At 66.8% G+C, this 110422-nt stretch carries 108 protein-coding genes and 8 tRNA genes (2 of these 116 only partly in view); 79 read left to right on the forward strand and 37 right to left on the reverse strand.

All coding sequences use genetic code 11. The annotated features are described in order from the left end of the window. The 10 genes from rpsA to ACFWZ3_RS05690 all read left to right on the forward strand — a co-directional run. Positions 1 to 752, forward strand: partial view of a 30S ribosomal protein S1 gene (gene rpsA / locus ACFWZ3_RS05645; protein WP_209622963.1) — the 3' portion only. The gene continues 922 nt to the left of window position 1, outside the view; the window shows 752 of its 1674 coding nt (coding positions 923–1674); its start codon lies beyond the left edge, outside the window; its stop codon occupies positions 750 to 752. A gap of 86 nt (positions 753 to 838) precedes the next feature. Further along, on the forward strand, positions 839 to 1147 hold the full coding sequence (locus tag ACFWZ3_RS05650; RefSeq protein ID WP_209622964.1) for an integration host factor subunit beta: 309 nt from the start codon (positions 839 to 841) through the stop codon (positions 1145 to 1147). A gap of 228 nt (positions 1148 to 1375) precedes the next feature. Then, positions 1376 to 1633 carry a LapA family protein gene (locus tag ACFWZ3_RS05655; protein ID WP_439706769.1) on the forward strand — a complete coding sequence of 86 codons (258 nt, stop codon included), beginning with the start codon at positions 1376 to 1378 and terminating at the stop codon, positions 1631 to 1633. Further along, positions 1630 to 2802, forward strand: a complete 1173-nt coding sequence (lapB, locus tag ACFWZ3_RS05660; RefSeq protein ID WP_439706770.1) for a lipopolysaccharide assembly protein LapB — start codon at positions 1630 to 1632, stop codon at positions 2800 to 2802. Before ACFWZ3_RS05655 ends, lapB begins: the two co-directional genes overlap by 4 nt. Then, complete coding sequence (locus ACFWZ3_RS05665) at positions 2742 to 3839, forward strand: MraY family glycosyltransferase (RefSeq protein WP_439706771.1); 1098 nt, start codon at positions 2742 to 2744, stop codon at positions 3837 to 3839. Before lapB ends, ACFWZ3_RS05665 begins: the two co-directional genes overlap by 61 nt. After that, positions 3826 to 5748, forward strand: coding sequence for a polysaccharide biosynthesis protein (locus tag ACFWZ3_RS05670; protein WP_439706772.1), 1923 nt, complete (start codon positions 3826 to 3828; stop codon positions 5746 to 5748). The genes ACFWZ3_RS05665 and ACFWZ3_RS05670 overlap by 14 nt, the downstream gene beginning before the upstream one ends. Next, complete coding sequence (gene galU / locus ACFWZ3_RS05675) at positions 5749 to 6621, forward strand: UTP--glucose-1-phosphate uridylyltransferase GalU (RefSeq protein ID WP_439706773.1); 873 nt, start codon at positions 5749 to 5751, stop codon at positions 6619 to 6621. 200 nt (positions 6622 to 6821) lie between these two features. Continuing rightward, positions 6822 to 8111: an NAD(P)/FAD-dependent oxidoreductase gene (locus ACFWZ3_RS05680; RefSeq protein ID WP_439706774.1), complete on the forward strand. Its 1290-nt coding sequence runs from the start codon at positions 6822 to 6824 to the stop codon at positions 8109 to 8111. Next, positions 8108 to 8446, forward strand: a complete 339-nt coding sequence (locus tag ACFWZ3_RS05685) for a tRNA-binding protein (RefSeq protein ID WP_439706775.1) — start codon at positions 8108 to 8110, stop codon at positions 8444 to 8446. Before ACFWZ3_RS05680 ends, ACFWZ3_RS05685 begins: the two co-directional genes overlap by 4 nt. Next, a complete protein-coding gene (locus ACFWZ3_RS05690) occupies positions 8443 to 8877 on the forward strand; it encodes a GNAT family N-acetyltransferase (RefSeq protein WP_439706776.1) in 435 nt (144 codons plus the stop codon). Before ACFWZ3_RS05685 ends, ACFWZ3_RS05690 begins: the two co-directional genes overlap by 4 nt. Positions 8878 to 8928: 51 nt before the next feature. Here the strand turns inward: ACFWZ3_RS05690 and ygfZ are convergent, their stop codons facing one another. Further along, positions 8929 to 9726 (reverse strand): CAF17-like 4Fe-4S cluster assembly/insertion protein YgfZ, encoded by a 798-nt coding sequence (ygfZ, locus tag ACFWZ3_RS05695; protein ID WP_439706777.1) that lies wholly within the window; start codon positions 9724 to 9726, stop codon positions 8929 to 8931. A 113-nt stretch (positions 9727 to 9839) separates the two neighbouring features. On the opposite strand from ygfZ, the gene ACFWZ3_RS05700 reads away from it, so the two are divergent. The 14 genes from ACFWZ3_RS05700 (at position 9840) to lpxK (ending at position 22912) form a co-directional block, all read left to right on the forward strand. Continuing rightward, entirely contained in the window at positions 9840 to 10007 is a 168-nt protein-coding gene (locus ACFWZ3_RS05700; protein WP_439706778.1) for a DUF1674 domain-containing protein, read from the forward strand. An 84-nt stretch (positions 10008 to 10091) separates the two neighbouring features. Next, a complete protein-coding gene (sdhC, locus tag ACFWZ3_RS05705) occupies positions 10092 to 10487 on the forward strand; it encodes a succinate dehydrogenase, cytochrome b556 subunit (RefSeq protein WP_439706779.1) in 396 nt (131 codons plus the stop codon). After that, complete coding sequence (gene sdhD / locus ACFWZ3_RS05710; protein ID WP_439706780.1) at positions 10484 to 10879, forward strand: succinate dehydrogenase, hydrophobic membrane anchor protein; 396 nt, start codon at positions 10484 to 10486, stop codon at positions 10877 to 10879. The genes sdhC and sdhD overlap by 4 nt, the downstream gene beginning before the upstream one ends. A gap of 5 nt (positions 10880 to 10884) precedes the next feature. Continuing rightward, the gene (sdhA, locus tag ACFWZ3_RS05715) at positions 10885 to 12672 is read left to right on the forward strand and encodes a succinate dehydrogenase flavoprotein subunit (RefSeq protein ID WP_439706781.1); all 1788 of its coding nucleotides are present in this window, start codon (positions 10885 to 10887) and stop codon (positions 12670 to 12672) included. A 78-nt stretch (positions 12673 to 12750) separates the two neighbouring features. Next, on the forward strand, positions 12751 to 13530 hold the full coding sequence (locus ACFWZ3_RS05720) for a succinate dehydrogenase iron-sulfur subunit (protein WP_439706782.1): 780 nt from the start codon (positions 12751 to 12753) through the stop codon (positions 13528 to 13530). A gap of 230 nt (positions 13531 to 13760) precedes the next feature. Then, on the forward strand, positions 13761 to 14000 hold the full coding sequence (locus tag ACFWZ3_RS05725; RefSeq protein ID WP_439706783.1) for a succinate dehydrogenase assembly factor 2: 240 nt from the start codon (positions 13761 to 13763) through the stop codon (positions 13998 to 14000). After that, a complete protein-coding gene (locus ACFWZ3_RS05730) occupies positions 13972 to 14391 on the forward strand; it encodes a protein YgfX (RefSeq protein WP_439706784.1) in 420 nt (139 codons plus the stop codon). The genes ACFWZ3_RS05725 and ACFWZ3_RS05730 overlap by 29 nt, the downstream gene beginning before the upstream one ends. A gap of 154 nt (positions 14392 to 14545) precedes the next feature. Beyond that, a complete protein-coding gene (locus ACFWZ3_RS05735; RefSeq protein WP_439706785.1) occupies positions 14546 to 15790 on the forward strand; it encodes a lipoprotein-releasing ABC transporter permease subunit in 1245 nt (414 codons plus the stop codon). Beyond that, the gene (lolD, locus tag ACFWZ3_RS05740) at positions 15783 to 16502 is read left to right on the forward strand and encodes a lipoprotein-releasing ABC transporter ATP-binding protein LolD (protein ID WP_439706786.1); all 720 of its coding nucleotides are present in this window, start codon (positions 15783 to 15785) and stop codon (positions 16500 to 16502) included. Before ACFWZ3_RS05735 ends, lolD begins: the two co-directional genes overlap by 8 nt. A gap of 144 nt (positions 16503 to 16646) precedes the next feature. Further along, on the forward strand, positions 16647 to 18953 hold the full coding sequence (locus ACFWZ3_RS05745) for a DNA internalization-related competence protein ComEC/Rec2 (protein ID WP_439706787.1): 2307 nt from the start codon (positions 16647 to 16649) through the stop codon (positions 18951 to 18953). Between the two features lie 100 nt (positions 18954 to 19053). Next, positions 19054 to 19710, forward strand: a complete 657-nt coding sequence (locus tag ACFWZ3_RS05750) for a MotA/TolQ/ExbB proton channel family protein (RefSeq protein WP_439706788.1) — start codon at positions 19054 to 19056, stop codon at positions 19708 to 19710. A gap of 8 nt (positions 19711 to 19718) precedes the next feature. Beyond that, positions 19719 to 20147: an ExbD/TolR family protein gene (locus tag ACFWZ3_RS05755; RefSeq protein WP_439706789.1), complete on the forward strand. Its 429-nt coding sequence runs from the start codon at positions 19719 to 19721 to the stop codon at positions 20145 to 20147. Further along, positions 20144 to 21913: a lipid A export permease/ATP-binding protein MsbA gene (msbA, locus tag ACFWZ3_RS05760; RefSeq protein WP_439706790.1), complete on the forward strand. Its 1770-nt coding sequence runs from the start codon at positions 20144 to 20146 to the stop codon at positions 21911 to 21913. The genes ACFWZ3_RS05755 and msbA overlap by 4 nt, the downstream gene beginning before the upstream one ends. A gap of 9 nt (positions 21914 to 21922) precedes the next feature. Further along, a complete protein-coding gene (gene lpxK, locus ACFWZ3_RS05765) occupies positions 21923 to 22912 on the forward strand; it encodes a tetraacyldisaccharide 4'-kinase (protein ID WP_439706791.1) in 990 nt (329 codons plus the stop codon). On the opposite strand, the gene ACFWZ3_RS05770 is transcribed toward lpxK, so the two are convergent. From ACFWZ3_RS05770 to ACFWZ3_RS05830, 13 genes are all read right to left on the reverse strand, one after another. Continuing rightward, a complete protein-coding gene (locus tag ACFWZ3_RS05770) occupies positions 22905 to 24629 on the reverse strand; it encodes a type IV secretory system conjugative DNA transfer family protein (RefSeq protein WP_439706792.1) in 1725 nt (574 codons plus the stop codon). The two genes, lpxK and ACFWZ3_RS05770, sit on opposite strands and share 8 nt — an antisense overlap. A 43-nt stretch (positions 24630 to 24672) precedes the next feature. Then, the gene (locus tag ACFWZ3_RS05775) at positions 24673 to 25011 is read right to left on the reverse strand and encodes a hypothetical protein (protein ID WP_439706793.1); all 339 of its coding nucleotides are present in this window, start codon (positions 25009 to 25011) and stop codon (positions 24673 to 24675) included. Between the two features lie 47 nt (positions 25012 to 25058). Then, entirely contained in the window at positions 25059 to 26177 is a 1119-nt protein-coding gene (locus ACFWZ3_RS05780) for a type IV secretion system protein (protein WP_439706794.1), read from the reverse strand. Between the two features lie 67 nt (positions 26178 to 26244). Then, positions 26245 to 27039: a hypothetical protein gene (locus tag ACFWZ3_RS05785; RefSeq protein ID WP_439706795.1), complete on the reverse strand. Its 795-nt coding sequence runs from the start codon at positions 27037 to 27039 to the stop codon at positions 26245 to 26247. A 29-nt stretch (positions 27040 to 27068) separates the two neighbouring features. Beyond that, complete coding sequence (locus ACFWZ3_RS05790; RefSeq protein WP_439706796.1) at positions 27069 to 29549, reverse strand: VirB4 family type IV secretion/conjugal transfer ATPase; 2481 nt, start codon at positions 29547 to 29549, stop codon at positions 27069 to 27071. Between the two features lie 50 nt (positions 29550 to 29599). Continuing rightward, positions 29600 to 29908: a type IV secretion system protein VirB3 gene (locus tag ACFWZ3_RS05795; RefSeq protein WP_439706797.1), complete on the reverse strand. Its 309-nt coding sequence runs from the start codon at positions 29906 to 29908 to the stop codon at positions 29600 to 29602. Beyond that, entirely contained in the window at positions 29901 to 30308 is a 408-nt protein-coding gene (locus ACFWZ3_RS05800; RefSeq protein WP_439706798.1) for a TrbC/VirB2 family protein, read from the reverse strand. Before ACFWZ3_RS05800 ends, ACFWZ3_RS05795 begins: the two co-directional genes overlap by 8 nt. Positions 30309 to 30429: 121 nt before the next feature. After that, positions 30430 to 31239: a transglycosylase SLT domain-containing protein gene (locus tag ACFWZ3_RS05805; RefSeq protein WP_439706799.1), complete on the reverse strand. Its 810-nt coding sequence runs from the start codon at positions 31237 to 31239 to the stop codon at positions 30430 to 30432. A 17-nt stretch (positions 31240 to 31256) separates the two neighbouring features. Next, a complete protein-coding gene (virB11, locus tag ACFWZ3_RS05810) occupies positions 31257 to 32306 on the reverse strand; it encodes a P-type DNA transfer ATPase VirB11 (RefSeq protein ID WP_439706800.1) in 1050 nt (349 codons plus the stop codon). 14 nt (positions 32307 to 32320) lie between these two features. Then, a complete protein-coding gene (locus ACFWZ3_RS05815) occupies positions 32321 to 33499 on the reverse strand; it encodes a TrbI/VirB10 family protein (protein WP_439706801.1) in 1179 nt (392 codons plus the stop codon). After that, entirely contained in the window at positions 33496 to 34263 is a 768-nt protein-coding gene (locus ACFWZ3_RS05820; protein WP_439706802.1) for a TrbG/VirB9 family P-type conjugative transfer protein, read from the reverse strand. The genes ACFWZ3_RS05815 and ACFWZ3_RS05820 overlap by 4 nt, the downstream gene beginning before the upstream one ends. Continuing rightward, positions 34260 to 35141 (reverse strand): virB8 family protein, encoded by an 882-nt coding sequence (locus ACFWZ3_RS05825; protein WP_439706803.1) that lies wholly within the window; start codon positions 35139 to 35141, stop codon positions 34260 to 34262. Before ACFWZ3_RS05825 ends, ACFWZ3_RS05820 begins: the two co-directional genes overlap by 4 nt. After that, positions 35141 to 35620 (reverse strand): hypothetical protein, encoded by a 480-nt coding sequence (locus ACFWZ3_RS05830; protein ID WP_439706874.1) that lies wholly within the window; start codon positions 35618 to 35620, stop codon positions 35141 to 35143. Before ACFWZ3_RS05830 ends, ACFWZ3_RS05825 begins: the two co-directional genes overlap by 1 nt. Positions 35621 to 36213: 593 nt before the next feature. Between ACFWZ3_RS05830 and ACFWZ3_RS05835 the strand changes: the two genes are divergently transcribed. The 9 genes from ACFWZ3_RS05835 (at position 36214) to hisIE (ending at position 43795) form a co-directional block, all read left to right on the forward strand. Then, positions 36214 to 36546 (forward strand): YerC/YecD family TrpR-related protein, encoded by a 333-nt coding sequence (locus tag ACFWZ3_RS05835; protein WP_439706804.1) that lies wholly within the window; start codon positions 36214 to 36216, stop codon positions 36544 to 36546. Then, complete coding sequence (gene hisG / locus ACFWZ3_RS05840; RefSeq protein WP_439706805.1) at positions 36543 to 37439, forward strand: ATP phosphoribosyltransferase; 897 nt, start codon at positions 36543 to 36545, stop codon at positions 37437 to 37439. The genes ACFWZ3_RS05835 and hisG overlap by 4 nt, the downstream gene beginning before the upstream one ends. After that, positions 37436 to 38752, forward strand: a complete 1317-nt coding sequence (gene hisD / locus ACFWZ3_RS05845; protein ID WP_439706806.1) for a histidinol dehydrogenase — start codon at positions 37436 to 37438, stop codon at positions 38750 to 38752. The genes hisG and hisD overlap by 4 nt, the downstream gene beginning before the upstream one ends. Then, the gene (hisC, locus tag ACFWZ3_RS05850; RefSeq protein ID WP_439706807.1) at positions 38749 to 39807 is read left to right on the forward strand and encodes a histidinol-phosphate transaminase; all 1059 of its coding nucleotides are present in this window, start codon (positions 38749 to 38751) and stop codon (positions 39805 to 39807) included. Before hisD ends, hisC begins: the two co-directional genes overlap by 4 nt. Before the next feature lie 91 nt (positions 39808 to 39898). Beyond that, positions 39899 to 40963, forward strand: coding sequence for a bifunctional histidinol-phosphatase/imidazoleglycerol-phosphate dehydratase HisB (hisB, locus tag ACFWZ3_RS05855; protein ID WP_439706808.1), 1065 nt, complete (start codon positions 39899 to 39901; stop codon positions 40961 to 40963). An 11-nt stretch (positions 40964 to 40974) separates the two neighbouring features. After that, positions 40975 to 41607, forward strand: a complete 633-nt coding sequence (gene hisH / locus ACFWZ3_RS05860; RefSeq protein WP_439706809.1) for an imidazole glycerol phosphate synthase subunit HisH — start codon at positions 40975 to 40977, stop codon at positions 41605 to 41607. Then, positions 41604 to 42332 (forward strand): HisA/HisF-related TIM barrel protein, encoded by a 729-nt coding sequence (locus tag ACFWZ3_RS05865; protein ID WP_439706810.1) that lies wholly within the window; start codon positions 41604 to 41606, stop codon positions 42330 to 42332. The genes hisH and ACFWZ3_RS05865 overlap by 4 nt, the downstream gene beginning before the upstream one ends. Positions 42333 to 42393: 61 nt before the next feature. Next, the gene (gene hisF / locus ACFWZ3_RS05870) at positions 42394 to 43191 is read left to right on the forward strand and encodes an imidazole glycerol phosphate synthase subunit HisF (RefSeq protein ID WP_439706811.1); all 798 of its coding nucleotides are present in this window, start codon (positions 42394 to 42396) and stop codon (positions 43189 to 43191) included. Then, a complete protein-coding gene (gene hisIE / locus ACFWZ3_RS05875; RefSeq protein ID WP_439706812.1) occupies positions 43184 to 43795 on the forward strand; it encodes a bifunctional phosphoribosyl-AMP cyclohydrolase/phosphoribosyl-ATP diphosphatase HisIE in 612 nt (203 codons plus the stop codon). The genes hisF and hisIE overlap by 8 nt, the downstream gene beginning before the upstream one ends. Positions 43796 to 44227: 432 nt before the next feature. Here hisIE and ACFWZ3_RS05880 read toward each other — a convergent pair whose 3' ends face one another. The 4 genes from ACFWZ3_RS05880 to ACFWZ3_RS05895 form a co-directional block, all read right to left on the reverse strand. Continuing rightward, positions 44228 to 45241 carry a C13 family peptidase gene (locus ACFWZ3_RS05880; RefSeq protein ID WP_439706813.1) on the reverse strand — a complete coding sequence of 338 codons (1014 nt, stop codon included), beginning with the start codon at positions 45239 to 45241 and terminating at the stop codon, positions 44228 to 44230. 7 nt (positions 45242 to 45248) lie between these two features. Next, positions 45249 to 45935, reverse strand: a complete 687-nt coding sequence (mtnC, locus tag ACFWZ3_RS05885; protein ID WP_439706814.1) for an acireductone synthase — start codon at positions 45933 to 45935, stop codon at positions 45249 to 45251. A 94-nt stretch (positions 45936 to 46029) separates the two neighbouring features. Next, on the reverse strand, positions 46030 to 46584 hold the full coding sequence (locus ACFWZ3_RS05890; RefSeq protein WP_439706815.1) for a 1,2-dihydroxy-3-keto-5-methylthiopentene dioxygenase: 555 nt from the start codon (positions 46582 to 46584) through the stop codon (positions 46030 to 46032). Next, positions 46581 to 47225 (reverse strand): methylthioribulose 1-phosphate dehydratase, encoded by a 645-nt coding sequence (locus ACFWZ3_RS05895; RefSeq protein ID WP_439706816.1) that lies wholly within the window; start codon positions 47223 to 47225, stop codon positions 46581 to 46583. The genes ACFWZ3_RS05890 and ACFWZ3_RS05895 overlap by 4 nt, the downstream gene beginning before the upstream one ends. Before the next feature lie 162 nt (positions 47226 to 47387). Here ACFWZ3_RS05895 and ACFWZ3_RS05900 point away from each other — a divergent pair, with 162 nt between their 5' ends. Continuing rightward, positions 47388 to 47723, forward strand: a complete 336-nt coding sequence (locus ACFWZ3_RS05900; protein WP_439706817.1) for a high-potential iron-sulfur protein — start codon at positions 47388 to 47390, stop codon at positions 47721 to 47723. 471 nt (positions 47724 to 48194) lie between these two features. Here the strand turns inward: ACFWZ3_RS05900 and ACFWZ3_RS05905 are convergent, their stop codons facing one another. Together ACFWZ3_RS05905 and ACFWZ3_RS05910 are read right to left on the reverse strand one after the other, a co-directional pair. Beyond that, complete coding sequence (locus ACFWZ3_RS05905; protein WP_439706818.1) at positions 48195 to 49649, reverse strand: amino acid permease; 1455 nt, start codon at positions 49647 to 49649, stop codon at positions 48195 to 48197. 74 nt (positions 49650 to 49723) lie between these two features. Then, the gene (locus ACFWZ3_RS05910; protein ID WP_439706819.1) at positions 49724 to 51208 is read right to left on the reverse strand and encodes an amino acid permease; all 1485 of its coding nucleotides are present in this window, start codon (positions 51206 to 51208) and stop codon (positions 49724 to 49726) included. Positions 51209 to 51370: 162 nt separating this feature from the next. Between ACFWZ3_RS05910 and ACFWZ3_RS05915 the strand changes: the two genes are divergently transcribed. After that, complete coding sequence (locus ACFWZ3_RS05915) at positions 51371 to 51922, forward strand: NUDIX hydrolase (RefSeq protein ID WP_439706820.1); 552 nt, start codon at positions 51371 to 51373, stop codon at positions 51920 to 51922. A 64-nt stretch (positions 51923 to 51986) separates the two neighbouring features. On the opposite strand, the gene ACFWZ3_RS05920 is transcribed toward ACFWZ3_RS05915, so the two are convergent. The 5 genes from ACFWZ3_RS05920 to ACFWZ3_RS05940 form a co-directional block, all read right to left on the reverse strand. Then, a complete protein-coding gene (locus ACFWZ3_RS05920; RefSeq protein WP_439706821.1) occupies positions 51987 to 52514 on the reverse strand; it encodes a 3-hydroxyanthranilate 3,4-dioxygenase in 528 nt (175 codons plus the stop codon). 129 nt (positions 52515 to 52643) lie between these two features. Further along, the gene (locus tag ACFWZ3_RS05925) at positions 52644 to 53369 is read right to left on the reverse strand and encodes an anti-sigma factor (protein WP_439706822.1); all 726 of its coding nucleotides are present in this window, start codon (positions 53367 to 53369) and stop codon (positions 52644 to 52646) included. 7 nt (positions 53370 to 53376) lie between these two features. Then, positions 53377 to 53937 (reverse strand): sigma-70 family RNA polymerase sigma factor, encoded by a 561-nt coding sequence (locus tag ACFWZ3_RS05930; protein ID WP_439706823.1) that lies wholly within the window; start codon positions 53935 to 53937, stop codon positions 53377 to 53379. A gap of 93 nt (positions 53938 to 54030) precedes the next feature. Beyond that, the gene (gene parE, locus ACFWZ3_RS05935) at positions 54031 to 55920 is read right to left on the reverse strand and encodes a DNA topoisomerase IV subunit B (RefSeq protein ID WP_439706824.1); all 1890 of its coding nucleotides are present in this window, start codon (positions 55918 to 55920) and stop codon (positions 54031 to 54033) included. 217 nt (positions 55921 to 56137) lie between these two features. Next, on the reverse strand, positions 56138 to 57937 hold the full coding sequence (locus ACFWZ3_RS05940) for an aminopeptidase P family protein (protein ID WP_439706825.1): 1800 nt from the start codon (positions 57935 to 57937) through the stop codon (positions 56138 to 56140). Positions 57938 to 58283: 346 nt separating this feature from the next. On the opposite strand from ACFWZ3_RS05940, the gene ACFWZ3_RS05945 reads away from it, so the two are divergent. The 10 genes from ACFWZ3_RS05945 (at position 58284) to ACFWZ3_RS05990 (ending at position 68963) form a co-directional block, all read left to right on the forward strand. Beyond that, a complete protein-coding gene (locus ACFWZ3_RS05945; protein WP_439706826.1) occupies positions 58284 to 59957 on the forward strand; it encodes a CTP synthase in 1674 nt (557 codons plus the stop codon). A 106-nt stretch (positions 59958 to 60063) separates the two neighbouring features. Next, positions 60064 to 60897, forward strand: coding sequence for a 3-deoxy-8-phosphooctulonate synthase (kdsA, locus tag ACFWZ3_RS05950; RefSeq protein WP_439706827.1), 834 nt, complete (start codon positions 60064 to 60066; stop codon positions 60895 to 60897). A gap of 116 nt (positions 60898 to 61013) precedes the next feature. Continuing rightward, positions 61014 to 62312, forward strand: coding sequence for a phosphopyruvate hydratase (gene eno, locus ACFWZ3_RS05955; protein ID WP_439706828.1), 1299 nt, complete (start codon positions 61014 to 61016; stop codon positions 62310 to 62312). Positions 62313 to 62333: 21 nt separating this feature from the next. Then, the gene (gene ftsB, locus ACFWZ3_RS05960; RefSeq protein WP_439706829.1) at positions 62334 to 62660 is read left to right on the forward strand and encodes a cell division protein FtsB; all 327 of its coding nucleotides are present in this window, start codon (positions 62334 to 62336) and stop codon (positions 62658 to 62660) included. Position 62661: 1 nt separating this feature from the next. After that, a complete protein-coding gene (gene ispD, locus ACFWZ3_RS05965) occupies positions 62662 to 63351 on the forward strand; it encodes a 2-C-methyl-D-erythritol 4-phosphate cytidylyltransferase (RefSeq protein WP_439706830.1) in 690 nt (229 codons plus the stop codon). After that, the gene (gene ispF, locus ACFWZ3_RS05970) at positions 63351 to 63824 is read left to right on the forward strand and encodes a 2-C-methyl-D-erythritol 2,4-cyclodiphosphate synthase (RefSeq protein ID WP_439706831.1); all 474 of its coding nucleotides are present in this window, start codon (positions 63351 to 63353) and stop codon (positions 63822 to 63824) included. The genes ispD and ispF overlap by 1 nt, the downstream gene beginning before the upstream one ends. After that, positions 63821 to 65206, forward strand: coding sequence for a magnesium transporter (mgtE, locus tag ACFWZ3_RS05975; RefSeq protein WP_439706832.1), 1386 nt, complete (start codon positions 63821 to 63823; stop codon positions 65204 to 65206). The genes ispF and mgtE overlap by 4 nt, the downstream gene beginning before the upstream one ends. Before the next feature lie 90 nt (positions 65207 to 65296). Next, positions 65297 to 66304 (forward strand): tRNA pseudouridine(13) synthase TruD, encoded by a 1008-nt coding sequence (gene truD, locus ACFWZ3_RS05980; protein WP_439706833.1) that lies wholly within the window; start codon positions 65297 to 65299, stop codon positions 66302 to 66304. 84 nt (positions 66305 to 66388) lie between these two features. Further along, complete coding sequence (locus ACFWZ3_RS05985) at positions 66389 to 67708, forward strand: ABC transporter permease (protein WP_439706834.1); 1320 nt, start codon at positions 66389 to 66391, stop codon at positions 67706 to 67708. 10 nt (positions 67709 to 67718) lie between these two features. Continuing rightward, positions 67719 to 68963, forward strand: a complete 1245-nt coding sequence (locus ACFWZ3_RS05990; protein ID WP_439706835.1) for an ABC transporter permease — start codon at positions 67719 to 67721, stop codon at positions 68961 to 68963. A 6-nt stretch (positions 68964 to 68969) separates the two neighbouring features. On the opposite strand, the gene ACFWZ3_RS05995 is transcribed toward ACFWZ3_RS05990, so the two are convergent. Beyond that, the gene (locus ACFWZ3_RS05995; RefSeq protein ID WP_439706836.1) at positions 68970 to 69521 is read right to left on the reverse strand and encodes a Smr/MutS family protein; all 552 of its coding nucleotides are present in this window, start codon (positions 69519 to 69521) and stop codon (positions 68970 to 68972) included. Between the two features lie 179 nt (positions 69522 to 69700). On the opposite strand from ACFWZ3_RS05995, the gene surE reads away from it, so the two are divergent. From surE to ACFWZ3_RS06015, 4 genes are read left to right on the forward strand one after another with little or no spacing between them, the layout of a single operon-like run. Then, positions 69701 to 70480, forward strand: a complete 780-nt coding sequence (gene surE, locus ACFWZ3_RS06000; RefSeq protein ID WP_439706837.1) for a 5'/3'-nucleotidase SurE — start codon at positions 69701 to 69703, stop codon at positions 70478 to 70480. 10 nt (positions 70481 to 70490) lie between these two features. Beyond that, positions 70491 to 71180 (forward strand): protein-L-isoaspartate(D-aspartate) O-methyltransferase, encoded by a 690-nt coding sequence (locus ACFWZ3_RS06005; RefSeq protein WP_439706875.1) that lies wholly within the window; start codon positions 70491 to 70493, stop codon positions 71178 to 71180. Between the two features lie 32 nt (positions 71181 to 71212). Then, on the forward strand, positions 71213 to 71821 hold the full coding sequence (locus ACFWZ3_RS06010) for a YqaA family protein (RefSeq protein ID WP_439706838.1): 609 nt from the start codon (positions 71213 to 71215) through the stop codon (positions 71819 to 71821). Positions 71822 to 71859: 38 nt separating this feature from the next. After that, positions 71860 to 72720, forward strand: coding sequence for a peptidoglycan DD-metalloendopeptidase family protein (locus tag ACFWZ3_RS06015; RefSeq protein WP_439706876.1), 861 nt, complete (start codon positions 71860 to 71862; stop codon positions 72718 to 72720). Positions 72721 to 72770: 50 nt separating this feature from the next. Here ACFWZ3_RS06015 and ACFWZ3_RS06020 read toward each other — a convergent pair whose 3' ends face one another. Then, positions 72771 to 73160 carry an Mth938-like domain-containing protein gene (locus ACFWZ3_RS06020; protein ID WP_439706839.1) on the reverse strand — a complete coding sequence of 130 codons (390 nt, stop codon included), beginning with the start codon at positions 73158 to 73160 and terminating at the stop codon, positions 72771 to 72773. Next, positions 73160 to 73456 carry a ribosome assembly RNA-binding protein YhbY gene (gene yhbY, locus ACFWZ3_RS06025; RefSeq protein ID WP_439706840.1) on the reverse strand — a complete coding sequence of 99 codons (297 nt, stop codon included), beginning with the start codon at positions 73454 to 73456 and terminating at the stop codon, positions 73160 to 73162. Before yhbY ends, ACFWZ3_RS06020 begins: the two co-directional genes overlap by 1 nt. 82 nt (positions 73457 to 73538) lie before the next feature. Here yhbY and rlmE point away from each other — a divergent pair, with 82 nt between their 5' ends. The 16 genes from rlmE (at position 73539) to ACFWZ3_RS06105 (ending at position 86447) form a co-directional block, all read left to right on the forward strand. Further along, a complete protein-coding gene (rlmE, locus tag ACFWZ3_RS06030; RefSeq protein ID WP_439706841.1) occupies positions 73539 to 74189 on the forward strand; it encodes a 23S rRNA (uridine(2552)-2'-O)-methyltransferase RlmE in 651 nt (216 codons plus the stop codon). Further along, positions 74186 to 76129, forward strand: a complete 1944-nt coding sequence (gene ftsH, locus ACFWZ3_RS06035) for an ATP-dependent zinc metalloprotease FtsH (RefSeq protein WP_209623089.1) — start codon at positions 74186 to 74188, stop codon at positions 76127 to 76129. The genes rlmE and ftsH overlap by 4 nt, the downstream gene beginning before the upstream one ends. Positions 76130 to 76362: 233 nt before the next feature. Continuing rightward, positions 76363 to 76439 (forward strand) — tRNA-Arg (locus tag ACFWZ3_RS06040). Between the two features lie 165 nt (positions 76440 to 76604). Beyond that, positions 76605 to 76681 (forward strand) — tRNA-Pro (locus ACFWZ3_RS06045). A gap of 22 nt (positions 76682 to 76703) precedes the next feature. Then, a tRNA-Arg gene (locus tag ACFWZ3_RS06050) sits at positions 76704 to 76780 on the forward strand. Positions 76781 to 76797: 17 nt separating this feature from the next. Continuing rightward, positions 76798 to 76874 (forward strand) — tRNA-His (locus ACFWZ3_RS06055). A 15-nt stretch (positions 76875 to 76889) separates the two neighbouring features. Next, positions 76890 to 76965: transfer RNA gene (locus tag ACFWZ3_RS06060), tRNA-Lys, on the forward strand. Positions 76966 to 77318: 353 nt separating this feature from the next. After that, positions 77319 to 77404, forward strand: a tRNA-Leu gene (locus ACFWZ3_RS06065). Positions 77405 to 77471: 67 nt separating this feature from the next. Continuing rightward, positions 77472 to 78764 carry a trigger factor gene (tig, locus tag ACFWZ3_RS06070; RefSeq protein WP_439706842.1) on the forward strand — a complete coding sequence of 431 codons (1293 nt, stop codon included), beginning with the start codon at positions 77472 to 77474 and terminating at the stop codon, positions 78762 to 78764. A gap of 65 nt (positions 78765 to 78829) precedes the next feature. Next, a complete protein-coding gene (clpP, locus tag ACFWZ3_RS06075; protein WP_245188233.1) occupies positions 78830 to 79459 on the forward strand; it encodes an ATP-dependent Clp endopeptidase proteolytic subunit ClpP in 630 nt (209 codons plus the stop codon). A 120-nt stretch (positions 79460 to 79579) separates the two neighbouring features. After that, positions 79580 to 80875 carry an ATP-dependent Clp protease ATP-binding subunit ClpX gene (gene clpX, locus ACFWZ3_RS06080; protein WP_231351495.1) on the forward strand — a complete coding sequence of 432 codons (1296 nt, stop codon included), beginning with the start codon at positions 79580 to 79582 and terminating at the stop codon, positions 80873 to 80875. A 295-nt stretch (positions 80876 to 81170) separates the two neighbouring features. Then, positions 81171 to 83675 carry an endopeptidase La gene (lon, locus tag ACFWZ3_RS06085; protein ID WP_439706843.1) on the forward strand — a complete coding sequence of 835 codons (2505 nt, stop codon included), beginning with the start codon at positions 81171 to 81173 and terminating at the stop codon, positions 83673 to 83675. A 331-nt stretch (positions 83676 to 84006) separates the two neighbouring features. Then, positions 84007 to 84279, forward strand: coding sequence for an HU family DNA-binding protein (locus tag ACFWZ3_RS06090; RefSeq protein WP_209623098.1), 273 nt, complete (start codon positions 84007 to 84009; stop codon positions 84277 to 84279). A gap of 21 nt (positions 84280 to 84300) precedes the next feature. Beyond that, positions 84301 to 84375: transfer RNA gene (locus ACFWZ3_RS06095), tRNA-Val, on the forward strand. 7 nt (positions 84376 to 84382) lie between these two features. After that, positions 84383 to 84459 (forward strand) — tRNA-Asp (locus ACFWZ3_RS06100). Positions 84460 to 84539: 80 nt separating this feature from the next. Then, entirely contained in the window at positions 84540 to 86447 is a 1908-nt protein-coding gene (locus tag ACFWZ3_RS06105) for a SurA N-terminal domain-containing protein (RefSeq protein ID WP_439706844.1), read from the forward strand. 312 nt (positions 86448 to 86759) lie between these two features. On the opposite strand, the gene ACFWZ3_RS06110 is transcribed toward ACFWZ3_RS06105, so the two are convergent. Then, positions 86760 to 87542, reverse strand: coding sequence for an enoyl-ACP reductase FabI (locus tag ACFWZ3_RS06110; RefSeq protein ID WP_439706845.1), 783 nt, complete (start codon positions 87540 to 87542; stop codon positions 86760 to 86762). Between the two features lie 213 nt (positions 87543 to 87755). Here ACFWZ3_RS06110 and ACFWZ3_RS06115 point away from each other — a divergent pair, with 213 nt between their 5' ends. The 5 genes from ACFWZ3_RS06115 to ACFWZ3_RS06135 all read left to right on the forward strand — a co-directional run bounded on the left by ACFWZ3_RS06115 (position 87756) and on the right by ACFWZ3_RS06135 (position 90933). Beyond that, complete coding sequence (locus ACFWZ3_RS06115; protein ID WP_439706846.1) at positions 87756 to 88466, forward strand: hypothetical protein; 711 nt, start codon at positions 87756 to 87758, stop codon at positions 88464 to 88466. Positions 88467 to 88656: 190 nt separating this feature from the next. Beyond that, positions 88657 to 88842: a hypothetical protein gene (locus ACFWZ3_RS06120; RefSeq protein WP_439706847.1), complete on the forward strand. Its 186-nt coding sequence runs from the start codon at positions 88657 to 88659 to the stop codon at positions 88840 to 88842. After that, positions 88820 to 89164 (forward strand): carboxymuconolactone decarboxylase family protein, encoded by a 345-nt coding sequence (locus ACFWZ3_RS06125; RefSeq protein ID WP_439706848.1) that lies wholly within the window; start codon positions 88820 to 88822, stop codon positions 89162 to 89164. Before ACFWZ3_RS06120 ends, ACFWZ3_RS06125 begins: the two co-directional genes overlap by 23 nt. 11 nt (positions 89165 to 89175) lie before the next feature. After that, positions 89176 to 90120 carry a PLP-dependent cysteine synthase family protein gene (locus ACFWZ3_RS06130; RefSeq protein WP_439706849.1) on the forward strand — a complete coding sequence of 315 codons (945 nt, stop codon included), beginning with the start codon at positions 89176 to 89178 and terminating at the stop codon, positions 90118 to 90120. A gap of 108 nt (positions 90121 to 90228) precedes the next feature. Further along, positions 90229 to 90933, forward strand: a complete 705-nt coding sequence (locus ACFWZ3_RS06135; protein WP_439706850.1) for a glutathione S-transferase N-terminal domain-containing protein — start codon at positions 90229 to 90231, stop codon at positions 90931 to 90933. On the opposite strand, the gene ACFWZ3_RS06140 is transcribed toward ACFWZ3_RS06135, so the two are convergent. From ACFWZ3_RS06140 to ACFWZ3_RS06150, 3 genes are all read right to left on the reverse strand, one after another. Continuing rightward, positions 90930 to 91721, reverse strand: coding sequence for an alpha/beta hydrolase-fold protein (locus ACFWZ3_RS06140; RefSeq protein WP_439706851.1), 792 nt, complete (start codon positions 91719 to 91721; stop codon positions 90930 to 90932). The genes ACFWZ3_RS06135 and ACFWZ3_RS06140 overlap by 4 nt on opposite strands. A 161-nt stretch (positions 91722 to 91882) precedes the next feature. Then, positions 91883 to 92542 (reverse strand): DsbA family oxidoreductase, encoded by a 660-nt coding sequence (locus ACFWZ3_RS06145; protein WP_439706852.1) that lies wholly within the window; start codon positions 92540 to 92542, stop codon positions 91883 to 91885. Between the two features lie 149 nt (positions 92543 to 92691). Continuing rightward, positions 92692 to 94941: a penicillin acylase family protein gene (locus ACFWZ3_RS06150; protein ID WP_439706853.1), complete on the reverse strand. Its 2250-nt coding sequence runs from the start codon at positions 94939 to 94941 to the stop codon at positions 92692 to 92694. Positions 94942 to 95135: 194 nt separating this feature from the next. On the opposite strand from ACFWZ3_RS06150, the gene ACFWZ3_RS06155 reads away from it, so the two are divergent. The 3 genes from ACFWZ3_RS06155 (at position 95136) to ACFWZ3_RS06165 (ending at position 97838) form a co-directional block, all read left to right on the forward strand. Further along, entirely contained in the window at positions 95136 to 95921 is a 786-nt protein-coding gene (locus ACFWZ3_RS06155) for an N-acetylmuramoyl-L-alanine amidase (protein ID WP_439706854.1), read from the forward strand. Positions 95922 to 96024: 103 nt separating this feature from the next. Next, entirely contained in the window at positions 96025 to 96447 is a 423-nt protein-coding gene (locus ACFWZ3_RS06160) for a VOC family protein (RefSeq protein WP_439706855.1), read from the forward strand. Positions 96448 to 96683: 236 nt separating this feature from the next. Beyond that, on the forward strand, positions 96684 to 97838 hold the full coding sequence (locus ACFWZ3_RS06165) for an alpha/beta hydrolase (RefSeq protein WP_439706856.1): 1155 nt from the start codon (positions 96684 to 96686) through the stop codon (positions 97836 to 97838). Between the two features lie 11 nt (positions 97839 to 97849). Here the strand turns inward: ACFWZ3_RS06165 and ACFWZ3_RS06170 are convergent, their stop codons facing one another. Continuing rightward, on the reverse strand, positions 97850 to 99175 hold the full coding sequence (locus tag ACFWZ3_RS06170; protein ID WP_439706857.1) for a multidrug effflux MFS transporter: 1326 nt from the start codon (positions 99173 to 99175) through the stop codon (positions 97850 to 97852). A gap of 41 nt (positions 99176 to 99216) precedes the next feature. On the opposite strand from ACFWZ3_RS06170, the gene ACFWZ3_RS06175 reads away from it, so the two are divergent. From ACFWZ3_RS06175 to ACFWZ3_RS06185, 3 genes are all read left to right on the forward strand, one after another. Further along, positions 99217 to 100773 carry an MFS transporter gene (locus tag ACFWZ3_RS06175; protein ID WP_439706858.1) on the forward strand — a complete coding sequence of 519 codons (1557 nt, stop codon included), beginning with the start codon at positions 99217 to 99219 and terminating at the stop codon, positions 100771 to 100773. Between the two features lie 246 nt (positions 100774 to 101019). After that, positions 101020 to 101796, forward strand: a complete 777-nt coding sequence (locus ACFWZ3_RS06180) for a TenA family transcriptional regulator (protein ID WP_439706859.1) — start codon at positions 101020 to 101022, stop codon at positions 101794 to 101796. Positions 101797 to 101873: 77 nt separating this feature from the next. Further along, the gene (locus ACFWZ3_RS06185; protein ID WP_439706860.1) at positions 101874 to 104606 is read left to right on the forward strand and encodes a putative bifunctional diguanylate cyclase/phosphodiesterase; all 2733 of its coding nucleotides are present in this window, start codon (positions 101874 to 101876) and stop codon (positions 104604 to 104606) included. A 144-nt stretch (positions 104607 to 104750) separates the two neighbouring features. On the opposite strand, the gene msrA is transcribed toward ACFWZ3_RS06185, so the two are convergent. The 4 genes from msrA to ACFWZ3_RS06205 form a co-directional block, all read right to left on the reverse strand. After that, the gene (gene msrA, locus ACFWZ3_RS06190; RefSeq protein WP_439706861.1) at positions 104751 to 105452 is read right to left on the reverse strand and encodes a peptide-methionine (S)-S-oxide reductase MsrA; all 702 of its coding nucleotides are present in this window, start codon (positions 105450 to 105452) and stop codon (positions 104751 to 104753) included. 120 nt (positions 105453 to 105572) lie between these two features. Beyond that, a complete protein-coding gene (locus ACFWZ3_RS06195) occupies positions 105573 to 105785 on the reverse strand; it encodes an RNA-binding S4 domain-containing protein (protein WP_209623335.1) in 213 nt (70 codons plus the stop codon). Positions 105786 to 105885: 100 nt separating this feature from the next. Beyond that, positions 105886 to 106269: a PRC-barrel domain-containing protein gene (locus ACFWZ3_RS06200; RefSeq protein WP_439706862.1), complete on the reverse strand. Its 384-nt coding sequence runs from the start codon at positions 106267 to 106269 to the stop codon at positions 105886 to 105888. Between the two features lie 102 nt (positions 106270 to 106371). After that, positions 106372 to 107208 (reverse strand): DUF72 domain-containing protein, encoded by an 837-nt coding sequence (locus ACFWZ3_RS06205; protein WP_439706863.1) that lies wholly within the window; start codon positions 107206 to 107208, stop codon positions 106372 to 106374. A gap of 138 nt (positions 107209 to 107346) precedes the next feature. Between ACFWZ3_RS06205 and ACFWZ3_RS06210 the strand changes: the two genes are divergently transcribed. The 3 genes from ACFWZ3_RS06210 to ACFWZ3_RS06220 form a co-directional block, all read left to right on the forward strand. Then, positions 107347 to 108330, forward strand: coding sequence for a TolB family protein (locus ACFWZ3_RS06210; protein ID WP_439706864.1), 984 nt, complete (start codon positions 107347 to 107349; stop codon positions 108328 to 108330). Positions 108331 to 108401: 71 nt separating this feature from the next. Continuing rightward, complete coding sequence (locus ACFWZ3_RS06215) at positions 108402 to 110084, forward strand: serine hydrolase (protein WP_439706865.1); 1683 nt, start codon at positions 108402 to 108404, stop codon at positions 110082 to 110084. Positions 110085 to 110244: 160 nt separating this feature from the next. Continuing rightward, positions 110245 to 110422 carry the 5' portion of an alpha/beta hydrolase gene (locus ACFWZ3_RS06220; RefSeq protein WP_439706866.1) on the forward strand. Its footprint extends 1454 nt past the window's final position, so the window shows 178 of its 1632 coding nt (coding positions 1–178); it begins with the start codon at positions 110245 to 110247; the stop codon falls past the right edge of the window.

The following is a 110422-nucleotide window of genomic DNA, read 5'->3' on the forward strand; positions in this document are numbered from 1 at the left end:
CCGAGATGGACTGGACCAACAAGAACGTCAATCCGGCCAAGGTCGTGCAGGTCGGCGACGAGACCGAAGTGATGGTGCTGGACGTGGACGAAGAGCGTCGCCGCATCTCGCTGGGCATCAAGCAGACGCGTTCCAATCCGTGGGAAGCGTTCGCCGCCATGCACAAGAAGAACGACAAGGTGTCCGGCCAGATCAAGTCGATCACCGACTTCGGCATCTTCATCGGCCTGGAAGGCGGCATCGACGGCCTGGTGCACCTGTCCGACATCTCCTGGCAGGCGTCCGGCGAAGACCTCGTGCGCAACTTCAAGAAAGGCGACGAGATCGAGGCGGTGGTGCTGGCGGTCGATCCGGAGCGCGAGCGCATCTCGCTGGGCATCAAGCAGATGGAGCAGGATCCGTTCGGCCAGTTCATGGCGAACAATCCGCGCGGCACGATCGTCAATGGCACGGTCAAGGAAGTCGACGCCAAGGGCGCCGTGATCGACCTGGGCGAGGGCGTGGAGGGTTACCTGCGCGCCAACGACATCGCCAAGGAGCGCATCGACGACGCCACCCAGCACCTGAAGGTGGGCGACAAGGTCGAAGCCAAGTTCACTGGCATGGACCGCAAGGGTCGCCAGCTGGCGCTCTCGATCCGCGCCAAGGACGAGGAAGACCTGCAGGACGCGATGGCCGAGTACGGCTCCGCGGCCGGCGGCACCACCAAGCTGGGCGCGCTGCTCAAGGAGCAGCTCAATAAGTCCGAGTAATTCCTTTAGGATTACAATGACTTGAGTACGAAGCGGGGCGGCCCCAGGCCGCCCCGTCGTTTGAACGTCACGGACATTGGGGACCCATGACCAAATCCGAACTGATCGAGGCGCTCGCCAGGCGCCAGACCCACCTCGCGTTCAGCGACGTGGAGCTTGCGGTCAAGAGCGTGATCGAGCAGATGAGCCATGCCCTGGCACAGGGTGAGCGCATCGAGGTCCGCGGCTTCGGCAGCTTTGCGCTGCATTACCGGCCGCCGCGCATGGGGCGCAACCCCAAGACCGGCGATGCGGTGGCCCTGCCGGGCAAGCACGTGCCGCATTTCAAGCCGGGCAAGGAACTGCGCGAGCGCGTGAATCTCTCGTTGCAGGCCGAAGAAACCGAAGCGGCCTGAGCGCTCCAAACGAAGTTCGAGCTTCCGAATTTTCCCAAGGCAGGCGGCATTAGCCGTCTGCCTTTTTGTTGCCCTTGCGCAGGCGCGGTCTCAACACCGTGCCGATCCAAGGGCAGGCTTGGGGGCGTGTCTTGACGAAAGCCCAAACACATGGCCCCCCTGCTGGGAGGACTTAACGGCATTCCTGTGGTCCGTGCCAGTTCAAGCCGATTCGGGTAAAGTCGCGCGATGCGATTGATTGCCTTGCTCATCCTTGCGTTGTTCATCGTCGCCGGCGTGGTCGTCGGCGCGCTCAATGCCGACCCGGTGAGCTACGATCTGGCTTTCTTCCAGGTAACGATGCCCAAGGGGGCAGGGGTGCTGGTCGCCCTGGTGATCGGCTGGCTGCTTGGTGGCCTCACCGCCTGGCTTGGCATGAGCCTGCGCCACCGCCGTGTGCTGCGCCGCGCGCGGCCGTCCAACGGGAAGACGCCGGCCCGCGCATGAGCATTCTCTATGTGCTGGTTCTGCTGGTGCCAGCCGCTTTCGCCAGCGGCTGGTTCGCGGCCCGGCGGGCGGCGGTGCACCGTTCGGGCATGCGCGTCAGCGAACTGTCGTCCGATTACTTCCGCGGCCTGAACTACCTGCTCAACGAAGAGCAGGACAAGGCGATCGAAGTCTTCCTGAAACTCGCCGAGTACAACCGCGACACGGTGGAAACCCATCTTGCCCTGGGCAACCTGTTCCGTCGTCGCGGCGAGGTCGATCGCGCCATCCGCCTGCACCAGCATCTGGTTTCACGACCGGGCCTCAGTGAGGCGATGAAGACGGTCGCGTTGCTGGAGTTGGGAGAGGACTACATGCGCGCCGGCCTGCTCGACCGTGCCGAGGCATTGTTCTCCGACCTGGTCGCCATGAACGCACACGCGCCGTCGGCATTGCGGCACCTGGTGGCGATCTACCAGCACGAGCGCGACTGGCACAAAGCCATCGACCACGCGCGCCGGCTCGAGGCAATGACCGGCGACGACGAGTCGCCGATGATCGCTCAGTTCTATTGCGAACTGGCCGAGCAGGCACGCCAGCACGGCGCGCAGTCCGAAGCGCGCGACTACCTGCGGCAGGCCTTCGAATGCCAGGCCGACTGCGTGCGTGCCTTCATGCTCACCGGCCGATTGCATGCCGAGGCGGGCGAGCATGCCGAAGCGGTCGAGGCGTATGAGGCAGCGGTCGGCGCGGACATTGCCTTCGTGCCGGAGATCCTGCCGCCGCTGCTCAACAGTTACGCGCGTACCGGCCAGATGGAGCGCGCCGAGCATTTCCTGCGCGACATCCTGGCGCGCTACAACGGCATCTCGCCGGTGCTGGCGTTGACCAAGCTCTATAACCAGCGCGATGGCGAGCGGGCTGGCATCGAGTTCCTGACGTCCCAGCTGCGCCAGCGCCCCTCGGTCCGCGGCCTGATGGCGCTGATCGACGCCACGATGGACAAGATCGAGGGCGAAGCGCGCGAGAATTTCCTGATACTGCGCGACCTCACCCGCAAGCTGCTCGAAGGCCAAGCCATGTACCGCTGCAGCCGCTGCGGCTTTGGCGCGAAGGCACACCACTGGCAATGCCCCAGCTGCAAGGGCTGGAGCACGATCCGTCCGATCCACGGCGTTGCCAACGAGTGAGGGAACCGCAGTTCACCACCGTGCTGGGATGGAGCCTGGTCGCGCTGGTGGTCGCGGCGTTGGCGGCACGCGGCGCCATCGCCTATGCGCATCGCCGCGGCATGCTGGACCAACCCGGCCAGCGCCGCTCGCATGCGCTGCCGACCCCGCGAGGCGGCGGCATCGGCATCGTGCTCGGTTGTCTCGTGGCCCTGCCCGGAACGTTCCTGAGCTTGCCAGGCCCCTGGTCCGGCTGGACGATCGCCAGCCTGGCCATGGCGTTGTTGCTGGTCGCGGCGATTGGCTGGTGGGACGACCATCGGCCGCTGCGGCAATGGCCACGGCTGGGTGTCCAACTACTGGCGACCACGCTGTTCAGCACAGCGCTGCTCGCCGGTGCTGGCCTTGCCTGGGCATGGCTGCCGCTGTTGGTATTGGCGGGCGGCTGGAGTATCAACCTGCACAATTTCATGGATGGTATCGACGCGTTGCTGGCACAGCAGGGCATGTTCGTGGCCATCGGCCTCGGCTGCCTCGCAGCCAGTGTCGCCCAGCCTGCATTGGCGGGCGCGGGGTTCGTGGTTGCCGCGGGCTGCTTCGGGTTCTGGCTCTACAACCGACCACCGGCGCGCATTTTCATGGGCGACGTGGGAAGCGGCAGCGTGGGCCTGTTGCTGTTCGCCCTTGGGGCCATGTTGTGGCGGATTGAACCGGACCTGCTGTGGCCAGCACTCATCCTCGGGTCCGCTTTTGTTGCCGATGCCAGCTTGACGTTGCTGAACCGCTTCCTACGCGGCAGGCGCTGGTATGCTCCGCATCGCGAGCATCTGTACCAGTGGCTGGTACGATCCGGCCGCACGCATGCGCGCGCTGCCGCGTGGTACCTGGTTTGGAACCTGCTCGTCGCCGCACCTGCGGCGGTTGTCGCGAGGCAACTCCCGGCCATGGCATTGCCCGCCTGTGCCGCCGTCTATACGGTGGCGGGCGCAACATGGATCGTTATCAAGCGCCGCTGCATGCGGCGCGCATCGTTGAAGGATCGTCATGTCGCCACGTAAATGGATCGCCCTCATCCATCCGCGGGTCGCCGTGGTCGTGCATGACCTGGCGATGGCCGGTTTCGCCTGGTGGATCGCCAAAGCGCTGCGTTACGCCACGGTGCCCGGCCAGGATGGTAGCTTCGACGTGTTCGAATTTCCCATCGTGCTGGCGATGCAGGGCCTGATGTTCACCTGGACGGGCCTGTACAAGGGCGTCTGGCGCTTTGCCAGCCTCCCCGACCTGTGGAACATCCTCAAGGCGGCGGTATTCGGGACGCTGTCCATCGGGTTGACGTTGTTCCTCTACGAGCGCATGGATGGCGTGCCGCGCTCGGTGCTGTTGCTCTATCCGGCCGTCCTTACCCTGTTGCTCGGCCTGCCGCGTCTTGCATACCGGTTCTGGAAGGACAGTCGGCTCGATTTGTTCAGCGCGCGCGCGTCCAAGCGCGTGCTCATCGTGGGCGCGAACCGGGCGGCCGAGGCGCTTTCGCGCGACTTGCGCCACGATGGCCGCTTCAGCGTGATTGGCTTTGTCGACGACAAGACCCGCTTGCGTGGCGCTTCGATCAACGGTCATCCCGTGCTGGGTTGCGTCGACCAACTGCCGGAGTTGGCGCGCGAGGCGGCGGTCGAGATGCTGCTTATCGCGATGCCGGGCGCGACCACGGGCGAGATGCGCCGGGTAGTGGAGCTGTGCGACCAGACCGGCCTGCCTTATCGCACGGTCCCGCGGCTCGAAGACGTAGTGGCCGGTCGCGCGCAGTTCAACGAAATCAAGGAAGTCGCGATCGAGGATCTGCTCGGCCGTGACGCGGTCGAGCTGGACTGGACGGCGATCCGCGAGACGCTCACGGGGCGGCGCGTGTTGATCACCGGCGGCGGCGGATCGATCGGTTCGGAGCTCTGTCGCCAGGTCGCCCGCCTTGGCGCGCAATCGCTGATCATTGTCGAGCAGAGCGAATACAACCTCTATCGCATCGGCAAGGAACTGCGTACCGATTACCCCGAGCTCTTGCTCGAATGCGTGCTGTGCGACTGCGGCGATCGTGTGGCGATGCAGAAGACCTTCGCCGAAACCAAGCCCCAGGTGGTTTTCCATGCGGCCGCCTACAAGCACGTGCCGATGCTGCAGAAGCAGTTGCGCGCCGGCTTCCGCAACAATGTGCTGGGCACCCGCACGGTGGCGGACCTGGCCGACGAGTTCCATGTCGAATGCTTCGTGCTGATCTCGACCGACAAGGCAGTGAACCCCACCAGCGTGATGGGCGCCTGCAAGCGCGTGGCCGAAATCTACTGCCAGAACCTCAATGCCCATTCGGCTACGCACTACATCACCGTGCGCTTCGGCAACGTGCTTGATTCGGCAGGCTCCGTGGTGCCGTTGTTCCGCCAGCAGATCCGCGACGGCGGGCCAGTGACCATCACCCACCCGGAGATCACCCGCTACTTCATGACCATTCCGGAAGCCTGCCAGCTGATCCTGCAGGCGGCCTGCCTGGGGCAGGGGGGCGAGATTTTCGCGCTGGACATGGGTGAGCCGGTGAAGATCCGCGATCTGGCCGAACAGATGATCCGGCTCGCCGGCAAGAAGCCGGGCACCGAGGTGCCGCTGGTCTACACCGGACTGCGCGCTGGCGAGAAGCTGTTCGAAGAGCTCTTCCACCAGCTCGAGAACTACAGCGCGACGGCACATGCCAAGATCTTCCTCGCGCAGCACCGCGAGGTCTCGTGGGAGTTGCTGCAGGCCTGGCTCAACAAGGCCGTCGAGGCTACCGCCGCCTTCAACGAAGAGGAGCTGCGGCGTTGCGTTTCGAGCTTGTTGCCATCGTTCCGCTGGAGCGACGTGGCTCAGCCAGACAATGTGGTGTCCATCCGTCGCGAGGCGGGACGTATCGAACAGGGCCGTATCGAAACAGGAGAAAGTTGAGTGACCAAGCCGTTGCGCAAGGTGGTGTTCCCCGTGGCCGGCCTCGGCACCCGTTTCCTGCCCGCGACCAAGGTCGTCGCCAAGGAAATGTTGCCGGTGCTGGACAAGCCGCTGATCCAGTACGCGGTCGATGAGGCCGTGGACGCCGGCGCCGACACCCTGGTGTTCGTCACCAACCGTTACAAGCACGCCATCGCCGACTACTTCGACAAGGCCTACGAACTGGAGGCCAAGCTGGAGGAAAAGGGCAAGGATGAACTGCTCGCACTGGTGCAGGGCACACTGCCGTGCAACGTGCGCGCGATCTTCGTCACCCAACCCGAGGCGCATGGCCTGGGCCACGCGGTGCTCTGTGCCAAGCCGGTCGTGGGCAACGAGCCGTTCGGCATCATCCTCCCGGACGATCTGATCTGGAACCGCGGCAAGGGCGCGCTGGGCCAGATGGCCGCGCTGGCCGAATCGGAGAACGCCGGCGTGATCGCGGTCGAGGAAGTACCGCACGACCAGACCGACAAATACGGCATCGTCGACGCCGAGCCGATTGATCAGCGCAGCGCGCGTATCCGCTACATGGTCGAAAAGCCCAAGCCTGCCGATGCGCCGTCGAACCTCGCCGTCGTCGGCCGCTACGTTTTGCCCGGCCGCATCTTCGAACTGCTGGAACAGACCCAGCCGGGCGCCGGCGGCGAGATCCAGCTCACCGACGCCATCGAAGCGCTGCTGACCGAGCAGGGTAAGGTGCTCGCGTACCGCTTCGAGGGCACTCGTTTCGACTGCGGTAACAAGGCCGGCCTGGTCCGCGCCACCATGCACATGGCCATGCAGGATCCCAAGCTCGCACCGGTGGTGCGCGAATTTGCCGGGCAGCTCTGACGCTCGTCGACACCCGGAGCAGAAGCCCGCGCTGGCGGGCGATGCTCTTGGTTTAGCCAGGAGCCTTGCCCGAAAGCGGGCTCCTGTACCTCACGGGCCATTGCATCCACTCAGGCAGCGTCGGCACCACGCCCGCCGGCCCGGTCGAACACCGCCGGCGCCCGCGATATGCTCAGCCGTCGTCCGACTGGTCCGAGCCCATGACGCGGTCGCCCGCTCTTTCCTATTACCGAGCCACGGCTACGCCGTACGAACCGTATGCGCCACTCCTCGGCCGCCAGGAGGCGCGCGTGGTCGTGATCGGCGGTGGCTTCGCCGGCCTCAACACGGCGTTGGGTCTGGCCGAGCGCGGGCTGCAGGACGTAGTGCTGCTGGAACGCGAACAGGTCGGCTTTGGCGCTTCGGGGCGTAACGGTGGTTTCGTGTTCGCCGGGTATTCGCTGGGCGAGCAGGCCTTGTTCGAGCAGCTAGGTGCCGCGCGCGCACGGGCGCTATTCCGGCGCACCATCGATGGCGTACACCGCATCCGCCAGCGCATCGGACATTACGCGATCGCCTGCGATGCCGTAGATGCCGGCGTGATCTGGGCCAACTGGTTCCGCGATCCCGGCGTACTGCGAAGCCGCCAGCATCTGCTGGCGGAACGCTGTGGCGTGGACTGGGAATGGTTGCCCGAACCACAACTGCATGAACTCGTCCGCAGCCCGCGCTACCACGACGGTCTGTTCGAGCGCGATGCGCTGCATCTGCACCCACTCAATTACGCGATCGGCCTGGCCGGCGCTGCGGCCGGGCAGGGCGTGCGCATCCACGAGCATAGCGGCGTGCGCCGGCTGCAGCGCGAGGGCGATCGCTGGCGCGTGCGGACCGCGTCTGGCGAAGTATGGGCCGAGCAGGTGGTGCTGGCCTGCGGTGGCTACCTGGCCGGGCTCGAGCGCCGGATCGACCGCGCAATCCTGCCCATCGCGACCTACGTGATGGTGACCGAACCGCTGGGTCACCGCCTGGCGGCGTGCCTGGCCACGCGTGCGGCCATCTACGACACCCGCTTTGCGTTCGACTACTACCGCCCCTTGCCGGATACGCGGCTGCTCTGGGGTGGCCGCATCTCGGTGCTCGACCGCTCGCCGCGCGCCGTGCAACGGCTGCTGCGGCGCGACCTGCTGCGCGTGTTCCCGCAGTTGGGCGAGGTACGCGTTGATTACGCCTGGTCAGGCTTGATGAGCTACGCGCGCCACCAGATGCCGCAGATCGGCGGGCGCGAGGACGGCCTGTGGTGGGCGCAGGCGTTCGGTGGCCACGGGTTGAGCTCGACCTGCGCAGCCGGGGAGCTGCTGGCGGCGGCCATTGCCGAGGGCGATCCGGCGTGGCGCGAATTTTGCGATTACGGGCTGGCCTCGACGTACCGCCCGCTGGGCTTCCTGGCGGCGCAGGCAAGCTACTGGCGCGCCGAGCTGCAGGATTGGTTGAAAACGAGACTGGAAGGATGAGTGTGGAAGAAATCAACTGGGCGGACTTCGAGAAGGTCCTGATCGTCGCCGGCACCATCGTGCGCGTGGAGGCCTTCCCGGAAGCGCGCAAGCCGGCGTGGAAGGTGTGGGCCGACTTCGGGCCCTATGGCGAGCGCAAGACCAGCGCGCAGATCGCCGCGCTCTACGCGCCCGAGCAATTGGTCGGCAAGCAGATCGTGGGTGTGCTCAACTTTCCCGAGAAACAGATCGGTCCGTTTCGCTCGCAGTTCCTGTTGACCGGTTTCCACACGGAGGCGGGCGTGGTCGTCACCACGGTCGAGCGGCCGGTGCCCAACGGTTCGCGGCTGGCGTGAGCACGCCGCGCCCGGCACGCGCATCGGACGCCACAGAGATCGCGCGGCTGGCGGGCGAGTTGGGTTATCCGGCCGATGCCCGGAGCATGGCTGCGCGGCTGTGTGCGTTGCTTGGCGACCCGCGCCAATGCGTGTGGGTGATCGATGGGGAAGGGCGCCTGGCCGGCTGGATCGCCGCAGAGCGGCGGATAAGCCTGGAGATCGGTGAACGCGTGGAGATCACCGGCCTGGTGGTCGATGGCACGGTCCGTCGCGGCGGCGTGGGACGCGCCCTGGTCGGCGCGGCCGAAGCGTGGGCCAAAGAGCAGGGCATCGGGAGGGTGGTCGTGCGTTCGAACATACAGCGCCAAGCCTCGCATCCGTTCTACGAAGGCCTCGGCTACACGCGGCAGAAGAGCCAGCACGTCTACGGCAGGCAACTGGGCCTGTAGGGTGGGCTTCAGCCCGCCATCGCCTGTTCCAGGGGGGGGCTGAAGCCCACCCTACGCGGTCAATGCGATTACCTGCACGCGGTCGGACCCGTCCGCGAACTCGGCCTCGACGCCCGTAGCCAGGCTGGCCTGTACGTCGTCGTGCACTACCGCCAGTGCTTCGGCCGCGCCATCGACCGCCACCGCATCCAGCAGCTGGATCGCCGAGTGCCCGTCCACGGCGAGCACGCTACCGGGCGCCGGCATGCGTGACAGGCGAACGCGGTGAAGGTGGCGCTTGCTGCCGCCGCGGTAATGCAGGCGCGCGACGATTTCCTGGCCCGGGTAGCACCCCTTGTCCAGCGCCGTGGCGCCCAGCGCGCCCAAGCCGAGCCAGGCCGGCAGCAGCTCGTCTGCGGTGTGCGACACGAGCCATGGCCAGCCGGCACGCACTTGCGGCAGACGCCAGTCGTCGTCGCCACGCGCCGCCAGTTTCAGGCCGTGCGAACCACAACCGAGCACCAGCGTGTCGTCCTGCTCCGCGACCGTGTGCAGCGGCATCGGCCCGACGGTCACGAACTCTTGTGTGGGCAGAGCGAGAGCACGCAACTTGGCGCGGAACACGTACCGCTGCAGTTGACCGGCCATCACCTCCGCCTGGCCACCGCGCAGCAGCAGGCGCAGGCGCTGCCCGTCCAGTCGAATCAAATGAAACAGCGCACGCACGCGCCCCTGCGCATCGAGCCAGGCACTGAATTGCCAGTGGCCGTCATCGAGCGAGGCGAGATTGCTGCTGAACTGGGCTTGCGCGAACGCGATCGCGTCCGGGCCTTCGAGCGCGACGAGCTCGGCGGAGTAAGTGCTGGGCATGGCGCATGAAATAAGGGAAGCATCGCGTGAAGGCAAGGTCCGGACAGGTTTTCGCGCACCCGTCAAGGTTGTGCTGTCTGGCCAGCGCGTATTACGCTTCTGCGGCTTTACTTATGTCCGAGACCTCCTCCAAGAACGAACCCGCCCCTGCTTCCGCGCCCGCGGAGCAGCCCACCGTGCCCGCGCGGCCGGCCCAGGGCGAGGCGCGACCGGAGCGGCCGGCGCCGGATCCCACCCGCTACGGCGACTGGGAAAAGAACGGACGCTGCATCGACTTCTGATCGGCCCGTGACGGCGCAAGCCGGCACAGGCCACAGCAGCGAGCGACTCGGGCGAGACGCGAATCCACTACACGGACAGCCGCCATGGCAGACACGCGACGACCGCTCTCACCGCATCTTTCCGTCTACAAGTGGCAAGTGCAGATGGTGACCTCCATCCTGCACCGCGCCACCGGCATCGCCCTGTCCGTGGGCCTGCTGCTGGTTGCCTGGGGCCTGCTCGCGCTGGCCGGCGGCGAGGAGCGCTTCGGGCACTTCACCGCCTTTGTCGGCAGCCCGGTCGGCATCATCCTCCTGGTCGGCTGGAGCTGGGCGCTGTTCTACCACCTGTGCAACGGCATCCGTCACCTGGTGCAGGACGGTGGCTACGGCTACGAGATCGTGCAGTTCGTGGGTTCCAGCTGGGCCTCGATCATCGTCAGTCTGCTGCTGACCGCAGCCGTCTGGGCCTACGTGCTGACCCTGGGAGCTGCCGCATGAGCGCCTATCCGAAGGAATACCGCAACCCGCTGAAGAAGGCCCGCGGCCTGGGCTCGGCCCAGCATGGCGTGAGCCACTGGTGGGTGCAGCGCGTGACTGCCGTCGCGCTGGTCGGGCTGGGCATCTGGCTGGTCACGCTGGTGCTGCGCATACTGCACGCCGACTACGCCACTGCGCGCGAACTGGTCGCGCGGCCGTGGAACGCCGTGCTGCTGATCGCTTTTGTCGTGACCTCGTTCTGGCACGCCGTGCTCGGCCTGCAGGTGGTGATCGAGGACTACGTGCACACCCGCTGGAAGGAGGCCACGCTCCTGATGGCGATCAAGTTCATTGCCGTGCTGGCCACCTTGGCCGGCGTGCTCGCGGTGCTGCGCATCGCCCTGGGAGCGTGAGTTCGATGGAAGCCTACAAGGTTCAGCAACACAAGTACGACGTGATCGTGGTCGGCGCCGGCGGCGCGGGCCTGCGCGCCACCTTCGGCCTGGCCGAGAAGGGCCTCAAGGCCGCGTGCATCACCAAGGTCTTCCCGACCCGCTCGCACACCGTGGCGGCGCAAGGCGGCATTTCCGCTGCACTGGGCAACATGGGCGAGGACGACTGGCGCTTCCACTACTACGACACCATCAAGGGCTCCGACTGGCTCGGCGACCAGGATGCGATCGAGTACATGTGCAAGGAGGCCCCGGCCGCCATCATCGAGCTGGAGCACTACGGCGTGCCGTTCTCGCGCACCGAGGAAGGCAAGATCTACCAACGCCCGTTTGGCGGCATGACCACGCACTACGGCAAAGGCACCGCGCAGCGCACGTGCGCCGCGGCCGACCGCACCGGCCACGCGATCCTGCACACGCTCTACCAGCAGGCGCTGGCGCATGACGCCACCTTCTTCATCGAGTACTTCGCGATCGACCTGATCTTCGACGAAGACGGCGTCTGCCGCGGCGTGCTCGCGCTGGACATGAACGAGGGCACGCTGCACTTCTTCCGCGGCCATGCCGTGGTGCTGGCGACCGGCGGTTACGGCCGTGCCTACTTCAGCGCAACGTCCGCGCATACCTGTACGGGTGACGGCGGTGGCATGGTGCTGCGCGCGGGCCTCGCGCTGCAAGACATGGAATTCGTGCAGTTCCACCCGACCGGCATCTACGGCGCCGGCTGCCTGATCACCGAAGGCGTGCGCGGCGAGGGCGGTTACCTCACCAACTCCGAGGGCGAGCGCTTCATGGAGCGCTACGCGCCCAGCGCGAAGGACCTGGCCTCGCGCGACGTGGTCAGCCGCGCGATGACCATCGAGATCCGCGAAGGTCGCGGCGTTGGTCCGGAGAAGGACCACATCCACCTGAACCTGATGCACCTGGGCGCCGACGTGATCCACGAGCGGCTGCCGGGCATCGCCGAATCAGCGCGCATCTTTGCCGGCGTGGACGTGACCAAGGAGCCGATCCCGGTCATCCCGACCGTGCACTACAACATGGGCGGCATCCCGACCAACTATCACGGCGAAGTCGTGCAGAAGAAGGGCGACGACGTTGACGCCGTGGTGCCGGGCCTGTTCGCCATCGGCGAGGCGGCCTGCGTATCGGTGCACGGCGCCAACCGCCTGGGCTCCAACTCGCTGCTCGATCTGGTCGTGTTCGGCCGCGCCGTGGCCGGCCGCTGCGCCGAGCTGGTCAAGCCCGGCACGCTGCACAAGGACCTGCCGACCAGCATCCTGGACAAGGCGCTGGGCCGCTTCGACGCGCTTCGCTATGCCAAGGGCAGCAAGCCCACCGCGCAGATCCGCGCCGAGATGCAGAAGACCATGCAGAAGGACGCGGCGGTGTTCCGCACCGGCGACACCCTGGCCGAGGGCAAGCGCCGCATCTCCGAGGTGTTCGACTCGTTCAAGGACGTCAGCGTCACCGACCGCTCGCTGGTGTGGAACTCCGACCTGATCGAGACGCTGGAACTGTCCAACCTGCTCGCGCAGGCGGTGGTAACCATGCACTCGGCCGAGCAGCGCATGGAAAGCCGCGGTGCGCACGCGCGCGAGGACTTCCCCGAGCGCGACGACGAGCACTGGATGAAGCACACCCTGGTCAGCCTGAGCGACGTGGGTCAGACCAGTTTCGACTTCCGTCCGGTGCACATGTACACGCTGACCGACGAGGTCGACGTGGTGCCGCCGAAGAAGCGCGTTTACTGAATTCGAGAGTGCGGCCATGGATGGCCGCTTTTTGATTTTCGCGCTCATGGATGAGCGCACAGACCAAGTGAGGTCACCGTGGCAGAGTTCACGCTACCGAAGAATTCCAAGATCCAGTCCGGCAAGCATTTTCCGGCCAAGGGCGCCAAGAAGCCGCGCACCTTCAAAGTCTACCGCTGGAGCCCGGACGATGGCCAGAACCCGCGGGTCGACACCTACGAGGTCGACATGGCCACGTGCGGCCCGATGGTTCTGGACGCGCTGCTGAAGATCAAGAACGAGATCGATTCCACGCTCACGCTGCGCCGCTCCTGCCGCGAAGGCATCTGCGGTTCCTGCGCGATGAACATCGACGGCACCAACACGCTGGCGTGCACCAAGGCCATCGACGACTGCAAGGGCGGCGAGGTGGCGATCTACCCGCTGCCGCACATGCCGGTGGTCAAGGACCTGGTGCCGGACCTGACGCACTTCTACGCGCAGTACGCCTCGATCAAGCCGTGGATCCGCACGCAGAGCCCGGCGCCGGCGCGCGAGCGCCTGCAGTCGCCGGAAGACCGCAAGCAACTGGACGGCTACTACGAGTGCATCCTGTGCGCCTGCTGTTCGACCAGCTGCCCGAGCTACTGGTGGAACGGCGATCGCTACCTCGGTCCGGCCATCCTGCTGCAGGCCTATCGCTGGATCGCCGACAGCCGTGACGAGGACACCGGTGGCCGCCTCGACGACCTGGAAGACCCGTTCAAGCTCTATCGCTGCCACACCATCATGAACTGCGCGCGCACCTGCCCGAAGGGTCTGAACCCGGCCAAGGCGATCGCCGAGATCAAGAAGCTGATGGTCGAGCGCCGCTCGTAAGGGCGCGCGTTAGCGCCCTCTCCCCTCCGGGGAGAGGGCTGGGGTGAGGGGACACTCTTGCGACACACCTGTATCAGAGCCTTCGCCACGAACCCAGAAGATATGGGTTGTGCTTCGGCGGCAAAGCGGGCAAGGCGCGTTCGCGCGTTGGCCCATCTTCCTCGCGAGCCCCGCCCCTCACCCCAACCCTCTCCCCGGAGGGGAGAGGGGGCTAGAGGCGGCGCTTTCGCATGAGCCTCGCCCGCCTGCGCTGGCGTGCCCGCCGCGGCACGCGCGAACTCGACGCCCTGCTGGGCGGTTGGCTGGACGAGCGTTACGAAGGGGCAAACCCTGCGACACGCCAGGCCTTCGACGAACTGCTCGATACCCAAGACCCGGACCTGTGGGACTGGATCATGGGCCACGCGCAGGCGCCGCGCGCCGACTGGCAGGCGATCATCGATGACATCCGCGCCCGCCATCGGCTTTGATTACCGACCCTCGCGCTTGCCGGGCCGGCTCCTGGCCGTTGTCACCACGCTTGCCGTGGTCGCCATTGGGTTGAGTGGCGCGCCGCTTGGCATCAAGCTGGTGCTCGCAGCCGGCTCTCTGGTGTTGGCCGTTATCACCGCGCGCCGCTTGATGCACCCGCGCATCGCCGGCGTGAGGTACGGTTCAGACGGCTGGACGCTCTATCGGGCCGACCGCAGCCAGCTTCCTGCGACGCTGCTTTCCCATCGCGTGATCGGCACCAGCGTCCTGCTACGGCTGAAGACCGACAGCGCGACCGAAACTCTGGTACTGACATCAGACAACAGCGATCCGGACATCCGCCGCCGCCTGCGCATGCGCCTGGCCGCGCACGTCGCCGACACGCTGTAGGAGTGCACCTGCGCGCGACCGGGAAGATGGTGGTGCACAGCTGCGCTCCTGTAGTCGCGCACGCGGCACTTTTCCTCATGGGCACGGTCCGAGCGAATACCCGATAATGCTCCGACAGGGCGGCCCGCCCATCGACTGGAAGAAGCGACCGCCCATGTTCCGACCGCTCGAACTGTTCATCGGCCTGCGCTACACGCGCGCCAAGCGCCGCAACCAGTTCATTTCCTTCATTTCCACCGTGTCGATCGTATGCATCGCCATCAGCGTCACGGCGCTGATCACGGTGATGTCCGTGATGAATGGCTTCGACTCCGAATTGCGCACGCGCATCCTGGGCGCCATCTCGCACGCCACCGTGTCTGGCCTTCCCGGCGAGGCCGTGCGCGACTGGCCACGCGCGGTGCAGATCGCCGAGGCCAACCCGCATGTAAAGGGCGCCGCGCCCTATGTGGAAATGGAAGCTTTCCTGCAGGCCCGCCGCCCCAGTGGTGCGCTGGTGCGTGGCGTCGATCCGTCGCAGGAACCCAAGGTCTCCGACATCAACACGCACATGGTCGAGGGCAGCCTGGACGAGCTCAAGCCCGACAGCTGGAACATCGTGCTGGGCAAGGAACTGGCGCTGACGCTGGGCGTGACGGTCGGCGACCGCGTGACCATGGCGGTACCCGAGTTTCGCGCGACCCCGATGGGAAGTGTCCCGCGCCTGCGCGGTTTCCATGTCGTGGGCATCTTCGAACTGGGCATGCAGGAATTCGATTCGGGCCTGGCGCTGGTCAACATGCACGACGCCGAGAAACTCGGCAGCCTCAATGGCCCCAGCGGCATCCGCCTGAAGCTCGACGACATGTTCAACGCGCGTCCAGTTGCACGGGAGCTGGCCAACGCGCTGGGCCAGTTCTACATGGTGCAGACCTGGATGGACAGCCACGCGAACTTCTTCTCCGCGATCTCGATGGAGAAGCACGTCATGTTCATCATCCTGTCGCTGATCATCCTGGTCGCGGTGATCAACCTGATCTCGATGCTGATGATGCTGGTGACCGACAAACAGGCGGACATCGCCATCCTGCGTACGCTCGGATCGACCCCGCGCAGCATCATGGGCATGTTCATGGTGCAGGGCGTGCTGGTGGGCGTGGTCGGCATCGGCTTCGGCGTAGGCCTGGGCTCGCTGCTGTCCTGGAAGCTGCCGGCAATCGTCAAATGGATCGAGCACCTTACCGGCGTGACCTTCCTCTCGCCGGACGTCTATTACATCAGCGAAGTGCCGAGCAAGCTGGTCGCCAGCGATGTGGGCTGGGTCACGCTGGTCACCTTCATTTTCTCGCTGCTGGCCACGCTCTATCCGGCGTGGCGCGCCTCGCGCACGCAGCCGGCACAGGCGCTGCGCTATGAGTAAGCCTTCCACCATGGACAAGAACGTCGTGCTGCGTGCCAGCGGGATCGCCAAGACCTACGAGGAAGGCGACCTGAAGACCGAGGTGCTCACCGACGTCAACTTCACCTTGAAGCGCGGCGAGACGCTGGCCATTGTCGGCGCGTCGGGCTCGGGCAAGAGCACACTGCTGCACATCATCGGCGGCCTGGACACGCTGACCCGGGGCGAGGTGGAGGTGGACGGCCGCGTCCTCTCCAAACTTTCGGACGCCGAGCGCGGACGCGTGCGCAATCGGTCGCTGGGCTTCATCTACCAGTTCCACCACCTGCTGCCCGAGTTCACCGCGCTGGAAAACGTCTGCATGCCGCTGCTGATCCGCGGCGTGTCCATCGCCGAGGCGCAGCGCCAGGCGCGTGTGCTGCTGGAACGGGTGGGACTGGGCAAGCGCGAGGCGCACAAGCCCGCCGAACTCTCCGGCGGCGAGCGCCAGCGCTGTGCGGTCGCCCGGGCCCTGGTGACGCGTCCGGCCTGTGTGCTCGGCGACGAGCCGACCGGTAACCTCGATGAAGGCAATGCAGCGCACGTCTACGAACTGATGCTCGAGCTCAACCGCGAGGTTGGCACCAGCTTCATCCTGGTGACCCACGACCACCGGCTGGCGGCCAAGATGGATCGCACGCTCGAGCTGCATAACGGCGTGTTGCAGGAAAAGGCCCGCGCGCCGCTGGCCTGAGGGCTGCGTAAGGCGGGCATCCGCCCACCGCTGCCGGACGTGCGCCTTACTTGCGCCTTGTTCACGGTGCCGTCCCCCTACACGCATTTCAGCCATCCCGCCGGCGGGTAGCCGGTAAGCTGGTTCCTCCGACGGGAGGATGGGATGCACGAGGCAAGGATGCCCGGTGCGGCGGTAGCCGGTGTCGCCTTGCTGCTTGGCGTGGCGGCTGTGCAATGGCTGCCTGCCTTACCGCCGTCGGCGTGGAGCGCGCTTCCCGGCTTGTTCGTCCTGTGGGCCAGCCTGCACTGGCCGCGGCTGCGCTTGCCGGCGCTGGTCCTGCTGGGTGCGGCCTGGGCGATCTGGCGCGGCACCCTCGCGCTCGACCTGCGTCTGCCGCGCGACCTGGAGCGGCGCGATTTCGACGTGGTCGGCACGTTGTCCGGATTGCCACAGGTGCGCAGCGACGCCACCCGCTTCGTGTTCGATGTGGAACAGGCGGCCCTCGACGGAAAGCCGGTCCCACTGCATGGTCACGTGCGCCTGAGCTGGTACGACGATGCCCCCGTGCTCCCGGCCTGCTCACGCTGGCAACTGCATGTGCGATTGCGGCGGCCACGTGGCCTGCTCAATCCGGGCGGTTTCGATGGCGAGCGCAGTGCGCTGGAGAAGCGCATCGCCGCGACCGGCTACGTGCGCGAGGACGGCATCCATCGCTTGCTGCAATCGGGCGGTTGTGTCGACGGACTGCGAGACCGGATTTCCCGCGGCATCGCCGCCCGCGTATCGGACCCGCACGATGCGGCGCTGTTGCAGGCATTCTCCATCGGCGATACGCGCGGATTGGACCAGGACGACTGGGAAGTCGCTCGCGCCAACGGTGTCCCGCACCTGATCGCCATCTCCGGTTTCCACGTAGGGGTTGCCGCACTGTTCGGCGCGGGACTGGTGCGCCTGCTGTATCTCCTGTGGCCTGGTCTGGCACTTCGGCTGCCGCGCATGCCCGCACAGGCGGCTGCGGCGTTGCTGGTTGCCGGGTTGTACGGAGCGCTGGCCGGGCTCGGTCTTCCCACGGTGCGCACCTTGCTGATGATCGCCGTGGTAGCGCTGGCCCGCTGTAGCCGTCGCGCGATCGGCGGCGCGCAGACGCTGGGCCTTGCCTTGATCGCGATGTTGCTGGCCGACCCGCTGGCTGTGCTGTCGGCGGGCTTCTGGTTGTCGTTCGTGGGCGTGGCCTTCCTGATGCTTTGCCTTGAGGCCCGCCCGAGGGGGGTGCGTGGATTTCTGCACGAACTCTCCGCCGGGCAGCTAGTGATGACGGTGGCGCTGTTGCCGTTGACGCTGTGGTTCTTCGGCGAGGCCTCGCTGGTCGGCGCGCTCTCCAACCTCATCGCCGTGCCCTTCGTCAGCTTCGTGATCGTGCCCTGCGCGCTATTGGGCATGCTGCTGCTTCTGCTCGCGCCCGCCGCCGCGACGCCCGTGTTGAAGCTGGCCGCCGTGCTCGCCCACGCCCAGTGGTGGCTGCTGGAACGGTTGGCCACATGGCCCGGTGCGCAGTGGTATCTGCCGGAGGTGGGGCCGTGGGCGCTGCTGCTGGCCACGCTCGGTGCGCTGTGGCTGTTCGCCCCGCGCGGCCTGCCGCTGCGTGCCTTGGGGGTGCTGCTGTTCCTGCCGCTGGTCTGGCCGGCGGTGCGATTGCCGGCCATTGGCGGGTTCCAGGCCTGGGTGCTGGACGTGGGGCAGGGGCTTTCGATCGTGGTACGCACACGCCGGCACGCGCTGGTTTACGACGCCGGCGCGCGCTATCCATCCGGCTTCGATCTGGGCGAGGCGGTCGTGGTACCGGCGCTCCACGCGCTGGGCATCGACCGGCTGGATCAGCTGATGATCAGCCACGCCGACAACGACCATGCCGGTGGTGCGCTTGCCGTAGCGGAGGCCTTTCCCGACGCCTCACGCTATGCGGGTGAGCCAGGGCGGATGCCGCTTCCCATGCAGCCGTGCCGGGCGGGGCAGGCATGGCGCTGGGATGGCGTGGATTTCCGCGTACTCTCGCCCGGCCCGCAAACGGCCGGGCGGCGCAACGACCGTTCTTGCGTGTTGGCCGTGGATGGTGCGGGCGGGCGCCTGCTGCTCACCGGGGACATCAGTAGTCACATGGAAGCCACCGTGGCGGCTGCGGTCGGGAGGAGCCGCCCGACCGTGCTGGTAGTGCCGCACCATGGCAGCCGTTACTCGTCCGACCCCGCCTTTATCGCCGCGATCGCGCCGCAGCTGGCACTGGTTTCCGCCGGCTGGCATAACCGGTTCGGCCATCCGCACCCGCTCGTGCTCGCGCGCTACGCCCAGGCGGGCGTGCCCTTGCTCAACACCGCGATTCGCGGTGCCATCGAAATCGACGCTCCGCCCACGGTCGAGCCCGCTGCAACGGCCACCTGGCGCCAGCGACGCCCCCGCTACTGGCGCGAATGAACCGGTGGTTTTGCAACTGCCAAGCGCGCCGCGGAACCATGTGAAGGGACTGCTATGATTCGGCGTCTCCTTGAGAAGTTGCCCTGGCGGGAGTTAGGCAGTGCTTGAAATTCTGATGGCTGGCGGATGGGCGTTGGCCCCCATCCTGATCTGTTCGGCAGTGGCTCTGGCAATCGTGCTGGAGCGCTGGTGGTCCCTGCGCCGCAAGGCTGTGCTGCCCGAAGGGCTGGGCGAAGAAGTGCGCAAGTGGGCGCGCAGCGGCCAGCTCGATCCCGCGCACCTGGAAGCGCTCGCTGCCGGCTCGCCGCTGGGCGAGTTGCTGGCTGGCGCCCTGGCCGTGCGCAACCGCCCCCGCGAGCAGATCAAGGAGCGCATCGAAGACACCGGCCGCCACGTCGTCCATCGCATGGAGCGCTACCTCAACACGCTCGGCACCATCGCGCTGATCGGCCCGCTGTTGGGCCTGCTCGGTACCGTGATCGGCTTGATCCGCATGTTCATGCAGGTGATGGCCGGCGGCATGGCCGATCCGACCAAGATGGCCGGTGGCATCGGCGAAGCGCTGATCTGCACCGCCATGGGCCTGGTGGTGGCGATCCCCGCCTACGTGCTGCACCGCTATTTCCGCTCCAGGGTGGCGGGCTACTGCGTCGACATGGAGAAGCAGGCTACCGCATTGCTGGACGACCTGACCGGTACGCCCGCCCCGGCGGTCCGTCCGCGCCGCACGGCGACGACCGCCGCGACCAGCGGCTGAGGGTAAGCATGCGTATCGGTTCCGATCGTCGGCAGGACGACTTCGAGATCAACGTCATCTCGCTGATCGACGTGCTGCTGACGCTTTTGATGTTCTTCGTGTTGACCACGACCTTTGTGCAGCACTCGCGCATGCAGGTCACGCTGCCGCAGGCCAGCGCCGAGGAGCGCGACATGCAGGCGCCCGCGTTGACCGTGATGATCGACCGCGACGGGCATTTCTACGTCGGTAGCGACGCCGTCGTGGGCGAGGGGGTCGACCCGCTCAAGCAGGCCATCGCGCGCGTGGCCGGCGACGACCACGACCGGCCAGTCACGATCCGTGCCGATGCGCAGACACCGCACCAGAATGTGGTGACGGCCATGGATGCGCTCGGCCAGCTCGGTTTCACCCGGTTGGCGATCGCGACCACGCCTGGTTCCAAGGAACCACAGTGACGGAACACTCCAAGGTCGACTGGAATGAGACGTGGCGCGTCTACAAGCGTCTGCTGAAATACTTGGTGCCCTATTGGGGAACGGGCACGTTAACCATGATCTGCATGGTGCTCGATTCGGCGTGCCTCGCGCTGTTTGCGTGGCTGATCAAACCGATGATCGATCACCTGTTTGTGGAGAAGGACCCGCAGGCGATCTTCTGGCTTCCCATCCTGATCATGGTGCTGGCCGTCGTGCGTGCGGTGGTTTCGTACCAAGGTGACTACGGCATGGGCAAGCTTGCCCGGCATGTGGTGCAGGATCTGCGCGAGCAGGTATTCGCCAGCTATCTGCGGTTGCCGGTCCGCTTTTTTGGTGCGGAGACCTCCGGCCAACAGATTTCCCGCATCACCTACACGTCCGAGCAGGTGGCCAAGGCTGCGACGACTTCGGTCAAGTCTATGATCACCGATGGCCTTCTCGTGATCGGCCTGATGGTCGACATGTTGATCGCCAGTCCCTATCTGACCCTTGGTCTGCTAGTGATGGTGCCTACCATCGTTGCCCTGATGACTTGGATCAGCCGTCGCTATCGGCGGATCAGTCGCAGCGTGCAGGACACCATGGGCAACGTCACCGGTGCGGTCCGCGAAGTGGTTGACGGGCACCGGGAGGTTCGCATCTACGGCGGCGGGCATCGTGAGCAGCGGCGCTTCGACGAGATCGCCGATCGCACGGGGCGCTTCAATCTCAAGATTGCCAAGACGGCGGCCCTGTCGAGCGCCGCCGTGCAGACGACCGCGGCCATCGCATTGGCTGCGATCATTTTCTTGGCAACGCGCCCTCTGGTGTTGCCGACTATGACCAGCGGTACGTTTGCATTGGTGATGGTTGCCATGAGCGGTTTGCTCACGCCGCTAAAACGTCTGACCAACGTGCAGGGCGATGTCCAGCGCGGCGTGGCGGCCGCGGAGGACATGTTCGAGATTATCGACATGCAGCCAGAGGAGGATCATGGCACCGAAAAGCTGGTCCAGAGCCGCGGCGACATTCGATTCGAAAAGGTTTCGATGAGCTATCCGGGCGCGCAGACGCCAGCAGTGCGGGGCGTTGATCTGGTCTGCCCTCCGGGCAGCATTACGGCGCTGGTCGGCCGATCAGGTAGCGGCAAGAGCACGCTGGTCAGCCTGCTGCCGCGCTTCCACATGCTGGAAGGCGGACACATTCTGATCGATGGTCGTGATTACCAGCAGTACACGCTGGCCTCGTTGCGCAAGCAAATCGCTTGGGTCGGCCAGAACGTCATCTTGTTTGAAGGCACCGTGGCCCAGAACATCGCCTACGGCGAGCTTGCCGGCGCCAGCGAGGAAGCGATCGTTGCGGCTGCCGAGGCGGCAAACGCCATGGAATTCATCCGCGCGATGCCCGAGGGTATCCATAGCTGGATCGGGGAGGGCGGTGGCATGCTTTCCGGCGGCCAGCGCCAGCGCCTCGCGATCGCCCGCGCCATCCTCAAGAACGCCCCGATCCTCGTGCTGGACGAAGCCACCAGCGCGCTCGATACCGAGTCGGAGCGGTTGATCCAGCAAGCGCTGCAGCGCCTGATGCGTGATCGCACGACGCTCGTGATCGCGCATCGGTTGTCCACCATCGAACACGCCGATCAGATCGCCGTGATGGACCAGGGGCGCATCGTTGAACGCGGTACTCACGCCGAGTTGGTAGCCTTGGGCGGTCAGTACGCCGCGCTGCACCGCATGCAGTTCCACGAGCAGGAAGAAGGCTGAGGCGTCCTCATGGCGCTCGCGCAGAAGCTGGAAGAAGCCTGGTACAACGATGGCCGCACCCCGGTGTGGGTGCATCCGTTGTCCTGGCTTTACGCCGGCGTCAGCGGCCTGCGCCGTTTCCTTTACCGGCATGGCTGGCGCCGCAGCATCCGCCTGCCCGTGCCGGTGGTGGTGATCGGCAACATCACCGCCGGCGGCACCGGCAAAACGCCACTGGCGATAGCCGTGGCCCAGGCACTGCGTGAGCGTGGTTTCACGCCGGGCGTGGTCAGCCGCGGCTACGGCGGCACCCAGCGCGAGCCGCTGCTGCTCGGTGACGCACCCAACCCGCAGCGGGTGGGCGATGAGCCCAGCCTGATCCGCACCCAGGGCATCCCGGTGGCAGTGGGCCGCGACCGCCCCGCCGCCGCCCGCCTGCTGATCGGCAGCGGCTGCGACGTGGTCATCGCCGACGACGGCCTGCAGCACTACCGCCTCGCCCGCGACGTGGAAGTTTGTGTCATCGACGCCGTGCGGGGCTTCGGCAACGGCCGCCTGCTGCCCGCCGGTCCGCTGCGCGAACCGTTGATGCGTCTGGCCACCGCCGACATCCGCGTGTGCAACGGCGGCGAACGCATGGGCGCCTATCCCATGCAGTTACGCGGCGGCGAGGCCTGCGCGCTCACCGACGACACCTGTCAGCCGCTGACCGCCTTCACCGGCCAGCGCGTGCACGCCGTGGCCGCCATTGGCCATCCCGCCCGCTTCTTCGACAGCCTGCGCGCCTACGGCATCCTGCCGGTCGAACACGCCTTCCCCGATCACCACGCCTTCGTCCCGGCAGACTTCCACTTTGGCGAAGACTTGCCGGTGCTGATGACCGACAAGGACGCGATCAAGTGCCGGCGCTTCGCGCAGCCGGGGTGGTGGCGGGTGCCGGTCAAGGCGGAACTGCCTGCGGAATTCTTTGATGCGGTGGCGAGCCGCATCCGGGCAGCCACGGCGCGAGAGACTAGGTAATCCCGGCCGGCTCATCGCGCTGCCGGCCAATCTCCAGGTGAGGCACACTGGAAGCACCCAGAAGTCGCGACTTGAAGAAGCCATCTTCGTAGTAGCGAATCTTGTTGCAGCGGATCGGGTGCGGCGTGCCCTCGATGAAGACGATTTCCTTTTTCGGGTCGAGCGCCTTCAGCTCCTGCGGCAGCATCAGCGCGCGCTTTTCTTCGACTTCCGCCAGGGACACGCTGCTGCCTTGGCCGAATCTACCCCGGGAGCGCGTGCGCTGCCGCTTGCGCTGCGTGGTGTAGCCGAGCATCTCGCTGTACTCGTTGGCATCCCGCTGCTCGCGCGGCGTGTAAATCACCTGGCAAGCCAGGTTGGTGATCATGCTGCGGGCCTTGTCGGCACCGTACACGGCATCGAGCTGGGAGAGCGACTGGATCACGCAGAACACGCGCACGTTGTAGCCGGCGAAATAGGCTACGCCGTCGACCATCACGTCCACCCGGCCCAGTGCGGTGAACTCGTCCAGCATGAACAGGCACGGGTGCCGCAGGGTCGGATCCTTGTCCGGGGTAACGTCCACGTTGAGCTTGATCGCCTGGTTGAAGAACAGGTTCAACAGGCCGGCCGCTTCGGTGAGCTTGCTGGGGGAAATGCCGACGTAGATCGACTGCACCCGGCGGCGCAGGTCCGGCAACCAGAAGTCGTTGCCCGAGGTGGCCTCGTCCAGGATCGGGTTGGCAAGGATGAGTAGGGGAGCCTGCGTGCTGGCGATTACGGAGGTGAAGGTCTGCTCCGCCAACGCGGTGACATTGGCAAAGGCCGTGCGTGTCTCGTGGCTGACGTGGGGGAGCTGGAGCACGGACTTCAGGTGCGTCTTGAGATCGCTCCCGTCCCCGGAAAGCAGGCGGTAGATCGCGCCGAGCGTGGGATAGCCATCGTCCTTGGCGAACCCCTTGCCGAGGCCGTCGCTCCAGCAGTCGAACAGGAGGCTGGCGGATGCAACGAAGGTCGAGCGCGCCATGTTCGCCCAGAAAGGATCCTGGTTCGGCGGGTCCTTGTACAGGCAATCGGCGATGGCCTGCAGGTCGGACGTGCGGTGGGTCGCGCCGGTCCGCACGTAAGCGAACGGATTCCAGCGATGGGTCCGGAGGTCCTCGGCAAATGGATTGAATAGGAAAGTCGGGCCGAGCTTGGAGCGCCACTTCGAAGTGATGTCGAAGGCCTCCTGCTTTATGTCCAGGACGACCATCGAGCCCTGGTAGCTGAGCAGGTTCGGGATCACTGCGCCGACTCCCTTGCCGCTTCGTGTCGGCGCGGCGAGCAAGGCGTGGCGAGTGCCCGGAAGACGCAGAAAGCTGCGACCTAGCCTGCCCACGATGATGCCGGTCGGGTCGTCGTTGAGCAGCCCAAGCCGGGCCAGGTCGCCACGGCCGGCAAAGCGGGCGTCACCGTGGGTGGGGCGCGACCGCGGTCTGAACATGAAATAGAGCAAGCCCGCCCATGCCGCCAGGGGCAGGCCGAATCCCGCGCCGCCGGCGAGCTTGATCTGGGCCACGTAGGGGTGAACTTCCGGCCTGGCGGTCGCGGCCAGGTAACGCGCGTACGTGGCAACGCCGAGTGGTGCCTGCACGTGCAGCAGGGTCAACACCCACCATCCGGATGCGTAAAGACCCGCGCCCAGCGCCAGCAGCAGAGCCAGGGAGGCGGCAATCGCCTTGTTGCGCAACGTCATGGGCTTACCTTTCCATGGGTCAGGTCCGACCGAACTGGCGGCATCAGGGCACGGCGCCCCATTCGGCAATGATCGCGTTCAGCAGCGCGGCATTGGTCGCGACGTTTGCCCCCGGGCAGGTCATCAGGTAGGTCCTGCGCAACTGCGAGGTCGCCGGCGCGTCGAACCAAGGGTCAAACACGACCAGGCTGAAAAAGTACGTGGTCGCAGGCACGCAGGCGGGGCCACCGCTTGCGCCCGCGCCGGAAATGCCGGCCATGCAGGTATAGACGGTGCAGGGATCCACGCTCTGGGCGTGAACCGGCGCTGTGGTCAGGCCAGCGGCCGCGGCGCCGAGCGCAAGAAGGACGGAACGGGCGTCTCGTATCAAGGCGATCTCCATCGGGTTGGCGAACCGTTTGCGGGAACTGACCCCGATTGGGATCAGTTCTAGTCTCTCGGATGCGGGCGCACCGGGATCGCATCGTCCCGAAGCGGGGGCGACATGGCCGTCGTGCGTGCGCCGGACCCAGGCAGCGCACCGCCGTGCTGGCTATTGCCCCCATGCTGCTGATGGCCTGGCTGCCTTGCCTGAGAGGGTTGATGTGCGTGCGATCCGCCATACCCACCGTAGGATCCCGGCGGCTGTCCTTGCGGCCCAGGGCGATTGCCAGGACCGCCGCCGAAGGCCGAGTAGTGCATGAAACTCCCCACGGTGCCCTGAAAGAAGGCGGCGGCCAATGGCGGCACGCTGACGATCAGGACGGTCATCAAAAGGCCGATACCGCCTTGTTGCAGGGCCTGGTTGGAAAGACCTTCGGCGCCGAGCGTGGTCATCTGGCTGACCAGGTTCGCGGTCCAGAGTGCGGCTGCCACGCGCAACGTCAGCTGCAAAACGAGAGAACTGATGAAGCTGAGCGCGGCCATGGAAAAGAGCGTGCCGATGCCGTAAAGCAGCCACTTGCGGAAGAGATCCTTGGTCTGGTCGAAGATCAGGCAAAGGATGAACAGTGGGCCCATGCCGATGAAAAGGGCAATGGTGGCCTGATAGAGCAGCAGCATCGCACCGGCAGCCATCGGCGGGCTGGCCGTGCCCAGTCCGGCGATGAGCATGGCGTGCGCCTTGCGTTGGGCGTTCTCCACGTCGCCCGGAGCGACCTGCACGACATCGATCGCGCCCAGCGCAAGCTGAGTCCAGGCCAGATTCTGATCGATCGTTTCCGCTGCGGTATCGTCGCTGCCGGTGAACAACTGGTTGATGCCGGTACTCAGGTCGGTGGTGAACAGTTGTTGCAGGTTCGAGCCGAAGACCGACATCGTCGTTGCGGCGCTGACGATGATGACGATGCGCGTCATGTTCATCACCATCGCCATCAGCGATTCGTGCGATCGCCCTGTAATCAGCCGGTAACCCTGGATCGTGATCCACAGCGTGACCATGAGCAGCGCCAGTGCGCTTGCCCAGGTCATGAAGGACGCCATGAGGTCCATTCCGAAGGTGTTGATCTGCTTACTCAGGTAGTCGTACACCAGCCTGAAGTAAACGAAATCGGCGAGGTTTGTTGGCATTGCGCCTGATTCCTTTCTTGCGCGCTTGGCGGCCTTTCCTTGATGCCCGGGACGCCGCGCGAATGCGTCAGTCGACCGAGAAGGCGGCTTTCAGTGCCGCGGCTTGCACCACGGTTCCGAGCACGTCCCGGCCGTTCAGCGCCTTTTTCGCCAGCATGGATTGTTGCTGGTTGAGCGCCTGGATGATCGCCTCGTCTCCAGCAATGGCTGTCCGCCATTGCTGCATCGCAAAAGCCGTGGTTGCGCTGTAAGTGGCAGCCTGAGTAGTGGCGCCGCTCGTCGTGCCCAGCGTTTTGACTTCGTTGGCGAGCTTGTTCAACTTCTGCAAGGTGCCGCCGTACTGATCGAGCTGGTCGAGCACGGCCACCGTGCGGTTGTACTCGTCGATCTGCAGCATCGTGATGTTCGCGCAGATCTGCTGCTGAGCCACGGTAATGGGCGTCTCCGGACTGATCGCCGATACGACCGATGTCACCAGGCCTCCTATGATCGAGCCACCCGACGCACTCGGGCAGTTCTGGTCGATAAGCTCAGTGGGATCGTCAATGGGCTCGAGTTTGTTCGAGGAAAAAGATATGTTGGTGCCGAGGCCCTTGATGGTCATGAGCAACTGCTTGAACTGCTCGACCTGCTGGTAATACTGCTCGAGCTGCTTGGCGTACTGCATGCCCTGCCTGGTGTATTCGGCAATGCTCTGTGCCAACTGCGACTTGAAGCCTTCCTCGCTCGCCGCAATGGCAGTGGTGTCGGTGACTAGCACCTGGGCCCGGGTGGCTTCAACGTTGATGCCGAGCAGCGCTACGACGAGCGCGACCTTGCCCCATGGGTGCGGGCGCAACGGGTGGGGGAACACGTGGTTCATGGCGGCTTCCTCTGGCAGATGACGTTGGGCTAACCAGCCGTTGCGTGGGACGCGCGGGCGACAGGTGGCGCGATGGCGCGGGTCTTGCCGCTGCCCTTGCGGCTTGCATAGAACAGCTCCAGCCATTGCTCCGGGCGCAAGGCATCGACGTGTACGCCTTCGGCGAGGGCGCACTCGCGCAGGATCCGATGCATGATTTCGATGTTGTCGGTGGACGCGGAGATCACCGCCAAGGCGTCGTCCATGCCGCGCAGGTTGAGCTGGCAGACGGCGCTGGCGTGCCCCTGCTTGACCAGGAAACAGCGGGATCGCTCGTCCAGGCTCACCACCACCTGGTATTCCGCTTCGGTCAGCTTCAACCCGTTGACGTAGTCCTCGCGGCTTGCATTGGGGTTGGGCAACAGGATCATCGTGGCCGTCTGTTCGACCAAGGCGGCGGCGATGTCGCTGGCCAGCGCATCTTCGGGACTTTGCGTGGCGAAGATTCCCAGGCCGTTCTGCTTGCGGATGGTTTTCTGCTTGTTCTTGGCGAATTCCTTGAGGCCGCCCTTGCCGTCGAGGATCTTCCAGAACTCGTCCATCACGTAGATCAGTGGTCGACCGTCGATCAGCGCTTCCAGCCGGTGAAGCAGATAATTGATCACCGGTGCCCGTACTTCCGGGTTGTCGATGATGTCGGTGTAGTCGAAGCCGATGATGTTCGCCTTCTCGAGGTCGATCGTGTCGACCGGGTTGTCGAACACCCAGCCGAGCGAATTGCCGGCGGTCCATTTGCGCATGCGGATGAACAGGCCGTCGTCGCCCAGGTTCGGCAGGCTCTTCTGGAAGTTCGTCATGTTGCGCAGGCGTTTGGGGGTGTCGAGCATGTTCTCGACCGCTCGGAAGATGTCCTCCTCCTCGCGCGAGCTGTACACGCTCTTGCCGGCCAGCACCTTGACCAGATCGGCCAGGAACTGGACGTTGGCCTCGGTCCGCTCGCAATGGAACGGGTTGAAGCCGGTGGGCTTGCCGTTTTCCAGCGCAAGGTAATTGCCGCCGCAGGCGCGCACGAAGATTTCCGCGCCACGATCCTTGTCGAAGAAGAAGATGGTTGGCGCAGGTTCGTATTTCTGCACCTGGCTCAGCAGGAAGTTGATCAGCGCCGTCTTGCCGGTGCCGGATTTGCCGATGACCATCGTGTTGGCGATGGCCTTCTCGCCCAGCGAGTTCTCGGCGGGGTGCGTGGCGTGGAAATTGAAGTAATAGGGCTGTCCGTTGCTGCTCTGCAGCGTGGTGACGCAGTCGCCCCATGGATTGTTTTCCCGCTTGCCCATGGCGAAGTTGTGCAGCGGGCTCAACCCGAGGAAGTTCAGCGAGCTGACGTTGGCAAGGCGTGTGCGGTACTTCCAGTTACCCGGCAGCTGCGCGTAGAAGGCTGCGGTAACGGCGAGATCTTCCTTCACTGATACGAAGCCGGCGTTGGAAAGCTCAGCGCGGGTCGCGGCGATCTGTTGCGACAGCGCTTCCTGACTGGGAGCATAGATGGCGACGGTGAAGTGGTACTCGCCCAACACGAAATTGCCCGAGGCCAGCTGGTCCATGGCCAGATCCAGCTCGGCGATCTGGCTGAACGCCTTGTCGCCGGAAGACACCATCATGCCCTTGGTGCGGTCCAGCGCCTTGAGCGCATCCTGGCGCCCCATCGGGCTGAAGGAGTGCGTGATCACGTACTCGAAACCAAGGTATTTCAGGCCGTTGAGAATCCCCGGATAGGTGCCGTCGGTATATTCCTTGATATTGAGGATGGCGCCGAAGTGGTTGACGCCCTGGGGCGTGGTGATGACGAAATCGCCAGTCTTGGCGGAGAAACGCTGCTTGCTAACCGGCAGATAGTTGTACACCGGCGCGGGCAGCACGGGCACCGGCTCGTCCAGCCGGTTGAGCAGGTAGCCGTAGAATTCCAGCGCCTCGGAGAACACCACCCCGTTGGCTGCTTCGTACATGCCCAGGCGGCGCGGGGCGTAATCCTTCAGCACCGCCTCGACGTTGCCCGCCAACTCGAGGATGGTGCCCACGGCCTGCTGTTGCTCGGCCTCGAGTCGAGTCACGTCGCTGGATTTCTCCGCCAGCTTCTTCCCGCTGACGACAGGGCGGTAGAGCATGGTGAGGTAAAGCTCGTTCTGCATGAGCTTTTGGCTCGAGAGCGATTCGTAATACGCCTCGGAAAGAGCCTGGTTGAACGGCTGGGCGAAACGGGCGCAGTCAGCGATGCGGCGCCGGCGGCGCACGTCGTGCACCCAGAAGGCGACATTGACGAAGTCGGGCGCGCGCAGGGTCTGCAGCATGCGGTTGAAGGTGGTGTGGCGATGTTCCAGCTCCCATTCCTCGCGCCCCACGAATGGCAGGCCACCCAGGCGCCAGACCATCACGAAATCGCCGCCGGTGGTTTTCAGCACCGTGGGCGAGACGTGGGTGGACAGCGGTACCAGCTCGCTGATCGGGGTATCGGGCAGAAAGACGGGCTTGGACATGCGCAGGTTCCGGTGGCCGCCCTGGCGGTGAGGCCAGGGCGGCTGTGGCGTTACGGGTTGGCTTTGGACTGGCCGCGGTAAATGTTGGGCGTGAATACCCACGTGCCGTCGTTCTCCCCGATGTTCCTGACCCGCGTACGGAACTGCAGGCGCAGGCCGAGCAGGCGGAAGATCATCTCGTCGCGCCGGGCCATCTGGCGCATCACGAAGATCACCGGCGGCATCAGCAGCAGGAAGAAAAGGTTGAAGTACATCGCCAGCAACATGCATCCGCCCGCGCCCATGAAGAACGGCACGTAGGGCACGCCCATGAACATGGGAGGGCGGGTGCAGCCGCGGAACAATGCATCCTTATGCATAGAAGTTGAGCGCGTGGGTGATCAGGCTCGCGGTGCACGCCGTGGCACCCGAAGCACTGGTGCTGCCCGCCAGGAACATCTTGGCGATCTGTCCCGCGGCGCCGATCAGGACGGCACCGATCAGCACCGGCGAAATGTCCGAGATGCGCTTGTGCGCGAAGGCGATCTGGTAACCGGAGAAGACGATCGCGATCGTCACCACGATGATCGAGATCGCGTTGAGGATCTTGTTGACGTTGCTGGCGAAACCGCAGGTCGTGGCGATCGTGTCGGTGACGTCCTGGCCGAACGCGATGCCGGGCAGCGCGAGCGCCAGGCACGTCGCCAGGGCCATGAACACGGCGATGCCGCTACGGATGGGGTGGCGGGCGTTCGGGTTTGCGGACGGGATCTTGGCCATCTTGGATTTTCCTCGTGGGCGGTTGGAAAGCAGCGGCCATCGGGCAATGGACGCTTCATGGATGGCCGCCCGATGGGCAGCCAGATTTGGTGGTGGCACGAATGACGCCAGCCCCCGCCGGTCAGAAGACGAACGCAGCATCCGCTGTCTCCTGGTCGAGGGTGGTCTGGCCACCGGTGGTGGGGCTGGCCGCGGGAGGATTGCTCCGCGGCGGGTCGCCCGGCCCGCTTACGCGTGGGACGAATGCCGAGGCGGCTGGCTCGGCAGGCTCCAGGGGTGCGGGGGTTGGTTGATGCTCGGGCGTCCCTGCGTGGCCGGGCGTGTCCGCTACGGCGGCGACCAGCGTGCCCGCAGCCGAGTCGATGGCCACCGAACGGATCAATACGCGATAGGCCGCGCTACCGGAAAGGGCAGGGCGTACCGCCGGTGACCGATGGGCGGCGGGGTGTTCGGTTGTCTGCGGGCGGACGGTTATCGGCTCGGAGCCGCCAGGCAGGCCGGCGCCGAGCGAGGCGAAGATCCGTTGCACGTAGCCATCGCGATAGCCGGTGATGAAGTTGCCCGAGTAGTAGCAGCTGAAGGCCTTGCCCCAGTCGTCGCCCGATCGCCCGTAACACTCCGCCAGGATGCGCGCGCCCGCGGTGAGGTTGGCGCACGCGTCAAAGGCCTGCTCGAAAGTATTCAGCCCGTACCGTGGCAGGTTGCTGCGATTGATCTGGGCAATGCCGAGCGAAAAGTCATATCCGTTCGACGCGAGCATGCGCGCCGTAGCGACCGCCTCGCCAAGGTTGCGGGGCTGGCGCTCCAGTCGGGCGCCGACGACGCCGATGGCGAAGCGATTTCCGCCCGATTCGGCCAGGACAACGTGTTGCATCACCTCGGCAGGAACCGCCAGGTGGGGACAGGATATCGGGTTGAACGCGGGGACCATCCTGGATTCCTCGTCGGTCAGCGCGCTTGCTGCAGCGGTTCTTGCAGCGAACGGCGCGCGGGATCGAAGTCGATGCCCGTGATATGCCGCTGGCCCGCGTGCGCCTTGATGTGGACGACGACGTCGATCGTCAGCTTGAGCAAGCGCTTGATCGTCTGGAATTCGAGCCCGGCACCCTCGGTCGATGCCTTGACCATCAGTGCCAGCTGGTCCCAGGTCTGCTCGGTGCTGCCTGCGTGGCAACTGGTGATCGATCCGGGATGGCCCGACGCACAGTTGCGGATGAAGTAGAACGCCTCGTCGCCGCGCAACTCGGCGAGGATGATGCGGTCGGGCTTCATGCGCAGGCAGGTTTCCATGCAGCTCTTGGCCGTGACGTTGCTGGCGCTCTGGCCGCCCTTGGAATAGAGCAGATGCACCACGTTGGGCTGGCTTATGAAAAGCTCGCGGGCGTCCTCGATGGTGACCAGGCGCTCTTCGGCCGGGATGTGGTGGACCAGCGATTTCATGAAGGTGGTCTTGCCACTGCCGGTCGCGCCGGACACCACGATGTTCTTCTTGCTGCGTACGGCAGCTTTGAAGAACTCGGCGTAGTGGCGCCGGGCGCGCAGGTCCAGCAGGTGGCGATCCTCTTCGCCCAGGTCGCGCTCGTCCTCCAGGACCTGGTCGAAGAAACCGTCGGCCTGGTACTGGTCCAGTGTCCGGGCGTGCTTCGAGGGCAGGCGGATGGTGATCGAGACGCTGCCTGCCTCGCAGGCGGGGGGGATGACGAACTGGGCGCGCTGCCCGGTCGGAAAGGTCAGCGAAACCACCGGATCGATGTCGGTGATGCGTTGTCCGGTATTGCTTTCGTTCACCACGGCGGTACAAAACTGGCGCGCCCGCTCGAAGGTCAGCGTCGGTACTTCTACCCGCTGCCAGCCGGAGCGGCTTTCCAGGTAAAGCTCGCCGGGACGGTTGATGCAGATCTCCGTGACCTCGGGCGAGGCCATGAACTCACGCACGCCCAATACCTCGTATTGGTAGTCGAGGAATTCGTTCGAGACGAGGGCGAGGGTGTCTTCCATGGCTGCCTTCGGGCTCAGAAGCGGGCGACGACGTCACTGAAATCCACGTCGCGGGCGACATAGACGTAGATCACCGTGCCCTGGTTGATGGTTACCGTGGGTGGGCGGTTGGCTGCCTCGCGCACGGCCATGTCGGCCAGGTTCTGTACGGTGCGGGCCGTGTTGCTCTCGAAGGGTTCCTGTACGACCACGCCACCGGCGGCAATCGACGAAGTCGTGGGACCGTGCTCGGCGGCCTCGTACTTGAACGCATCGCTGAGCATGCTTATGAGCAATGCGGCGCTGATGCGATTGCCCCAGTGCGCGTCGTAGTGCCCGGGCAAGCCGGCGCCGCCCAGGTTGTCGATGCCCGGGCTCGGCTTGCTGCTCATGTCCACGTCGATACCGGTGGGCGTGATGATGCGGTCCCACACCACGGCGACGCGTCGCCCCTTGGGGCCACTCGAGTAGGCGCCGAGCACCTTGGAGCCCTTGGGCAGCAGCAACTTGCGCCCGTTGAACGAATACACCGGCTCGGTGACGAGGCAGGAGGTATAGCCCGGCACGTCCGTCACGATCCGGGTTTCCAGCACACAGCGGATGTAGGTGCCACGCTGCATCAGCGCATCGGCGTGCTCCAGCGGCTTGGCCTGGGTGGAAGTCGCGCGACTGGACGCCAGCGACCCGCCTATGCCTGGAGACCGTGCACCGGCCGGCGCGGATGAAAGGTTGGCCATGGAACCCGACGTGCCGGCGATGCGGCGCTCGACCAACGTGGGTTCGCGGGGCGCGTAGGCCAGCGGCGCCTGCGCAGGCTGGACCGTCGGCTGCGGGGGCAGGGGTGGCAAGGCCGGTTGCCTGGCCAGCGGGATCGGCTCGGGTTCGGGCCGGTGCGCGGGCGGCAGCGCCAACGCCGGCGGCGCATCGGCCACGGTGACCCTTTCTTCCCTCGGTTTGCTCGGTTCGTGCCGCGAGGTGGCGCTGCTGATCATCCAGTACGAGACGAACAGCAACAGCGCGACGGCAGTACCGAGCATCATCAGCGCGCGCCGGTTCACCCGCCGCAGCTCGTTCGACTTCAGTTGCGGTGCGCCGGAGTCCAGGTCCGGCGCGGCGGATTGCTCGTAGTGCATCGAGTACGGGTTGTGGGCAAACGCTTCGCCATGACCGGCGTCCGTGCCATCGGCGGCCTGGTAGGGGGTATGCGTGCTCACTTGGCGGCGTTCCTTCGCAGGCCGATGACGTCGTCCCCGTGGCGGATGACGAGGTAGGGGTAGGTTCCGTGGACGACGATGGTGTTGCCCTCGACGGTCGTGTTGACGAGGGAATCCTCGCCGTGCTCCGTTTCGCGCATGAAAACGGCAGGGAAGTTGCCAGTGGGAAAACGCTTGAGGTCGCTCAAGCGGATGTAGGTGAAATGGCCATCGTCGTAGACGTGCGCCGGCACCAGCCAGGGCGCGCTCTTGCTGCGCGTGGCGTAGTCGTAGTCGAAGTTGTAGCTGCGTCCGGGGACCAGTCGCGTATCCAGCGGAGGTGCTTCGGCGGCTTTCTTCTTCTCCGTCGAAAAGCTGGTGTCGGCCGGATAGGCGAACGTGATCTTGTACTGCACTCCTTCGCGCTTGGCCTGGTCCAGCGCCTTCCAGTCGGTCGCGACCACTTTCAGCTCGAAGATGTACGAGTGTGTGGCCGTGCGCACCATCATGTTGGTGTCGACGTCCACGTTCTTGGGCTTGAGATAGAACACGTTGTCGCGGCGGGTAAGTTCCCAGCCGTTGCTGAAGCCGGTGCTGTAATCGAGGATCTGCTCATTGGGGCTGAGCTCGATCTGCGTGGTGATGCCCAGGCCCGTGCGCACCGGGTAGATGCGATCCGGCTGGTACTCGTACTGCTGCACGACCTGGGCGTGGGCCCGGGTGGGCGCGCCGATGGCGAGCGCGCAAACCAGCGGTGCCGCGAACATGAGGCGGCACCGGTTCATCGCGTCACTCCGGTCGCCGGCACATCGGGTGTCCCATCGAGCCGTGGCGATGAATCCTGGCCCTGGGTGGGCGGTGACCCGGCCGGGGAGTTCGTCGGGGCGGGACGGGTCACGACCTGCGCATTGGCGGCGCTGGGGACCTCGACAGGCGCGGGCGTGGCGTAATCGTTATCCACGCGGTAGCTGGTGACCCAGAACCCCAGCGGGTTCTCGATGCGGTTGCGGTCGTCCATTTCCAGGTTCGCCTTGTAGGTGAATTCCATCGTGGCGATCTTGCTGTCCAGCGGCTGGGTGGCGCCGCTTTGCTTGTCGTAAAGGCTGCGCTGGAAGCGGACGGTGGCGCCGGTCGGCGTGCGGCCCGTGCCGCCGCCGATCAACACGATGCTCAGCAGCTTTACGCGGATGGCCTTGTCCTTGCCGTAGGTTTTGTAGGGACCGTCAGGATTCATCGGCGAATACAGCCGCGTGTAATCCGCCTTCACACCGGGGGAGGCCATGGTCTGTACGGTGGTCCAATCGCCGAGGCTGAGCAGGGCCAGGTCGTAGGATTCGCGGGCCATCACGAAATGGGCGACGTTGCTGCGGTTGATCGCCTCGCTGGTGCTTATCCGCCGATGAGTGAGGTCCTCGGTCAGCCGTGCCACGGTGCTGGTGCCGGTGTAGGCATCGGCCATCACCAGGTAGGGCACTTTCTGTTTGAGCGGCAGCATGTAGAAATAGCCGCCGGCAAGGATCAGCGACATGCCGAGGGCGCAAAACGCCACCCACCACGCGCGGCGCTCGCTGCGGCGGGCGACGTCCGCGATCGATAGTTCGTAGTTGACCGCCTTGGCGACGGCTTCTTCGACCTTGCGTGATCCGGTCTTCCTGGCAAGCATCAGCGCACCCCGCCGGCGGCGTCGGGGGAGGCGGGACGGGCCGTTGCGGAGGACGCAGGAGATGCGCGCGACGTGCTGCGGGGTGCGATGGCGGAGCCGAGTGTCTTTACCCGATCGACCTGGAGCCTTCCACCCGCGACGGTGACCGACACGCCTTGTGCCGCGTAGATCTCGCTAAGCTCGGTGGCGGCCTGCCGGACGTCCGCCGTGCGCACCTTGGTGACCGGCGCGAACAGCGTGTAATCGGACGGGATGCGATAGACGAGCGTCATGCCGGTGTCGGTCGTCCAGCGGACCAGCATGTTCCGCAGCGTTTCGTCCATCGGCGCGGCGTAGTAGGTGTAGGGCCGGTTCAAGGGGATCTCGGTGGTGGACGACTGGAAGCGGTTCACCGGCTTCCAGCGGCCACCGAAGTCCTTGGCGGCGGGCGTGCCGCAACCGGCCAGCAGGAGTGCAGGCAGCAGCAAGGTGCCCAGGATCCGGTTCGAAGAAGCCTTTTTCACGTGGTGCTCGCAGGTCGAGGCGGCTGTCAGCCGCGTGGCGTAGGGCGTGTGCACGCGCGCCGGCAACGGCGCGGCAGGCCGCGCCTCGTCCGGTGCCGGGCAGTCAGGAAATGCGGGGGGGAGGACGCGATGCGATGCGCTGGCGTGTTTCCACCCAGGCGTGCGCGTGCACGGACGAAACGTCTGGTCACGCTCGTCGGCTTGATTGCGTCGAGCGCGAAAAACTTCGTCTTTCGCGTGGCACGAGATAGCGATTCCATTCCGACTCCCCTGTCCATTCCGTCGTCAAGCAGGTCCCCGGGCGCAGCGCGAACGACCTCTTGGCAGCAGCGTTCACGTCACTTGAACGCGTGGCTTATTAGAGCTGCGGCCAACGACGGGCGACAAGCTCGATGCGTCGGCGCGTGACGTCATCCCCGTGACATCCTCGCTGTGGGTCAATCCTTACGACCGGACGGCGAGCGGCAGTCAACGTGCTGGCTTGGCCTTCTCGCGCATGCGCGGCGGCTTGCGCCGCACCTCGAGTGTGTCTATAGTGCTCGCCTGTTGTATTAGCGTGTTAGTACATTATGAAGCGACGAGCGATCGATCCCGAGACCCCGAACGAGTCGGTGGAGCGCAGCCTGTGCGAGGCGCTGTTGGCGCTGCGCGACGTGGACGAGATGCAGGCGTTCCTGCATGACCTGTGCACGCCGGCGGAGCTGGAGGCGCTGGTGGATCGCTGGCGGGTGGTGCCGTACCTGCAGGAAGGGCTGCCGTACCGGGAGATCCACGAGCGCACGGGGGTGAGCATCACCACCATCGGGCGGGTGGCGCGCTACCTCAACCAGGGCAACGGCGGCTATCTCGCCGCGGCGGCGCGCGCGGCACGCAAGCGCAAGACCGCCAAGGCACCGGCATGAGGCCGCGCGATCGACTGCGCATCGCGATGCAGAAGTCCGGGCGGCTCACCGAGCCGGCGCAGGACCTGCTGACGCGCTGCGGGTTCACCTTCCGGCAGAGCCGCGACAAGCTGTTCTGCTTCGGCGAGGGCGAGCCGGTGGACCTGTTGCTGGTGCGCGATGACGACATCCCCGGGCTGATCGCGCAGGGCGTGTGCGACTTGGGCATCGTCGGGCGCAACGTGCTCAACGAGTACGAGCTCACCGCAAGCCGCGAGGATGACGTGGCGCTGGCCGAATGGCGCGGGCTGGGCTTCGGGCGCTGCCGGCTGTCGCTGGCGGTGCCGCAGGAGATGGACTATGCCGGCGCCGGGGACCTTGCCGGGCGCCGCATTGCCACGTCCTATCCGGGGCTGCTCGGCCGCTGGCTGCGAGAGCAGGGCATCGAGGCGGGGGTGGTGACGCTGGCCGGTTCGGTGGAGATCGCGCCGCGGCTGGGTACGGCCGAGGCCATCTGCGACCTGGTGCAGAGCGGCGGCACGCTGGTGGCGAACCAGTTGCGCGAGGTCGAGGTGGTGCTCGACAGCGAGGCGCTGCTGGTCGGGCCGAAGGTATTGCCGGCCGACGAGCGCGGCGATCTGGTCGAACTGCTGCTCAAGCGCATCGATGGCGTGATCCAGGTGCGCGAGTCGCGGCTGCTGCTGTTGCAGGCCGCGCGCGGCTCGCTGGAGGCGATCACCCGTCTGCTGCCGGGCGGCCCGCAACCGACGCTGCTGCCGCTGGCCGGCCAGCCGGACCAGGTGATGCTGCAGGCGTTGTGCGCCGGCGAAGTGAGCTGGCGTCAGTTGGAAGAGATCAAGAAGGCCGGTGCGCGCGAGATGTTCGTGCTGCCGGTGGAGAGGATGCTGGCATGAAGCGGCTGGTCTGGAACGCACTGGACGAAGCAGGGCGCGAGGTGGCGCTGGCGCGACCGGTGCAGACGCATGCGGTCGGCTTGCGTGAAGTGGTGCGCCGGATCATCGCCGAGGTGCGCCGGCATGGCGACGAGGCCTTGCTGCGTTTCACCGCCTCGTACGACCGTTGCGTACTGGAGCGGCTGGAGGTGCAGCCGGAGGAGTTCGATGAGGCCGAGGCGGCGCTCGATCCGGCACTGAAGGCGGCCATTCGTGAGGCGGCTGGGCGCATCGAGGCCTTCCATCGTGCGGCGGCGCCGGTTTCCGTGGCGGTCGATACCGCGCCGGGCGTGCGGGTGGAGCGCGTGCTGCGGCCGATCGACCGTGTCGGGTTGTACGTACCGGCCGGAAGCGCGCCGTTGCCTTCCACGGCGCTGATGCTCGGCGTGCCGGCGCGTATCGCCGGCTGCGCGGAGGTCGTGCTGTGCTCGCCCGCGCGTCCGGATAATCGCTGCGATCCCGCCGTGCTGTATGCAGCGCGCGTGGTCGGCGTGCACCGCGTATTCAAGCTCGGTGGCGCGCAGGCGATCGCCGCGCTGGCCTACGGAACGGCCAGCGTGCCCCGCTGCGACAAGCTGTTCGGCCCGGGCAATGCCTGGGTGACCGAGGCCAAGGTGCAGGTATCGATCGATCCGCGCGGGGCGGCAATCGATATGCCGGCCGGCCCGTCCGAAGTGCTGGTGGTGGCCGACACACAGGCCGACGCGGCGTTCGTGGCGGCCGACCTGCTGTCGCAGGCCGAGCACGGGCCGGATTCGCAGGTGTTGCTGGTGAGCCCGTCGGACGCGCTGCTCGATGCCGTGGCCGACGAAGTCGAGCGCCAGTGCGCGGCCTTGCCGCGGGCGGGTATCGCGCACGGGGCGCTGGCGCACAGCCGCTTGATCCGGGTCGAGTCGCTGGCGCAGGCGCTCGAGGTCAGCAACCGCTATGCGCCCGAGCACCTGATCCTGCAGGTGGCCGAGCCTCGCGCCTGGCTGGCGCGGGTGACCTGCGCCGGCTCGGTGTTCCTTGGCGCGTGGACGCCCGAGTCGGTCGGCGACTATGCCAGCGGCAGCAACCACGTGTTGCCGACCTATGGCTACGCACGCAGCCACAGCGGCGTGTCGGTGGCCAGTTTTCAGAAGCAGATCAGCGTGCAGGAACTCACGCCCGAAGGCCTGCGGGCGATCGGGCCCTGCACGGCCACGCTGGCCGCCGCCGAACAACTGGAGGCGCACCGCCGCGCGGTGACGCTGCGCCTGGCGGCACTCGACGCGGAGGTCTCCCCCGCATGAGCGTGCTGGAGCTTGCGCGCGCGGAGATCCGCGCGCTGGTGCCGTATTCCTCCGCGCGCATGGAGGCGACGGGTGGTGCGTTGTTGCTCAATGCCAACGAGTCGGCTTGGGCGCCGTTCGGTGACGAGGGCCTGGAGTGCCACCGTTACCCGGACCCGCAACCGCTGGCTTTGGTCGAGCGGCTCGCCGCACTGTATGGCGTGCGCCCGGATCAGGTGCTGGTCGGGCGGGGCAGCGACGAGGCGATCGACCTGCTGGTGCGCGCGTTCTGCCGTGCTGGCGAGGACGCGATCCTGGTGCAGCCGCCGACCTTCGGCATGTATGGCGTTTGTGCGAGGGTTCAGAACGCGGCAGTGATCGAGGTGCCGCTGGCGGCGGATTTCGCGCTGGACGCCGACGCGTTGCTCGCGGCGGTGAAGCCGGCGGTGAAGCTGGTGTTCGTCTGTGCACCGAACAATCCGACCGGGGCGGGCGTGTCGCTGGAAACCGTCGAGTACCTGGCCCGGCAACTGGCCGGGCGGGCGCTGCTGGTGGTGGACGAGGCTTACGTGGAGTTCGCCGACGCCCCCAGCGCCGCGATCTTGCTTGACCGCTACGAGCACCTGGCCGTGCTGCGCACGCTGTCCAAGGCGTGGGCGCTGGCCGGTGCGCGCATCGGTTGCCTGCTGGCGCACCCGGAAGTGGTGGCCCTGCTGCGGCGCATCCTGCCGCCGTATCCGCTGCCGCGCCCCTGCGTGGCAGCAGCACTGGACGCCTTGTCGCCGGCAGGGCAGGTGGCCGCGCGTGAACGCATCGGCGTGGTGCGCGCCGAGCGTGCGCGGATGGCGGCGGCGCTGGGAGCAATCCCGGGCGTGCTCGCGGTGCTTTCGTCGCAGGCGAATTTCCTCGCCGTGCGTTTCGAGGATGCAGCGGCGGTGTATCGGCGGTTGTTCGAGGCGGGCATCGTGGTGCGTGACGTACGGCGTTATCCGGGGTTGGCGGATGCCTTGCGCATCACGGTCGGGACGCCGCAGGAGAACGATCGGGTGCTGGCGGTGCTTGGAGGTGAGGCATGAGCGGCGTTCGTCGCGAGCGGGCCTTTACGCGGTTCCCCGCCGGGTTCGGCGTGGCGGTCGCGTACGGGATGCGCTCCTGCGGGGGCGGTGCATGAGCAGGAAGCTGCTCTTTGTCGATCGCGACGGCTGCCTGATCGTCGAGCCGCCGGACGAGCAGATCGACAGCTTCGCCAAGCTCGACCTGCTGCCGGGCGTGATCGGCGCGTTGCAGCGCTGCGTCGCGGCCGGTTACGAGCTGGTGATGGTAACCAACCAGGACGGCCTGGGTACGGCGAGCTTCCCCGAAGAGGCGTTCCGCGGGCCGCAGGAGTTGTTGCTGCGCATCCTGGCTTCGCAGGGCATCGCGTTTCGCGAGGTGCTGGTCGATCGCAGCTTCCCGCACGAGGCGCTGGATACGCGCAAGCCGGGGATCGGCCTGCTGCGCCATTACCTTGCCGACGACAGCTGGAGCCGCGGCGCATCCGCGGTGATCGGTGACCGCGAAAGCGACATGCAGCTGGCGGCGAATCTGGGCGTGCGCGGTTTCCGGGTCGGTCCGCAGGGGGCGGGCTGGGAAGAGATCGCGCATCGCCTGCTGGACGCGCCGCGCACCGCTTCGGCGCGTCGGCGCACGCGCGAGACGGCCATCGAGGTGAGCGTGGATCTGGATCGACCGGCCGAGCCGCGGGTTTGCACCGGGCTGGGCTTCTTCGACCACATGCTGGAGCAGATCGGCAAGCACGGCGGTTTTGCGCTCGCGCTCGCCTGCGCCGGCGATACGCAGGTGGACGAACACCACACGGTCGAGGACTGCGCACTGGCGCTGGGGCAGGCGCTTCGCCAGGCACTCGGCGACAAGCGCGGCATCGGTCGCTACGGCTTCACCCTGCCAATGGACGAGGCGCTCGCCAGTGCGGCGCTCGATCTTTCCGGGCGGCCATGCTTCGTATTCGACGGCGCCTTCCCGCGTGAGCGTGTGGGCGATCTGCCGACCGAGCTGGTGTCGCATTTCTTCCGCTCGCTGTGCGAAACGCTGGGCGCCAACCTGCACCTGTCGGTGCGGGGAGAGAACGCGCATCACATGGTCGAGGCCTGCTTCAAGGTCGTCGCCCGCGCGTTGCGCGAGGCCTTGCGGCGCGAGGGCAGCGAGCTGCCCAGTACCAAGGGGGCGTTGTGAGCGCGGCGGTGATGTCCACTCCGGACGCGGGAGCAGGGACCTCGGCCTCGAGCGCGTCGGTCGTGCTGGTGGACGCAGGGGGCACGAATATCGGTTCGGTGCGCTATGCCCTGCAGCGGCTGGGCGTGGATGCGCCGCTGACCTCGGACCCGGCAGCGATCCGCGCGGCCGGGAAGGTGATCCTTCCCGGCGTGGGAGCGGCCGGTCCCGCCATGGCCCGGCTGCGGACGCTGGGACTGGTCGAGGTGCTGCGCGGCCTTACCCAGCCGGTGCTTGGCGTGTGCCTGGGCATGCAGCTTCTCTGCGCGCGGTCGGAAGAGGGCGAGGTGGACTGCCTCGGACTGATCCCCGCGGTCGTGCGGCGTCTGCAGCCCGCGCCAGGCGTGCGTGTTCCTCATATGGGATGGAACCGGTTGCAGACATGCAGCGAACATCCCTTGCTCGACGGCATCGCCGCCGATGCACAGGTCTACTTCGTGCACAGCTACGCGGTGCCGCCGGGCGACTACACGCTGGCGTCCGCGGAGCACGGCGCGCCGTTCTCGGCCGTGGTGGCACGCGGCAATTTCTTCGGCATGCAGTTCCACCCGGAACGCTCCTCTGCGGTGGGCGCCCGCCTGCTGCGCAACTTCCTCGCCCTATGAAAGCCGAAATCATCCCCGCCATCGATCTGCGCGCAGGCCGCGTCGTGCGTCTGGCGCAGGGCGACTATGCCCGCCAGACGACCTACCAGGACGATCCCGTCGCGCTGGCCGCAAGTTACGCGGCGGCCGGGGCGAACTGGTTGCACGTGGTCGACCTGGATGGCGCCCAGGCGGGCGGCTTTGCCAACTTGCCGGTGATCGAGGCGCTGGCGCGCACGGGACTGCGCGTGCAGGCCGGCGGTGGCGTGCGTGGCGTGGCCGACGTGCACCGATTGATGGATGCGGGCGTGGAACGCGTCGTGGTTGGAAGCGTGGCGATCCGCGATCCGGAGCGGGTGGCCGATTGGCTGCAACGGCACGGCGCCGAGCGCTTCACCATCGCACTGGACACGCGTTGGTCAGACGATCGCTGGACGCTGCCGAGCGCCGGCTGGACCCGCGCGGAAACGCGCACGCTGGACGAACTGGCTCCGTGGTATGCGGCGAGCGGCGCACGGCACCTGCTGTGCACGGACATCGATCGCGACGGCATGCTGGCGGGGCTGAACCTGGCGCTCTATCGCCACCTGGCGGCCATTGCGCCGGCGCTTGCCGTGCAGGCGTCCGGCGGCGTGCGCTCGGTGGAAGACATCCGTGCCGCGCGGAGCGCCGGCGCGCGCGGTGTGATCCTCGGACGGGGCCTGCTCGAAGGCCGCTTCGGATTGGATGAGGCGATGGCCGCATGAGCAGGTTCCTGTTGGCCGCATATTGCGCCGTGTTGCGCACCGGAGCCGGGGAGCGTCGCCCGTGCTGAGCCGTCGCATCATTCCCTGCCTGGACGTGCGCGAGGGGCAGGTGGTCAAGGGCGTGCGCTTCCGCGACCACGCGGTAGTGGGCGGCATCGTCGAGCTGGCGCTGCGCTATCGCGACGCCGGCGCGGATGAATTGGTTTTCTATGACATCACCGCCAGCCCGGAAGGCCGCTCGGTGGACCGGGCCTGGGTCGAACGGGTCGCCCGGGAGATCGACATCCCCTTCTGCGTGGCCGGCGGCATCCGCAGCGTGGAGGACGCACGCGCGGTGCTGTACGCCGGGGCCGACAAGGTCTCGATCAATTCGCCGGCGCTCGAACGGCCGGCGCTGATCGCCGAACTGGCCGACGCGTTCGGCGTGCAGTGCATCGTCGTGGGCATCGATTCCCTGCGCGATGAGGACGGGCAGTGGCGGGTGCGCCAGTACACCGGCGATCCGTCGCGCACGCAGGCGCTGCCGCGGCGCACGCTGGACTGGATCGCCGAGGCGCAGCACCTGGGCGCGGGCGAGATCGTGCTCAATTGCATGGGCAGCGACGGCGTGCGGCAGGGTTACGACGTGCCGCAACTGGCCCAGGCCCGCGCGGTGTGTGCGGTGCCGCTGATTGCCTCGGGCGGGGCCGGGGCGAGGGAGCATTTCCGCGACGTCTTCACCGCCGCCGATGTGGACGGTGCGCTCGCCGCAAGCGTGTTCCATTCCGGCGCGATCGAAGTGCCGGCGTTGAAGCGATGGCTGGCGAAGCAGGGCGTGATGGTGCGCGTCGCCGTCGAACCGGAGACCTGTGATGGTTGAGCAGATCGACTTCGCCAAGGGCGACGGCCTGGTCCCGGCGATCGTGCAGCACTGGCTTACGGGCGAGGTGCTGATGCTGGGCTACATGGATGCCGAGGCGCTTGCGGCCACGCGCGACACCGGGCTGGTGAGCTTCCACAGCCGCAGCAAGGGCCGTCTGTGGACCAAGGGCGAGAGTTCCGGGAACGTGCTGCGGCTCAAGAGCCTGCATGTCGACTGCGATGCGGACGCGTTGCTGGTGCTCGCCGCACCGGCTGGGCCGACCTGTCATCGCGGCACGTCCAGCTGTTTCGACGGGGCGCAGTTGCCCTTGGGCTTTCTGGCAGAGCTCGATGCACTGGTCGCCCGGCGTGCGGCCGAGCGACCGGCCGGCAGTTACACGACGAAGCTGTTCGAGGGAGGCATTCGCCGGATCGCCCAGAAGATCGGCGAGGAGGGCGTGGAAACCGCGCTTGCCGCCGTCGCGCAGGGCGATGCGGAGCTGCTCGGTGAAGCGGCGGATCTGCTGTTCCACCTCACCGTCGCCCTGCGGGCGCGGGGGCTGGGGCTCGCGGATGCGGCTGCGGTGCTGGCTGACCGGCACGCGCAACGCTCCGCCGAATGACGGTAGGAGCGCACCTTGTGCGCGACCGCCATGCGGGCATGTGCCAAGTGCCCACCTTTGCCGGTCGCGCCCAGGTGCGCTCCTACAAGGGGCCGATCAGGGATGGGCAGCCATCACTGCCTGCGACTGTTTAGGCGGCTGAAACGGCACGGTCAGATGATTCGGCGACCCTTGTAGGAGCGCCCTTGGGCGCGACTGCCATGCCGGCCTGTACCCGAGGCCGCCGTTGCCGGTCGCGCCCAGGTGCGCTCCTACAAGGGGTCGATCAGGGATGGGCAGCCATCACTGCCTGCGACTGTTTAGGTGGCTGGAATGGCACGGTCGGATGATTCGGCGACTCTTGTAGGAGCGCCCTTGGGCGCGACTGCCATGCCGGCCTGTACCCGAGCCCGCCGTTGTCGGTCGCGCCCAAGGGCGCTCCTGCAGGTCGGCTCAGGGATGGGCAGCCATCGCCGCCTGCGGCTGGGTTGCGGGCTGGAAGGGGACGGTCGGACCAAGCTCCAATCCGTCCCGCCATCGCGCCAATTGCGCGGCGATGCCTTTGCCGACCGCCATCTGCGGTTCCGACGGGAGCAGGCGGTCCTGTCGCTCCCACTTTGCGATCTCGCCCTTGGCCTGCGCGAACGCGGCAATGAAATCCGGGGTGCGGTTCAGCGCGTCGACCAGCCAGGCGCGGCCGAAATAGGTCGCCGCCGAGTCGTTGCCGCAGCCGAATGAGCTGCGGTCGCTGCGTGCAGCGGTGAGTACCAGGGTGCCGTCGCCCTGCAGCGGCGGGATGAAGCCCCCGGAGTAGCAGGCGTTGACCACCATGACCTTCCACTTGAACGGTCGCGCCGCCAGGATCGCTCCCAGGTCCTGCGCGCCGATCTGGTCCAGCGGCAGCGGGTCCATGTCCACCAGCAGGGTATGGTCCTCGCTGCCGTGGGTGGTCAGGTAGAGCAGCAGGATGTCCTGTTGCGGGTCCATGGCGTCCGCCAGGCCATCGAGCGCGCTTTCCAGGTTGCTCCAGGTGGCCAGAGGCCGCGTGGAAAGCGTGTCCGGGGAGTTCTCCAGCACCAGTGCGTGCGCGGTGGGACCGAAGTGTCGGGTAAACAGGCGCGCGGCGTATTCCGCTTCGTTGTGGAAGACAGCCTCGGTGCCGTCGCCGGCAAAGGCGAGCAGGTACAGGTTGGGCTTGCCGGGAATGCGGGGACGTAGCTTCGCGAGCGCGGTATCCAGCAACTTTGGCTGGGTGTAGAGCACCTGCTCGGGCGTGGGCGCCTGCTCTGGCCAATCGTCCTGCGGCGGCGCGGGCGCCTCGGCGTCGTCCAGCCATGCTGGCGCCGAATGAGCGGGCGGTGGCACGCGTGACGCCTGCGCAGCCGGATGAGGCCGCCAGCCTTGCACCAGCAGCATCGCCAGCACGCCGGCGGCAAACGCGAGCAGGGCGATCAGGCTGCCGCGCATGACGGCGTCAGGGCTCGATGGCGTCGAAGTCCGCGTAGGCGGGGTGGCGCGGCTCGGCTGGCAACACCTGCGGTGCGCGCAACAGCCAGCCAGTCTGCATGCCGGCGGCGCGGGCGGCGTCCAGTTCCTCGACGATGTCGGAAAGGAACAGGATGTGCTCCGGCCGTTCGCCGATCGCCTCGGCGATGGTCGCGTAGGAGGCCGATTCGCGCTTGGGCCCGGTCTGGGTGTCGAAGTAGCCGGCAAACATCGGCGTCAGATCGCCGGCATCGCTGTAGCGGAAGAACAGCTTCTGCGCCGGCACCGAACCGGATGAGTAGACGTACAGGTGCAGGCCCTCGGCGCGCCAGGCGTGCAGGCGGGCGGATACCTCCGGATAGACGTGCGCGCGGTACTCGCCGGCCTCGTAGCCTTCCTGCCAGATCATGCCCTGCAGCGCCTTGAGCGCGGTGGACTTGCGGTCCTGGTCGATCCAGCCGAGCAGCAGTTCGATGATCTCCTGGCGGCTGGCTTCGATGATGCCGGCTTCCTTTGCCGCCTCGTGCAGCCAATGCTGCACTTCCGGCTTGTCGGCATGCGTCTCGATGAAGGCGGGCAGGCGCTTGCGGGCGTACGGGAACAGTACGTCCTTGACGAAGTCGATCGAGCTGGTGGTGCCCTCGATGTCGGTGACGATGGCGCGGATCGTGGTCATGGGCGGCACGTGTTCGGGGAGACGGCAAGGATAGCCGAGGTCCCGTAGGGTGGGCTTCAGCCCACCGAAGCCTCGCGGCGAATCGAAGGTGGACTCAGCGCGTGGTGGGTTCCATGCGCGGAAAGCGCTCGGCGATGTCGGTGCCGGTGAAATTGGCGACCCAGCCTTCCTTGTTGGTGAACAGGCGGATGGCGACAAAGTAGGGCGATTCGCTCATGTCGAACCAGTGCGGCGTCCCGTCGGGCACGCCGATCAGGTCGCCGGCCTCGCACAGCACGTCGTAGACCCTGCCGCCGACATGCAGCGTGAACTGGCCGCTGCCGGCAACGAAGAAGCGGACCTCGTCCTCGCTGTGCGTGTGTTCGCTCAGGAACTTCTGGCGGAGCGTGGCGCGCTCCGGATGATCCGGTGCCAGGCTGATGACGTCGACCGACTGGTAGCCCTCGTCGCGCATCAGGCGGTCGATGTCCGTGCGGTAGGCGGCGATCACGTCGTCCTGGCTGGCGCCGGGCGCGATGGGAGCGTTGGCTTCCCACTGCTCGAAGCGGACGCCCACCTTGCCAAGTTCACGGGCGATATCGGCCGGCGCGATATGCACCGACACAGGCGTGGAAGGCTGGGCGTCTTCGTAGATGCGCAGGCGGCTCATGCGGACAGTCTCCTCAGGTCGAGCTCGCAACCGAGCAGGAATTCCAGCGCTTCCAGATGGCGGCGTGCCTCGGCCATGTCGGCGCCCCAGGTGTAGATCCCGTGGCCGTCGATCAGGTAGGCATGCAACGGCTTGCCCGCATCCAGCCAGGCGTCGATGCGCTCGACCAGTTCGGGCATGTGCTGGGTGTTGGGGAACACCGGGATCTCCAGCACGCTCTCGTGCGTGGTGTAGCCGGTGATGGCCTTCTGCAGCTCCCAGCCTTCCAGCCGCACGGCGCCCTCGCCCGCGAACAGCCGCGACGCCACGCTCTGCGTGCGGGAGTGTGTATGAAGCACTACCTGCGCTTGGGGCAACCGGCGGTAGGCCTGCGTGTGCAGCCCGGTTTCGGCACTGGGACGGGCGCGGGTGCCCACCGCATGGCCTGCCATGTCTACCAGCATGATGTCCTCGCGGCCCAGGCGTCCCTTGTCACGGCCGGAAATCGTGATGGCCGCGAGTTCGTCGTTCACGCGCATCGAGAAGTTGCTGCTGGTGGCGGGCGTCCAGCCAAGCGAGGCAAGCTCGCGCGCGGCCTCGGCGATGGCGTCGGCGCAGAGCGCGAAGCGGGCGGGGTCGACGGAGGAGGGCAGTTCCTGCATGGTGGTTTGGACGTCTAAACGGTGCGCGACTATAACACGCCGGCCTGTGCGCCCAATGGCAAATGCGAGTCGTTCTCGCAAGTCAGGTGGAATTGACGTTTGCGGCGTACCATCGCGACAGGCTGCCGCGTCCGCGGTGGCGGAAACAACGGAGGTTCAACCATGTCGCAAGAAAAAGACGTCGAATCGCGTCGTCGCTTCCTGAAAGTCGCGGCCGGCACTGCGGCGGCCGCCGCGGTCGTCGGTGGGTTGCCGCGCTTCGCGCGTGCCGCTGACCTGCCGCACGTGGCCGAGTCCGACCCGACGGCGAAGGCGCTCGATTATGTCGAGGACGCCAGCAAGTCGAAGAATCCCAAGCACAAGCCCGGCGATGTCTGCGCGAACTGCCAGTTCTATACCGACCCCAGCGCCAAGGCTTACGGTCCCTGTCAGTTGTTCCCCGGCAAGTCGGTGAACGCCAAGGGCTGGTGTGTCTCGCACACGGCCAGGAAGGCCTGAGTACGCGCGCACTTGTTCGACGCGCGTCGCGTCGAGAATTCACGTGTGAGGAAAGGGGCCGATCGGCCAGTCTGAAAAGTGCTGCCCAGACGCGTCAGGCTGAGGAGCTGACCCGCCTGACGCGCCGGGCGGCGATCCGGGGCCCACTGCCAAGTGATCAACCCTCGGAACACAGATGATACTCCCGTGGGGGCCAGTTCGGATGCGGGTCGCTGGATTTTTTATCGGAAAACTTCCGTTAAGTTCATAAATATCAATAGCTTGGAACGATAAATAGTTCGCGGGCGTATCTTCCGCTATTGTTATTTTTCAGTTAAGTGTCGCGTCCGCCCACGAACGTCGCCGAACGAGCGGGTTTCTGAAATCCGTGTGTATGCTTACGGGAGGGCGGCCAGAAAGCCGCTTGTCCGGGAGGATGCAAGGTTGGCTCAAACGCACCCCGCAAGCGGGTGACTGCCCGGTAACCGTACGTCAGTTGCCGGCTGAAGCCGACGCATTGCGCAACTGGCTATGCCGGCGGCCGTAGGCGAAATAGATCACCAACCCGACCGCCGTCCAGATTCCCAGCATCAGCCACTGATACCAGTTTTCCCAGTAGAGCAGCGTCAGGCAGCTCAGCACGCCCAGCGTGCAGGTCACCGGTGCCCACGGCACGCGGAAGGTGCGAGGCAGTTCCGGCTGGGTATGACGCAGGACCAGTACGCCGGCGCACACCGCCACGAACGCGATCAACGTGCCCATCGAAACCAGGTCGCCCAGGATATCGAGCGGGAAGACCGCAGCCAACGCGGCAATGCCTAGGCCGGTGATCACGGTATTGATGTGCGGCGTGCGGTAGCGGGGGTGGATCTTGGCAAAGACCGGCGGCAGCAGTCCGTCGCGGCCCATGATCATAAAGATGCGCGGCTGCGCGATGATCATCACCAACACCACCGAGGACAGGCCGATCAGCGCGCCGACCTCGACCAGCCAGCGCAGCCATTCCAGTTCCGCGTGCGCCTTGACGGCCGTGACCACCGGCTCGGCCGTGCCCAGCAGCTTGAACGGCAACAGACCGGTGATGACTGCCGCCATGCCCACGTAGAGCACGGTACAGATGGCCAGCGAGGCGATCGTGGCGATGGGCAGGTCGCGCTGCGGGTTCTTTGCCTCCTGCGCGGCGGTCGAGGTCGCCTCGAAACCGATGTACGCGAAGAACACCAGCGTCGACGCGCGCATGATGCCGGACCAGCCGAACTTCTCCGGTCCTTCGTTGGTCGGGATGAACGGGTGCCAGAGCTCCGGGTTCACGTAGCGCCAGCCGGCCACGATCACCACCACGATCAGGCCGACCTTGAGTAACACCATGGCGACGTTCGCGCCGCTGGATTCGCGGATACCCACGTAGCACAGCCAGGTCAGCGCCAGCACGATGGCCACGGCAGGCAGGTTGAACAATGCGCCGGTGCTCACCAGGTGTCCGCCCTGGTAGGCAAGGGGGGCGGTCGTGAGGGCGGCGGGCAGATGGATGCCGATATGGTCCATCAGACTCACGAAGTACCCGGTCCAACTCACCGCCACCGCGGAGGCCGATACGCCGTACTCGAGCACCATGTTCCACCCGATGAACCAGGCGACCAGTTCACCCAGCGTCGCGTAGGCATAGGAATAGGAGCTGCCCGACATCGGGATCAGCGTGGCGAATTCGGCATAGCACAGCGCAGTGAAGCTGCAGCACACCGCCGCGATGATGAAGGCGAGGATCACCGCCGGGCCGGCATGTTCGGCCGCGGCCTGCCCAGTGATCACGAAGATGCCGCCACCGATCACCGCGCCGATGCCCAGTGCGGTCAATCCCCATGGGCCCAGCGTGCGGCGCAGGCCGGGGCCGTGCGCGTCGTCGGCGTCGGAGAAGTCGGTCTTGCGGGCGAGCAGTTGCTTCAGCATGGGCATTCCGGACATGAAACCGGCACGGTTTTCACCGTGCCGGCGGGTTTTCACTGGAGAGGAGACGCCAAGCGTCAGGCCGGTTCGGTGCCGTTGGCCAGGTGGCTCTTGCGGTGGCCGTACAGGTAATACACCACCAGGCCGATGGCGCCCCACACGAAGAAGGTGATCTTCGCTTCCTTCGACAGGTTCAGGAACAGCAGCAGGCAGCCGATGATGGCCAGCGGGCAGATCAGCCACGGCAGCGGCGTGCGGAATGGACGCGGGCGCTCCGGCTGCGTGCGGCGGAGGATCAGGACGCCGATCGAGACCATGATGAACGCGAACAGCGTGCCCGAATTGGTGATGTCGGCCAGGATGCCGACCGGGAACAGCGCGCCGAACAGCGACACGAAAGTGCCGGTGATCAGCGTGATCACGTGGGGTGTGTGATAGCGCGGATGGATCTTGGCGAGCGAGCCCGGCAGCAGACCGTCGCGGGACATGGTGAAGAAGATGCGGGTCTGGCCGTAAGTCATCGTCAGGATTACCGACGGCAGGGCGATGCCGGCAGCGAAGGCGATGAAGCCACCGATGGTGTTGTGGTCCAGCAGGCGCACCACGTGGGCCAGCGCCTCCTTGCTGCACACCAGCGCGTCCGAGCCAACGCAGGCCGCCGCGAACGCCGGCGTACCGGGGGCCAGTGCCACGCCGTCCGGGCCCAGCATGGGCTGCGCGCCCACGGAGCCGACCGCGCCGTAGCTGACCAGCAGGTAGTAAATCGTGCAGACGCCGAGCGAGCCGATCAGGGCGATCGGGATGCTGCGATTGGGATTCTTGGTTTCTTCGGCCGCCGTGGAGATCGCGTCGAAGCCGATGTAGGCGAACACGATCGACGCGGCGGCGCCCAGCACGCCGATGCCGCCCATCGGGCTGCCCCAGCCGTTGGGCACGAACGGGTGGAAGTTCTGGTCCTGCACCGCCGGCACGGCGACGAAGATGAAGGCGGTGAGCGCGGCGATCTTGATCAGCACCAGCACGGTGTTGACCTTGGCCGACTTGGAGGTGCCCAGCACCAGCAACAGGGTGACTGCCAAGCCGATCGCGCATGCCAGCAGGTTGAAGCTGCCGCCATCCATCGGACCCACCTGCAGGAAATGCGGCAAGCCCCATCCGGCGTGAGTCAGCAGGCCGTTGACGTAACCGGCCCAACCGACGCAGACGGTACTGGCGGCGATGGTGTATTCGAGCACCAGCGCCCAACCGACGATCCAGGCGATACCTTCACCGAGCACGCCGTAGGTGTAGGTGTAGGCCGATCCGGCCACCGGCACCATCGAGGCGAGTTCGGCGTAGGCCAGTGCGGCCAGGGCGCAAACGACGGCGGCAATGACGAAGGCGATCATCATGCCCGGGCCGGCTTTCTGGCCCGCTTCGGCGGTGAGCACGAAAATGCCGGTGCCGATGATCGCGCCAATGCCCAGCATGGTGAGCTGGAACGGACCGAGCTGTCGGACGAGGGACTTCTTTTCGGCGGTAGCGAGAATCTGGTCGAGCGGCTTGACGCGCTTAAACAGCATAGCGTTCCCCATGGAAAGACGGCGTGCTCCCCGACCCTTTGCGTTAGCGACGCGTTGAGCCGATGTGACGGGCAACCTTAGCCGAGCGTGACTGGGGGTACAAGCGCCGCAAGGCATGCGACGGCGCCGCTAGAATTGCGGTTTGCCCCTCGTCCCACGAACATGCCCGACACATCGATCCACCGGCTTGGCAACGCCCTGCATCGGCACGGGGAAGCCTTCCCGGACACCCACGATGTACCCGATTTCCTTGCGTTTCTGGCCAGTGCGCCGGAGGCGTTCGAACGTACGCATGCGTCCGGTCATTTCACCGGCTCGGCGTGGCTGGTCAGCGCCGATGGCGAGCGCGTGCTTCTGACCCATCACCGCAAGCTCGGTCGCTGGTTGCAGCTGGGAGGACATGCCGATGGTGATCCGGACCTTGCGCGCGTGGCGTTGCGCGAGGCGGAGGAGGAATCCGGGCTGGTGGACTTGGTGGTCGAGCCGGAGATTTTCGACCTGGATCGGCACCTGATCCCTGCTCGCGGCAGCGAACCGGCGCACTGGCACTACGACGTGCGTTACGTCGTGCGCGCGACGGCAAGCGAGGCGTTCGCCGTCAGCGAGGAGTCGTTCGACCTGGCCTGGCATTCCATCCGGGCGATCGCGCAGGATCCGCTGGCGGACGAGTCGCTGCGACGCATGGCGAGTCGCTGGCTGGCCCGCACTTTGTAGGGTGGGCTTTCGCCTATCGCGTTGCGTGCGCGGGAGGGCGGCGGGCTTGAGCCCCCCTACGCGGTCAGGCGGACTCGTAGCGCGCGGGCGCGGGGTTAAGATGTCCGCAGGCATCGCAGGTGCGCGCCTCGCGCGAGCGGTAGAAGCGGTCGAACACCGGCGGGAAGTCCTGCTCGATGCTGGCCAGGGTGAAGTACTCCTCGTACAACTTGTGGTTGCAGCGCTCGCAGAACCACAGCAGGCCATCCTGCTCGCCCGCCAGGCGGCGGCGTTCGATCACCAGGCCCACCGATTCGGGCATGCGCTGGGGCGAATGCGGCACCCGTGCCGGCAGGTAGAGCAGCTCGCCGGCGCGGATCGGAATATCGCGTGCGACACCTTCGTCCTGCACCTTGAGCACCATCTCGCCTTCGAGCTGGTAGAAGAACTCCGGGCCTTCGTCGTAGTGGTAGTCGGTGCGCGCGTTGGGACCACCCACGATCATCACGATGAAGTCGCCGTCGACGATGCATTTGTTGCCGACCGGCGGCTTGAGCAGGTGGCGGTGTTCGTCGATCCAGCGTTGCAGGTCGATGGGCGGTAGCAGGGCCATGGCTGCGCTCGGCGTATGTAGATGCCTAACCTTAGCGCGTGGAGTTCACCTGTAGGAGCGCACCTGTGCGCGGCCATGGTGAGTGGCGGTCGCGCACAGGTGCGCTCCTGCAGGATGTCGGGCGGCCGGTCAGGCCCCAGCGATGGCGCCCTTGGCGATGACCGGACCGGTCGGCTGCCCGGTGGGCGAACCGCCCGGCGGCTCGACCGAAACCGCCAGCAACGCGCGGTTGCTCAGGCGCGCGACGATGGCCGGCGACAGGCGCAGCGTGGTTGGGCGGTCGGTCGGGAAAACGCCCAGCGAGATCGGCTTTTCACCCGGCGGGATCAGCCAAAGCTCGGTGGAGCGGTTGGCCTGCACCGGAGGCGGCGCGGCCGGCACCACGACCATGCGGGCGTGCTGCGGATCCATTGTCGCGGTCCAGCCGGGCTGGCCGTTGTCCTGCGCGATGGTGGCGACCATGTAGCCGGCCGGCGCCACGACCGGCGTCGGCGCACGTGGCGTGAGCACGGTGAATACGATGGCCGCGGCAGCCACCAGGCTCGCGCCTATGCCCACCCAGCGCCATAGGTTGAGGCTATCCCACCAGGAGCTGCGCTCAGGTGCGCTGCGTGGAGCGGCCTCGGTCAGCCCGAGCGAGTGCAGGATGCGCGCCCACACGTAAGCTGGCGGCGCGACTTCGGGAACATCTTCGGCCATGGATGTCAGGTGGCGCTGCCACTGGAGTACGGCTTGGGCCGCCGCGGCGTCGCTACGCACCTCCTGCTCGACGGCCGCGCGCGCGTGGGCGTCCAGCACGCCGAGCACGTACTCGGCGTGACGCAGTTCGTCGCGGTTGTCGGGGGTGGTGGCCATGCGGTGCTCAGGTCTCCAGGCACGCCTTCAGGCGGATCAGGCTTCGGCGGATCCAGCTTTTCATGGTGCCTAAGGGTACTCGGCAGCGGTCCGCCAGCTCGTTATACGTAGCGCCTGAGAAAAAGGCTTCACGTACCGCCGACTTCTGCTGCGGTTCGAGCGCATCCATGCAGCGCTCGAGTCGCACCCGGTCCTGGCTGGCCTCGGCCTGCAGCGCCGGCGAGGGCTGGTCGTCGTCCGGGCGATCGAGGCGGTCCGGCTCGTCCAGCAGCTCCTCGCGGTGCTGGCGCAGGCGGTCGATCGCCTTGTTGCGGGCCAGCGTGACCAGCCAGGTGATCGCGCTGGCGCGGGCGGCGTCGAAGCTGTCGGCGCGGCGCCACACGGTGGTGTAGACCTCCTGCAGCACTTCCTCCGCTTCGCCGCGGTCGCGCAACATGCGCAGGCAGACGCCAAACAGCTTGGCGGAGGTCCGGCGGTAAAGCTCGGTGAAGGCGCCCTGGTCGCCGCCGGCGGTGGCCAGCAGGATGCGGGACAGCTCCTCGCGGTCGAGTGGCGAGGCGGGACTCACGCGATCGCCGTACGGCAGGCAGAACGCTGGACGGCGAGGCTCGGGGCTGGCATGCGCCGCAGCATGACGGCTGCCGTGCCTGCCAGCAAGCGGTCAGACTTCCAGCGTGGCCAGGTCGCCCTTTTCTTCCAGCCAGCTCTTGCGGTCGCCGGCACGCTTCTTTGCCAGCAGCATGTCCATCAGCCTGGCCGTGCCCTCGCTGTCGTCGACGGTCAGCTGGACCAGGCGGCGGGTGTCCGGATGGATGGTCGACTCGCGCAGCTGCGCCGGGTTCATCTCGCCCAGGCCCTTGAAGCGGGTGACCGAGACGGCGCCCTTCATTTTCTCGCGCTCGATCTTCTGCAGCATGGACTGCTTCTCGGCCTCGTCCAGGCAGTAGAACACCTGCTTGCCCACGTCCACGCGGAACAGGGGCGGCATCGCGACGAACACATGCCCCTCGCGCACCAGCGAGGGGAAGTGACGCAGGAACAGCGCAGACAGGAGGGTGGCGATGTGCAGTCCGTCGGAGTCAGCGTCGGCCAGGATGATCACCTTGCCGTAGCGCAGGCCGGAGAGATCGTCCTTGCCCGGGTCGCAGCCGATCGCCACGGCCAGGTTGTGGACTTCCTCCGAGGCAAGCACGGAGGTGGACTCGACTTCCCATGTGTTCAGGATCTTGCCGCGCAGCGGCAGGATCGCCTGGAACTCCTTGTCGCGCGCCTGCTTGGCGCTGCCGCCGGCCGAATCACCCTCGACCAGGAACAGCTCGGTACGGGTGAGGTCGGTAGCCGTGCAGTCGGCCAGCTTGCCGGGCAGGGCGGGGCCCTGGGTGATCTTCTTGCGCACCACCTGCTTGGCGGCCTTAAGGCGCGCGCTGGCGCGCTCGATGGCGAGCTGGGCGATCCTCTCGCCCAGGTCCACGTGCTGGTTGAGCCACAGGCTGAAGGCGTCGTGCACCACGCTCTCGCACAGCGCGGCGGCGTTGCGCGAGGACAGGCGCTCCTTGGTCTGGCCGGCGAACTGCGGGTCCTGCAACTTCGCCGAGAGCACGAAGGCCAGGCGCTCCCACACGTCCTCGGGGGCGAGCTTGACGCCGCGCGGGAGCAGGTTGCGGATGTCGCAGAACTCGCGGATGGCATTGGTCAGGCCCGAGCGCAGGCCGTTGACGTGGGTGCCGCCCTGCGCGGTGGGGATCAGGTTGACGTAGCTCTCCTGCACCAGCTCGCCCTCGGGCAGCCAGGTAAGGGCGACATCCAGGCCTTCGGTGTCGCGGGCGACGTGGTGGACGAACAGGTCGGCAGGGATCGAGTCCGCGCCGTCGAGCTCGCCCCGCAGGTAGTCGCGCAGACCGTCCTCGTAGTACCACTCGCTGGTCTCGCCGCTGGCTTCGTCGACCAGCTTCACGCTGAGGCCGGCGCAGAGCACGGCCTTGGCGCGCAGCAGGTGCTTGAGCTTGGGGACGGAAATCTTCGGAGAGTCGAAGTACTTCGGATCGGCCCAGAAACGCACGGTGGTACCGGTCTTCTTCTTCGGCACCGAGCCGATCACTTCCAGCTCGCTGACGCGGTCGCCGTGCTCGAACGCCATGCGGTATTCGCTGCCGTCGCGACGGATGGTCACCTCCACGCGTTGCGACAGCGCGTTGACCACCGACACGCCCACGCCGTGCAGGCCGCCGGAGAAGTTGTAGTTCTTGCCGCTGAATTTGCCGCCAGCGTGCAGGCGGGTGAGGATCAGTTCGACGCCCGGCACGCCTTCCTCCGGGTGGATGTCCACCGGCATGCCGCGGCCGTCATCGCTGACCTCGACCGAGCCGTCGCCGTGCAGCACCACCTCGATCGCCCTGGCGTGGCCGGCCAGCGCCTCGTCCACCGAGTTGTCGATGACTTCCTGCGCCAGATGGTTCGGGCGCGAGGTGTCGGTGTACATGCCCGGGCGGCGTTTGACGGGATCGAGGCCGGAGAGGACTTCGATGTCGGCGGCGTTGTAGCGACTGCTCATGCGTGGGGTCGGTCAGGGAACGGAAGCGTTGCAGGATGGCGAGAGGCGGGCGGGGTGGTCAAGCGGAGTCGCTCGCGAAAGGCGCGCCCGCCATCCGTCGCCGGCGCCTTCCCCCCGTTGCGGGGAAGGCTCGACGGGGAGGGCGCAGCGGTCGTGTCCTTCCCCGTTCCACGGGGAAAGGTGCGCGAAGGGCGGATGGGGGCAACCTTGCGGGGAACTACAATGGCGCGCAATGCCGCTCCAGCCACGCCAGGTCCGCATCTTCGAGCAGCGGCGCCAGTGCCGCCCGCACGGTGGCGTGGTAATCGTCCAGCCAGGCGCGCTCTTCCGGGTTGAGCAGGCCCGGCTCCAGCGCGCGACGATCGAACGGGCACAGCGTGAGCGTCTCGAAGGCGTAGAACTCGCCGAACTCGGTCTGGTCCGCCTGCACTACGACCGCGAGGTTCTCATGGCGGATCCCGTGGCGCGCCGGCTTGTAAAGGCCCGGTTCGATCGAAGTGATCATGCCCGGCTCCAGCGGAACCAGCGCGCCATGGGGCACCGGCGGGCGGATCGCATGCGGGCCTTCGTGCACGTTGAGGAAGTAACCCACGCCGTGGCCGGTGCCATGGCCGTAGTCCAGGCCGCTGGCCCACAGCGGCGCACGCGCCAGTGCGTCCAGCTGCGGGCCGCTCGCGCCCTTGGGAAAGCGAGCACGGGACAAGCCGATCAGGCCCTTCATGACCAGCGTGGCGTCGCGACGCTGCTCGGCGGTGGTCTCGCCCAGCGCCAGCACGCGGGTAATGTCGGTGGTGCCGCCGAGGTACTGGCCGCCGGAGTCGACCAGCAGCAGTCCCTTGCGCTGCAGCGTGCTGTGCGCTTCCGGGGTGGCGCGGTAGTGGGGCAGGGCGCCGTTGGCCTGATAGCCGGCGATCGTGGCGAAGCTTTCACCCATGAAATCCGGCTGTGCCGAGCGCTCGTCGCGCAGTAGCGCGTCGACGTCAAGCTCGGTCTGCGCCATGCCGGCGGCCAGGCGCTCTTCCAGCCGGCGGAAGGCGCGCACCAGCGCAGCACCATCGCGGCGCATGACCTCACGGATGTGTTCAAGCTCGGCTTCGGTCTTGTGGGCCTTGAAGGCGGTCGAGGGGTTGGCCGCTTCCACGCGCCCGGCCCCGGTGCCGATCGCGTCGGCCACGGTGCAGACCACGCGGGCGGGATCGAGCAGCAGGGCTGCATCCTTGCCCAATTCGCCCAGCGCGTCGGTGACGGTGGCGTAGTCGGCGATCCGGATGCCGTCGGCCTTGAGCGCGGCGACCAGCGTGTCGGACAGCTTGCCGCGGTCGATGAACAGCGTGGCGGGCCCGTCGGTCTCCACCAGCAGGTGGGCCAGGAACACCGGGTTGCACTCCACGTCGCTGCCGCGAAGGTTGGTCAGCCAGGCGACGTCGTCCAGGCTGGACACCAGGTGGTGCGTGGCCTGCTGGCGACGCAGGCTGGCGCGCAGGCGTTCGAGTTTTTCCGCGCGGGTGGCCCCCGGGAAGCCGGACGCGTGTTCGAACACTGGCGCCCTGGGCAGGGCGGGCCGGTCCGTCCAGACCTCGCCCGGCAGGTCCAGGTCCGTGCGCACCCGCGCGCCGGCCTCGTCCAGCAGGCGTTCGACCTGCTTGCGGGCGGCGACGGACAGGCTGTCGCCGGCGACAGCCAGCACGTCGCCCTCGTTCAGGTGTTCCTGCAGCCACTGCAGGTGCTCGGGGGCGTGCGAGATCTTCTGCTTCTTGAGCGCCACGCCCGTGCCGGCCAGCTGCTGTTCGGCCTGGGAAAAGTAACGCGAGTCGGTCCACAGGTCGGCGGCGTGGGCGGTCACCACCAGCGTGCCGGCCGAGCCGGTGAAGCCGGACAGCCACTCGCGGGCGGCCCAGTGCGCGGGCAGGTACTCGGACAGGTGCGGGTCGGCGGAAGGGATCAGGCAGGCGGCAACGCCGTGCTTCTGCATGGCCATGCGCAGGGCTGCAAGGCGGGAGGGGATGGGGGTGGTCATCCATCCATGCTAGCGCCTTCCACGAGAGTGGTTCACGCCCGGTGCGGGCGAGAAGCACCGGGGTCGAAGCGCCGCGGCGGTCCCGGTGAGCCTTTCGACTCCATCGCCTGGCGCTAAGCCAGGGCGAACGGTGTGGGGGATATGGTGAGCCCGAACCACAGCCCTCTATCGTTGGTGGAGAGGGCTTGAAGGGCCGATCAGGGAACGGGCAGAGCGCGGAATCGGGTGCCAGCGAACCCTTGCCCGGGGGGAAAGAGGCCCCGAGCATGAATCGCGCGACTCTTTAAGTCTCGCCGTCGGGCCCGTCACCCGCTAAAATGCCGAATTTCCAGCACGGCTGCATTCCATGACCCCCCTGATTTTCGTCACCGGCGGTGTGGTGTCCTCGCTCGGCAAGGGCATCGCGGCGGCGTCGCTTGCGTCCATCCTCGAGGCGCGCGGGCTTTCGGTCACCATGATGAAGCTCGATCCCTACATCAATGTGGATCCGGGAACCATGAGTCCCTTCCAGCACGGCGAGGTCTACGTGACCGACGACGGCGCGGAGACCGACCTGGATCTGGGCCATTACGAGCGCTTCGTCCACACGCGGCTGACCGGCAAGAACTCGATCACCACCGGCAAGATCTACGAGAGCGTGATCCGCAAGGAGCGCCGCGGCGACTACCTGGGCGCCACCGTGCAGGTGATCCCGCACATCACCGACGAGATCAAGCACTGCGTGCACGAGGCCACGCGCGGCTTCGACGTGGCGCTGGTGGAGATCGGCGGCACGGTCGGCGACATCGAGTCGCTGCCGTTCCTGGAGGCGATCCGCCAGTTGCGCATCGAGCATGGGCCGGAGAAGTGCCTGTTCATGCACCTGACCCTTGTGCCGTATATCAAGGCTGCCGGCGAGATCAAGACCAAGCCGACCCAGCATTCGGTGAAGGAGCTGCGCTCGATCGGTATCCAGCCAGACATCCTGCTGTGCCGTTGCGAGGAAGCGCTGCCGGAGAGCGAGCGGCGCAAGATCGCGCTGTTCACCAACGTGCCCGAGAACGCGGTCATCAGCGCGGTCGACGTGGACGTGATCTACAAGACCCCGCTGTGGCTGCACAGCCAGGGCCTGGACGACATCGTGGTCCGGCGCCTGGGTCTGGATGCCAAGCCGGCCGACCTCTCCAGCTGGCGCCGCACCGTCGAGGCGGTGGAGCATCCGAAGGACGAGGTCACCATCGCGATCGTCGGCAAGTACGTCGAGCACAAGGACGCCTACAAGTCGCTCGGCGAGGCGCTGCGCCACGGCGGCATCAAGCAGCAGACCCGCGTCAACCTGGACTGGATCGATTCCGAACAGGTCGAGGCCGAGGGCGCGAAGAAGGTGCTCGGCAAGGCCGACGCGATCCTGGTGCCGGGCGGCTTCGGCAAGCGCGGCTTCGAGGGCAAGGTGCTTTCGGCCAAGTACGCCCGCGAGAACGGGGTGCCCTATTTCGGCATCTGCTACGGCATGCACGCGGCGGTGGTCGACTTCGCCCGCAACGTGGCCGGCCTCAAAGACGCCGATTCCAGCGAGAACGACCGCAACACCGGCAACCCGGTGATCGCCCTCATCACGGAATGGACCACCGCCACCGGCGAGACCGAGCAGCGCAGCGAGCACTCCGACCTGGGCGGCACCATGCGCCTGGGCTCGCAGGAGGCGCGCCTGAAGACCGGTACGCTGGCGCGCGAGACTTACGGCCAGGAAGTGGTGCGCGAGCGCCATCGCCACCGTTACGAATTCAACAACCGCTACCGCCAGGATTTCGAGGATCTGGGCCTGGTGGTTTCCGGCAAGTCGATGGACGACCTGTTGGTCGAGATCGTCGAGCTGCCGCAGCAGAAGCATCCGTGGTTCCTGGCCTGCCAGGCGCACCCGGAGTTCACCTCCACGCCGCGTGACGGCCACCCGCTGTTCATCGGTTTCGTCGAGGCGGCGCGCGAGTACAAGGCGATGCGCGAAGGCGAGAAGCTGGCCGGTGCGCAGGCGAGGGCGTGACCTCGCGGTAGTGCGTGACTCCACGACCGTCCTTCTGCTTGCGCGGAAGCGGCCCCTCCAGCGGTGGCAGCTCGCCGGTCAGGCGAGCCCATGACAGGAAACATCCATGAAGCTTTGCGGTTTTGAAGTCGGCCTCGACCAGCCCCTGTTCCTGATCGCCGGCCCCTGCGTGGTCGAGTCCGAACAGTTGCAGCTGGACGTCGCCGGCAAGCTCAAGGAGATCACCGGCCGGCTCGGCGTGAACTTCATCTTCAAGTCCAGCTTCGACAAGGCCAACCGCTCCTCCGGCCAGAGCTTCCGCGGGCCGGGCCTGGAAGAAGGCCTGCGCGTGCTGGCCGAGGTCAAGCGCCAGATCGGCGTGCCGGTGCTCACCGACGTGCACGAATACACGCCGATGAACGAAGTGGCGGCGGTGGTCGACGTGCTGCAGACGCCCGCGTTCCTGTGCCGCCAGACCGACTTCATCCAGAACGTGGCGCGCGCCGGCAAGCCGGTGAACATCAAAAAGGGCCAGTTCCTCGCGCCGTGGGACATGAAACACGTGGTCGCCAAGGCCAAGGCCGTGGGCAACGACGACATCATGGTGTGCGAGCGCGGCGCGAGCTTTGGCTACAACAACCTCGTTTCGGACATGCGTTCGCTGAGCGTGATGCGCGAGACCGAATGCCCGGTGGTGTTCGACGCGACCCATTCGGTGCAGCTCCCGGGCGGGCAGGGCGCGAGCTCCGGCGGCCAGCGCGAGTTCGTGCCGGTGCTGGCGCGCGCGGCGGTGGCGGTCGGCGTGGCCGGCCTGTTCGCAGAGACGCATCCCGATCCAAGCAAGGCGCTTTCCGACGGCCCCAACGCCTGGCCGCTGGGCAAGATGGAAGCGCTGCTGGAAACCCTGATGGAGTTGGACGCCGTGACCAAGCGCCACGGCTTCCTGGAACAAGCGCTATAAGCTCGGCCCCTTGTAGGAGCCCGCTCGCGGGCGGTGCTCTTCCTCAAGACGAGAAAAAGCATCGCCCGCAGGCGGGCTCCTGCAGTAACCCTTCCACCTTTCGATGACGGACCACCATGACCACGACGATCACCCGCATCCACGCCCGTGAAATCCTCGACTCGCGCGGCAACCCCACGCTGGAAGCCGAAGTCACCCTGGACGGCGGCGCGTTCGGCCGGGCCGCGGTGCCCAGCGGCGCCTCGACCGGTTCGCGCGAGGCAGTGGAACTGCGCGACGGCGACAAGGCGCGCTATGGCGGCAAGGGCGTGACCAAGGCGGTCGCCAACGTCAACGGCGCCATCGCCGAGGCGCTGAAGGGTTTCGACGCGGCCGACCAGAAGGGCCTGGACGGCAAGCTGATCGCGCTGGACGGCACCCCGAACAAGGGCAAGCTCGGCGCCAATGCGTTGCTGGGCGTTTCGATGGCCGCAGCACACGCGGTGGCCGCCTCGCGCGGCGAGCCGCTGTGGAAGTACCTCTCGCACGGCAAGCCAGGCAGCCTGCCGGTGCCGATGATGAACATCGTCAACGGCGGCGCGCATGCCGACAACAACGTCGACGTGCAGGAGTTCATGATCCTGCCGGTCGGCGTGCCCAACTTCGCCGAGGCGCTGCGCGCCGGCGCGGAAGTCTTCCACGCCCTCAAGAGCGTGCTGAAGGCCAAGGGGCTCAACACGGCAGTGGGTGACGAGGGCGGCTTCGCGCCGAACCTGCGCTCCAACATCGAGGCGCTGGACACCATCCTCGAAGCGGTCGGCAAGGCCGGCTACAAGGTCGGCAGCGAGATCCTGCTCGGCCTGGACGTGGCCAGCTCCGAGTTCTTCAAGAACGGCAAGTACGACCTGGAAGGCGAGGGCAAGGCTTACGCGCCAGAGCAGTTCGTCGACCTGCTCGCCGGCTGGGCGAAGCAGTACCCGATCGTGACCATCGAAGACGGCATGGCCGAGGGCGACTGGGACGGCTGGAAACTGCTTACCGACAAGATCGGCAAGGACGTGCAGCTGGTGGGCGACGACCTGTTCGTCACCAACCCGTCGATCTTCCGCGAGGGCATCGACAAGCACATCGCCAACGCGATCCTGATCAAGGTCAACCAGATCGGCACGCTGTCCGAGACGCTGGAAGCCATCGCCATGGCGGATGCCGCGAAGTACGCGGCGGTGGTTTCGCATCGTTCGGGCGAAACCGAAGACACGACGATCTCCGATATCGCCGTTGCGACGACCGCGACCCAGATCAAGACCGGCTCGCTTTGCCGTACCGACCGCGTGGCCAAGTACAACCAGCTGCTGCGCATCGAGGAGCAACTGGGCAGTGCCGCCCGTTATGCCGGCCGCGACGCGTTCCCCAACCTCGCCCGCCTGCCGGGCTGACGCTGACAGGTCCCACCGCCCATGCTGCGCTGGATCGCCCTGATCCTCATCGTGATCCTGATCGGTCTGCAGCTTAAGCTGTGGGCCGGCAGCGGCGGCATGCACGAAGTGCAGACGCTGCGCGCATCGGTGCAGAAGCAGGCCGGCGAGAACGACAAGCTGCTGCAGCGCAACCAGGCGCTGGCGGCGGACGTCAGCGACCTCAAGCATGGCGAGCAGGCGGTCGAAGCACGCGCCCGCGCGGAGCTGGGCCTGATCAAGCCCGGCGAGACGTTCTACCAGGTGGTCGAACGACCGGCCGGCAGCGCCAGCAGCCCGCCACCGGCCAGCGACGGCGGCGGGCACTGACATGGCCACGCTGTGGTGCGTGATACCGGCCGCCGGACGCGGCACCCGGGTCGGCGGCGACTGCCCCAAGCAGTACCTGCCGCTGGCCGGGCGCGCCTTGATCCTGCACACGCTGGAGCGGTTGGCGACACACCCGCGCATCGCCGGCTTGATGGTGGCGCTGGCGGCCGATGACGCACGCTGGCCGGGTATCGACCACCTGGGCGGCAAGCCCGTGCTCACCACGATCGGCGGGGGCGAGCGCGCCGACTCGGTACTGGCCGGCCTGCGCGCACTGCCGGCCGGCGTTGGCGAGGAGCAGTTCGTGCTCGTGCACGACGCAGCGCGCCCCTGCGTGCGCGCCGCCGACATCGAACAGCTGGTCGAACGGGCTTCGGCGGTCGAGGGCGGCCTGCTCGGCGCGCCGCTGCGGGACACCCTCAAGCGCGCCGACGAGCGCCAGCGCAGTGTCCAGACCGAGCCGCGCGAACAGCGTTGGCGCGCCTTCACGCCGCAGATGTTCCGCCGCGGGCAGCTTGTGGCAGCGCTGGAGGCGGCCAGTCGCGCGGGCGTGCCGGTCAGCGACGAGGCGATGGCGATGGAGCGGGCAGGTGTCGCGCCGCTGCTGGTGGAAGGCGCCGAGGACAACATCAAGGTGACGACGGCCGCGGATTTCGCGCTGGCCGAGTTCCTGCTGACGAGGACGGGGTAATGCGCATAGGCCAGGGTTTTGACGTGCACGCGTTCGGCGAGGGCGATTTCGTCGTGCTCGGCGGCGTGCGTGTCCCGCACCATCGCGGCGTGGTCGCGCACTCCGACGGCGACGTGGTGATCCACGCGCTGTGCGATGCCATTTTCGGCGCGCTTGCGCTCGGCGACATCGGCAGGCACTTCCCGCCCTCGGACGAGCGCTGGCGCGATGCGGACAGCCGCCAGTTCCTGCGCCACGCGGCCCTTTTGATGTCGCAGCACAACTACACGCTCGGCAATGCCGACGTCACCGTGATCTGCGAGGCGCCCAAGGTCGGCCCTCACACCGAAACGATGCGCGCGAACCTGGCCCAAGACCTTGCCTGCGAGGTCGCCCGCATCAGCATCAAGGCCACCACCACCGAAAAGCTCGGCTTCACCGGCCGCGGCGAAGGCATCGCGGCGCAGGCCTGCGTGCTGCTGGAGCGCGCGTGAGCGAAGCCGAAGCACGCGGCGCAAACCGGCTGCCGGAGCAGCTGGAAGCCATTACGGCGCTGTTGGCGCGGCTTGCCGAAACGCCCGAGCCCGACGACCAGGCACAGCTGCAGCAACTGCTCGACGAACTGCATCCGGCCGACATCGCGTTCGTGCTGGAGGCGCTCCCGCTGGATGCGCGCCTGACTGTCTGGCAGCGGGTGAAGGCCGACCGCGACGGCGAGATCCTGCTGGAAGTTTCCGACGCGGTGCGCGAATCGCTGATCGCGGACATGGACCAGCGCGAGATCCTCGCGGCGGTCGAGCCGCTGGACGCCGACGAACTGGCCGACCTGGTCGAGGACCTGCCCACCGAAGTCCTGCCCGAGCTGATGGCCAGCCTCGACGCGCAGCAGCGCGAGCGGGTGCAGTCGGCGCTGTCCTGGGAAGAGGACCAGATCGGCTCGCTGATGGACTTCGAGATGGTCACGATCCGCGAGGACGTGAGCCTTGAGACCGTGCTGCGCTACCTGCGCCGCTTCGACGAGCTGCCCGCGCAGACCGACAAGCTGTTCGTGATCAACCAGGACAACCTGTTGACCGGCGTGCTGCCGCTGCACTGGTTGCTGGTCAACTCGCCCGAGAAGATGGTCAGCGAGGTGATGGCCCCGGACGTCAACACCTTCCACCCGGGCGACGATGCCTACGAAGTGGCGCAGGCGTTCGAGCGCTACGACCTGGTGACCGCACCGGTGGTGGACGACCATGGCCGGCTGATCGGCCGCATCACCGTCGATGCGATGGTCGACGTGATCCGCGAGGAAAGCGAGAGCGAGGCGCTGAGCCGCGTCGGCCTGCGCGAGGAAGAAGACATCTTCGCGTCGGTGTGGGCGAGCTTGCGCAACCGCTGGTCGTGGCTTGCGATCAACCTGGTCACTGCCTTCATCGCTTCGCGCGTGATCGGCCTGTTCGAGGGCGCGATCGAAAAACTGGTGGCGCTGGCCACGCTGATGCCGATCGTCGCCGGCATTGGCGGCAACTCCGGCAACCAGACCATCACGATGATCGTGCGTGCGCTGGCGCTCAACCAGATCACGCCCGACAGCGCCAAGCGGCTGTGGCGCAAGGAGCTGGCCGTGTCGCTGTTCAATGGCCTGGTCTGGGGCGGGGTGATCGGTGTGGTGGCGTGGCTGTTGTACGAGAACATCGCGCTCGGCGTGGTGATGACCGCGGCCATGACGCTCAACCTTCTGCTGGCCGCCTTCTGCGGTGTCGGCATACCGATGCTGATGATGAAATTCGGCCGCGACCCGGCGCTCGGATCGAGCGTGTTGATCACGGCGATGACCGACAGCGGCGGGTTCTTTATCTTCCTTGGGCTGGCCACGCTGTTCCTGATGTAACGCACGCCGCCCCGTAGCTTCCGCTTGCGGGCGATCTTTGGCCCATCGCCCGCATGCGGGCTCCTGCAAGAAACCTCAAGGCTTTACCGGATGCACGAACTTCCCTACGCCCACGGCACCCCACCCCTCACCGCGCGTCTGCGGGCTGCGCCGGAGGACTTCCTCGTCGAGGAAGTCCTCGGCTACGACGCCGAGGGATCGGGCGAGCATGCGCTGCTGTGGGTGGAGAAGCGCGGCGCCAACACCGACTGGGTGGCACGCGAGCTGGCCCGCTTCGCCGGCGTGCCGCCGGTGGCCGTCGGTTACGCGGGCCTGAAGGACCGCCACGCGGTGACCCGGCAGGCTTTCACCGTGCAGCTGGCGGGCAAGCCGGATCCGGACTGGTCGGCCTTTCCGCATGCGGAAGTGAAGGTGCTCGCCGCCACCCGGCACAACCGCAAGCTCAAGCGCGGTGCGCTGCGGGGCAACCGTTTCGTGCTGGTCCTGCGCGAGGTGCAGGGCGATCGCGCAGAAGCCGAGCGGGTGCTGGCAGCCATCGCCGCGCGCGGTGTGCCCAACTACTTCGGCGAACAGCGCTTCGGCCGCGAAGGCGGCAACGTGGCGCAGGCACGGGGCATGTTCGCCGGCCGCCGGGTCGACCGCGACAAGCGCAGCTTCCTTTTGTCGGCCGCCCGGTCGCACATCTTCAACGGCGTACTCGCTGCTCGCGTGGAGCAGGGCGCATGGGATACGCCGCTGGAAGGCGAGATCTGGTCGCTTGCCGGTTCGCGCTCCTGGTTCGGACCGGAGCCCTTCGACGCCACGCTGGCCGAGCGCCTGGCGAAGGGCGATATCCACCCCTCCGGCCCGCTCTGGGGGCAGGGCGAGCCGCCCACCACCGGCGAGGCAGGTGCTTTGGAACGTCAGGTGGCTGTGCGCGACACCGACCTGGCCGAGGGGCTTGCGGCGGCCCGCATGGATCAGGAGCGCCGCCCCCTGCGCCTGCTGCCCCGCCATCTCTCCTGGCGCTGGGTGGCCGACGACGCACTGGAACTGGGGTTCGAACTGCCCGCCGGCGCCTATGCCACCGTGGTGGCGCGCGAGCTGGCACAGGCCTGACGCGCCGTCCCCGACTCCGGCGTTTTATATCGCCGGGGTTCGCACTCGGTTACAGTCCGCTGCGGGGGATCCACGGGAAAGGGAATGCTGCGCTATTACTTGGGCCTGGCGTGGCGCAACTGCCTGCGCAGCAAGGCCCTGACCGCACTTGTGGTCATGCTTATGGGCTTCGGGGTGGCGGCGTGCGCGTTGAGTTATGCCGTGCTCAGGGTGGCGGCAAACGACCCAGTCCCTTCCAGATCGGACCGCCTGTTCGTGCCCCAACTCGATAGTTTCGGGCCGGCGCACAACGGCAATGGCCAGCCGCCTGACCAGCTCAGCTACACCGACGCGTTGGCATTGCTGCATGCACGCCGCGCGTCCCGGCAGACGCTGGTTTATCCGACGAACTTCGGCGTCGTGCCGGCCGATCCGTCGCGCCAACCGCTCCCCCAATCAGGCGAGGCGGTCACCGCCGACTTCTTCACGATGTTCGATGTGCCGTTCCGTTACGGAGGCGGCTGGAATGCGGCAGCGGACGAACGCCGCGCGGCGGTCGCGGTGATTACCGATGCGCTCAATCGCAAGCTGTTCGGCGACGTCGACAGCACCGGTCGCATCGTGACGCTGGACGGACACGCCTACCGTATAAGCGGCGTGCTCGGCGATTTCGACCCGTTGCCGCGCTACATCGACATCGCCAGCACCTGGAACGGTTTTGGCAAGTTGCCGCAGATCTACGTGCCGTTCGCTCGCGCCGTCAACCAGCACAAGACGCCCCTCACCAACTATTGCAGCAGCACGAGCGCGGCACCTTACGTGTCCGACTGGAGCGGTTTCCTTGCCAGTGGATGCGTGTGGATCAACGGCTGGGTCGAGCTGCCGGATGCCGCCAGCGTGGCCGCCTATCACCGGTTTCTTGTTGGTTACGCCTCCGAACAGCAGAGGCTGGGGCGTTTTGCTTGGGCCGCCAACGTGCGGCTGCCGGGCCTGATGCAGGTGCTGGCCGACCATCGCGCAGTACCGCGCGAATCGAAGCTGTCGGCGTGGGTATCGTTGGGTTTCCTCCTCGTGTGCCTGGTCAACGTGGTCGGTCTCTTGCTGGCGCGCTTCAGTCGCCGCGGACTGGAGATCGGCGTGCGCCGCGCACTCGGCGCGCCACGGCGTGAGATCGTGCGCCAGTTCCTCATCGAGGCGACGGTCATCGGGATGGCTGGCGGCGCGCTGGGCGTGCTGCTCACGGCGCTGGGCATGGCGAGCCTCGACCGGGTGTTCGTGCCACAGATCGCACGCCTGGCGCGGCTGGATCTAGCGCTGATGGCGCTGGCTTTGTTGGCGGCCGTGGCCGGGACGCTGGCTGCGGCCCTCTGGCCCACATGGCGCGCTGCCCGGATGCGTCCCGCGTGGCAGCTTGCTCAGGGATGAGGAACCCATGATGCGCGTGTGGATACAGCTCCAGCCGATTCTCGCCGCCCTGCGGCGCCACAAGGCGGCGACGGCGCTGATCGTGCTGCAGGTCGCCTTGACGCTTGCGGTGGTGAGCAACGCCCTGTTCGTGCTGCACACGCGACTGGCGCATCTGGCGCGGCCGACCGGTACCGACGAGGCCAACCTGTTCGTCATCCGCAACGGCTGGCTTGGTCATGACGACGGCGCGCGCGTCGATGCGCGGATGCGCGCCGACCTCGCTACCCTGCGCGGCTTGCCCGGCGTGCGCGACGCCTTCGCCAGCGAGGCCTACCCGTTGCAGGGCGGCGGAGGCCTGCCGGTCGGCCTCAAGCGCGAGCCCGCCCAGACGACGCGACCGCGGATTGCCATCAGCTACTTCGCCGACGAACATGCGCTGGAAACACTGGGCGTGCGGCTGGTTGCCGGCCGCAATTTCCGCGCCGACGAAATCGTGCAGGCCGGATCGTTCGACAGGATTGCGCCAGCCTCGATCATCATTACCCGCGATCTGGCGAACAAGCTCTTTACCGACGGTTCGCCAGCGTTGGGCCAAACCGTCCATCTCGACGGGCCGAGCGTGATCATCGGCATCATCGACCGGTTGCAGGGCGCCTACGCGGGCAGTTCGGTGCGCAGCATCGACGAGGACACGGTGCTGCTACCGGCCCGGTTGGCCGACCCGGACGGTACGGTCTACCTGGTCCGATCGCGCACCGGCCAGCGCGCCGCGGCAATGCGCGCGTCGGTCGCCGCGCTGCTGGCGCAGGACCGCATGCGCCTGATCGACCCGGACGAAGGCGTGTTGACGCTGACGCAGGCGCGCGAGCTGGGATACACGATCGATCGCGGCGTCGCCACTGCCATGGTGGTGCTCAGCGTGTTGCTGCTGCTGGCCACGGCCGGCGGCATCGTCGGCCTGAGCAGCTTCTGGGTCAGCCAGCGGCGCCGACAGATCGGCATGCGCCGGGCGCTGGGTGCTACGCGAGGCGACATCCTTGCCTATGTCCGGATCGAGAACTTCCTCATTGTCGGTGCCGGGGTCGGGCTCGGCGTGGTGCTCGCCATCGGCGCCAATCTCTGGTTGATGACACGGGGCGAACTGCCGCGGATGCCACCGTGGTTTGCACTGGCCGGCGCGATGGTGTTGTGGCTGCTCGGTCAGCTTGCCGTGCTGGGGCCGGCGCGGCGTGCCGCCGCGGTGGCGCCGGTAGCGGCGATACGCGCCGACTGATCGCCGCTAGGCGTTCTTCAGCAGGACTACGACGGCACCGGTACCGCCTTGGGCGGGCTTGGCCGAAGCAAAGGCCACCACATCGCCGCGCCGGCGCAACAGGCGGTCGGTAAGCACCTTCAGCACCGGGCCGGCAGCTTTGGAGCGCAGGCCTTTGCCGTGCACGATGCGCACACAGCGCAGTCCGTGCTGACCGGCCTCGGCCAGGAAGCTGGCGATGCTGGCCTGGGCGGCGGCGGCGTTCATGTGGTGCAGGTCCAGTTCGTCCTGGATGCTGAACTGACCCCGCTTGAGCTGGCGCAACAGGCGTGGCGGGTAGCCGTCGCGCAGGTAGCTCAGCTCTTCGCCGATTTCCATCAGGGCGGGATCGAAGGCGAGCTCGAGCAGCTCCCCCGGGACGGCCGCCTCGTCCGCTTCGAGCATGCGCGCGCGTGGCTCCGGCCGGGACGCGGGTGGCGGTGGGGTGTCGGCGCGGATTTCGCGCACCGGTCCGATGGCATCACGGAACAGTCGGATGTCGTCCTCGTCGGGCTCGGTCGGGCTGCGGTGCTTCTTCATGGGGTCATGCTAGCAAGGGACCGGCGGCCGTTTTCCTCAAGGCCGCCGCTCGTTCGATCCCCTCCACGTAGATGCGAATCCGGATCGCGTGGCCGTGAAAGAGGTGGGCCGGTCCGGTAGACTTCGAAGGATTCGGAGCGCGCCTTCGGGGCCGCGCTCGTGCATCTGTACGGAACATCATGCGAGTCCTGGTAAGCAACGACGACGGCGTGGATGCCCCCGGCATCCGCGTATTGGCCGACTCTCTGGCGGCGGTGGGGCAGGTGACGGTGGTAGCGCCCGATCGCGACCGCTCCGGCGCCAGCAATTCGCTCACCCTGGATGCGCCGATCCGCGCGCTGAAGATGGACGACGGCCGCTACCGGGTAGCCGGTACGCCCACCGATTGCGTGCACCTGGCGCTGGCCGGTCTGCTCGACCATGAGCCGGACATCGTGGTGTCGGGCATTAACAACTCCGCCAACCTCGGTGACGATGTCATCTACTCCGGCACCGTGTCCGCAGCGATGGAAGGCCGCTTCCTCGGCCTGCCTGCGATCGCCGTGTCGCTGGCCAGCCGCGACCACAAGGGCGAGCATTACGATTCGGCCGCGCAGGCCGTGTTGATCCTGATGCGCCGCCTGCTGGTCGATCCGCTGCCGGCCGACACCATTCTCAACGTCAACGTGCCGGATCGGCCCTGGCACGAGATCCAGGGTTTTGAGGTCACCCGGCTGGGCAAGCGGCACCGCTCGGCGCCCTGCATCGCGCAGACCGACCCGCGCGGCAAGCCGATCTGGTGGATCGGGCCTTCCGGCGGCGCCGAGGATGATGGCCCCGGTACCGACTTCGACGCGGTGCGCCGCGGCTACGTGTCGGTCACGCCGATCCATGTCGATCTCACCCGCTACCAGGCGCTGGAGAAAATCAGCGGCTGGATGCAGGCGATGACCGACGCCATGGACGAAAAGGCGGCCTGACGCGATGACGATGAACATCCATCCGCTGCCTCCCTCGGCGTTCAAGGGCGAGGGGATGACCTCGCAGCGCGCACGCGACCGCCTGGCCGCCACGCTAAAGGAGAGCGGCATCCGCGATCCGCGCGTGATCGAGGTGATCCGCAATACGCCGCGCCACCATTTCATCGACCAGGCGCTGCACTCGCGCGCCTACGAGAACACCGCGCTGCCGATTGGCCACGGCCAGACCATCTCGCAGCCCTGGGTGGTCGCGCGCATGACCGAGGCATTGCTGGAACACTTCAACGGCGGCGTGCCGCAGAAGGTGCTGGAGATCGGCACGGGCTCGGGTTACCAGGCGGTGGTACTGGCAGCGCTGGTGGGCCAGGTGTTCACGGTCGAGCGCATCGAGGAGCTATTGCGCCAGGCGCGCCGACGCTTCCGCCAGTTGGGCCTGGACAACGTGCGTTCGCGCCACGACGACGGCAAGCTGGGTTGGCCGGACCAGGCACCCTTCGATGCGATCATCCTCACTGCCGCCGGGGACGCGATCCCCAGCCAGGTGCTCGACCAGCTGTCGCCCGATGGCGTGCTGGTGGCGCCGGTCGGCTCGCCCAGCAGCCAGATGCTGTTGCGCATTCGTGGCAACGGGCAGGGTGAATTCATCCAGGAAGAACTCGGTCCGGTGAGTTTTGTGCCGCTGCTCGGCGGCATCGGTTGATGCCTCCCCTCCGGCGACAAGGAACTCATTAAATGCGCCTGTTTGGAACGCTCTACTCGCGTGCACTGACCTGGGCACGCGACCCGCGGGCCGTGTACTACCTCTGCGGGTTGAGCTTCGTCGAAGCCTTCATCTTCCCGGTCATGCCGGAGGTGATGCTGGCGCCGATGATGCTGGGCAAGCGGCAGAAGGCGTTCTTCTACGCCAACGTCAGCTTGCTGTTCTCGCTGCTCGGCTCGCTGGTGGGCTACGCGCTGGGCCATTGGGCATTCCAGGCGCTGCAGCCGCTGCTGGCTTCGCTGCATCTGCTCGAACCGATCGAACAGGGTGTGACCAGCCTGCGCGTGCAGATGAACCAGCATTGGCTGGGCCTGCTGTTGGTGCTGGCGCTGGCCGCCTTGCAGCCGGTGGTGCCGATGAAGTTCGTCACCTGGGCCTCGGGCATCGTGGGCGTGCCGGTGATTCCGTTCCTGCTGTGCATGGCCGTGGGGCGCGGCAAGCGCGTGTGGTTGCTCGCGTTGCTGATCCGCCTGTTCGGCGAGCGCGCCGAGCGGCTTCTGCACAAGCACATCGAGCGCATCGGCTGGGCGGCGATCATCGTGCTGGCCCTGCTGCTGGTCTGGTGGATCTGGTCGCGTTGAGCACGGCGCGTTCCGTGAAATCGCCGTGTCGGCTGGGTATGCTGGTCGGCATGAAGAAATGGATGCGCTTCGCGGCGGCATGTACGGCCGCGGTTCTCCTTGCCGCCTGCGGCCGGTCGGTGGTGGTCCAGCCCCATCGTGGCGTGTCTGCACCACGCCAGTCGGTCACAGTGCCGCGCCCCGCGACGGGCAGCTACCGCGTACTGCGCGGGGACACGCTCTATTCGATCGCTTTTCGCCACGGGCTGGATTTCCGCGATCTTGCCGCGTGGAACGGCATCAGCTCGCCCTACACGATCTGGCCGGGCCAGATGCTGCGGCTGTCTCCCGCGCAGGGCCGCCATGCCGGCGCGCGGTGGCCGGTCGCGTCCGCGGCGCATCCCGCCTCCCCGGTGTTCAAACCCGTCGCGCCGGCACCTTCGCGTCCGGCGCCGGTTGTGCCTTCTCCGACACCGGCACCGGCTCCTGTGGCCGCCACGCCTGCGCCCCCTGCCGTGCCCGCGCCGAGAGGTGCCACGCGCACCACGGGCGGCGTCAACTGGCGCTGGCCAGCGGACGGCACGTTGATCAAGAAGTTCCAGAGCGGTGACGCGATCCCGGGCATCGAACTGGCCGGCAAGACGGGCGACCCGGTGCGGGCTGCGGCCGATGGCGTGGTCGTTTACAGCGGCAACGGGCTGGTCGGTTACGGCGAGCTGATCATCATCAAGCACAACGACGACTTCCTGTCGGCGTATGGGCATAACCGCAAGCGACTGGTGAAAGAGGGGCAGCGGGTGAGCGCGGGCCAGTTGATCGCCGAAATGGGTTCGACCGGGGCGTCGCGGGACGAACTGCAGTTCCAGATCCGGCGCGACGGAAATCCGGTCGATCCGCTCGATTACCTGCCGTCGCGGTAAGCGTCGGTAGGCTGAAGCCCGCTCTGCATGCGTACTCCGTAGGGTGGGCTTCAGCCCACCGATCCGGATCCTGGCAGGATGAAAGCCGCCACCACCCGTCGGCCTTCGCCGGCCAGCAGGTCATAGGTGCGCGCCGCGGCCGCGTTGTCCATCACTTCAATGCCGATGCCCTTGCGAAGGAATCCGGCCATGAAGGCGGCAGACGGAAAGCGCTGCCGTGCGCCCGTGCCGAGCAGCACGACTTCCGGCTCGAGTGCACGTACGGCCTCGCCCGCGACTTCGTCAAGCGCCGTCGCGTCACCGGCAGGCCAATCCTCGACCACCCGGTCCGGCGCCAGCAGGAAGCTCGCTTGCAACTCCCGGTCGACCACCGTGATCGACCGCTCGCTCACGCGGCGGATGAACAGGTAGCCCTCGGGGCGCTCGAGCGAAAGGTCCATCAGCGGGGCAGGGCGAGCTTGGGCTCGTCCTCGTTTCGGCGGAACAAAGTCACGGTGTGGCCGATCTGCTGCACGCTCTCGGCGCCGGTGCCGTCGGTCAAGTAGGCGATCTGTGCGTCCCGCTCTTCCTTGTCGCCGCCGGAGAGTTTCACCTTGACCAGTTCGTGGTGGCTCAGGGCCAGGTCCAGTTCCTTGACCACAGCGGGCGTCGCCCCCTTGGCACCGAGCAGGATCACCGGGTGCAGGTCGTGGGCGAGGCTGCGTAGGTAGCGGCGCTGGGAAGGGGAGATCGGCATGCGGGAAGGGTCCACGATTCGCGGTCAGGGGGCCGTAAAGGGTATCATGCGGCCGTCTTCCCCCATCGGTGCCCCCTGCCGCATGTCCCGCAGCAAAAGCAGCTCCCGGTGGCTCCGGGAGCACTTCGACGACGTCTACGTGAAGAAGGCCCAGGCCGAGGGGCTGCGCTCGCGTGCGGTGTTCAAGCTGGAGGAACTGATCGAGCGCGACCGCCTGCTCAAGCCGGGCATGCGCGTGGTCGACCTGGGCGCGGCCCCCGGCGGCTGGTCGCAACTGGTACGCCAGCGCCTGGGTGACAACGGCACGGTGATCGCGCTGGACATCCTGCCGATGCAGGGCATCGCCGGGGTGGATTTCATCGAGGGCGATTTCCGCGAAGAAGCCGTGCTGCACCAGCTGGAGGAGCGCCTCGGCGGGCAACCGGTCGATCTTGTACTGTCGGACATGGCCCCCAATATGAGTGGCGTGGCGCTGGCCGACCAGATCCGTGCGATGGATCTGGCCGATCTGGCGCTGGATTTCTCCCGGCAGTGGCTCAAGCCGGGCGGTGCGCTCCTGATCAAGCTGTTCCAGGGTGCCGGCTTCGATGACTACCTGCGCAACTTGCGCGCGCAGTTCGCGCGCGTAACCATGCGTAAACCCAAGGCTTCGCGCGCACGTTCGCGCGAGGTTTATGCGCTCGCCACCGGCAAGAAGGCCGTCGGCGGGCAAACGGACGAGACCCGCGCATGAACGAAATGGCGAAAAACCTGTTGCTCTGGCTGATCATCGCGGTGGTCCTGCTGACGGTCTTCCAGAGCTTCAACCCGCACGGCGGCTCCTCGTCCGACCTGCCTTACTCGAGCTTCGTGCAGAGCGTGGACAGCGGCAATGTCGCCAGCGCCACGATCAGCGCCGACAATCCCGCGACCATCACCGGCAAGCTGAAGGATGGCAGCGCCTTCCGCACCGTTGCGCCCGTGCTCGGCTTTTCCACCAACGGGGTGGTCAAGCAGATGCAGGACAAGAATGTAGTGGTGACCCAGGAGCCCTCCAACAACGGCTTCTCGCTGCTGGGCCTGCTGGTCAACTGGCTGCCGATCATCCTGATCGTGGGCGTGTTCATCTGGTTCATGCGCCAGATGCAGGCCGGTGCCGGTGGGCGCGGGGCGATGAGCTTCGGCCGCTCGCGCGCCAAGCTGCAGGGCGAGGACCAGGTCAAGGTCAATTTCAGCGACGTCGCCGGCTGCGACGAGGCGAAGGAGGAAGTTGGCGAGCTGGTCGAGTTCCTGCGCGATCCGGGCAAATTCCAGAAGCTGGGCGGCAAGATTCCGCGCGGCGTGCTGATGGTCGGCCCGCCGGGCACCGGCAAGACGCTGCTGGCCAAGGCCATCGCGGGCGAGGCCAAGGTGCCGTTCTTCTCGATCTCCGGCTCGGACTTCGTCGAGATGTTCGTCGGCGTCGGTGCCAGCCGCGTGCGCGACATGTTCGAGCAGGCCAAGAAGCACGCGCCGTGCATCATCTTCATCGACGAGATCGACGCGGTCGGCCGCCATCGCGGCGCCGGCCTGGGTGGCGGCCACGACGAGCGCGAGCAGACGCTGAACCAGTTGCTGGTCGAGATGGATGGCTTCGAGGGCACCGAGGGCATCATCGTCATCGCGGCGACCAACCGTCCTGACGTACTCGATCCGGCGCTGCTGCGCCCGGGCCGCTTCGACCGCCAGGTGGTCGTCGGCCTGCCCGACGTGAAGGGCCGCGAGCAGATCCTCAAGGTGCACCTGCGCAAGGTGCCCACCGCCAGCGACGTCAACCCGATGGTGATCGCGCGCGGCACGCCGGGCTTCTCCGGCGCGGACTTGGCCAACCTGGTCAACGAGGCGGCGCTGTTCGCCGCGCGCGAAAACGCACGCGAAGTGCGCATGAGCCACCTGGACAAGGCGCGCGACAAGATCCTGATGGGCACTGAGCGCCGCTCGATGGCCATGAGCGAGGACGAGAAGCGCCTGACCGCCTTCCACGAGGCCGGCCACGCCATCGTCGGCCGCCTGGTGCCCGAGCACGACCCGGTCTATAAGGTCACCATCATCCCACGCGGTCGCGCGCTGGGCGTGACCATGTACCTGCCCGAGGCCGACAAGTATTCGATCAACCGCGTGGCGATCGAATCGCAGCTCTGCTCGCTCTACGGCGGTCGTGTCGCCGAAGAATTGATCTTTGGCGCCGACAAGGTCACCACGGGCGCATCCAACGACATCGAGCGAGCCACCAAGATGGCGCGCAACATGGTCACCAAGTGGGGCCTCTCCGATGAGCTCGGACCGGTCACTTACGGCGAAGACGAAGACGAAGTGTTCCTCGGCCGCTCAGTTACGCAGCACAAGAACGTGTCCAACGAGACGGCCCGACGCATTGATGAAGTCGTACGCGACATCCTTGATCGCGCCTACGCACGCAGCAAGCGGTTGTTGACTGACAACCTCGACAAGCTGCACGTCATGGCCGACGCGTTGCTGCAGTACGAAACCATCGACGCACGTCAGATCGACGACATCATGGCGGGCCGCCAGCCGGGCGAGCCGGCCGACTGGTCCAAGCCATCCTCGGGTGGCTCGGTACCGCCGAACCTGCCGCCACGCGGCGATGCCGGCTCACCCAAGCTTGGTGATCCGGCCACGCAGCCGCATGGTTGAAGCGGCGTATCCTTCCCTGCACGGCGGGGAAGGGGGCGGGCGAGCCTGGCTCCGTTCCGTTTGGACGTCCAAATCTTCGTGTGTTGGCATTGGTGCGGAAATCTCCGCAGCAGAAAAAGCGAAGATTTTTTGAAAAAGGTGTTGACGCAGCCGCGTCTGATCTGAATAATTCCGCTTCTTGCTTCGGCACCCATCGCGTCGGCGACGGGGCCACGGCAAACCAGTTTCACCGCGCGCCCGTAGCTCAGTTGGATAGAGTACCAGGCTACGAACTTGGTGGTCGGGAGTTCGAATCTCTCCGGGCGCGCCATTTACATTGCAAGTCGTGATGTTCGCACCATGACTTGTCCATCGGTTCGATGTTGCCGATGGGGTCGGAAAGGATTCTGACTTGCTGGAACGGATTGACGAGGTGAGGCGTCACCCGTAGCATTCGAGAGCTTCGGAACGCAGAACGCGTCCCACAGGTTTGCTACGGGGTATAGCTCAGTCTGGTAGAGCGCCAGCTTTGGGAGCTGGATGTCGGGGGTTCGAATCCCTCTGCCCCGACCAGCAGGCGTTAAGCTTCGGACATGCGCCTGTAGCTCAATCGGATAGAGCATCGGCCTTCTAAGCCGACGGTTGCAGGTTCGATTCCTGTCGGGCGCGCCAGATTCATCGTTTTTATGGTGGGCGTAGCTCAGCTGGTTAGAGTCCCGGATTGTGATTCCGGATGTCGTGGGTTCGAATCCCATCGCTCACCCCAATTTGAAAGTTTCATGGGCCGTTAGCTCAGCTGGTAGAGCAGTTGACTCTTAATCAATTGGTCGTAGGTTCGAATCCTACACGGCCCACCAATACAGACAGGCGCTCGGGAAACCGGGCGCCTGTTTTTTTTCGCCTTTTCGCCTCTTCCCCCGCGGAGAGGGCTGAGGGGAAGGTGCTCACGGGGAGCGGTAGTGAGGCAGGCTTATGAGGTTCCAGGCCAGCCTTCACCCCAGGTCCCAACCCTCTCGCCGGAGGGGAGAGGGAGAGAGGCAGTCCTGATGGACAGCATCATCATTCAAGAGCGGGCCGGCGTGCTTGTGCTGCCCCGCCGCGCAACCGTAAAATGCCCCGCTTTGGCGTAAGGGAATCATCGACTTAGCGGGGCGGGGCGCTTGGGCCGATTTCCGTTCGGAATCCGCCGCTTCCAGTCCGCGGGCGCGATGCGAAAGTGGCGGAACTGGTAGACGCACCAGATTTAGGTTCTGGCGGGTAACCCCCGTGAGGGTTCGAGTCCCTCCTTTCGCACCATTCCCTTATCAGTTTCTGCAAGGCCGGCCCGCACGCCGGTCCACAACGAGAGTCACCAGGAGTCGTCATGCAGTTTTCGGTTGAGAACGTCGGCAAGCTCGAGCGCAAGCTCACGGTGCGGTTCCCGGCGGACCAGTTGGAGTCGCAGGTCAGCGCGCGCATCGCCGAGATGGGTCGCACGGTGCGCCTGAAGGGCTTCCGCCCGGGCAAGGTACCGACCACCGTCATCCAGCAGCGCTTCGGCTCGCAGGTCCGCGGCGAAGTGTTGTCCGACCTGATCGGCAGCACGCTGCGCGAGGCGTTCGAGAAGGAGAACCTGCGCCCGGTTGCGAACCCCTCGATCGACACCACCGGCAAGCCCGAGAACGGCGAGATCGCTTACACCGCCACGTTCGAAGTGATGCCGGAATTCCCCCAGATCGACATCGCCGCGCTGGAGATCAATCGCCCGGTTGCCGAAGTGACCGACGCCGACATCGAAAAGATGATTGAAACGCTGCGCCTGCAGCGCCGCAGCTTCGACGAAGTGGCGCGCGCTTCGGCCGAGGGTGATTTCGTGATGTTCGAATATGCCGCCACGGCGGGCGACTACCGCTTCCCGGCCGAGGGCCTGGAGCGCGCTGGCAGCGTGCTGGGTTCGGGCACGCTGTTCAAAGCGCTGGATGAGGCGCTCACCGGCCGCACGGCAGGCGACGAATTCGAGACCGAAATCGCCTTCCCGGAAGACTTCGGTAACCCGCAACTGGCTGGCAAGACCGCCCAGGTCAGCTTCAAGATCATCAAGGTGCAGGCGCCGCAGCTGCCGGAAGTGAACGAAGAGTTCGCCAAACTGTTCGGTATCGCCGACGGCAACCTGGATACGTTCCGCAAGGAGGTCCGCGCCAACCTCGAGCGCGAGCTCAAGGCCACCCTGATGGGCCGCCTGAAGGCCGAGGTCGCCGAGAAGCTGGCCGATACCCACGGCGAGCTGGAGGTCCCCAACCTGATGGTGCAGTCCGAGGCCCGCAACCTCGCTGCCGGCAGCGTGCCGCGTGGCCAGCAGCCGCCGCCGCAACTGATCGAGGCAGCCATGCCGATGGCCCGCAAGCGTGTGATCGCCGGTCTCCTGATGGGCGAGATCGCCCGCAAGCAGGAACTGAAGATCGACCGCAAGCGCGTCGCTGAGCAGCTCGCTGCCATCGCCTCGACCTACGAGGAACCGGAGAAGGTCGTTGAACTCTACAACGCCGACCCCCAATTGATGTCTGGGCTGCAGAACCGCGTGATGGAAGACCAGGTGGCCGAGTGGGTGGCCGAGAACGCCAAGACCACCGAAAAGCACCTGGCCTTCGACGAAGTGATGCGCCCGGCCGGCGCCTGAGCGACACTGCCAGGCACCATCACCAGGCCCGCCTGAGCGCGGGCCTCACCGGAGAACAAGCACGCATGGCCATGGCCCCGATCCAGAACCTCAACCTGGTGCCGATCGTCGTCGAGCAGACCGCTCGTGGCGAGCGTTCCTATGACATCTACTCGCGCCTGCTGAAGGAGCGGGTGATCTTCCTGGTGGGCGAGGTCAACGACCAGGTCGCCAACGTGCTGATCGCGCAGATGCTGTTCCTGGAGTCGGAGAACCCGGACAAGGACATCCACCTGTACATCAACAGCCCGGGCGGTGCGGTGACCGCGGGCCTGGCGATCTACGACACCATGCAGTTCATCAAGCCTGACGTCAGCACCATGTGCATCGGCCAGGCGTGCAGCGCCGGTTCGCTGCTGCTGATGGCCGGCGCCAAGGGCAAGCGCTTCTCGCTCCCGAACTCGCGCATCATGATCCACCAGCCTTCCGGCGGCGCCCAGGGCCAGGCGACCGATATCGAGATCCAGGCGCGCGAGATCCTCTACATCCGCCAGCGCCTGAACCAGCTCTATGTCGACCACACCGGCCAGCCGTTGGAAAAGATCGAGCGCGACATGGAACGCGACCGGTTCATGAACCCCATCGAGGCCCGGGACTACGGCCTGATCGACCAGGTCCTCGACCGCCGCGGGGTCGAGACCGTCAAGTCGGCCTGACTTCAGCCAACCTGATTCCGGCCGATCCAGATCGCCAGGAAGCATGCTCCGCGCAGGCGCAAGCAGGCGCGGAGCCCTGTGCTATTCTGACGACGCAACCGAAACACAGCAGGACCTGATATGAGCGACGAGCGGCAGGGCCGTTCCAACGACAGCGGCAAGATTCTCTACTGCTCCTTCTGCGGCAAGAGCCAGCATGAAGTGCGCAAGCTGATCGCGGGTCCATCCGTGTTCATCTGCGACGAGTGCGTGGAGCTCTGCAACGACATCATCCGCGAGGAGCTGGAGGAAAAGGCCGCCTCCGGGCGCAGCCACCTGCCCAAGCCCCGCGAGATCATGGAAACCCTCGACCAGTACGTGGTCGGCCAGACCCGCGCCAAGAAGGCGCTGGCGGTGGCCGTGTACAACCACTACAAGCGCATGGAATCGCGCCAGAAGAGCGACGAGGTCGAGCTCGGCAAGTCCAATATCCTCCTGATCGGCCCGACCGGCTCGGGCAAAACGCTGCTGGCCGAAACGCTGGCGCGCCTGCTCAACGTGCCGTTCACCATCGCCGACGCCACCACGCTGACCGAAGCGGGCTACGTGGGTGAGGACGTCGAGAACATCATCCAGAAGCTGCTGCAGAAGTGCGATTACGATGTCGACAAGGCGCAGTCGGGCATCGTCTATATCGACGAGATCGACAAGATCTCGCGCAAGAGCGAGAACCCGTCGATCACCCGCGACGTTTCTGGTGAGGGCGTGCAGCAGGCGCTGCTCAAGCTGATCGAGGGTACGCTGGCCTCGGTGCCGCCACAGGGCGGGCGCAAGCATCCGCAGCAGGAATTCCTGCAGGTGGACACCAAGAACATCCTCTTCATCTGCGGCGGCGCATTCGCGGGCTTGGAGAAGGTGATCCAGCAGCGTTCGGAGACCACCGGCATCGGCTTCTCGGCCGAGGTGCGCTCCAAGGAGCGCACCGAGAACCTGGGCAAGGTGCTGGCCGAGGTCGAACCGTCGGATCTGGTCAAGTTCGGCCTGATCCCGGAATTCGTCGGCCGTCTGCCGGTCGTGGCGACGCTGGACGAGCTGGACGAGCCGGCGCTGGTGAAGATCCTCACCGAGCCGAAGAACGCCGTCACCAAGCAGTTCCGCCGCCTGTTCGAGATGGAAGGCGTGGAGCTCGAGTTCCGCCCGGAAGCCCTGCAGGCGATCGCCAAGAAGGCGCTCAAGCGCAAGACCGGCGCTCGCGGCCTGCGCACCATCCTGGAGCAGGTGCTGCTGGACACCATGTACGAACTGCCTTCGCTGGAACACGTCAGCAAGGTGGTGGTCGACGATGCGGTGATCGAAGGGCAGGCCGAGCCCTACCTGATCTACCGCGGCAACTTGCAACAGCAGCGCGTGGCGGGTGAGGGTGGCGACGCCGCCTGATCGACACAAGGCGTCAAAAAACAGCGGCCCCGGCCATTGCCGGGGCCGTTTGTTTTTTGGCAGACAGGCACGCAGGCGCCAGCTTCGCCTGGGCCATGCAAGCCGCATTGCGTCGTGGTTCTCACCCAGCCAGGTGTCGGCTGCGTAGCCTTGGCCTGGAATCTGCAAGCCTCCGTTTCAGCCGCCCGGAATGGTCGCGTTGACTTGACGGCGGCGCGGGTCGACTCCACTTGACCTGTCGGAGGCCTCGGCGCAGTGTCGGGGTAAACCTTACAAATCCTCGGGGACTTTTTCGATGGCAAAACACGCCTCCGTTACCGCTACCGGCGCCACGCTCGACGCACTTCCGGTGCTGCCGCTGCGCGACGTGGTGGTCTACCCCCACATGGTCATCCCGCTTTTCGTCGGACGCGACAAATCGATGCGCGCGCTCGAGCAGGCGATGGAAGGCGAGCGACAGATCCTGCTGGTGGCGCAGAAGAGCCCCGATATCGACGATCCGGTCGCCGGAGATCTGCACGAGGTCGGCACCTTGGCTGGCGTGTTGCAGTTGCTCAAGCTGCCCGACGGCACGGTGAAGGTGCTGGTCGAGGGCCAATCACGCGTGTCCATCGAGGAATACCGCAACGAAAGCGGCATGCTCACGGCCAGCTCGCGTGTCATCGAGCCGATCTACAGCGCCAAGGAGCGCGAGCTCGACGTCATCTCGCGCACGCTGGTCTCGCTGTTTGAACAGCTGGTCAAGCAGAGCCGCAAACTGCCGCCCGAGGTGCTCGCCACGTTGTCGGGCATCGACGATCCCTCGCGTCTGGCCGATTCGATTGCTGCTCATCTGACTGTGCGCATGGCCGAGAAGCAGAAGGTGCTGGAGACGGCCGACGTCGGCCAGCGGCTGGAGCTGCTGATCGGCCTGGTTGATGGCGAGATGGATCTGCAGCAGGTGGAAAAGCGCATCCGCGGCCGCGTCAAATCGCAGATGGAGAAGAGCCAGCGCGAGTACTACCTCAACGAACAGATGAAGGCGATCCAGAAGGAGCTGGGCGAGGGCGAGGAGGGCGTCAACGAGATCGAGGAACTGCAGCGCAAGATCGAGGACGCCGGCATGCCCAAGCCGGTGCTGGCCAAGGCCAAGCAGGAATTCTCCAAGCTCAAGCAGATGTCGCCGATGTCGGCAGAGGCGACGGTCGTGCGCAACTATCTGGATTGGCTGATCGGCGTGCCCTGGAAAAAGAAGACCAAGGTGCGTAAGGACCTCGCGGTTGCCCAGGAAGTGCTCGACGCCGATCACTTCGGCCTGGAGAAGGTCAAGGACCGCATCCTCGAATACCTTGCCGTGCAGCAGCGCGTGAACACCATGAAGGGTCCGATCCTGTGCCTGGTCGGTCCGCCCGGCGTGGGCAAGACCTCCCTCGGCCAGTCGATCGCCAAGGCGACCAACCGCAAGTTCGTCCGCATGAGCCTTGGCGGCGTGCGCGACGAGGCGGAGATCCGCGGCCATCGACGCACCTACATCGGTTCGATGCCCGGCCGCATCGTGCAGAACCTCAACAAGGTCGGCACGCGCAATCCGCTGTTCGTGCTCGACGAGATCGACAAGATGTCGATGGACTTCCGCGGCGACCCGTCCTCCGCCCTGCTCGAGGTGCTCGACCCGGAGCAGAACAATGCGTTCAATGACCACTATCTCGAGGTCGACCTGGACCTGTCCGAGGTGATGTGGATTGCGACCGCCAATTCGCTCAATATCCCTGGCCCGTTGCTGGACCGCATGGAAGTCATTCGTGTGCCCGGCTACACCGAGGACGAAAAGCTGGCGATCGCGCAGCGCTACCTGCTGCCCAAGCAGCTGAAGGCCAATGGTCTGAAGCTGGAAGAACTGAGCATCGAGTCGGAGGCCGTGCGCGACATCGTGCGCTACTACACGCGCGAATCGGGCGTGCGCAATCTCGAGCGCGAAATTGCCAAGATCTGCCGCAAGGTGGTCAAGGAACTCACCCTCGGCCAGGTCAAGCAGGCCAAGGCCAAGCCGGCCGCAAAGTCCACGAGCAAGACCAGGAAGAAGCCGGGCGCGACACAGGTGGTCGTCACGCCGGAGAACATCGAGCATTACCTGGGCGTGCGTCGTTTCGATTTCGGCCGAGCCGAACAGGAAAACGAGGTGGGCCTGGTCACGGGCCTGGCGTGGACCTCGGTCGGCGGCGATCTGCTGAGCATCGAAGCGTCGGTGGTGCCGGGCAAGGGCCGGATGGTCCACACCGGGCAACTGGGCGATGTGATGAAGGAATCGATCCAGGCGGCCACGTCGGTGGTGCGCGCACGCGTGGACCAGTTGGGCATCGACCCGGATTTCTACCAGAACCTCGATGTGCACATCCACGTGCCCGAAGGTGCCACGCCCAAGGACGGCCCGAGCGCGGGCATCGCCATGTGCACGGCGCTGGTCTCGGTGTTGACCAAGGTACCGGTGCGCTCGGAGGTGGCGATGACGGGCGAGATCACGTTGCGCGGTCGTGTCCTGCCGATTGGCGGTCTCAAGGAAAAGCTGCTTGCGGCCCATCGCGGCGGCATCACCACGGTGATCATCCCCGAGGAAAACAAGAAGGACCTGGCCGACATTCCGGCCAACGTCACCTCGTCGCTGGACATCCACGCGGTGCGCTGGATCGACGAGGTGCTCGACATCGCGTTGGAGCATCCGCTGCGCCCGGCCAAACCCGCGGTCGAAAGCGCCGGCGAGGAACACGCACCGGTCGAGCCGGCGACCGAGGAAACGGCTGAGAATCGTACTCGCGCGCACTGATCTTGAAGGTTTTTTCCCCAAGGCCGTCCGATCCCGGGCGGCCTTTTTTTTGCCTTCACGATGAGCCCCTCAGGGAGCCTCGCGCGGTAGCCGTTCCGGCTGCCGTTTGCAAGTGGTCGAGGTTGGTGTCGAAACCCCCGGAACCGTTGGTATTGCTTGTATTGCGGACCGCCGCGAGGCACTGGTATAAAGACGGCACCGCAGTCAAAGCGCCGTGCATTTGGCGTGGCGATGCGGGGTTGCGGGGGATGCCGGTCATGCCATTCCATGGCGGCGTTTTCTCGTCCCAGACCGATCACGCGGGCAGCAAACCGTTTAAGGGAGTGTCTCAATGAATAAAACCGATCTGATCAATGCCGTCGCCGAAAAGGCCGAGCTGACCAAGGCCGACGCCGGCCGTGCCCTCGAAGCGTTCTTCGAGACGGTGCAGAAGGCGCTGAAGAAGGGCGACGACGTCTCGGTCGTGGGCTTCGGCACCTTCACCGTGCGCAAGCGCGCCGCTCGTACCGGTCGCAATCCGCGCACCAACGAGACGATCAAGATCAAGGCTTCCAAGGTGCCGGCGTTCAAGGCTGGCAAGACGCTCAAGGATGCCCTAAACTGAGCGGCTAGTTCGCTCGGTTTCGGGTGCTTAGCTCAGCGGTAGAGCGTCGCCCTTACAAGGCGAGGGTCGTAGGTTCGATCCCTACAGCACCCACCAGAATCGCGGAGTGGTAGTTCAGTCGGTTAGAATGCTGGCCTGTCACGCCGGAGGTCGCGGGTTCGAGTCCCGTCCACTCCGCCAGTAATTCCAAGGGCGCCCACGTGGCGCCCTTGTCGTTTATGCTTTGCGGCTTGCAAAGCTTTCGAATCGCGGGAATCCATATGCTGCAGTCGTTGAGAGACAAGATGCACGGCTGGCCGTCCATCGTCGTGCTGGGCGTGGCGGTGTTCGCCATGTCCTTCTTCGGCATCGAGGGCTATTTCACTTCGCGCACCGAGACCTTCGTGGCCAAGGTCGGCAAGCAGGAGATCAGCCAGCAGGATTTCCAGAACCGCATGAACCAGCTGCGCCAGCAGGCCAGTGCGCAGATGGGCGACCAGTTCGACCCGAGCGTGTACGAGCAACCGGAAACGAAGGAGCGCGTGCTCGGCGCGATGGTGGACCAGCAACTGCTGCTCAAGGCCAATGACGAGCTGGGTCTGCGCGTTTCCGACGCCGCGGTGCGCGATGCCATCGCCGCGATTCCGTCCTTCCAGGTGAACGGTCAATTCGATGCGGCCACCTACAAGGCCGTGCTTGCAGCGCAGCGCAAGACGCCGGCGATGTTCGAGGACGAGGTGCGCTCGTCGATGGCGATCAGCCTGGTTCCCGACGCGCTCACGGCCAGCACGATCATCACCGAGGACGAGGTCGACCGCTTTCTCAAGCTGCGCCTGCAGCGTCGTGACGTGCGCTACGTCATGTTGCCGCGTCCGGCATTGACCGACAGCAAGGTCACCGATGCGCAGATCCAGGCTTACTACAAGCAGCACCAGGCTGAGTTCATGGCGCCCGAGCAGGTCGCCATCCGCTACGTGGAGGTGAGTGCGGCGGGCCTCAATGCGGATAATCCGCCGACCGAGGACGACTTGCGCAAGCGCTACGAGGACGAAAAGCAGCGCTTCGTGCAGCCGGAGCAGCGTCTGGTTTCGCACATCCTGGTGGATGTGCCCAACAACGCCACGCCCGAGCAGCAGAAGGCTGCGCTGGCCAAGGCCCAGAAGATTGCGGCCGAGGCGACGCCGGAAAACTTTGCCCAGCTGGCCGCGAAGGATTCGGCCGACCTGGGCTCCCGGCGCCAGGGCGGCGATCTGGGCTGGCTGGAGCAGGGCGTGACCAACAAGGCCTTCGACGATGCGCTGTTCGCGCTTCAAAAGGGTCAGATCTCCAAGCCGGTGCTGTCGGATGAGGGCTACCACGTGATCTGGCTGCGCGACGTCCGCAGCGGCCAGGCCAAGCCATTCGAGGAAGTGCGCGGCCAGCTCGAGCAGGAAGCCGTCGCCGCCGAGCGTGAGCGCAAGTACAACGAGGTGGCCGGCAAGCTGGCCGACAAGACCTACCAGAACCCGACCTCGCTCGAGCCGGCCGCGCAGGCGCTGGACCTGCCGGTCCAGAGCACCGGCCTGTTCACCCGCGAGGGCGACAAGAGCGGCATCGCGGCCGATCCGAAGGTCGCCAAGGCGGCGTTCTCCGACGACGTGCTCGTGCAGGGCAACAACTCCAACCTGATCGACCTGGGTAACGACCACTCCGTGGTGATCCACGTCGACAAGCATGTCCCCGCGGCGGTGAAGCCGCTGGCGGAAGTGCGCGACGCCATCGAGAAGGACATCCTCGACGAGCGCATCGCCGCGGCGGCCAAGCAGCGTGCCGATGGACTGCTGGCGCGCCTGCAGAAGGGCGAGGCGATGGACGTCGTGGCCGCGTCGGCCGGTGCTGCCGTCGAGAGCGTGCCGGAGGCGTTGCGCGTGCAGCAGGGCCTTCCCGAGCAGTTGCGCGACGAGGCTTTCCTGCTGCCGCACCCGAAGGACGGCAAGCCGCAGTTCGCCGCGGTGGCTCTGCCCGAGGGCGCCTACGCGCTGCTGGCGGTAGACAAGGTCCAGGACGGCGACCTTTCCAAGGTGACGCCCGACCAGCGCAAGATGCTGCGCCAGAGCATGTTGGCCGCCTACGGCAATGTGGCTACCGAAGGCTTCATCGATCAGCTGAAGGCGAAGACCGAGATCAAGATCGCCAAGGAGCGGATGTAAGCTCGCGATTGGAGATCCGGCAAAAAAAGGCGACCTCCGGGTCGCCTTTTTGTTGTTGTCGCTCCTGGGTCTGGAGGGCAGGTGATGGCGGAGGGGCTGAAGAGCCTTCGTGCAAACCGCTGCGTTTTCGCGCGACATGAAAAGGGCCCGCTACGGGCCCTTCTTCGTAGGGTGGGCTTCAGCCCACCACCACGCGTCCGGATGGTGGGCTAAGGCCCACCCTACAATGGCTTTCAGCAAGCTTCCGGACGCGGCTGCGAAACAAAAAAAGCGGCCACGAGGGCCGCTTTCTCTCTTGCGATCAGGCCGACCTCAGATACCGGTCATGCCCAGGATGTTGTAGCCAGCGTCCACGTAGGTGATCTCGCCGGTCACGCCCGAAGCCAGGTCCGAGCACAGGAACGCGCCCACGTTGCCGACCTCGTCGATGGTCACGCTGCGGCGCAGCGGTGCGTTCTCGTCCACATGGTCGAGCATCTTGCGGAAATTGGAGATGCCCGCGGCGGCCAGCGTCTTGATCGGACCGGCCGAGATCGCGTTGACGCGGGTGCCTTCCGGGCCGAGATTGAAAGCCAGGTAGCGCACGTTCGCTTCCAGGCTGGCCTTGGCCAGGCCCATCACGTTGTAGTTGTTCAGCGCGCGCTCGGCGCCCAGGTAAGTCAGCGTGAGGATGGCGCCGCCACGGCCGGCCATCATCGGACGCGCGGCCTTGGCAAGCGCGGCCAGGCTGTAGCTGGAGATGTCGTGCGCGATGGTGAAGTTCTCGCGCGTGAGGTTGTCCAGGTACTGACCCTGCAACGCCTCGCGGGGCGCGAAGCCGACCGAGTGGACCAGGATGTCGAAGCCGTCCCAGTGCTTGCCCAGCTCCGCGTACATCTGGTCGATCTGGCCGTCCTGAGACACGTCACAGGGCAGCACGATGTTCGAGCCGAACGCATTGGCGGCCTCGTCGACGCGGTCCTTCAGCCGCTCGTTCTGATAGGTGAAGGCCAGTTGTGCGCCCTCGCGATGCATCGCGTTGGCAATGCCCCAGGCGATCGAGCGCTGGCTGGCGATGCCGACGATCAGGGCACGCTTGCCGTGCAGGAATCCCATGCGTCCTCCAGGAAGTTGATGGCGCGCCGGGTGGCGCAGCCGGGTGATTTTAGCAGTGCAGCGGCTCCGTGGGCTCGTTGCCCATACACAAGCTGACCGGGCGCGACCGTTGGGGGATTGTCGCTACATGGCGTAGACCAGACGCCGGGTAGGTTGGCTCCATGCGCCTACCGTCCAGCACGCCCCGCCAGGGAAACGCATGAGCGCGTCGCCATGAGGCCCTGGCTCGCCATCGCGATGGTCGTCGCCGCGCCGTTGGTGCTGGCGATCGTCGAAATCTTCCATCCCCATCCCCACGATCTGTTCGACCTGGACGTGGATCGCTGGATGTTTGTGCATTACGCGCAGATTCCGCTGTTTCCGCTTTCGGCGCTGTCGATGGCCATGCTGGTGCGCGACCGCACCGACTGGGCCGCGTGGCTGTGCAAGGCGGGCATGTTCGTGTTCGCGGTGGCCTTTACCACCTTTGACACCGCGGCCGGGCTGGTGATCGGCCTGCTGGTGAAGGGTGCGCTGGCCTCCGGCGATCCAGAATCCTGGCGTGACATGATCGATGCCTTGTGGTTCGACCCCGTGCTGGGCGGCAAGGGGTTCACGGATGCGCCGCTGATGGGCCTGATCGGGCGCCTGTCGTTGTCTTTCGGTGCGGTGGCAGGTGCGATCTCGCTCAAGCGGGCGGGACACGGTTGGCTGCCCGTGCTGCTGCTGGCCGCCGCCAGTTTCGGCATCAACGTATTCAAATCCCATTCCTGGCCTGGCGGGCCGCTCACGTTCGGCGGCATGGCGCTGGCGGCCGGCTGGATCCGTTGGCAAGCCCTGCGCCGGGAGGCACGCGCAGTAGCCTCGGTGCAGGTGGCGTCCGCTCCTGTCGATGCCTCCGTCAAGGCAGTTGCCGAACCAAGGGATCGCGTGGGCGTGCGCTGAGCGCAAGTCGCCTGGAGCCCGCCATCGCCTCTCCACCGCGCGTCCAGCCACCAGGCTGGCACGCGCTGACCTGCATCAATGCAAAGCCTGGGCGCGGCGAGCATGATCGAATCGCGGAGCCCACTCGGGTCGTGCAGGCCAAGATGACCGCCGCGACCGCGCGCCGCACCGCTCCGTCAAGGAGGCATCCATGAACAAGCCTGTTTTCCCCCCGCCATCGCCCGCGCGCCGGGCCACCGAAAGCCGGATCGACGACGAACTGGCACAGAGCTTTCCGGCCAGCGATCCGCCCAGTTGGACCCTTGGTGCGGCCGAGCCGGGCGATTCGGAACGACGCATCCAGGGGAACCTACATGACACAGCCGCTTTACCCTGAATCCACCGCCGTGCTCGCGCGCAAGCGGCGGGAACTTGCACCCGAACCATTGCAGGCCTTCAAGGCCTTCAGCGCTGCGGTGTTCGCCGAGGGCGCGCTGTCGCCGCAGACCAAGCAACTGATCGCGGTGGCGGTCGCGCACGTCACCCAGTGTCCGTACTGCATCAAAGGCCACACGGCCGAGGCGCTGAAACAGGGCGCCAGCGAGCAGCAAATCATGGAGGCGATCTGGGTTGCCGCCGAGATGCGCGCTGGCGGTGCCTATGCGCATTCCGCGCTGGCGCTGGACGTCATGCACCAGCGCGCGCACCCGGAAGCCTGAGGAACATCCACATGCGATACCAGGGCGTTTCCGGAAGCATCCTCGACGCGGTGGGCGACACGCCGCTGCTCCGGATCGAGGGCATCTACGCCAAGCTCGAGTTCCTCAACCCGTCCGGTTCGATCAAGGCGCGCATCGCAAAATATATGATCGAGCGGGCGGAGGAGGAGGGCCTGCTCAAGCCCGGCGACACCATCGTCGAGGCGACCAGCGGCAACACCGGCAACGCGTTGTCGATGGTCGCGGCGGTCAAGGGCTACCGCATGCTGGTGGTCATGCCCGAGGGGCTGTCCAGCGAGCGCGTCGCAATCTCGCGCGCGTACGGCGCCGACGTGCTGTTCTGCGGCAACTTCCATGTCGACCAGGCGCTGGAGCGCGCGCGGGAGCTGGGACGCCAGGCGGGCTTCTTCTTCCCTGGCCAGTTCGAGTCCGAATGGAACGTGGAGGAGAACCGCCTCATCCTGGGTCCGGAAATTCTTGCCCAGTTAGCTCCCGGTCGGTTGCCCGATGCGCTGGTGCTGGGCGTCGGCACCGGTGGCACGCTGGTCGGCGTCGGCCAGGCGTTCCGCGAGGCCAATCCGGACGTGCGCCTGTTCGCGATGGAACCCAGCGAATCGCGCACCATCCTGTGCGGCGAGATCGCCTCGCACACCATCGAGGGTATCTCCGACGGGTTCATTCCCGGCATCTTCCAGCGCAACGCCGGCCTCGTGAACGAGGTGCTCAGCGTGTCCAGCGAGGATGCCGTGGCCGCGATGCGCGACCTTGCCCGCCACCATGGCTTGCTGTGCGGTCCCAGTTCGGGCGCGCACCTGTTGGCGGCCAAACGTGTGCGCGAGCGCTTTCCGGAGCTGCAGACGGTGGTGACGGCATTCTGCGACGAGGGCGAAAAGTACCTGCACGACTACTTCATGCCAGGCCGGGAGGCGGTCTCTACGCCGCCGCAGTTCGGTTGAGTCCGTGCGGGGTCGTGCGTTCGGCGGGCGAATCCTCGGTTCTGCCGGCCGTTGCACTCGACGCAGGCCATCCCCATGTTTCTCCGATTGGCCCAAGGAGGAACCGCCGTGCCCGATCTGTCCGCTTTCCCGATCACCGCGCGTTGGCCCGCACGACATCCGGATCGCATCCAGCTCTATTCGCTCAACACGCCCAACGGCGTGAAGGTGTCGATCATGCTGGAGGAGACCGGGCTGGCATACGAACCGCACCTGGTCGACATCATGCGCGACGAGAACAAGACGCCGGAATTCCTGTCGCTCAACCCCAACGGCAAGATCCCGGCGATCATCGATCCGGACGGCCCGGGCGGCGAGCCGATCGGGCTGTTCGAGTCCGGCGCGATCCTGCTCTATCTGGCCGAGAAGACCGGCATGTTCCTGTCGGCCGATCCGGCGTTGCGCTGGGAAACCATCCAGTGGGTGTTCTTCCAGATGGCAGCGGTCGGCCCGATGTTCGGGCAGGTGGGTTTCTTCCACAAGTTCGCCGGGCGCGAGTATGAGGACAAGCGCCCGCTCAGGCGCTACGTGGACGAATCGCGCCGCCTGCTTGGCGTGCTGGAAGCGCGCCTGGACGAGCGGCCGTGGTTGATGGGCGAGGACTACAGCATCGCCGACATCGCCACGCTGGGCTGGGTGAACAACCTGATCGGCTTCTACGAGGCGCGCGACCTGGTGCATTTCGACGAGCTGTCCAACGTGCCCGCGTGGCTGGAGCGCGGTCTGGCTCGCCCGGCGGTCGAGCGTGGGTTGCTGATTCCGGGCCGGGGCTAGTTCCCCGTCCGTTGTTTCCGTTCGGCCGTATCCCGGCGCGCGGCCTCCGACCGGGCGTGTTCCAGCAATGTCTTTGCCGCCGGCTGCCATAGAGTCCAGTTGTGGTGGCCCGGCAGTTCGAAGGCGTGGCCCGGTGGCAGTTGTGAGGCCAGCAGAGAGATGCGGTCGCGGAAGCGTTCACGATCGCCGTAGGCGACCCACACCGAATCGGTCCGCCGGGGATCGTCCGACCAGCGCTGGATGTAGCGCCACAGTTCGCGCTGGTAGGTTTCCTGAGTGAACGCCTGCACGGGCCCTGGTTGCCAGCGATCGAGCCCGCCTGCGGCCTGGATCTCGCGGTAGATGGCCTTGTCGCCGAGGTAGGGGGAGATCAGCAGCATGCCGTCGATCTCGCCCGGATACGCCCGGTCGTACATCAGCGCGCCCAGCCCGCCGAGCGAGATGCCCGCGAGCCAGATCTGGTCGTAGCGGCGCGCGCTCGCTGGCGCAATCACTTCGTCATGCAGCCGTTCGGTTGCGCGGCCTTCGCGGTAGAACGGCATGGTCAGGCCGGTCAGGATCACGTCCGCGTCCGGCCATTGCCGATGAATCGTCTGTGCGATGCCGCGTTCGCCCAGCGATTGGAGGTCATCGCCGCGCCCGGGAAGCATGACGACCAGCCGGTGCGGCGGCTGCGTGGCGGGCACCAGCCGCGTCGGAATGGGCCGGGTGATGTCGCCGCCTGCGCTGCACGCGGCCAGCAAGAGGGCGACCAGGGGACCGAACAGGGCGGACGGACGCAGGCGCATGGCAGGGATCCGGTAAGCGAACGGGCGCCAGCGTGCGCCGGCAGGGATGAAGATCGCGCCGCGCAGCCGCGGGACGTTTCTTCCGGAGCCTTGTACGCAATAAAAGGTGCGTTGGATCTTTGCCTTGCGGCGCCTTGCGGTCGCGCTCGAAGCGCTCCCGGTCAGCCGTTCACCGATCCGGCGATCTCGCGCAACGCCTGCTCGAACACCTCCGGCGGCTGCCCGCCGGGAATCAGGTGCATACCATTGACGATGGTCGCCGGCACCGAGCGGATGCCGCGCTGCTGGAAGAGCCGTTCCTGTGCGCGCACCTCGTCGGCATACGCGCCGCTTTCCAGGACATCGCGCGCTTCGTCACCCTCCAGGCCCGCCTCGCCGGCCAGGCGCACCAGCACCTCGCGCGAGGCCACGTCCTCGCCGTCGGTGAAGTAGGCGCGCAGCAGCGCCTTCTTCAGCGCGAGATGGCGGCCCTTGAGTTCCGCCCAGTGCAGCAGGCGATGCGCGTCGAAAGTGTTGTACACGCGGCTGCCGACGCCCATGTTGAAGGCGAACCCCACCGCGGCCGCCCGCTCGCGGATCACCGCACGATTGGCTTCGACCTGCGCCGTATCGATGCCGTACTTGTGCATCAGGTGCTCGGTGGCGTCTTCGCCTTCCGCCGGCAACTGCGGGTTGAGTTCGAACGGCTGCAGGTGGATGTCCGCCTGCACGGTGCCGCCGAGGCGCTGGAGGGCCTGCTCGAGCGATGCGAGGCCGACGGCGCACCAGGGACAGGAGACGTCCGAGACGAAGTCGATGCGGAGCGGGGTGGGGGCAGTCATGGCGGTTCCAGCGGTTGCGTGGAAGTTACATGGAGCCCGCCATGGCCATCTCAACCGCCGCCGGTTCCGTAGGAGCGCACCTGTGCGCGACCGCGCGCCACATCGTTGCATGGCGGTCGCGCACAGGTGCGCTCCTACAAAGTGCCGCGTCAGAGGACGTTCTTGCCCTCGCCCGGGTGGTAGACCTGCTCGGTGTGCCCCTTCAACTGCTCGGGCCAGTAGTACACCTCGCGCAGGTTGCCGGTGGTGTAGCGCTCAGCCTCGTCGTTGAAGTGCGGCGATGGCGGATGCCCGCTCTCGCCGCCCGCGGTGATCGCGCGCGCGCTGACCTTGGGCCCGAACTCGACCACGGCGACGAAGCTGTTGCCGCTGGTGCCGTAGTAGCGCCTGGTGCCGGGCCAGCGGTGCGCGCCAAAGGAGGCCAGCGATCCCCAGCGCGACGAGGTGAAGGGCACCGGGATGCTGGGCTTGCTGTCGTCGAATGGCTGCACCAGATCGCCGTTGATGCGCTGGAAGCGGTTGATCTCGCCCCACGACACGCCCCAGTGGCCGAAGTCCTTCTGCAAGCGGTCGACGGCCTCGACCAGCGCACCCAGGCGCGCCTTCGAGCCGGCCTTTTCGGCCATGGCGTCGTAGATGGACAGGCCTTCGGCGGTGTCCGCCTTGCTCACTTCGTCCCACAGCGTGTCGCCCCAGAACACCGCCAGCGAGGTCGGCATCGAGGCGATACCCCAGCGGTAGTCCCAGTGGCGCAGCATGGCGATGGGGCCGGCGAGCTTCTGCTTCAGCGGATCGCTTGCAGGCAGGGCATCGTAGTCCGCGACAAGGATCGGGATCTGCCGCGCGAACGCCGGCAGGTAGGAGTCGAACGCGGCGGTGATCAGCGAGGCGCGGGTGAAGTCGTCCTTCCCCGTGAGCACGCGGATCGCGTGCAGGCCGCGCGGGTTCTCGCCGAAGGTGTCCATGTAGCGGGGGAAGTCTTGTTTCTTCGGGCTGTCCTTGCCGGCGGCGGAGTAGGGCCAGTTGTTGGTGTTGTAGACCCAGCCGTTGGCCGGGTTGAACACGTGCGGCGCCTGGTCCAGCGGCGTGAGGCCGTGCCAGTCGGTGGCCGGGTTGGAGCCGTCGACCGGCTTGGTGTAGTCGAAGCGGTCGTCACGCTTGGGAATGAATTGCGGGTGCAGGTAGGCGATCTCGCCCTTGTCGTCCGCGAACAAGGTGTTGTTGGACGAGTTGGCCTTGAGCTCGGCCACCTTCATGTAGCTGGCGTAGTCATGCGCCTTGGTGCGCAGCCAGCTTTGTTCCAGCGCGGGAATGGGCCGGTTCATCAGCGCCATCGCGATCCACTTGCCGTTCGCCTCGCGCACGATCGGGCCGTGGTGGGTGAAGTAGGCAGTGAACGTGCGTTTGGCCATCGAGCCGTCCTTCGCGCGATAGGCGAGGGTGATCTCCCGCTCGGTAACGGGTCGAAGCTCCTTGCCGTAGCGGTAGTACGGCTTGCCGTCCTTGCGCACGATGGTTTCGGCGAACTCGTCCACCACGTCGGCGCCGGTGGAGGTATGCATCCAGCCGATGTGGTGGTTGAAGCCCTGATAGACGAAGAACTGGCCCCAGGTCACCGCGCCATAGGCGTCGAGTCCCGCGTCGGAGGTCATCTGCAGCTCCGAGCGGAAGAAGAACGAGGTGTGCGGGTTGATCAGCAGCAGCGCGTGGCCGTCGGCGGTGAGTTTCGGTGCGATCGCGATGCCGTTCGATCCGGTCGGCTCGACCCAGCTCGGATGTGCCTGGGCCATCGCCATCGGCACGGGTGCGTCGTCGGGCTTGCCATAGAAGGCCTGCAGCTGCTTGAGCGAGACGCGCTCGATGTCGCCCCCGATGCTGCCCTCGGTGAAGCTCAGCGCCATCCAGGGTTCGTAGTGGGTGATCACGCGCGGGTGCACGTCCGGATGGGTGGCCAGGTAGTAGTTGAGGCCGTCGGCCCAGGCGTTCATCAACTGCTTCAGCCAGCCGGGGCTTTGTGCGTAGAGCTTCTTCAGTTCCACCGGATCGATGAAGAGCTGCTGGCGCAGGTCGGACCAGAGCGCCGGTTCGCCCTCGGCCTCGGCCAGCCGGCCCAGGGCGTTGAGGTAGTTGGTCTCGACGCGATTGAAGTCGTCCTCGGCCTGTGCGTAAACCATGCCGAACACCGCATCCGCATCCGTCTTGCCGTGCACGTGGGCGATGCCCCAGTCGTCGCGGGTGATGGTGACGGCCTGCGCTTCCTGCTTCCAGCGCGCCTGCTCGCCGGCGTCCGCCCGGGCGGTCGTGACCAGGCCGAACGCAAGCAGGGTGGCCAGCGGCAAGGTCCGCAGCGCGTCGCGCAGCATCGGATGGACCGGTGTGGAGGAGGTGGTGGCAGGCATCTAGGGCTCCCTTGCGTGGCTGGGCCGAGGGACCGCGAGCAACCGGGTCCGCCGGGCGTCGCCGGCAACCATAGCAGGCACGGGAGATGCGCGAAGCGGACGCGGACGGCGGTCACGGCCGCGGCGCTGCGGCCTTGACGTCGCCCAAGCCGCTGCGGCACGTTCGGAGGATGCCCTACCGACTGCCGACTGCCGTGTCCCGTCTCCGTGGCCTGTGCGCCCCGCTGCTTCGAGCGAGCCGCCTCCTCCCGCTGGCCTTGCTGCTGGCCGCGTGTGGTCCGGTGCGCAACCCGATGGCGCACTGGGTGCCGTCACCCAACTACGACGAGCGCCGCCCCGTGGCGATCGTCATCCATTTCACCGACCAGCATTCGGTGCAGGAGAGCCTGCACACCCTGCGCACCGCCAACAGCGGCGGCCCGGTGAGCGCGCATTACCTGGTCGGCAGCGACGGCGACATCTACCAGCTGGTCGCCGACAGCAAGCGCGCCTGGCAGGCCGGTCCCGGGCGCTGGGGCACGATCACCGATCTCAACTCGGCATCGATCGGCATCGAGCTGGACAACGATGGCCACTCGCCCTTCGCGCCCGCGCAGATCGACAGCCTGCTGCGCCTGCTGGCGGACCTCACCACGCGCCTGCACATCCCGCCCACGCAGATCATCGGGCATGAGGACCTCGCGCCCGGCCGCAAGGACGATCCCGGTCCGCTGTTCCCCTGGCAGCGCCTGGCCGAGGCGGGGTACGGGCTGTGGCCGCACGGCCCGCTGGTCGATCCACCGCCCGGCTTCGATCCCTGGATGGCGCTGGCGCTGGTGGGTTACCCGCTGGACGACCGTGCGGCCGCGGTGCGTTCCTTCCATCACCATTTCCGCGGGATGGACGGCGACACCCTGGATGCCCAGGACCTGCGCGTGCTGTACGCGCTGGCCTGCCAGCTCACCGGAACGCCCGAACTCGCGCCGGTCTCGACCCGGTAGCGGTCGCTTCTCCCCTGAGAGGGTGCTGCGGGCGGATGTCGAAACCCGGTATGCCCGCTCGTCGCAAGAGTGCAAGCCCGCTCATCCCGACGAGGAATCGCTCATGCAAGTCCAGCCCTACCTGTTCTTCGATGGCCGCTGCGAAGAGGCGGTCGCGTTCTACCGCGACGCGCTCGGCGCGCAGGTGCTCGCCCTGATGCACTACTCGGACGCGCCGCCGGGCGACGCCGGCTGCCCGGGCGGCCAGCCGCCGCCGGCGGACAAGGTGATGCACGCCGCGCTGCAGATCGGCCAGACCCTGGTCATGGCGTCGGACGGCTTCGCCGCCGGGCGGCCGGAGTTCAAGGGCGTGTCCCTCTCCATCACGGCCGACGACGACGCCCAGGCACGCAAGCTGTTCGACGCACTGGCCGCCGGCGGCCAGGTGCAGCAACCGCTGGGACCGAGCTTCTTCGCCTCCAGCTTCGGCATGGTGGCCGACCGTTTTGGCGTGTCCTGGATGGTGGTCGCCGGCACGCAGGGCTGACGTCGGGCAGGGTGCCACGTCCCCACTGCAGCGCGCCGCCGGGAGGTCTATGATCCCAACCCGTGCCCCCGGACAGGGGCGGCGGCACGCGTGGGGTCGCCCGGTTTGCGGGCGACGGAAGCCACGCTCCCGGCTCCCGCAGGCGTGACGCCGGGACAGTGCGGTTCGGTTTGCGTCGATGGTGGCGCCAGGCGCTTGGCCTGGTGGCGACGAGGACTCATTCGGGAGGCACCCTGATGTTCAAGCGCATGCGTTCCTGCGGTCGATATGCGGGGCTGGCGGCGGCCTGGTTGGCCTGCGGAGCGGCCCTTGCCGGCACGCCCAATCCGCCGCCCGCCACCCCCCGGCAGGCGGCCGCGCCCGCGATGCGGCTGCTGGGCCAGGTGCTGGAAATAAAGATCCACGGCACCTCCCTGGAAGGTAACCGGCTGGGCGATTCGCCCGAGCGCACGGTGAGCGTGTATCTGCCGCCGGGCTATCTCCACGACCGGTCACGCCGCTACCCCGTCATCTATTCCCTGGGCGGCTACCAGCCTTCGCCCGCGCTGGCCGCACAGATTGGCCCGCACCCGGAAGGCTACTTGTTTGCCGGTGTGGATCGGGCCATCGCCGAAGGACGGCTGGGCAAGCTCATCCTGGTCAACGTCGAGGGCTGGAACCGCCTGGGTGGAAGCTTCTGGGTCAACTCGGCCAGCACCGGCCGCTGGGAGGACTTCGTCACGCGCGACGTGATCCCCACGATCGACAAACAGTTCCGCACCGTTCGCGATCGCGACAGCCGCGGCCTGTACGGCGGTTCGATGGGCGGGTTCGGTGCGCTGTCCATTGCGATGCACCGGCCCAGGCTGTTCGGCACGGTGTTCGCGCAGTCGCCCTGCTGCATGGCGATGGTCGAGGAACTGGGCCCGACGCCCGCGTGGGTAGCCATGCAGCAGGTGACCCTGGCGCAGGCGGACGCGGCCTACCGGCATGGCGAGGCGGCCGCCCTGCAGACGCTGGCACTGGCCGCCGCCTTTGCCCCGGATGCGCGTCGACCGGACTTCTTCGGCGACCTGCCTTATCGCGTGGACGGTGGGCGTGTCGTGCCGGCGGAGCCCGCGTACGCGACGTGGCTTGCCCATCTGCCGGGCAACCGGCTGGACCGCGAAGCCGCCGGCCTGAAAACGCTCAACGGCCTGCGCATCCAGTACGGCGATCACGACGAGTTGCGCCACATCCCGGCCAGCGTGCCGGTGTTCCACCGAGCCTTGCTCGCCCATGGCGTGAGGCACGAGTACCTGGTCGACCACGGCGGGCACGTGGACCTGGAGCGCTTCGGCCGGGACGCCGTGCCGTTCTTCGCGCGCACGCTGGCCGGCGCCGGAGCCGGCGCGGTGGCGTCCTCACCCTGACATGGACCCGTTCAACCCTGCCGCTCGCGCAGCACGTACACGCCCAACACCAGCGCCGCGGCGAGGGTGAGCGCCAGGAACACGATCGGGATGTCCAGCACCGTGCCCTGGTGCAGCACGCTCATCGCCACCGTGCCCAAGGCCGCCACGCCCATCCGCACGAAGCCCAGCAGCGAGGCGGCATTGCCGGCGGTTCGGTGGAACGGCGCCATCGCCCGGGCGGTCGCCACCGGTACCAGCAGGCCGACGCCGGCGAAGCACACGCTGATGGGCAGCAGGAAGGCGGCCAGGCTGCCGCCGGCGCCGACCCGCAGCGCCACGCCCAGCAGGGCAAGCGAGCCTGCGAGCAGGATGGCCAGACCACTCGCCAGGATCATCGCGGGGGCCAGCCGCGGCGTCAGCAGCACGCAGGCGCCCGCCCCGGCGACGAAGGCCACCAGGATCGAAGCGGCGACGATGGCGATCGCGCCGCTGCCCTCGTGCAGCACGTTGATCACCAGATCCGGCGCCCCGATCAGCGCGGTATAGACCACGCCGACGGCGCAACCGCCGAGCAGGGCGAAGATCACGAAGCGGGGCGTCCCCAGGATGTGCCGCCAGGTGCGCCACAGGTGGCGCGGGCGGATCGCGCGCGGGTCCGGATCCGGATGCGTTTCGGGCAACCAGCGCCACACCGAAAACCACAGCAACGCGCCGAGCGCGGCCAGCACGGCGAAATTGGCGCGCCAGTCGAACACGCGCACCAGGTACGCACCGGCCACCGGCCCGATCGCGGGCGCCAGGGCGAACGCCGCGTTCAACTTGGCATAGATGCGCTGCCTCCGCTCGGCCGGAAACGCATCGCGCACCGCCGCATCGGCGACCACGCTGCCGGCACTCGCGCCCAACCCCTGGATCAGCCGGCTGCCCAGAAGCGGCCAGATCGCAAAGCTGACCAGGCTGAGCAGAAATCCGGCCGTCAGCACGGCCGTGCCGCCCAGCATCACCCGGCGACGGCCGAAGCGGTCGGCCAGCGGTCCGTAGACCAGCTGGCTGATCGCCGAGCCCGCCAGATAGAACGTCATGCTCAGCTGCACCATGCCGTAGTCGGCGGACAGCGCCTGCGCAATGGCCGGCATCGCCGGCGTGTATTCGGTATCGCCGAAAGGCGCCAGCGCCATCATGAAGGCCAGCAGGGCCAGCGCCGGCTGCGGTACCTGCGTGCTTCCGCGTCTCACCGTTGACGCGCCGTTGGCGGCATAGGTGCCGGAATCGGCCGGTTGCAGGACATGCGGCAGAACTCGCGCCGGGTTGGGCGGCCACCATTGACGCTCGCCCGAGAATGTTCCGTGAGGCACGCGATGGGTCGTCCGCCTGCGCAACCCACAGGAATCACGGCATGGCCCCATCCCACAGCGACGCGCGTGCCGCCGCGCCGGCAGGCTGGCTGCGGCGGTGGTTGCGCCGGGATATCGAGCGTCCACTGGAGGATCTGGCCGGCGGACACGCGCGACTGAAGGTGATCGTGCTGCTGGCCTGCGTGCTGTCGCTGGACGCCGCCGACAAGGCGACCGTGGGTGCGGTCGCCGCGCCGATGGAAACGGCGCTGCATATCGGCAACCTCCAGGTCGGCTGGCTGGTGACCGCCTCGACTGCGGTCGCCGCGGTGGTGACGCTGCCGTTCGGCGCGCTGGTCGACCGCGTGCGGCGCGTGCGCCTGCTGGCGATCGCGCTGGTGGTCTGGTCGGCGACCATGCTGGTGAGCGGGCTGTCGGTGTCCTACCCGATGCTGCTGCTCAGCCGCCTGGCGCTGGGCGTGGTCGCCTCGGCCGCGTCGCCGGCGGTCACCTCGCTGACCGGCGATTTCTTCCGGCCCGGGGAGCGCGGGCGCATCTTCGGCTACGTGCTGGCGGGTGAGTTGCTCGGTGTGGCGTTCGGCTTCCTGATCTGCGGCAACCTGGCGGCCTGGCTGTCCTGGCGCGCCTCGTTCCTCGTGCTGGCGGTGCTGGGGTTCGGGCTGGCGGTGGTGCTGTGGCGCTGCCTGCCCGAACCCTCGCGCGGCGGGCAAAGCCGCATCCCGGTCGGTGCCCGCCGCGTGCCCACGGCGGACGCCTCCGGCGCGGTCGGGGTCGACCACGCGGCCCGCAGTGGTTCGCTGCGGCGGGTGATCCGCTGGCGCGGCGTGCGTCCCCGTCATGCGCTGATGACAATGAACCCGGCGACCGCCTCGCTTTGGCGTGCCGTGCGCTACGTGCTCGCCGTACCGACCTACCGCACGCTGATCGCCGCCTCGGCGCTGGGCTACTTCTACTTCACCGGCTTGCGCACCTTCGCCATCGTGTTCATGCGCGGGCGCTTCGATCTCAGCCAGTCGACGGGGAGCAGCCTGGCGGTGCTGCTCGGGCTGGGCGCGATCGTCGGCGTGTTGCTGGCCGGCCGCCAGGGCGACCGGCTGATCGACCGCGGTCGCCTGACCGGACGCGTGCTGGTGGCGGCAGGGGCCTACCTGCTGGCAACGGCCGCCTTCCTGCCAGGGTTGCTGCTCGACACGCTGTGGCTGGCCGCGCCGTGCTTCTTCCTCGCGGCGGCCGGCATCGGCGGAGCCAACCCCGCGGTGGATGCCGCGCGCCTGGACGTGATGCCCTCGGCGCTGTGGGGCCGGGCCGAGGGTGTGCGGGCGACCTTCCGGTTTGCGCTGGAGGCCATCGCGCCGCCCCTGTTCGGCTACGTGTCCGCCCACCTGGCCGGTCACGCGCAGGCCGGCAGCGAGGCGGCCAGCGCCGCCGCCGGCGGCGTGGCCACGGCCCGCCTGGGTGCCGCGGGGCTCGGCCACACCTTCCTGGCGATGCTGGCGCCACTGGCGGTTGCCGGCCTGCTGCTCTTGCTGCGCACCACCCGCACCTACGCGCGCGATGTCGCTTCGGCGCTGGCCGCCGAGCAGCGCACGCGCCATTGATTTCCCGACCGCGCACACTGCATTGACGCAAGCGCCGGCGTTCGGCGCGAAGATGGGAGCGTTGCCAGCGTTGAATCCTTCTCGGGCGTGAACAGCCCATCCAGGGCGTGTGCGCATTCCCCATCCATGAGACAGCCGATCGGAACCATGACTTTCCCTGGCGCGCTGCGAGCCAGGGAAACGGGCGCCCTTGTGGGGGTGGTCCGAATCGAATGCCTCGCAGCACACCCCGAGAGGAGCAACGCAATGAACCATCGTTTCGAACGGACCGGTCCCCTGACCGACATCTCCAGCTATCCGCAGTGGGCACAGGACATGGTTGGCGCCTGCGAGGAAACCAAGCAGAGCGTGATCCGCCATGAGTTGTGGAACCGGATGCGCGAGGTGCGCCTCAGCCGCCAGGGCACCCGCGACTTCATGGCCGGCATCTGGCCGGTGATCGAGCGCTTTCCCGCCTACATGGCGCGCAACCTGCTCAAGACCCAGTACGGCCGCAGCCCGGGCGACAACATGGCCCGGCGCTGGCTGGTGCGCAACATCCGCGTCGAGCAGAACCACGCCGACCACTGGCTCAACTGGGCCGAAGGTGCTGGCGTGCCGCGCTGGGACGTCCTGTATGGCGCGCGCGCGCAGGGTTCCCAAGTGCTGGCGGACTGGTGCGAGGAGGTCAGCGAGCATGACAGCCTGGCCGCCGGCATCGTGGCCACCAACTATGCGGTCGAAGGTGCCACCGGCGAGTGGTCGCAGCTGATCTATGACAGCGCCAGCTATGCCCAGAGCCTGCCCGCCGACAAGCGCATCCAGAGCCTGCGCTGGCTGCAGCTGCACGCCGCCTACGACGACACGCATCCGTGGGAGGCGCTGGAAATCGTCTGTACCCTCAAGGGAACAGCGCCGGCTGCCGATGAAGTGGACCACCTCACCGAGTGCGTCAAGCGCAGCTACGTCGGCATGCGGATTCTGGCCGACCGCTGCATCGCGCAGCCAAACGTTTACGGAACCGTGAACGAGGCAGCGGCTTGATAGCGCATGAAAGGTGAACAATCCCCCGTAGAATTACGCGGGTCAGTCACAGGATAAGGGACCAGATGCCTGCTGCCGTGCCTAGCTTGCACTCACTGCCCCGGCGCCTGCTGCCGTTGGCCTGGGGACTGGCGGCCGTCATCGGGCTGATCCTGGCCTTCACCTGGGGCGCATTGAAGGTGCAGGTGGCTCTCGCCGGTTTCCTCAACGGCGAGAGCATCTGGTCCAAGGCGCAGAAGCAGGCGGTCATCGACCTGCGCAACTACGCCGCCAGCGGCAGCCCGGCCGACCTGGCCGCCTACCGCCGCAATTACGACATCCTGCGCATCGATCGCTGGACGCGCGACACGGTAGCCACCGGCAACTACGACCGCCAGGCGGTGGCCGATGCGCTGGTGCGGGTCAACACCATGCAGTCGGCCGTACCGGGCGTGATCTTCATGCTCGACCACTTCGCCTCCGGGCCGTACATGAAGCAGGCGCTCGCGGCGTGGCGCTCGGTCGACGATCAGGTCGCCGAGCTGGACACGATCGCCCACGAGCTGGAGGCGTCCCACGCGCGCGGCACGATGGACCGGGCCAGCATCGCGCGCCAGCAGGCGCGCATCCGCGCGTTGAACGATTACATCGAGCCGCGCGCCAAGGTGTTCTCGCAGGAAGTGGCGCACGGCGCGGTCTGGATGGGACGGGTGCTGTACTCGACCATCTTCGGCGCAACCTGCCTGGCCACGCTGCTGTGGCTGTGGATGGCGCGGCGCGTGCTGGCCAACATGCGCGGTACGGAAGAACGTTACCGGCTGCTGTTCGATCGTGCGCCGGACGCGATCGTCATGGTGGACGAGCAGGGCGGCCATATCCTGGACGCCAACTACAAGACGACCGAATGGACCGGCCGCGGGCAGCAGGAACTGATCGGCATGCCGTTCGCCGCGCTGTTCGAACGCGGCCAGCCGGGCGGGGAAGGCATCACCCAGGGCGCCCTGCGCAATGGCGAAGGCTCGTCCCGGCCGGTGGAAACGCAGAGCAGCCTGGTCCGCTGGGGCGAGCGCCAGGTGCGCCAGGCGATCGTCCGCGACATTTCCGAACGCATCAGCCTCGAGCAGGAACGGCGCATCGCCGCGGAGGCGCTGGCCAGCATCGCCGAGGGCGTGATCATCGCCGATGCCGAGCGCCGGGTGCTCTCCATCAATGCGGCGCACGTGGCCATCACCGGCCTGTCGCTGCAGGACATGCTGGGCCGCCGCTTCGACGAAACCCGCTGCCTGCCCGACGACAGCCCGATGCCGCCGTCGGTATGGGAAACCCTGGAAGCCGGCGGCAACTGGCTGGGCGAGGTGCACAGCCAGCGCGCCGATGGCAGCGTCTATCCCGAACTGCTCAGCATCAGCGTCATCCGCGATTCGGAAGACCGTGTGCAGCAGTACGTGGCGGTGTTCACCAACATCAGCACGACAAAGGCGAACCAGCGCCGGCTGGAGCACCTGGCCACCCACGACCCGTTGACCGGCCTGGCCAACCGCGCCGAGTTCGAGCGCCAGTGCGCGCAGGCGATCCACACCGCCGACCGTGAACACGGCGCCGTGGCGGTACTGTTCATCGACCTGGATGCTTTCAAGGTGGTCAACGACAGCTACAGCCACGCCATCGGCGACCGGCTGCTGGTGCACGTGGCCGAGCGCATCAGCCGCGACCTGGGCGAGCACGACGTGGCCGGCCGCATCGGCGGCGACGAGTTCACCGTGCTGATCGGCCGGCTGGTCTCGCGTGAACAGGCCAGCGCGTTGGCACAACGCCTGTTGAGCGTGCTTGGCGAAGCGATGAAGGTCGGCGACTACGAGGTGGCGCTGAGCGCGAGCATCGGTATCGCCGGCTACCCGCTGGACGGCAGCGATCCGGTGACGCTGATCGCCAACGCCGATGCGGCCATGTACGCGGCCAAGACGCAGGAGCGCAACACCTACCGCTTCTACTCGCCGATGATGCAGGCCGACGCACGCAAGCGCCTGGCGCTGGCGGCCGAGCTGCGCCAGGCGCTCGCCCGCGGCGAGTTCCGGCTGGTCTACCAACCCAGCGTGGACCTGCGCAACGGCAAGGTGGTGGCGGTCGAGGCGCTGCTGCGCTGGCGCCATCCATCGCGCGGCGAGGTATCGCCGGCCGAGTTCATTCCGATGGCCGAGAAGCTCGGCCTGATCCGCCACGTCGACGAATGGGTGCTGCAGGCGGTCGCCCGCCAGATGCGCCGGTGGGACGAGGAAGGCCTGCCGCCGATCCGCGTGGCGGTGAACATTTCCGCAGGGTCGTACGGCGCCCCGCACTTCGTCGAGGACGTGCGCCGCTGGCTGGTGGCCGAGCAGGTCGCGCCGCCGCGCCTGCTGCTGGAGATCACCGAAGGCGCGATCCTGCGCCTGGGCGACGAGATGGAGCGCACCATGAACGCCCTGCATGCGCTGGGCGTGGGCGTGGCGATCGACGACTTCGGTACCGGCTACTCCTCGATGGCCTACCTCAAACTGCCGGCGATCGCCTTCCTCAAGATCGACAAGAGCTTCGTTGACGGCTTGCCGGGCAGTTCGAATGACGCGGCCATCGTCGAAGCGATGCTCGCGCTGTCCAAGCGGCTTGGCCTGTGCGCCATCGCCGAAGGTATCGAGACCGAAGCGCAGCACGAGTTCCTGTTGCGCGCCGGCTGCACCGAAGGCCAGGGCTACCTGTATGCGCGGGCACTCGAAGTGCAGGAGATCGAACGCATGCTGCGTCCCGGCCAACGCCCGGGGTCGGCCAAACTGCGGCTGGTGCCGCCGATCCGCTGATCTAACGCACCCGTAGGTTTTTTGATTGGCGACGGGAACCGGAGTCGACGCCAACCGGCCGTAGGGTGGGCTTCAGCCCACCGGCCCGGGTGTACGGAAGATCGGTGGGCTGAAGCCCGCCCTACGGGGATCGTCTCGCTACGGTCAGTGCAGGCGCACCTGGACCATCTGTTCCCGCGGGCGATACAGCGTAGGCAGCCACTGTTTGAGGTGGGTCACCTTGGGCGCGTCGTTGTAGACGATGTAGGCGTTGTCCGGGTGCTGCGCCGCGAAGTTCTGGTGGTACGCCTCGGCGGTGTAGAAGCCCTTCAGCGGCACGACCTGGGTGACGATCGGCGCGGCGAACGCGTGCGCGGTTGTGAGCTGGGCGATATAGGCCTGCGCGACCCGCTGCTGCGCGGGCGTGGCGTAGAAGATCGCCGACCGGTACTGACTGCCGACATCCGGCCCCTGGCGGTTGAGCTGGGTGGGGTCGTTGACGACCGAGAAGAACACCTTCAGTAGTTGGCCGTAACTGACCTTGGCCGGATCGTAGACCACCTTGACCGATTCGGCGTGCCCGGTGTCGCCGTCGCTGACCCGCTCGTAGGTGGCCGTGTCGGCAGCGCCGCCGGCATAGCCGGACCAAGCCTCGCGCACGCCGCGGACGTGGTCGAACACCGCCTCGACGCCCCAGAAGCAGCCCCCGGCGAACACCGCGACCTGCTCGCCGGGGCGGGTCGGCGCCGGGTCGAATCGCGGATCGGGCAGGTGGGCCACGCCATCGGCGGTGGCCGGTCCGGACGCGCTGCAGCCGGCCAGCACGGCGACGGCCAGGGGGATCAGGGAGAACCATCGGGTGGACATGCGGTTACCTCGAGGCGAAGTCGCGAGGAGCTTTACGGGCGCATGCCCCGATGGGATGCACCGTGCTCTCAGGGGATTCGCCGGCCGCGGTCGTCCGGTTACGTCGGGCCGCGCGTTACGTCAGGCCACATGGATTTCCACGTCGCCCAGGCTCACCGTCTGGCCTGCGTGGATCTTGCAGGTCTTGCGCAGCTCCTGCTGTCCATCGACGTAAACCTCGCCGCTGGCGACCAGCATCTTGCCAGCGCCGCCGCTGTCGCAGAGCCCGACGAGCTTGAGCAGCTGGTTGAGCTCGACATGATCGCGATCGAGCTGGAAGGTAAGCGTCTGCATGGCTGGCGTTGGGCTGGCTGGCGGGGCAGGCAGTGTATCGGGAGCGCATGCGACGAGGGCGCCGCGATGCGACGCCCTCGGGCAATTCAGGCCTGCTACCTCAGTGGTAGTAGCTGCTGATGCGGTTGGTGAAGGTGGTATCGGCAAAATCGGGCCAATTGTCCTGGTCGAACCCCGGCGCATCCTTCAGTCGGTCCTTGGACACGTCCAGCACCAGGCAATGGTTGGCGGTATCCAGACGCATGGCATTCCACGGCACCGCGAACAGCTTGTCGCCCATGCCGAGCCAGCCGCCGAAAGACAACACGGCATACTGGATCGTGCCGCTGGCGGTATCGATCATCAGGTCCTTGATCTCGCCCAGATCCTCGCCCGAGGCGTTGCGCACGTTCTCGCCGTTGAGCGTGCTGGAGGCCAGTACCGGGCCCGTACCCATGCCGCGGTTGGGGTTGGTCGAGTTGTAGCCGGTCGATTGGATGGTCATGGCGAATCTCCTTGGGCGGTGAGGGAAATCGTCGTCGTCGCGACGTCTTCCAGCCTGCCTCAAGCGCCGTGATGCGCGGGGCAAACGACCGTAAACATCCCCTCAGTCCGCTCGTCGGTGCGCGTCGATGCGGGCCTGCAACGCCATAGCAGCCGCGGGGTTGCGCTCCTTTGCGCTGCTGATGAAAAAGATGAACACATCTCGCGGCGCGCCATCCGGTTGGGGTGTGCTGGCATGCGGCAGCCCGGCCGTGTCCTTGCCCTGCGCCCAGGCGCTTGCCTGCTCGGCCAAGCCATCCAGCGCCGCGGACGGATAGCCGTCCGGTTCGTCGGCCGCGCTGCGCATCAGGCGCGCGTAGACGAAATCACCGGTGAGGTCGGCGAACGAGGGGTACTTCGTTGCGTCGGTGAACACCGTGGGTACGCCATGCGCGCGGGCGAGCTCCACGTAGCCCTCGCTTGCGAAGCTCGGGTGGCGCACCTCCAGCACGTGGCGCAGCGGCCGGCCGTCGAGTTCGCGCGGCAGCGCGTCCAGGAAGCCGGCGATGTCGTCTCTGTCGAATGGCCGCGACGGGCCCAGCTGCCAGTTGATCGGTCCCAACCGGTCGCCCATTTCGGCGATGCCACCGAACACGAAAGCTTCGATGCCCTTGCCGGCGGTGGCGAGTTTCCGGCTCTCGACCACGTAACGCGGCGCCTTCAGCGCGAACACGAAGCCTTCGGGCGTTTCGGCCGCCCATTTGGCGTAGGTGGCCGGCTTCTGCGCGCCATAGAAGGTGCCGTTGATCTCGATCGCGCGCAGATGGCGGCTGGCGTATTCCAGTTCGCGCCGCTGCACCAGGCCGGCGGGGTAGAAGTTGTTGCGCCAGGGGGCATAGGTCCAGCCGCCGATGCCGACGCGGATCGGCGCGACGGGCGATGGGGGGCGAGTCGGTGTCATGGCGTGCTCCTGCGGCGGGCGCCCATCGTCCCACGCCGCCGTGGTCGTTCGCGTGAGCGCGTGACTTGCGGCACACGCGCCGCTTTGACGGGGCGCGTATCAGTGACGTGCTTCCCCCTCCCGCTACAAGGATCGAGCATGTCCCGAGTGACCGGTCGTGCGCTGGCCGCCTTTGTCGTCTGCGGCCTGGCTCCCCTCGGCCTTCGCGCCGAATCTGCCCATCAACCTGAAGTGTTCGCGCCGGGCGTCATCTCCGGCCCGGCCGCCGAAGACTCGGCCGCCTTCACGCCCAACGGCACGGCCGTTTTCTTCGATCGCATCCGCTGGCCCAACGCCGCCATCCTGGTAGCGCACCGCACCGCAACGGGCTGGTCCTCGCCCGAGGTCGCTCCGTTTTCCGGCCGCTGGCTCGATCACGATCCGGCGATGGCGCCGGACGGCTCTTTCCTTGTCTTCAGTTCCAATCGCCCGGACCGGCCGGGCGGCAAACCGCTCGATGCGGTCATGGCCAACGGCAAGGTCGCGCCGGGTTCCGGCGGGCATCTGTGGCGCGTCGACCGCAAGGGCGAGGGCTGGGCCGAACCGGTGCGCCTGCCCGACGCGGTCAACGCCAGCAGCCGCACGTACGCGCCGAGCGTAGCGGCGGACGGCAGCGTGTATTTCCAGGCGCCGGGCGCGGACGGCGATTTCCGCCTCTACCGCTCGCAGTACCGCGGCGGCACCTACCAGCCGCCGGTGGGAGTGAAGCTTGGCAAGGCGGCGGCGCACAAACTCGATCCAGCCATCGCGCCGGACGAGTCGTTCATCGTGTTCGACGCCAACTACGCGGACAAGGACCAGCCTGACCGGCTCTACATTGCCTTCCGCGAAGGCGATCACTGGGGCGCGCCGATCGACCTGGGCGACGAGGTGAACAAGGCCTCGCCCTGGGGCTCGCACCTGGGCGCCGATCACCGCACGCTGTATTTCTCCAGCACGCGGGGCGTGCGCGTGCACTACCCGCGCAGCGAAGCGCAGGGACGCCAGGACGTGGCGCGCATGGAGGCCTGGGACAACGGCCTGGACAACCTCTGGTCGATCTCCCTGGCGCCCTGGATCGAGGCCCACGCACGAGGCGGCTGAGCGGACGCGGCAGGCTGGCGCCGTGCCGGTTTTGCCGCGATAGTGGGGCGTTCTCAATGCGGAGCCTTTCGATGACCCAGCCTGTTTTCTCCATCCGCCTGGCCGCGGCCTGCGCGCTGGTGTTCGCCGCCACCGGCGCACTGGCGCAGATGCCCGCACAGCACCCGCTGCCGCCGCCGGTCTCCACCGGCGACACCGCGCGCCCGATGCTGCCGCCGCAGCTGGCCGATTTCGGCGCCTACGTCGACAGCGCGCGCAAGACCTTCGACGTACCGGGCATCGCCGTGGCGATCGTCAAGGATGGGCACGTGGTGATGGAGCAGGGCTTCGGCCTGCGCGAGCTGGGCAAGGGCGACAAGGTCGACGCGAACACGCTGTTCGCGATCGCTTCCAACACCAAGGCGTTCACTGCCGCGGCGCTGCAGCAACTGGCCGAGGCCGGCAAGCTGGACATGGACGACCGGGTGATCGAGCACCTGCCGTGGTTCCGCATGTCCGACGCCTACGTGACCCACGAGATGCGCATCCGTGACCTGCTGGCGCACCGCAGCGGCCTGTCGCTGGGCGCGGGCGACCTGCTGTACTGGCCGCCGACCGACTACACCACCAGGGATGTCGTCGAACGCCTGGCCAAGGTGCCGATCAAGAACAGCTTCCGCGCCGGCTATGCCTACGACAACATCCTGTTTGCGGTGGCCACGCTGGTGATCGAGCAGGCCTCCGGCCAGAGCTACGCCGACTACGTGCGCGAGCACATCTTCAAGCCGGTGGGTATGGACGAGTCGCTGATCGACAAGACCTACCTCAAGAGCGGGATGGATGTCGCCACTGGCCACGCCAAGGCCGACTTCAAGGACCTCAAGCCCGTGCCCCCCATGGCCTGGCTCAACGACCCGGGTGCCGGCGGCATCTACTCGAGCGTGCACGATCTGGCCAAGTGGATGAACGTGCAGCTGGCCGGCGGCGCGTTGCCGACCACCGGCGCCGACGGCAAGCCGAAGCGCCTGTTCTCCGAGGACAGCCAGCACCAGATGTGGTCGATGCTCACGCCCATCGAGATCCACAAGGCGCAGGTCCCCGAGCTGGCCTCGCTCACGCCCGACTTCTTCGGTTACGGCGAGAGCTGGTTCCTGTCCGACTACCAGGGCAGGAAGCTGGTGTGGCACACCGGCGGCTGGCCGGGCATGGTCTCGCGCGTCACGCTGGTGCCTGAACTCAAGCTCGGCGTGGTGGTATTGACCAACGCCGAGTCCGGCGCCGCCTTCAACGCGGTCACCTACCGCGTGCTCGATGCCTACCTCAACCCGGGCAAGAAGACCGACTGGGTCGCCGTGTACGACAAGGCGGTGAAGAAGGCGCAGGCCAAGGCCGACGACAGCATGGCCAAGCACGAGGCCGCGCGTGACAAGGACAGCAAGCCTTCGCTGCCACTGGCCGGTTACGCGGGCACCTACCGCGATCCGTGGTACGGCGACGTCGTCGTCAGCCGCGAAGGCGGCAAGCTGCGCATGCGCTTCAGCCATACGCCGCAGCTCGTCGGCACCATGACACCCTGGCAGCACGACACCTTCACCGTGCGCTGGGACGACCGCACGCTCAACGCCGATGCCTTCGTCACCTTCGCGCTGGATGAGGATGGCCACGTGCGCGAGGCGCGCATGGAGCCGATCTCGCCGCTGACCGACTTCAGCTTCGACTTCCAGGATCTGCGCCTGGCGCCGGTGGAGAAGGGCGGTGAGGCGTCGGACGATTGAACCTTAAGGGGCCGGGCGAACGGCCCTTTTTTGAATCACTGACCGGTTTTGTAGGAGCGGCCTTGGGCGCGACCGGATGCTGATCATCACGGCGTAGCCAAGCATGGCAGTCGCGCCCAAGGGCGCTCCTACAAGAGGTCTCACCTCAGGAGCCTTTGCCATGTTGAACCCCGTTCGCGGCGCACTGGCGCTGCTGTTCACCGGCCTGTTGGTCACCGGCGCCTGCGCCCGCGAGGCGGCGCCGGCAACGCATCAATTCTTCCAGGTCAACCTGCCCACGTCGGCGGACAAGCCGACGGCCGGGCGGTTGCTGTTGTTCGCCGCTGAAGCGAAAACCG

The organism is Frateuria sp. GZRR35 (assembly GCF_051900415.1).
Taxonomy (GTDB): domain Bacteria; phylum Pseudomonadota; class Gammaproteobacteria; order Xanthomonadales; family Rhodanobacteraceae; genus Frateuria_A.

What these genes read in the sequence shown, in the direction of transcription:
- tig (WP_439706842.1), top strand. Translation starts at nt 77,472, where the DNA reads ATGCAGTTTTCGGTTGAGAACGTCGGCAAGCTCGAGCGCAAGCTCACG.
- ACFWZ3_RS05725 (WP_439706783.1), top strand. Translation starts at nt 13,761, where the DNA reads ATGAGCCTCGCCCGCCTGCGCTGGCGTGCCCGCCGCGGCACGCGCGAA.
- sdhD (WP_439706780.1), top strand. Translation starts at nt 10,484, where the DNA reads ATGAGCGCCTATCCGAAGGAATACCGCAACCCGCTGAAGAAGGCCCGC.
- ACFWZ3_RS06105 (WP_439706844.1), top strand. Translation starts at nt 84,540, where the DNA reads ATGCTGCAGTCGTTGAGAGACAAGATGCACGGCTGGCCGTCCATCGTC.
- ACFWZ3_RS05685 (WP_439706775.1), top strand. Translation starts at nt 8,108, where the DNA reads ATGAGTGTGGAAGAAATCAACTGGGCGGACTTCGAGAAGGTCCTGATC.
- ACFWZ3_RS06110 (WP_439706845.1), bottom strand. Translation starts at nt 87,542, where the DNA reads ATGGGATTCCTGCACGGCAAGCGTGCCCTGATCGTCGGCATCGCCAGC.
- ACFWZ3_RS05900 (WP_439706817.1), top strand. Translation starts at nt 47,388, where the DNA reads ATGTCGCAAGAAAAAGACGTCGAATCGCGTCGTCGCTTCCTGAAAGTC.
- ftsB (WP_439706829.1), top strand. Translation starts at nt 62,334, where the DNA reads ATGCTGCGCTGGATCGCCCTGATCCTCATCGTGATCCTGATCGGTCTG.
- ACFWZ3_RS06205 (WP_439706863.1), bottom strand. Translation starts at nt 107,208, where the DNA reads ATGACACCGACTCGCCCCCCATCGCCCGTCGCGCCGATCCGCGTCGGC.
- hisH (WP_439706809.1), top strand. Translation starts at nt 40,975, where the DNA reads ATGTCCACTCCGGACGCGGGAGCAGGGACCTCGGCCTCGAGCGCGTCG.
- ACFWZ3_RS05890 (WP_439706815.1), bottom strand. Translation starts at nt 46,584, where the DNA reads ATGAGCCGCCTGCGCATCTACGAAGACGCCCAGCCTTCCACGCCTGTG.
- ACFWZ3_RS06015 (WP_439706876.1), top strand. Translation starts at nt 71,860, where the DNA reads ATGCTGGTCGGCATGAAGAAATGGATGCGCTTCGCGGCGGCATGTACG.
- hisD (WP_439706806.1), top strand. Translation starts at nt 37,436, where the DNA reads ATGAAGCGGCTGGTCTGGAACGCACTGGACGAAGCAGGGCGCGAGGTG.
- ACFWZ3_RS05755 (WP_439706789.1), top strand. Translation starts at nt 19,719, where the DNA reads ATGCGTATCGGTTCCGATCGTCGGCAGGACGACTTCGAGATCAACGTC.
- hisC (WP_439706807.1), top strand. Translation starts at nt 38,749, where the DNA reads ATGAGCGTGCTGGAGCTTGCGCGCGCGGAGATCCGCGCGCTGGTGCCG.
- ACFWZ3_RS06210 (WP_439706864.1), top strand. Translation starts at nt 107,347, where the DNA reads ATGTCCCGAGTGACCGGTCGTGCGCTGGCCGCCTTTGTCGTCTGCGGC.
- parE (WP_439706824.1), bottom strand. Translation starts at nt 55,920, where the DNA reads ATGAGCAGTCGCTACAACGCCGCCGACATCGAAGTCCTCTCCGGCCTC.
- ygfZ (WP_439706777.1), bottom strand. Translation starts at nt 9,726, where the DNA reads ATGCCCAGCACTTACTCCGCCGAGCTCGTCGCGCTCGAAGGCCCGGAC.
- ACFWZ3_RS05820 (WP_439706802.1), bottom strand. Translation starts at nt 34,263, where the DNA reads ATGAACCGGTGCCGCCTCATGTTCGCGGCACCGCTGGTTTGCGCGCTC.
- ACFWZ3_RS05770 (WP_439706792.1), bottom strand. Translation starts at nt 24,629, where the DNA reads ATGACGTTGCGCAACAAGGCGATTGCCGCCTCCCTGGCTCTGCTGCTG.
- virB11 (WP_439706800.1), bottom strand. Translation starts at nt 32,306, where the DNA reads ATGGAAGACACCCTCGCCCTCGTCTCGAACGAATTCCTCGACTACCAA.
- ACFWZ3_RS06150 (WP_439706853.1), bottom strand. Translation starts at nt 94,941, where the DNA reads ATGCCTGCCACCACCTCCTCCACACCGGTCCATCCGATGCTGCGCGAC.
- hisG (WP_439706805.1), top strand. Translation starts at nt 36,543, where the DNA reads ATGAGGCCGCGCGATCGACTGCGCATCGCGATGCAGAAGTCCGGGCGG.
- hisIE (WP_439706812.1), top strand. Translation starts at nt 43,184, where the DNA reads ATGGTTGAGCAGATCGACTTCGCCAAGGGCGACGGCCTGGTCCCGGCG.
- ACFWZ3_RS05895 (WP_439706816.1), bottom strand. Translation starts at nt 47,225, where the DNA reads ATGCAGGAACTGCCCTCCTCCGTCGACCCCGCCCGCTTCGCGCTCTGC.
- ACFWZ3_RS05800 (WP_439706798.1), bottom strand. Translation starts at nt 30,308, where the DNA reads ATGGCCAAGATCCCGTCCGCAAACCCGAACGCCCGCCACCCCATCCGT.
- ACFWZ3_RS06175 (WP_439706858.1), top strand. Translation starts at nt 99,217, where the DNA reads ATGGCCCCATCCCACAGCGACGCGCGTGCCGCCGCGCCGGCAGGCTGG.
- lon (WP_439706843.1), top strand. Translation starts at nt 81,171, where the DNA reads ATGGCAAAACACGCCTCCGTTACCGCTACCGGCGCCACGCTCGACGCA.
- ispF (WP_439706831.1), top strand. Translation starts at nt 63,351, where the DNA reads ATGCGCATAGGCCAGGGTTTTGACGTGCACGCGTTCGGCGAGGGCGAT.
- lpxK (WP_439706791.1), top strand. Translation starts at nt 21,923, where the DNA reads ATGGCGCTCGCGCAGAAGCTGGAAGAAGCCTGGTACAACGATGGCCGC.
- ACFWZ3_RS05700 (WP_439706778.1), top strand. Translation starts at nt 9,840, where the DNA reads ATGTCCGAGACCTCCTCCAAGAACGAACCCGCCCCTGCTTCCGCGCCC.
- surE (WP_439706837.1), top strand. Translation starts at nt 69,701, where the DNA reads ATGCGAGTCCTGGTAAGCAACGACGACGGCGTGGATGCCCCCGGCATC.
- ACFWZ3_RS05940 (WP_439706825.1), bottom strand. Translation starts at nt 57,937, where the DNA reads ATGACCACCCCCATCCCCTCCCGCCTTGCAGCCCTGCGCATGGCCATG.
- ACFWZ3_RS06120 (WP_439706847.1), top strand. Translation starts at nt 88,657, where the DNA reads ATGAACAAGCCTGTTTTCCCCCCGCCATCGCCCGCGCGCCGGGCCACC.
- ACFWZ3_RS06115 (WP_439706846.1), top strand. Translation starts at nt 87,756, where the DNA reads ATGAGGCCCTGGCTCGCCATCGCGATGGTCGTCGCCGCGCCGTTGGTG.
- ACFWZ3_RS05745 (WP_439706787.1), top strand. Translation starts at nt 16,647, where the DNA reads ATGCACGAGGCAAGGATGCCCGGTGCGGCGGTAGCCGGTGTCGCCTTG.
- ACFWZ3_RS05990 (WP_439706835.1), top strand. Translation starts at nt 67,719, where the DNA reads ATGCGCGTGTGGATACAGCTCCAGCCGATTCTCGCCGCCCTGCGGCGC.
- ACFWZ3_RS06140 (WP_439706851.1), bottom strand. Translation starts at nt 91,721, where the DNA reads ATGCGCCTGCGTCCGTCCGCCCTGTTCGGTCCCCTGGTCGCCCTCTTG.
- ACFWZ3_RS05735 (WP_439706785.1), top strand. Translation starts at nt 14,546, where the DNA reads ATGTTCCGACCGCTCGAACTGTTCATCGGCCTGCGCTACACGCGCGCC.
- ACFWZ3_RS05920 (WP_439706821.1), bottom strand. Translation starts at nt 52,514, where the DNA reads ATGGCCCTGCTACCGCCCATCGACCTGCAACGCTGGATCGACGAACAC.
- ACFWZ3_RS05945 (WP_439706826.1), top strand. Translation starts at nt 58,284, where the DNA reads ATGACCCCCCTGATTTTCGTCACCGGCGGTGTGGTGTCCTCGCTCGGC.
- mtnC (WP_439706814.1), bottom strand. Translation starts at nt 45,935, where the DNA reads ATGACCACGATCCGCGCCATCGTCACCGACATCGAGGGCACCACCAGC.
- clpP (WP_245188233.1), top strand. Translation starts at nt 78,830, where the DNA reads ATGGCCATGGCCCCGATCCAGAACCTCAACCTGGTGCCGATCGTCGTC.
- ispD (WP_439706830.1), top strand. Translation starts at nt 62,662, where the DNA reads ATGGCCACGCTGTGGTGCGTGATACCGGCCGCCGGACGCGGCACCCGG.
- ACFWZ3_RS06180 (WP_439706859.1), top strand. Translation starts at nt 101,020, where the DNA reads ATGAACCATCGTTTCGAACGGACCGGTCCCCTGACCGACATCTCCAGC.
- ACFWZ3_RS06215 (WP_439706865.1), top strand. Translation starts at nt 108,402, where the DNA reads ATGACCCAGCCTGTTTTCTCCATCCGCCTGGCCGCGGCCTGCGCGCTG.
- ACFWZ3_RS05905 (WP_439706818.1), bottom strand. Translation starts at nt 49,649, where the DNA reads ATGCTGAAGCAACTGCTCGCCCGCAAGACCGACTTCTCCGACGCCGAC.
- ACFWZ3_RS05655 (WP_439706769.1), top strand. Translation starts at nt 1,376, where the DNA reads ATGCGATTGATTGCCTTGCTCATCCTTGCGTTGTTCATCGTCGCCGGC.
- ACFWZ3_RS06145 (WP_439706852.1), bottom strand. Translation starts at nt 92,542, where the DNA reads ATGACTGCCCCCACCCCGCTCCGCATCGACTTCGTCTCGGACGTCTCC.
- ACFWZ3_RS05790 (WP_439706796.1), bottom strand. Translation starts at nt 29,549, where the DNA reads ATGTCCAAGCCCGTCTTTCTGCCCGATACCCCGATCAGCGAGCTGGTA.
- ACFWZ3_RS06195 (WP_209623335.1), bottom strand. Translation starts at nt 105,785, where the DNA reads ATGCAGACGCTTACCTTCCAGCTCGATCGCGATCATGTCGAGCTCAAC.
- sdhA (WP_439706781.1), top strand. Translation starts at nt 10,885, where the DNA reads ATGGAAGCCTACAAGGTTCAGCAACACAAGTACGACGTGATCGTGGTC.
- ACFWZ3_RS05795 (WP_439706797.1), bottom strand. Translation starts at nt 29,908, where the DNA reads ATGCATAAGGATGCATTGTTCCGCGGCTGCACCCGCCCTCCCATGTTC.
- yhbY (WP_439706840.1), bottom strand. Translation starts at nt 73,456, where the DNA reads ATGCCGATCTCCCCTTCCCAGCGCCGCTACCTACGCAGCCTCGCCCAC.
- ACFWZ3_RS06130 (WP_439706849.1), top strand. Translation starts at nt 89,176, where the DNA reads ATGCGATACCAGGGCGTTTCCGGAAGCATCCTCGACGCGGTGGGCGAC.
- ACFWZ3_RS05670 (WP_439706772.1), top strand. Translation starts at nt 3,826, where the DNA reads ATGTCGCCACGTAAATGGATCGCCCTCATCCATCCGCGGGTCGCCGTG.
- ACFWZ3_RS05865 (WP_439706810.1), top strand. Translation starts at nt 41,604, where the DNA reads ATGAAAGCCGAAATCATCCCCGCCATCGATCTGCGCGCAGGCCGCGTC.
- eno (WP_439706828.1), top strand. Translation starts at nt 61,014, where the DNA reads ATGACCACGACGATCACCCGCATCCACGCCCGTGAAATCCTCGACTCG.
- ACFWZ3_RS05925 (WP_439706822.1), bottom strand. Translation starts at nt 53,369, where the DNA reads ATGGCCACCACCCCCGACAACCGCGACGAACTGCGTCACGCCGAGTAC.
- ftsH (WP_209623089.1), top strand. Translation starts at nt 74,186, where the DNA reads ATGAACGAAATGGCGAAAAACCTGTTGCTCTGGCTGATCATCGCGGTG.
- ACFWZ3_RS06010 (WP_439706838.1), top strand. Translation starts at nt 71,213, where the DNA reads ATGCGCCTGTTTGGAACGCTCTACTCGCGTGCACTGACCTGGGCACGC.
- ACFWZ3_RS05780 (WP_439706794.1), bottom strand. Translation starts at nt 26,177, where the DNA reads ATGCCAACAAACCTCGCCGATTTCGTTTACTTCAGGCTGGTGTACGAC.
- ACFWZ3_RS05775 (WP_439706793.1), bottom strand. Translation starts at nt 25,011, where the DNA reads ATGGAGATCGCCTTGATACGAGACGCCCGTTCCGTCCTTCTTGCGCTC.
- ACFWZ3_RS05985 (WP_439706834.1), top strand. Translation starts at nt 66,389, where the DNA reads ATGCTGCGCTATTACTTGGGCCTGGCGTGGCGCAACTGCCTGCGCAGC.
- ACFWZ3_RS05665 (WP_439706771.1), top strand. Translation starts at nt 2,742, where the DNA reads ATGCCCCAGCTGCAAGGGCTGGAGCACGATCCGTCCGATCCACGGCGT.
- ACFWZ3_RS06005 (WP_439706875.1), top strand. Translation starts at nt 70,491, where the DNA reads ATGAACATCCATCCGCTGCCTCCCTCGGCGTTCAAGGGCGAGGGGATG.
- ACFWZ3_RS05680 (WP_439706774.1), top strand. Translation starts at nt 6,822, where the DNA reads ATGACGCGGTCGCCCGCTCTTTCCTATTACCGAGCCACGGCTACGCCG.
- ACFWZ3_RS06160 (WP_439706855.1), top strand. Translation starts at nt 96,025, where the DNA reads ATGCAAGTCCAGCCCTACCTGTTCTTCGATGGCCGCTGCGAAGAGGCG.
- rlmE (WP_439706841.1), top strand. Translation starts at nt 73,539, where the DNA reads ATGTCCCGCAGCAAAAGCAGCTCCCGGTGGCTCCGGGAGCACTTCGAC.
- ACFWZ3_RS05650 (WP_209622964.1), top strand. Translation starts at nt 839, where the DNA reads ATGACCAAATCCGAACTGATCGAGGCGCTCGCCAGGCGCCAGACCCAC.
- ACFWZ3_RS05730 (WP_439706784.1), top strand. Translation starts at nt 13,972, where the DNA reads ATGACATCCGCGCCCGCCATCGGCTTTGATTACCGACCCTCGCGCTTG.
- kdsA (WP_439706827.1), top strand. Translation starts at nt 60,064, where the DNA reads ATGAAGCTTTGCGGTTTTGAAGTCGGCCTCGACCAGCCCCTGTTCCTG.
- msrA (WP_439706861.1), bottom strand. Translation starts at nt 105,452, where the DNA reads ATGTCCACCCGATGGTTCTCCCTGATCCCCCTGGCCGTCGCCGTGCTG.
- ACFWZ3_RS05915 (WP_439706820.1), top strand. Translation starts at nt 51,371, where the DNA reads ATGCCCGACACATCGATCCACCGGCTTGGCAACGCCCTGCATCGGCAC.
- ACFWZ3_RS06020 (WP_439706839.1), bottom strand. Translation starts at nt 73,160, where the DNA reads ATGGACCTTTCGCTCGAGCGCCCCGAGGGCTACCTGTTCATCCGCCGC.
- ACFWZ3_RS06165 (WP_439706856.1), top strand. Translation starts at nt 96,684, where the DNA reads ATGTTCAAGCGCATGCGTTCCTGCGGTCGATATGCGGGGCTGGCGGCG.
- ACFWZ3_RS06125 (WP_439706848.1), top strand. Translation starts at nt 88,820, where the DNA reads ATGACACAGCCGCTTTACCCTGAATCCACCGCCGTGCTCGCGCGCAAG.
- ACFWZ3_RS06090 (WP_209623098.1), top strand. Translation starts at nt 84,007, where the DNA reads ATGAATAAAACCGATCTGATCAATGCCGTCGCCGAAAAGGCCGAGCTG.
- lapB (WP_439706770.1), top strand. Translation starts at nt 1,630, where the DNA reads ATGAGCATTCTCTATGTGCTGGTTCTGCTGGTGCCAGCCGCTTTCGCC.
- ACFWZ3_RS05785 (WP_439706795.1), bottom strand. Translation starts at nt 27,039, where the DNA reads ATGAACCACGTGTTCCCCCACCCGTTGCGCCCGCACCCATGGGGCAAG.
- ACFWZ3_RS06200 (WP_439706862.1), bottom strand. Translation starts at nt 106,269, where the DNA reads ATGACCATCCAATCGACCGGCTACAACTCGACCAACCCCAACCGCGGC.
- truD (WP_439706833.1), top strand. Translation starts at nt 65,297, where the DNA reads ATGCACGAACTTCCCTACGCCCACGGCACCCCACCCCTCACCGCGCGT.
- ACFWZ3_RS05835 (WP_439706804.1), top strand. Translation starts at nt 36,214, where the DNA reads ATGAAGCGACGAGCGATCGATCCCGAGACCCCGAACGAGTCGGTGGAG.
- hisB (WP_439706808.1), top strand. Translation starts at nt 39,899, where the DNA reads ATGAGCAGGAAGCTGCTCTTTGTCGATCGCGACGGCTGCCTGATCGTC.
- ACFWZ3_RS05880 (WP_439706813.1), bottom strand. Translation starts at nt 45,241, where the DNA reads ATGCGCGGCAGCCTGATCGCCCTGCTCGCGTTTGCCGCCGGCGTGCTG.
- ACFWZ3_RS05825 (WP_439706803.1), bottom strand. Translation starts at nt 35,141, where the DNA reads ATGCTTGCCAGGAAGACCGGATCACGCAAGGTCGAAGAAGCCGTCGCC.
- ACFWZ3_RS05805 (WP_439706799.1), bottom strand. Translation starts at nt 31,239, where the DNA reads ATGGTCCCCGCGTTCAACCCGATATCCTGTCCCCACCTGGCGGTTCCT.
- lolD (WP_439706786.1), top strand. Translation starts at nt 15,783, where the DNA reads ATGAGTAAGCCTTCCACCATGGACAAGAACGTCGTGCTGCGTGCCAGC.
- clpX (WP_231351495.1), top strand. Translation starts at nt 79,580, where the DNA reads ATGAGCGACGAGCGGCAGGGCCGTTCCAACGACAGCGGCAAGATTCTC.
- ACFWZ3_RS05995 (WP_439706836.1), bottom strand. Translation starts at nt 69,521, where the DNA reads ATGAAGAAGCACCGCAGCCCGACCGAGCCCGACGAGGACGACATCCGA.
- ACFWZ3_RS05910 (WP_439706819.1), bottom strand. Translation starts at nt 51,208, where the DNA reads ATGCTGTTTAAGCGCGTCAAGCCGCTCGACCAGATTCTCGCTACCGCC.
- sdhC (WP_439706779.1), top strand. Translation starts at nt 10,092, where the DNA reads ATGGCAGACACGCGACGACCGCTCTCACCGCATCTTTCCGTCTACAAG.